General features: G+C 69.2%; 99 protein-coding genes and 6 pseudogenes (1 of these 105 running past the window's edge). 46 read left to right on the plus strand and 59 right to left on the minus strand.

Translation table 11 applies throughout. The annotated features are described in order from the left end of the window. Nucleotides 1-1,547: 1,547 nt before the first annotated feature. Entirely contained in the window at nt 1,548-1,826 is a 279-nt protein-coding gene (locus IEY89_RS21175; protein ID WP_189149034.1) for a hypothetical protein, read from the minus strand. Between the two features lie 267 nt (nt 1,827-2,093). Here IEY89_RS21175 and IEY89_RS21180 point away from each other — a divergent pair, with 267 nt between their 5' ends. The 3 genes from IEY89_RS21180 (at nt 2,094) to IEY89_RS21190 (ending at nt 5,764) form a co-directional block, all read left to right on the plus strand. Further along, nucleotides 2,094-2,711 (plus strand): hypothetical protein, encoded by a 618-nt coding sequence (locus IEY89_RS21180; RefSeq protein ID WP_229695340.1) that lies wholly within the window; start codon nt 2,094-2,096, stop codon nt 2,709-2,711. Between the two features lie 68 nt (nt 2,712-2,779). Further along, nucleotides 2,780-5,077 (plus strand): molybdopterin-dependent oxidoreductase, encoded by a 2,298-nt coding sequence (locus IEY89_RS21185; protein ID WP_229695341.1) that lies wholly within the window; start codon nt 2,780-2,782, stop codon nt 5,075-5,077. Nucleotides 5,078-5,212: 135 nt separating this feature from the next. Beyond that, the gene (locus IEY89_RS21190; RefSeq protein WP_189149036.1) at nt 5,213-5,764 is read left to right on the plus strand and encodes an EF-hand domain-containing protein; all 552 of its coding nucleotides are present in this window, start codon (nt 5,213-5,215) and stop codon (nt 5,762-5,764) included. 310 nt (nt 5,765-6,074) lie between these two features. On the opposite strand, the gene IEY89_RS21195 is transcribed toward IEY89_RS21190, so the two are convergent. After that, the gene (locus IEY89_RS21195; RefSeq protein WP_189149037.1) at nt 6,075-6,575 is read right to left on the minus strand and encodes a peptidylprolyl isomerase; all 501 of its coding nucleotides are present in this window, start codon (nt 6,573-6,575) and stop codon (nt 6,075-6,077) included. Between the two features lie 378 nt (nt 6,576-6,953). Continuing rightward, on the minus strand, nt 6,954-7,118 hold the full coding sequence (locus IEY89_RS40765; protein ID WP_229695342.1) for a lamin tail domain-containing protein: 165 nt from the start codon (nt 7,116-7,118) through the stop codon (nt 6,954-6,956). A gap of 190 nt (nt 7,119-7,308) precedes the next feature. Between IEY89_RS40765 and IEY89_RS21205 the strand changes: the two genes are divergently transcribed. The 3 genes and pseudogenes from IEY89_RS21205 (at nt 7,309) to IEY89_RS21210 (ending at nt 9,352) form a co-directional block, all read left to right on the plus strand. Continuing rightward, entirely contained in the window at nt 7,309-8,022 is a 714-nt protein-coding gene (locus IEY89_RS21205; protein ID WP_189149038.1) for an AAA family ATPase, read from the plus strand. Nucleotides 8,023-8,105: 83 nt separating this feature from the next. Then, a pseudogene (locus IEY89_RS40770) lies at nt 8,106-8,381 on the plus strand (IS5/IS1182 family transposase); the annotation flags it as partial. Nucleotides 8,382-8,950: 569 nt separating this feature from the next. Beyond that, nucleotides 8,951-9,352, plus strand: a complete 402-nt coding sequence (locus IEY89_RS21210; RefSeq protein ID WP_189149039.1) for a hypothetical protein — start codon at nt 8,951-8,953, stop codon at nt 9,350-9,352. A gap of 104 nt (nt 9,353-9,456) precedes the next feature. Here IEY89_RS21210 and IEY89_RS21215 read toward each other — a convergent pair whose 3' ends face one another. Beyond that, nucleotides 9,457-10,416 (minus strand): DUF1152 domain-containing protein, encoded by a 960-nt coding sequence (locus IEY89_RS21215; protein ID WP_189149040.1) that lies wholly within the window; start codon nt 10,414-10,416, stop codon nt 9,457-9,459. 757 nt (nt 10,417-11,173) lie between these two features. On the opposite strand from IEY89_RS21215, the gene IEY89_RS21220 reads away from it, so the two are divergent. Beyond that, on the plus strand, nt 11,174-11,722 hold the full coding sequence (locus tag IEY89_RS21220) for a YciI family protein (RefSeq protein WP_189149186.1): 549 nt from the start codon (nt 11,174-11,176) through the stop codon (nt 11,720-11,722). A gap of 25 nt (nt 11,723-11,747) precedes the next feature. Beyond that, nucleotides 11,748-12,933 (plus strand): annotated as a pseudogene (locus tag IEY89_RS21225) (lipase). A 472-nt stretch (nt 12,934-13,405) separates the two neighbouring features. On the opposite strand, the gene IEY89_RS21230 reads toward IEY89_RS21225, so the two are convergent. From IEY89_RS21230 to mhpA, 5 genes are read right to left on the minus strand one after another with little or no spacing between them, the layout of a single operon-like run. Then, nucleotides 13,406-14,164 carry an EthD domain-containing protein gene (locus IEY89_RS21230; RefSeq protein WP_189149041.1) on the minus strand — a complete coding sequence of 253 codons (759 nt, stop codon included), beginning with the start codon at nt 14,162-14,164 and terminating at the stop codon, nt 13,406-13,408. Nucleotides 14,165-14,222: 58 nt separating this feature from the next. Then, nucleotides 14,223-15,278 carry a maleylacetate reductase gene (locus IEY89_RS21235; protein WP_189149042.1) on the minus strand — a complete coding sequence of 352 codons (1,056 nt, stop codon included), beginning with the start codon at nt 15,276-15,278 and terminating at the stop codon, nt 14,223-14,225. After that, nucleotides 15,275-16,144 carry a dioxygenase family protein gene (locus IEY89_RS21240; RefSeq protein ID WP_189149043.1) on the minus strand — a complete coding sequence of 290 codons (870 nt, stop codon included), beginning with the start codon at nt 16,142-16,144 and terminating at the stop codon, nt 15,275-15,277. The genes IEY89_RS21235 and IEY89_RS21240 overlap by 4 nt, the downstream gene beginning before the upstream one ends. A gap of 9 nt (nt 16,145-16,153) precedes the next feature. Then, entirely contained in the window at nt 16,154-17,251 is a 1,098-nt protein-coding gene (locus tag IEY89_RS21245; protein WP_189149044.1) for an alpha/beta hydrolase family protein, read from the minus strand. Beyond that, a complete protein-coding gene (gene mhpA, locus IEY89_RS21250) occupies nt 17,248-18,804 on the minus strand; it encodes a bifunctional 3-(3-hydroxy-phenyl)propionate/3-hydroxycinnamic acid hydroxylase MhpA (RefSeq protein ID WP_189149045.1) in 1,557 nt (518 codons plus the stop codon). Before mhpA ends, IEY89_RS21245 begins: the two co-directional genes overlap by 4 nt. A gap of 181 nt (nt 18,805-18,985) precedes the next feature. Between mhpA and IEY89_RS21255 the strand changes: the two genes are divergently transcribed. Next, a complete protein-coding gene (locus IEY89_RS21255; RefSeq protein WP_189149046.1) occupies nt 18,986-19,633 on the plus strand; it encodes a TetR/AcrR family transcriptional regulator in 648 nt (215 codons plus the stop codon). A gap of 460 nt (nt 19,634-20,093) precedes the next feature. On the opposite strand, the gene IEY89_RS21260 is transcribed toward IEY89_RS21255, so the two are convergent. After that, a complete protein-coding gene (locus IEY89_RS21260; protein WP_189149047.1) occupies nt 20,094-20,897 on the minus strand; it encodes a hypothetical protein in 804 nt (267 codons plus the stop codon). A 380-nt stretch (nt 20,898-21,277) separates the two neighbouring features. Here IEY89_RS21260 and IEY89_RS21265 point away from each other — a divergent pair, with 380 nt between their 5' ends. From IEY89_RS21265 to IEY89_RS21285, 5 genes are all read left to right on the plus strand, one after another. Further along, nucleotides 21,278-22,672, plus strand: coding sequence for a hypothetical protein (locus IEY89_RS21265; RefSeq protein WP_229695343.1), 1,395 nt, complete (start codon nt 21,278-21,280; stop codon nt 22,670-22,672). A gap of 368 nt (nt 22,673-23,040) precedes the next feature. Then, nucleotides 23,041-23,979 (plus strand): aldo/keto reductase, encoded by a 939-nt coding sequence (locus IEY89_RS21270; RefSeq protein WP_189149187.1) that lies wholly within the window; start codon nt 23,041-23,043, stop codon nt 23,977-23,979. A gap of 19 nt (nt 23,980-23,998) precedes the next feature. Beyond that, nucleotides 23,999-24,346 (plus strand): MerR family transcriptional regulator, encoded by a 348-nt coding sequence (locus IEY89_RS21275; RefSeq protein ID WP_189149049.1) that lies wholly within the window; start codon nt 23,999-24,001, stop codon nt 24,344-24,346. 174 nt (nt 24,347-24,520) lie between these two features. Beyond that, a complete protein-coding gene (locus IEY89_RS21280; RefSeq protein WP_189149188.1) occupies nt 24,521-25,093 on the plus strand; it encodes an AMIN-like domain-containing (lipo)protein in 573 nt (190 codons plus the stop codon). A 383-nt stretch (nt 25,094-25,476) separates the two neighbouring features. Beyond that, nucleotides 25,477-26,199 (plus strand): dienelactone hydrolase family protein, encoded by a 723-nt coding sequence (locus tag IEY89_RS21285; RefSeq protein WP_189149050.1) that lies wholly within the window; start codon nt 25,477-25,479, stop codon nt 26,197-26,199. 10 nt (nt 26,200-26,209) lie between these two features. Here the strand turns inward: IEY89_RS21285 and IEY89_RS41515 are convergent, their stop codons facing one another. The 7 genes and pseudogenes from IEY89_RS41515 to IEY89_RS21315 form a co-directional block, all read right to left on the minus strand. Further along, a complete protein-coding gene (locus IEY89_RS41515; protein ID WP_268240749.1) occupies nt 26,210-26,344 on the minus strand; it encodes a hypothetical protein in 135 nt (44 codons plus the stop codon). Between the two features lie 138 nt (nt 26,345-26,482). Next, complete coding sequence (locus IEY89_RS21290) at nt 26,483-27,952, minus strand: MFS transporter (RefSeq protein WP_189149051.1); 1,470 nt, start codon at nt 27,950-27,952, stop codon at nt 26,483-26,485. A 197-nt stretch (nt 27,953-28,149) separates the two neighbouring features. Next, nucleotides 28,150-28,470, minus strand: a pseudogene (locus IEY89_RS21295) (cysteine hydrolase family protein); the annotation flags it as partial. Between the two features lie 20 nt (nt 28,471-28,490). Next, on the minus strand, nt 28,491-30,722 hold the full coding sequence (gene secD / locus IEY89_RS21300; protein WP_189149052.1) for a protein translocase subunit SecD: 2,232 nt from the start codon (nt 30,720-30,722) through the stop codon (nt 28,491-28,493). A gap of 67 nt (nt 30,723-30,789) precedes the next feature. Then, nucleotides 30,790-31,200 (minus strand): hypothetical protein, encoded by a 411-nt coding sequence (locus IEY89_RS21305; protein ID WP_189149053.1) that lies wholly within the window; start codon nt 31,198-31,200, stop codon nt 30,790-30,792. Nucleotides 31,201-31,309: 109 nt separating this feature from the next. Further along, complete coding sequence (locus IEY89_RS21310) at nt 31,310-31,975, minus strand: response regulator (protein ID WP_189149054.1); 666 nt, start codon at nt 31,973-31,975, stop codon at nt 31,310-31,312. Then, a complete protein-coding gene (locus IEY89_RS21315; RefSeq protein ID WP_189149055.1) occupies nt 31,972-32,925 on the minus strand; it encodes a HAMP domain-containing sensor histidine kinase in 954 nt (317 codons plus the stop codon). Before IEY89_RS21315 ends, IEY89_RS21310 begins: the two co-directional genes overlap by 4 nt. 340 nt (nt 32,926-33,265) lie before the next feature. Here IEY89_RS21315 and IEY89_RS21320 point away from each other — a divergent pair, with 340 nt between their 5' ends. From IEY89_RS21320 to IEY89_RS41940, 4 genes are all read left to right on the plus strand, one after another. Then, on the plus strand, nt 33,266-33,592 hold the full coding sequence (locus IEY89_RS21320) for a TraR/DksA family transcriptional regulator (protein ID WP_189149056.1): 327 nt from the start codon (nt 33,266-33,268) through the stop codon (nt 33,590-33,592). 46 nt (nt 33,593-33,638) lie between these two features. After that, nucleotides 33,639-34,013, plus strand: a complete 375-nt coding sequence (locus tag IEY89_RS21325; RefSeq protein ID WP_189149057.1) for a TraR/DksA family transcriptional regulator — start codon at nt 33,639-33,641, stop codon at nt 34,011-34,013. Then, nucleotides 34,010-34,834, plus strand: coding sequence for a rod shape-determining protein (locus tag IEY89_RS21330; protein WP_189149058.1), 825 nt, complete (start codon nt 34,010-34,012; stop codon nt 34,832-34,834). Before IEY89_RS21325 ends, IEY89_RS21330 begins: the two co-directional genes overlap by 4 nt. Nucleotides 34,835-34,911: 77 nt before the next feature. Beyond that, nucleotides 34,912-35,211, plus strand: coding sequence for a hypothetical protein (locus IEY89_RS41940; protein ID WP_373287269.1), 300 nt, complete (start codon nt 34,912-34,914; stop codon nt 35,209-35,211). Here the strand turns inward: IEY89_RS41940 and IEY89_RS41945 are convergent. Further along, nucleotides 35,171-35,611 carry a MarR family transcriptional regulator gene (locus tag IEY89_RS41945; RefSeq protein ID WP_373287270.1) on the minus strand — a complete coding sequence of 147 codons (441 nt, stop codon included), beginning with the start codon at nt 35,609-35,611 and terminating at the stop codon, nt 35,171-35,173. The two genes, IEY89_RS41940 and IEY89_RS41945, sit on opposite strands and share 41 nt — an antisense overlap. Nucleotides 35,612-35,960: 349 nt before the next feature. On the opposite strand from IEY89_RS41945, the gene xynA reads away from it, so the two are divergent. The 3 genes from xynA (at nt 35,961) to IEY89_RS21350 (ending at nt 38,469) form a co-directional block, all read left to right on the plus strand. Next, complete coding sequence (gene xynA, locus IEY89_RS21340) at nt 35,961-36,644, plus strand: endo-1,4-beta-xylanase XynA (protein ID WP_189149059.1); 684 nt, start codon at nt 35,961-35,963, stop codon at nt 36,642-36,644. A 2-nt stretch (nt 36,645-36,646) separates the two neighbouring features. Then, nucleotides 36,647-37,324: a polysaccharide deacetylase family protein gene (locus tag IEY89_RS21345; RefSeq protein WP_189149060.1), complete on the plus strand. Its 678-nt coding sequence runs from the start codon at nt 36,647-36,649 to the stop codon at nt 37,322-37,324. A 356-nt stretch (nt 37,325-37,680) separates the two neighbouring features. Continuing rightward, nucleotides 37,681-38,469 carry an IclR family transcriptional regulator gene (locus IEY89_RS21350; RefSeq protein ID WP_189149061.1) on the plus strand — a complete coding sequence of 263 codons (789 nt, stop codon included), beginning with the start codon at nt 37,681-37,683 and terminating at the stop codon, nt 38,467-38,469. Between the two features lie 385 nt (nt 38,470-38,854). Here IEY89_RS21350 and IEY89_RS21355 read toward each other — a convergent pair whose 3' ends face one another. Genes IEY89_RS21355 through IEY89_RS21365 form a run of 3 tightly spaced genes read right to left on the minus strand, consistent with a single transcriptional unit; the run spans nt 38,855 to nt 43,520 of the window. Then, nucleotides 38,855-40,312, minus strand: a complete 1,458-nt coding sequence (locus IEY89_RS21355; RefSeq protein WP_189149062.1) for a carotenoid oxygenase family protein — start codon at nt 40,310-40,312, stop codon at nt 38,855-38,857. A gap of 38 nt (nt 40,313-40,350) precedes the next feature. Beyond that, entirely contained in the window at nt 40,351-41,814 is a 1,464-nt protein-coding gene (locus IEY89_RS21360; RefSeq protein WP_189149063.1) for a benzaldehyde dehydrogenase, read from the minus strand. Between the two features lie 53 nt (nt 41,815-41,867). Continuing rightward, entirely contained in the window at nt 41,868-43,520 is a 1,653-nt protein-coding gene (locus IEY89_RS21365; RefSeq protein ID WP_189149064.1) for an MFS transporter, read from the minus strand. Between the two features lie 221 nt (nt 43,521-43,741). On the opposite strand from IEY89_RS21365, the gene IEY89_RS21370 reads away from it, so the two are divergent. The 8 genes from IEY89_RS21370 (at nt 43,742) to IEY89_RS21405 (ending at nt 51,881) form a co-directional block, all read left to right on the plus strand. Then, nucleotides 43,742-44,236 (plus strand): VOC family protein, encoded by a 495-nt coding sequence (locus tag IEY89_RS21370; protein WP_189149065.1) that lies wholly within the window; start codon nt 43,742-43,744, stop codon nt 44,234-44,236. Nucleotides 44,237-44,262: 26 nt separating this feature from the next. Further along, nucleotides 44,263-45,981, plus strand: coding sequence for a bifunctional 3-(3-hydroxy-phenyl)propionate/3-hydroxycinnamic acid hydroxylase (locus IEY89_RS21375; RefSeq protein WP_189149066.1), 1,719 nt, complete (start codon nt 44,263-44,265; stop codon nt 45,979-45,981). Beyond that, entirely contained in the window at nt 45,978-46,820 is an 843-nt protein-coding gene (locus tag IEY89_RS21380; protein ID WP_189149067.1) for a fumarylacetoacetate hydrolase family protein, read from the plus strand. Before IEY89_RS21375 ends, IEY89_RS21380 begins: the two co-directional genes overlap by 4 nt. A gap of 61 nt (nt 46,821-46,881) precedes the next feature. Beyond that, nucleotides 46,882-47,670, plus strand: coding sequence for an IclR family transcriptional regulator (locus IEY89_RS21385; protein WP_189149068.1), 789 nt, complete (start codon nt 46,882-46,884; stop codon nt 47,668-47,670). 387 nt (nt 47,671-48,057) lie between these two features. After that, entirely contained in the window at nt 48,058-48,987 is a 930-nt protein-coding gene (locus IEY89_RS21390) for an ABC transporter ATP-binding protein (protein ID WP_189149069.1), read from the plus strand. Then, entirely contained in the window at nt 48,987-49,817 is an 831-nt protein-coding gene (locus IEY89_RS21395; protein ID WP_189149070.1) for an ABC-2 transporter permease family protein, read from the plus strand. The genes IEY89_RS21390 and IEY89_RS21395 overlap by 1 nt, the downstream gene beginning before the upstream one ends. 28 nt (nt 49,818-49,845) lie before the next feature. Further along, a complete protein-coding gene (locus IEY89_RS21400) occupies nt 49,846-51,216 on the plus strand; it encodes a sensor histidine kinase (RefSeq protein WP_189149071.1) in 1,371 nt (456 codons plus the stop codon). Then, nucleotides 51,213-51,881 (plus strand): response regulator, encoded by a 669-nt coding sequence (locus IEY89_RS21405; RefSeq protein ID WP_189149072.1) that lies wholly within the window; start codon nt 51,213-51,215, stop codon nt 51,879-51,881. Before IEY89_RS21400 ends, IEY89_RS21405 begins: the two co-directional genes overlap by 4 nt. Nucleotides 51,882-51,898: 17 nt before the next feature. Here IEY89_RS21405 and IEY89_RS21410 read toward each other — a convergent pair whose 3' ends face one another. The 3 genes from IEY89_RS21410 to IEY89_RS21420 are packed head-to-tail and all read right to left on the minus strand — an operon-like array spanning nt 51,899 to nt 54,326. Continuing rightward, entirely contained in the window at nt 51,899-52,237 is a 339-nt protein-coding gene (locus tag IEY89_RS21410; RefSeq protein WP_189149073.1) for an STAS domain-containing protein, read from the minus strand. Then, nucleotides 52,234-53,523 carry a PP2C family protein-serine/threonine phosphatase gene (locus tag IEY89_RS21415; RefSeq protein ID WP_189149074.1) on the minus strand — a complete coding sequence of 430 codons (1,290 nt, stop codon included), beginning with the start codon at nt 53,521-53,523 and terminating at the stop codon, nt 52,234-52,236. The genes IEY89_RS21410 and IEY89_RS21415 overlap by 4 nt, the downstream gene beginning before the upstream one ends. Then, entirely contained in the window at nt 53,523-54,326 is an 804-nt protein-coding gene (locus tag IEY89_RS21420; protein ID WP_189149075.1) for an alpha/beta fold hydrolase, read from the minus strand. Before IEY89_RS21420 ends, IEY89_RS21415 begins: the two co-directional genes overlap by 1 nt. A 571-nt stretch (nt 54,327-54,897) precedes the next feature. On the opposite strand from IEY89_RS21420, the gene IEY89_RS21425 reads away from it, so the two are divergent. The 3 genes from IEY89_RS21425 (at nt 54,898) to IEY89_RS21435 (ending at nt 57,130) form a co-directional block, all read left to right on the plus strand. Further along, entirely contained in the window at nt 54,898-55,344 is a 447-nt protein-coding gene (locus tag IEY89_RS21425; protein ID WP_189149076.1) for an ATP-binding protein, read from the plus strand. A gap of 420 nt (nt 55,345-55,764) precedes the next feature. Further along, nucleotides 55,765-55,977 carry a hypothetical protein gene (locus tag IEY89_RS41690; protein WP_308437455.1) on the plus strand — a complete coding sequence of 71 codons (213 nt, stop codon included), beginning with the start codon at nt 55,765-55,767 and terminating at the stop codon, nt 55,975-55,977. Nucleotides 55,978-56,224: 247 nt separating this feature from the next. Further along, nucleotides 56,225-57,130 (plus strand): hypothetical protein, encoded by a 906-nt coding sequence (locus IEY89_RS21435; protein WP_189149077.1) that lies wholly within the window; start codon nt 56,225-56,227, stop codon nt 57,128-57,130. A gap of 205 nt (nt 57,131-57,335) precedes the next feature. Here the strand turns inward: IEY89_RS21435 and IEY89_RS21440 are convergent, their stop codons facing one another. Next, a complete protein-coding gene (locus IEY89_RS21440; protein WP_308437456.1) occupies nt 57,336-58,631 on the minus strand; it encodes an MFS transporter in 1,296 nt (431 codons plus the stop codon). A 322-nt stretch (nt 58,632-58,953) separates the two neighbouring features. Between IEY89_RS21440 and IEY89_RS21445 the strand changes: the two genes are divergently transcribed. Continuing rightward, nucleotides 58,954-59,307, plus strand: a complete 354-nt coding sequence (locus tag IEY89_RS21445) for a VOC family protein (protein WP_189149078.1) — start codon at nt 58,954-58,956, stop codon at nt 59,305-59,307. 370 nt (nt 59,308-59,677) lie between these two features. Then, nucleotides 59,678-60,616 carry a L,D-transpeptidase gene (locus IEY89_RS21450; protein WP_189149190.1) on the plus strand — a complete coding sequence of 313 codons (939 nt, stop codon included), beginning with the start codon at nt 59,678-59,680 and terminating at the stop codon, nt 60,614-60,616. A gap of 188 nt (nt 60,617-60,804) precedes the next feature. Here the strand turns inward: IEY89_RS21450 and IEY89_RS21455 are convergent, their stop codons facing one another. The 4 genes from IEY89_RS21455 to IEY89_RS21470 all read right to left on the minus strand — a co-directional run bounded on the left by IEY89_RS21455 (nt 60,805) and on the right by IEY89_RS21470 (nt 64,202). Next, nucleotides 60,805-62,505 (minus strand): alpha-amylase family protein, encoded by a 1,701-nt coding sequence (locus IEY89_RS21455; RefSeq protein ID WP_189149079.1) that lies wholly within the window; start codon nt 62,503-62,505, stop codon nt 60,805-60,807. Continuing rightward, nucleotides 62,496-63,500, minus strand: coding sequence for a TIGR03885 family FMN-dependent LLM class oxidoreductase (locus IEY89_RS21460; protein WP_189149080.1), 1,005 nt, complete (start codon nt 63,498-63,500; stop codon nt 62,496-62,498). The genes IEY89_RS21455 and IEY89_RS21460 overlap by 10 nt, the downstream gene beginning before the upstream one ends. A gap of 100 nt (nt 63,501-63,600) precedes the next feature. Further along, nucleotides 63,601-63,777: a CsbD family protein gene (locus IEY89_RS21465; protein ID WP_164409550.1), complete on the minus strand. Its 177-nt coding sequence runs from the start codon at nt 63,775-63,777 to the stop codon at nt 63,601-63,603. A 125-nt stretch (nt 63,778-63,902) separates the two neighbouring features. Further along, nucleotides 63,903-64,202 (minus strand): LysR family transcriptional regulator substrate-binding protein, encoded by a 300-nt coding sequence (locus IEY89_RS21470; protein ID WP_229695344.1) that lies wholly within the window; start codon nt 64,200-64,202, stop codon nt 63,903-63,905. A 218-nt stretch (nt 64,203-64,420) separates the two neighbouring features. On the opposite strand from IEY89_RS21470, the gene IEY89_RS21475 reads away from it, so the two are divergent. Next, entirely contained in the window at nt 64,421-64,939 is a 519-nt protein-coding gene (locus IEY89_RS21475; protein ID WP_189149081.1) for a GNAT family N-acetyltransferase, read from the plus strand. Between the two features lie 635 nt (nt 64,940-65,574). On the opposite strand, the gene IEY89_RS21480 is transcribed toward IEY89_RS21475, so the two are convergent. From IEY89_RS21480 to IEY89_RS41695, 5 genes are all read right to left on the minus strand, one after another. Then, nucleotides 65,575-66,813, minus strand: coding sequence for a PP2C family protein-serine/threonine phosphatase (locus IEY89_RS21480; RefSeq protein WP_189149082.1), 1,239 nt, complete (start codon nt 66,811-66,813; stop codon nt 65,575-65,577). A gap of 271 nt (nt 66,814-67,084) precedes the next feature. Next, nucleotides 67,085-67,888 carry a PAQR family membrane homeostasis protein TrhA gene (gene trhA / locus IEY89_RS21485; RefSeq protein ID WP_373287271.1) on the minus strand — a complete coding sequence of 268 codons (804 nt, stop codon included), beginning with the start codon at nt 67,886-67,888 and terminating at the stop codon, nt 67,085-67,087. Between the two features lie 59 nt (nt 67,889-67,947). Continuing rightward, entirely contained in the window at nt 67,948-68,280 is a 333-nt protein-coding gene (locus IEY89_RS21490) for a MerR family transcriptional regulator (protein ID WP_189149083.1), read from the minus strand. A 591-nt stretch (nt 68,281-68,871) separates the two neighbouring features. Next, the gene (locus IEY89_RS21495) at nt 68,872-69,294 is read right to left on the minus strand and encodes an ATP-binding protein (RefSeq protein WP_189149084.1); all 423 of its coding nucleotides are present in this window, start codon (nt 69,292-69,294) and stop codon (nt 68,872-68,874) included. 223 nt (nt 69,295-69,517) lie between these two features. Next, nucleotides 69,518-70,078 carry an aldo/keto reductase gene (locus tag IEY89_RS41695; RefSeq protein WP_308437457.1) on the minus strand — a complete coding sequence of 187 codons (561 nt, stop codon included), beginning with the start codon at nt 70,076-70,078 and terminating at the stop codon, nt 69,518-69,520. Here IEY89_RS41695 and IEY89_RS21505 point away from each other — a divergent pair. Continuing rightward, nucleotides 70,077-71,252 (plus strand): serine hydrolase domain-containing protein, encoded by a 1,176-nt coding sequence (locus IEY89_RS21505; RefSeq protein WP_189149086.1) that lies wholly within the window; start codon nt 70,077-70,079, stop codon nt 71,250-71,252. The two genes, IEY89_RS41695 and IEY89_RS21505, sit on opposite strands and share 2 nt — an antisense overlap. A gap of 269 nt (nt 71,253-71,521) precedes the next feature. Beyond that, nucleotides 71,522-72,688, plus strand: a complete 1,167-nt coding sequence (locus IEY89_RS21510; RefSeq protein ID WP_189149087.1) for a hypothetical protein — start codon at nt 71,522-71,524, stop codon at nt 72,686-72,688. A 171-nt stretch (nt 72,689-72,859) separates the two neighbouring features. Here the strand turns inward: IEY89_RS21510 and IEY89_RS21515 are convergent, their stop codons facing one another. Together IEY89_RS21515 and IEY89_RS21520 are read right to left on the minus strand one after the other, a co-directional pair. Beyond that, complete coding sequence (locus IEY89_RS21515) at nt 72,860-73,006, minus strand: hypothetical protein (RefSeq protein ID WP_189149088.1); 147 nt, start codon at nt 73,004-73,006, stop codon at nt 72,860-72,862. After that, complete coding sequence (locus tag IEY89_RS21520) at nt 73,003-73,890, minus strand: SCO6745 family protein (protein ID WP_189149089.1); 888 nt, start codon at nt 73,888-73,890, stop codon at nt 73,003-73,005. Before IEY89_RS21520 ends, IEY89_RS21515 begins: the two co-directional genes overlap by 4 nt. Before the next feature lie 224 nt (nt 73,891-74,114). On the opposite strand from IEY89_RS21520, the gene IEY89_RS21525 reads away from it, so the two are divergent. Next, complete coding sequence (locus tag IEY89_RS21525; protein WP_189149090.1) at nt 74,115-74,300, plus strand: hypothetical protein; 186 nt, start codon at nt 74,115-74,117, stop codon at nt 74,298-74,300. A 94-nt stretch (nt 74,301-74,394) separates the two neighbouring features. On the opposite strand, the pseudogene IEY89_RS21530 reads toward IEY89_RS21525, so the two are convergent. The 13 genes and pseudogenes from IEY89_RS21530 to IEY89_RS21590 all read right to left on the minus strand — a co-directional run. Beyond that, a pseudogene (locus IEY89_RS21530) lies at nt 74,395-74,604 on the minus strand (IS630 family transposase); the annotation flags it as partial. A gap of 245 nt (nt 74,605-74,849) precedes the next feature. Next, complete coding sequence (locus tag IEY89_RS21535) at nt 74,850-75,422, minus strand: hypothetical protein (protein WP_189149091.1); 573 nt, start codon at nt 75,420-75,422, stop codon at nt 74,850-74,852. After that, a complete protein-coding gene (locus IEY89_RS21540) occupies nt 75,419-76,813 on the minus strand; it encodes a hypothetical protein (protein WP_189149192.1) in 1,395 nt (464 codons plus the stop codon). The genes IEY89_RS21535 and IEY89_RS21540 overlap by 4 nt, the downstream gene beginning before the upstream one ends. Further along, the gene (locus tag IEY89_RS21545; protein WP_189149092.1) at nt 76,810-77,619 is read right to left on the minus strand and encodes an ABC transporter ATP-binding protein; all 810 of its coding nucleotides are present in this window, start codon (nt 77,617-77,619) and stop codon (nt 76,810-76,812) included. The genes IEY89_RS21540 and IEY89_RS21545 overlap by 4 nt, the downstream gene beginning before the upstream one ends. Nucleotides 77,620-77,651: 32 nt before the next feature. Beyond that, nucleotides 77,652-78,470, minus strand: coding sequence for a zf-HC2 domain-containing protein (locus IEY89_RS21550; RefSeq protein WP_189149093.1), 819 nt, complete (start codon nt 78,468-78,470; stop codon nt 77,652-77,654). Beyond that, nucleotides 78,467-78,997 carry an RNA polymerase sigma factor gene (locus IEY89_RS21555; protein ID WP_189149193.1) on the minus strand — a complete coding sequence of 177 codons (531 nt, stop codon included), beginning with the start codon at nt 78,995-78,997 and terminating at the stop codon, nt 78,467-78,469. Before IEY89_RS21555 ends, IEY89_RS21550 begins: the two co-directional genes overlap by 4 nt. Nucleotides 78,998-79,510: 513 nt before the next feature. Further along, nucleotides 79,511-81,454, minus strand: a complete 1,944-nt coding sequence (locus IEY89_RS21560) for an alpha-L-fucosidase (protein ID WP_189149094.1) — start codon at nt 81,452-81,454, stop codon at nt 79,511-79,513. A 227-nt stretch (nt 81,455-81,681) separates the two neighbouring features. After that, on the minus strand, nt 81,682-84,138 hold the full coding sequence (locus IEY89_RS21565; protein WP_189149095.1) for a SpoIIE family protein phosphatase: 2,457 nt from the start codon (nt 84,136-84,138) through the stop codon (nt 81,682-81,684). 366 nt (nt 84,139-84,504) lie between these two features. After that, nucleotides 84,505-84,856: pseudogene (locus IEY89_RS21570) on the minus strand (VOC family protein); the annotation flags it as partial. A 230-nt stretch (nt 84,857-85,086) separates the two neighbouring features. After that, nucleotides 85,087-86,559, minus strand: coding sequence for a GH1 family beta-glucosidase (locus IEY89_RS21575; RefSeq protein ID WP_373287272.1), 1,473 nt, complete (start codon nt 86,557-86,559; stop codon nt 85,087-85,089). Nucleotides 86,560-86,657: 98 nt separating this feature from the next. Continuing rightward, a complete protein-coding gene (locus tag IEY89_RS21580) occupies nt 86,658-87,599 on the minus strand; it encodes a carbohydrate ABC transporter permease (protein WP_189149097.1) in 942 nt (313 codons plus the stop codon). Nucleotides 87,600-87,612: 13 nt separating this feature from the next. Next, on the minus strand, nt 87,613-88,608 hold the full coding sequence (locus IEY89_RS21585) for a carbohydrate ABC transporter permease (protein ID WP_189149098.1): 996 nt from the start codon (nt 88,606-88,608) through the stop codon (nt 87,613-87,615). 110 nt (nt 88,609-88,718) lie between these two features. Continuing rightward, entirely contained in the window at nt 88,719-90,032 is a 1,314-nt protein-coding gene (locus IEY89_RS21590) for an extracellular solute-binding protein (RefSeq protein ID WP_189149099.1), read from the minus strand. Between the two features lie 283 nt (nt 90,033-90,315). Here IEY89_RS21590 and IEY89_RS21595 point away from each other — a divergent pair, with 283 nt between their 5' ends. Beyond that, the gene (locus IEY89_RS21595) at nt 90,316-91,332 is read left to right on the plus strand and encodes a LacI family DNA-binding transcriptional regulator (protein WP_189149100.1); all 1,017 of its coding nucleotides are present in this window, start codon (nt 90,316-90,318) and stop codon (nt 91,330-91,332) included. Between the two features lie 75 nt (nt 91,333-91,407). Here IEY89_RS21595 and IEY89_RS21600 read toward each other — a convergent pair whose 3' ends face one another. The 6 genes from IEY89_RS21600 to IEY89_RS21625 all read right to left on the minus strand — a co-directional run bounded on the left by IEY89_RS21600 (nt 91,408) and on the right by IEY89_RS21625 (nt 100,219). Continuing rightward, nucleotides 91,408-92,721, minus strand: coding sequence for a CE1 family esterase (locus IEY89_RS21600; protein WP_229695345.1), 1,314 nt, complete (start codon nt 92,719-92,721; stop codon nt 91,408-91,410). Between the two features lie 55 nt (nt 92,722-92,776). Beyond that, the gene (locus tag IEY89_RS21605) at nt 92,777-94,144 is read right to left on the minus strand and encodes a glycoside hydrolase family 43 protein (protein WP_189149195.1); all 1,368 of its coding nucleotides are present in this window, start codon (nt 94,142-94,144) and stop codon (nt 92,777-92,779) included. 128 nt (nt 94,145-94,272) lie between these two features. Further along, entirely contained in the window at nt 94,273-95,919 is a 1,647-nt protein-coding gene (locus tag IEY89_RS21610) for a glycoside hydrolase family 27 protein (protein WP_189149101.1), read from the minus strand. A gap of 563 nt (nt 95,920-96,482) precedes the next feature. Next, nucleotides 96,483-96,689 carry a hypothetical protein gene (locus tag IEY89_RS41700; RefSeq protein ID WP_189149102.1) on the minus strand — a complete coding sequence of 69 codons (207 nt, stop codon included), beginning with the start codon at nt 96,687-96,689 and terminating at the stop codon, nt 96,483-96,485. 432 nt (nt 96,690-97,121) lie between these two features. Continuing rightward, nucleotides 97,122-98,264, minus strand: a complete 1,143-nt coding sequence (locus IEY89_RS21620) for a ferredoxin reductase domain-containing protein (RefSeq protein WP_189149103.1) — start codon at nt 98,262-98,264, stop codon at nt 97,122-97,124. Nucleotides 98,265-98,443: 179 nt separating this feature from the next. Continuing rightward, entirely contained in the window at nt 98,444-100,219 is a 1,776-nt protein-coding gene (locus tag IEY89_RS21625; protein WP_189149104.1) for a glycoside hydrolase family 6 protein, read from the minus strand. An 854-nt stretch (nt 100,220-101,073) separates the two neighbouring features. Between IEY89_RS21625 and IEY89_RS21630 the strand changes: the two genes are divergently transcribed. The 3 genes from IEY89_RS21630 to IEY89_RS21640 all read left to right on the plus strand — a co-directional run bounded on the left by IEY89_RS21630 (nt 101,074) and on the right by IEY89_RS21640 (nt 106,816). Further along, nucleotides 101,074-103,992 (plus strand): glycoside hydrolase family 48 protein, encoded by a 2,919-nt coding sequence (locus IEY89_RS21630; protein ID WP_189149105.1) that lies wholly within the window; start codon nt 101,074-101,076, stop codon nt 103,990-103,992. Nucleotides 103,993-104,415: 423 nt separating this feature from the next. After that, the gene (locus IEY89_RS21635) at nt 104,416-105,438 is read left to right on the plus strand and encodes a LacI family DNA-binding transcriptional regulator (protein WP_189149106.1); all 1,023 of its coding nucleotides are present in this window, start codon (nt 104,416-104,418) and stop codon (nt 105,436-105,438) included. A gap of 229 nt (nt 105,439-105,667) precedes the next feature. Next, entirely contained in the window at nt 105,668-106,816 is a 1,149-nt protein-coding gene (locus IEY89_RS21640) for a glycoside hydrolase family 12 protein (protein ID WP_189149107.1), read from the plus strand. 205 nt (nt 106,817-107,021) lie between these two features. Here IEY89_RS21640 and IEY89_RS21645 read toward each other — a convergent pair whose 3' ends face one another. The 3 genes from IEY89_RS21645 to IEY89_RS21655 form a co-directional block, all read right to left on the minus strand. Next, the gene (locus IEY89_RS21645; RefSeq protein WP_373287273.1) at nt 107,022-108,005 is read right to left on the minus strand and encodes an expansin EXLX1 family cellulose-binding protein; all 984 of its coding nucleotides are present in this window, start codon (nt 108,003-108,005) and stop codon (nt 107,022-107,024) included. 403 nt (nt 108,006-108,408) lie between these two features. Continuing rightward, nucleotides 108,409-110,214, minus strand: coding sequence for an alpha-L-fucosidase (locus IEY89_RS21650; RefSeq protein WP_189149109.1), 1,806 nt, complete (start codon nt 110,212-110,214; stop codon nt 108,409-108,411). A 441-nt stretch (nt 110,215-110,655) separates the two neighbouring features. Beyond that, nucleotides 110,656-111,492: an endonuclease/exonuclease/phosphatase family protein gene (locus IEY89_RS21655; RefSeq protein WP_189149110.1), complete on the minus strand. Its 837-nt coding sequence runs from the start codon at nt 111,490-111,492 to the stop codon at nt 110,656-110,658. 399 nt (nt 111,493-111,891) lie between these two features. Here IEY89_RS21655 and IEY89_RS21660 point away from each other — a divergent pair, with 399 nt between their 5' ends. Continuing rightward, the gene (locus IEY89_RS21660; protein ID WP_189149196.1) at nt 111,892-112,563 is read left to right on the plus strand and encodes a DUF4097 family beta strand repeat-containing protein; all 672 of its coding nucleotides are present in this window, start codon (nt 111,892-111,894) and stop codon (nt 112,561-112,563) included. 12 nt (nt 112,564-112,575) lie between these two features. Continuing rightward, complete coding sequence (locus tag IEY89_RS21665) at nt 112,576-113,145, plus strand: GtrA family protein (protein ID WP_229695346.1); 570 nt, start codon at nt 112,576-112,578, stop codon at nt 113,143-113,145. A 114-nt stretch (nt 113,146-113,259) separates the two neighbouring features. On the opposite strand, the gene IEY89_RS21670 is transcribed toward IEY89_RS21665, so the two are convergent. Next, nucleotides 113,260-113,814 carry a hypothetical protein gene (locus tag IEY89_RS21670; protein WP_229695347.1) on the minus strand — a complete coding sequence of 185 codons (555 nt, stop codon included), beginning with the start codon at nt 113,812-113,814 and terminating at the stop codon, nt 113,260-113,262. 160 nt (nt 113,815-113,974) lie between these two features. Here IEY89_RS21670 and IEY89_RS21675 point away from each other — a divergent pair, with 160 nt between their 5' ends. Then, complete coding sequence (locus IEY89_RS21675; RefSeq protein ID WP_189149111.1) at nt 113,975-114,481, plus strand: SRPBCC family protein; 507 nt, start codon at nt 113,975-113,977, stop codon at nt 114,479-114,481. A 675-nt stretch (nt 114,482-115,156) separates the two neighbouring features. Continuing rightward, nucleotides 115,157-115,343: pseudogene (locus tag IEY89_RS21680) on the plus strand (exonuclease/endonuclease/phosphatase family protein); its annotated part runs 265 nt beyond the window's last position; the annotation flags it as partial.

Below are 115,343 nucleotides of genomic sequence, written 5' to 3' on the forward strand. Positions count from 1 at the left end.
GCTGGGAACGCCGCGACGACATCCACGAAGCATTCCTCGGACTCGCCGTCTGCCTGATCACTCACCGCCACGTCCAACGGCTTTGTTAGGGACTGTTATCCGCCGACCGGGGCATCCGACGGGACTGTCCGCAGCACCGCATGCCTCGGCGAGCATCGTCTTCCCGACAGAAGGACCGGGGGTCAGGGCTTACTCGGTCTCATTTCTTCTGTGATCGGCGAGATCGGCGCGAATGAGGTGCCGGCGGCACGGTCGCCAAGGGGTCATGCACCTGCTGGCATGGGATGAGCTAGGGCGGGTAGAGGCTGCACGTTGACGAGGAGGCGTCGTGATGCCTGGGGAGGTCCAACGGCGCCTCCTCGTCCTTACCGTGAGGATCACCTCTGCGCAGGCGGGTGCGAAAAACTCCCCGGAGTCCGGCGCGCACTGGCGCAGTTCGTCGCACACCATGTCCAGCAGGAGGACGACCTGTGGGTTTTCCTTCACCTCCCTCCCCCATCTCCTGGCGGATCCGCAGAGGCGTGGTGGTCGGCTCCAGGGCCCGCGCTGTTCCGGATCCACGGGGCGATCTCCAAGGACTCGCTCGGATCGAAGTTGACGATGAACGGGAGGGCGCCATCCTTCGGGGCGGATCGCGGCGCCATGCCACACGCCGTCTTGGGTCGTGGCTGGTCCGCCGAGCTGCTGTGCGGCAGGATGCCTGCGCCCCAGGCGGTCTGCCCCCGTGCCGCTTCCACCTGACCGTGGCCGGGAAATCATCGCGGCGCGGGTTCAGGACGACGGCCGGGGAGCCGATCGCGTCCAGCTGAAGCACTGCCCGTCGCTGCCGAAATGGCGGACCCTGCGGATGGCGTTCGTTGGCGTGCTGGTTACGTCTCCAGGACGTTGGGGCTCCCGGCGCGGGCCAGGTTGACTATGCGGATGTCTCTCTTCTGGCCTCCTTGCGCCGTGCGGCCTGGTTGGCGGCTATGAGACAGGTCCACATGAGGACCAGGCAGGCCGTCACCGCGATGCGTCCTGCACTGTCGCCATCGATCACCCGCCACGCCAACAGGCCGATGCTCAGGCAGAGCATCGGCCAGTAGACCCGCGGCCCCCACCGGTTACCTGGCCTGGCCCATGCCGGCGGGACGTGGGAATGAGAATCCGGGCGTTGCTCCATATGCGCCTCCCTCTCTCAGTCGCCTTGCCCACAACTACCGCAATAGGCATGCACGTTCACCGGCTTCGGCCCCTGCCCGGTCAGTGCTCAGCGATCAGTCTGGCAACAGCACGGACTGGCCGGCGCGCATGAAGTCCAGGTAGGCACCCCGCGTCTCCTGGCCTTTTCGCGCCGATCCGAGCGCCGCGTACCGTGGCACACCCGCCGACGAGAACGCCGACGACCGCGCCAACAAGCCCGGCGATGCCTGCGACAACGGCTGCCCACTCTTGATCCACGCGCCGAACCTGTCAGAGGCACGGAGTCCCGGAAGCGTTTCACCCCACACTGTCCGCATCACCGCCAGCGCAGTGGCCACTTCCAGCCGTGGAGGCCAGGAAGGCGATCAGGGGCTGTCGCCGCCCCAGTCCCAGCAGGCCGGGTTGCCGGGGCGCGGATCGTACAGCGCCCGCCCGCCAGGCCCGAACTGCCCCAGCTCGGTCTGGAGGGAGACGCCTGTGTCGATCTCGTCCTGCGACCAACCCGTGATGTCCAACAGCAGCCCGTCCAGCGGTCCGCCGACCAGTTCGACGTACGTCTGGCCCGGGCGCGGTCCCGGGGCGGGGTCATCGTGGTCGGCACCATAGACCCGGCCACGCAGCAACTGCTCATCATCGCCGTTCATGCGGTCCAGCCTTCCAGCCGCCACTGACATCAACGCGGGCTGCCAGGAACACCGTGAGCTTGCCCGCGCCGCCGACGAAACAGCCTGCCCAGGTCAGGTCTCGAATTCGTCGTCACGCGAGACACACACTTCGACCGCGCGCTGACTACTGAGAATTTCGAGTTGTCGTCGGGTAATGACGGTTCGGTCCGCAGCATCAGCTCCGGCCCAGCCTGATAGCCGACGGTCTTCGCCGGTCACTGGGACCGAGTCCCCCGGCGGGTCGCCATGTCACACCATCAGCAGCTCATGACAGCCCTCGATGCACTGGACCGCGCCTTCGCCTCTGAAGAGCCGTTCCCCATCGGTGGTTGCCCGTACTGCTACGGCGAGGAGGGACTCACCGAACTCTCCAGGCCGCTGCACCTCATACCCGACGACCTGGTGTCCGCGACCGCCGGAGAGGTGCCCAGCCACTGGGACGACTTCCCGCGTCTCTTCCGCCGTCTCGTCCCGCGCATCATCCGCCCCCTTGTCGCCGGTCAGTTCCACGTCTCCGAGGAACTGATCGCCACCCGCCTGGTCGAAACGGGCTGGAGCACCTGGGACGCGCCCCTGGCCGACGCGCTTCGCACCGTCTGGACCGCATGGTGGCAGGCCACATTGCACACCCACCCCAGCCCAGTGTCCATCAGGGACACCCTCGGCCTCATCACTGTCGCCACCGACAGCCTGCGCCCTCGGCTGGACATATGGACCGCCACCCGGACCCCGGCTGCCGACACGCACTTGGCGCCGGGGATTCCGTGCGGCCGTTGGCAGTCGCGGGCACCGACGGGGTTGGGCAGCAGGCCCCAGGGGAAGTCTCCGTCCCGCGGACCGTCGACTGAAATGGAGCTCCTGTGACGTGAGCAACCGCTGTCCGAGAGCCAGGGGAACTTCAGGGATGGAGTTGATGCGTGGTGGAACGGCGTATGACGGTTGCGACCCACTGGGGCAGTTTTGTCGCGGTGGTCGATTCAGGTCGGTTGGTGCGAATTGAGCCGAGGGGCGACGACCCCGCGCCGTCGCCTATCGGCCCCGGGATGGTGACGGCCGCTGACGACAGCGCTCGCGTGTTGCGCCCGGCGGTGCGCAAGGGCTGGCTGAACGGCCTGCCGCGCGTCCACGACACGGCCAGAGGCGCAGACGCCTTTGTGGAGGTGAGCTGGGACGATGCGATCACGTTGGTCAGCGATGAACTGCGTCGAGTGCGTTCACAGCACGGAGACAGCGCGGTGTTCGGCGGATCCTATGGATGGGCGAGTGCGGGCGGCTTCCACAACGCGCAGGGGCAACTCCACCGGTTCCTGGCGTTGGGCGGGGGATACACCGACTCGCGCAACACGTACAGCACCGCCGCTTTGGAGGTCATCCTCCCCCATGTGATCGGCGGGCATCCGTGGAGCTACCAGTCCCGGATGCCGATGTGGGACGAGATCGCCGAGAGCTGCGAGCTCGTGGTGGCGTTTGGCGGGCTGGCCCTCAAGAACAGCCAGATCAACCCTGGTGGGCTGGCCAGGCACCAGACGCAGAACCTGCAGCGCCAATGCCGTGAGGCCGGGGTGCGGTTCGTGAACGTCAGCCCCATCCGCAGCGACACCGCCGGCTTCCTAGGCGCCGAGTGGCTGCCCGTCATCCCCAACACCGACACCGCCGCTATGCTCGGCATCGCCCACACGATGCTGGTCAACGGGTGGCACGACGAGGACTTCCTTCGCCGGTGCTGCGTCGGCTTCGACCGCTTCGCCTCCTATCTGGTCGGCGAGCTCGACGGCGTCCCCAAGGACGCTGCCTGGGCAGCGAGGATCACGGGCATCAGCCGCGACGCGATCAGCGACCTCGCCCGCCGCCTCACCACCCAGCGTTCTCTCATCATGGTCAACTACGCGGTGCAACGGGCAGACCACGGCGAACAACCGATGTGGATGTCTGTGGTGCTGGCCGCCATGACGGGCTCGATGGGCCGGCCTGGCTGCGGCTGGGGCGCAGGTTACGCGACGATGGACGCGACCGGCGTTGCCAGAGGCCGCCCCTCCGTGGCGACGGTGCCCAAGGTTTCCAACCCCGTTCCGGATTTCATCCCGGTCGCAAGGATCGCCGACACCCTGCTGCACCCGGGGAAGACCATCGACTACGACGGCCGGCGCCTCACGTTGCCCGAGCTTCGCCTGGTCTACTGGTGCGGAGGCAACCCGTTCCACCACCACCAGGACCTGCACCGGTTGGCCCGCGCCTGGCAGACCCCTGACACGGTGGTGGTTCACGAAGCCTGGTGGAACACCACGGCCAAGTTCGCGGACATCGTCCTCCCCGTCGCCACCAGCCTGGAGCGCGACGACTTTGCCGCCGGATTCGCCGATCCCCACCTTGTCGCGATGCCGAAGGTCCGTGAGCCGGAGGGCGATTCGCGCACCGACCACCAGATCTTCGCCGCCTTGGCCTCCCGGCTCGGATTCGAGCAGGAGTTCACGGAGTCGCGCTCCGAGATCGAATGGGTCCGGCACCTTTACGAGCAGACAAGGGCCGAGCTCGGCGACGATGCCGCCTTGCCGGACTTCGACGACTTCTGGCGCAGCTCCACCGCTGAGCTGCCGGCGTTGACCGGACCGTTTCCCGGCAGCTTCGAGGCGCTCCGCGAAGATCCGCAGCGTTTCCCCCTGCCGACGCCTTCGGGCCGGATCGAGATCTTCTCCGAGGAGATCGACTCGTTCGGCTACGCCGACTGCGCCGGGCATCCGACATGGTTCGAACCCGTGGAGTGGCTTCGTGCTGACGTGTCGGACCGGTTCCCGCTGCACTTGATCTCGAATCAGCCCGCCTCGCGCCTGCACAGCCAGTACGACAACGGTGGCCACAGCCTCAATTCAAAGATCCGTGGCCGCGAGCCCGTGACGATCAACCCGTTGGACGCCGCGTCGCGCGGCATCGAGAACGGCATGATCGTGCGCGTCCACAACGACCGAGGTAGCTGTCTGGCGGGCGCAGTCCTGTCGGACGACGTCATGCCAGGCGTCGTACAACTGCCCACGGGAGCGTGGTGGGATCCGGTCCAGCCGGGCCTGAGCGGAACATTGGACCGCCACGGCAATCCGAACGTTCTCACGGCGGATCGGCCGTGCTCGCGCCTGTCCCAAGGACCGAGTGCTCTCAGTGCACTGGTCGACGTCGCGTTATACGACGATCCCCTTCCTGATGTGCTCGCTTTCACCCCGCCACACCTCGAACATTGACACGAAGGCTTCCTGCCGCCTCGGGCAAGTTTCGTGTAGGCCATCGTCGATCGCGCAGCAGGCTGGCCCTGGCCGACGAGAGGCTCTCCACTTGGGGTTTGCACTTGCGTGATGGAATGAATACTGTACGTAGTCGTGACTGCACTTCAAGACCTCAAGTACGGCCAGTGGTTCAGGGGCGCCGACGTCGACGGCGACGGGTTCATCACCCAGCGGGACGTCCGAATGATGAGCGAGCGCTACATCGCCGCCCGCGGCACCGCGCCGGAAGCCGCGACCGCCCGCCTGCTCACCGAGGGGATGGACGGGTTCTGGACGAACGTGCTCGCCCCCATGGATCAGGACGGTGACGGGAAGATCGATCTACGGGAGATGACCGAGGGGTTCAGGCGGGTCCTCACCGACCCCGCCCAGTACCCGGAACAGATCGAGCCGGTGACCAACTACTTCTTCGACCTCGCCGACCTCAACGGAGACGGCAAGATCGACCAGGCGGAGTTCCAGCAGATGTACTACTCGGTCGCCGGCGTTCCCGGCGAGGACTGCGCCGCAGTCTTCGCCGCTTTGGACCGGGACGGCTCCGGTGCGCTGGACCGCGCCGAATTCCACCAGGCCGTCGCGGAGTTCTTCTACGGCAACGACCCGGACGCTCCTGCCAACCACCTGTTCGGCAGGGTCGCCGGCTGACAGCCCCAGACGCGGCCAGGGGCACCGCATGCCCGCACCACTGCTGGTGTGGGCATGCGGCGGGACGACGTCAGGCCAGGCAGCCCCGTTAATGTGTTTCGCGGTCCTGCAATGGGGCCGCTGGCCTCCGGGCCCGGTATGACTGTTGCGCCCTGTCGAACGGATGACCTGGGGGTGGTGTCACCGGGCCGGGAGGTGCCTTCGGCAACCCCGGACCGCCTGCCGCTCCCTGTACCCGGAGGAGCGCCGTGGTGCACGCGCATGTGGACACCCGTCTGGGGCGCCGGCAGGCGCCCCAGACGAACGATGGTCAGACGGCGGGGACGATGCCGCTCTCCTCAATGACGATCTTCTTGGCGGTGCCTCCGGAGCGGCTGCCGAGAGTCTCGATCGTCCTGACGATGTCCGCGCCCTCGACGACCTCGCCGAAGACGACGTGCTTGCCGTCGAGCCACGAGGTCACCACGGTGGTGATGAAGAACTGCGAGCCGTTGGAGTTCGGACCCGCGTTGGCCATGCTCAGCAGGAACGGTCGGTCGTGCTTGAGCTGGAAGTTCTCGTCGGCGAACTTCTCACCGTAGATGCTCTTGCCGCCCGTGCCGTTGCCGTTGGTGAAGTCACCGCCCTGCAGCATGAACTCCGGGATGACCCGGTGGAAGGGCGCACCTTTGTAGCCGAACCCGTTCTGGCCGGTGGCCAGCTCACGGAAGTTGCGGGCGGTCTTCGGCACGACGTCGTCGAACAGTCGGAAGACGATGCGGCCGAGGTCCTCGCCGTTCGCGGAAACCTGGAAATAGACGTTCTCACTCATGCAGTGATTCTCCACCATGGTTTCAGACCCGCGGTACTCGGCGTCGCCTCCGTCGCCTCCGGTACGACCATCGCTTCCCGCGCCGGCCGGGTGGGGCAGCGTCGGGGAGAGGCTGAAAGGAACGCTGGTGCGGCCCGACCCGGTGGTCAAAGTCGGTGTCGACGTCGCCCAGGACAGCTCCGGCAAGGAGGGGCCGTTGTTATGCGGAGCCGGAAGCAGCACCTCGCTACGAGCCATGGGCTGGGCCGTGGCCGGGCCGGCCTGAGGGCACCGGCCCCGTCGGCCCCGTGGAGTGTCCCACCTCACACCGACAGCGCGCCGGCCGATCACGTGCGGGGACGGGTGAAATGCCCAGCCGCCCGCTGACGGTGTGCGGTGTCAGCGGCGGGCGCCGCCGTGGCGGTGGTCGTGGTCGTGGTCGTTCCGCAGGGTGGCCGTGTCGCGGTCGTTGTTCCACACGTACTGACGACGGTCCTGGTAAAGGCTGGCGCGAGTGCCGCGGCCCTCATCGGTGTTGATACGGAGCGTGCCACGACCGGCCACGGTAGCGGGAAGGTACAGGTGCGACCGGACTCGTCCTCAAGGGCCCAGCCGTCGAGGTTGACCATGTTGCGGTGGTGTTGTTGGCGTCCACCCACGCCTTGTGCGGCGAGCGGTTGGAGCGGTTGTCGTGTCCCGGGGATTCGTACTGGACGTGCACGTACGGTTTCCGAGTTCAGGCGACACTGATTGCGTGATTATCGAACGCGCGTATGCCCATTTCTCCTCGTACGACGCGGAGACCTGGCCTTGGTCGGTGCCCTGCGTCCGGCAGTTGCTCGACGAAGGGCTGCGGTTCACCGCGCCGGTGACCTTTCTGGTCGGTGAGAACGGCTCGGGGAAGTCGACCCTGGTCGAGGCGTTGGCGGAGGGGTTCGGCCTGGACTCCTACGGTGGCTCCCACGACTGGCGCTACGCTTCCCCGCGCGGCAAGTCGGCGCTCGGAGAGGGTATGAAATTCGACGCCGCCTCGGGACGCGGGCGCCGTATGGTCACCAGCTGGTCAGCTCGCAAGGGCTTCTTCCTGCGTGCCGAGACCGCTATGGACGCCCTGGGCAGGGAGGGGTTCTCGCCGGACTCCGTGAGTCATGGTGAGGGCTTTCTCGCGGCGTTCCGCGGGAAGTTCCTTCACGCCGGGCTCTATGTTCTCGACGAGCCGGAGGCAGCGCTCTCCTTCTCTTCGTGCCTCGAGCTGATCGGGCACATCGACAGGTTGGCCAAGGAGGGCGGCCAGGTCATCTGTGCCACGCACTCCCCGTTGCTGACCGCGCTGCCGGGCGCGGACATCATCGAGGTCGGTGAGCACGGTATGCGGAGGGTCGCCTGGCAGGAGCTCGGCGTCGTGGATCACTGGCGCCGTTATCTCGCCGACCCGCACTCCTATCTACGGCACATCCTCGAACCGTAGGCGGGTCCCCATCAGCCCTCGTCACATGGGCGACGCAGAAGGCCCGGCTCTCGGCGTTTGCCAACTGTGCTGCGTCGTCACACGGACGCTCCCCCGATGGGATGAGCACGAAGGTCCACCTGGCCAGTGACAACCGCGCACGGCTACATCCATCCATGTCAATGCCCGCCAGGCCGGTGACGCGTCGGCCTTCGAGGTGGTCATGGCCGGAATGCGGATCCCGCGAAGCGGGCTCGGCAGGCCGAGAACCCGCCCTGTGGTCGTCCTTGCCGATCGCGCCATCGCTCACCAGGCCGCACTCCAACTTGCGGCCATCAGCGGATGGGCGCAGGCGGGGGAGAGCAGCGGGGCAACCACCTCGGCGTCGTGCCCAATCCTCAACCGCATTGCGTACAGGTGCTCGTACGCGACGAGCCGCAGATCCTTCGGCCGGGTCGCGGAGGCGGCGCCGGTCTACGCCAAGGCACGGCGGGCGGCGGCGACGTGCGAAGGGACCAGCGCGGACATCAGCACCACGGGTCTCGATCCGCCCAGGGGCAGAATTCGGGTCCTATCGTCCCCCGCCTCGACCGGCCGCAGCAGGCGCACTTCGATCATCGCTCCCCAGCAAGCGTCGGTCGATTCGCGAGTGAGGCCCGGCAACGATATCCGCAGGCCCGGAGCAGGCGTCACGGATTGCCGGGCCGCTGTCCGGCTTCGAGTGGTCCGGTGGCACGGGACGCGGCCGAGGCGCGGGCGGGAGCGCTCCCCTCTCCTTCTCGGCGTGAGCGGGTATTGGCCGGTTCCGGTGATGCCCCGACGCGGGGCGCGGACATCTGGGGGACGCGCCTGCCGCCCCCCGTATGACTTCGCACACGTGGCGCTCATACGGGACGGATGTGCGCTCCGTCCGCTCTCTGACGAACAACCACCGAGCGAGGAGACGACCATGACGAGCACCCTGCGCGCGGCAGCGCGTTCACTGCGGCGCGCAATCCCGGCCGCGGCCATCGCGACGGCCGCAGCGCTTCCCCTGTTGCTCCCCACGCCGGCCCAGGCGACCACGCCGGAAGTCGAGTTGTACGTGTGGGCAACCGGTGTGAACGTACGGGCGTGCCCGGAGGTCTCCGCGGCCTGCCCGGCGATCGCGGGCGCGCAGATCGGCAAGCGGTGGGTGACGGCGTTCTGCCAGCGCCAGGGCACCCAGGTGGTGGACGGCCCCTACCGCAACAACTGGTGGGTGCAGGTAAACGCGGGCGGCCCGGTCGGCTGGATCAGCGCGGTGTACGTGCGCGGCGGCGACAACGACCAGCCGGTGCCTGGCCTGTCCACCGGGTCCGACTGCAAATGACCCCGGAGGACAGGGGCACGGACGCTCTTGCAAGGGGCCCGTTCCTGGCGGACGCAGCGGCGGACTCAGTGACGGCGCCGGGCAGCGCGTCGTCGGCCTGGCCGTCAGTGCGGGAAGCGGCGGGGTGGGCGGGTGACTATCGATCCGCGGAACTCGGCGATCCGCGAATGGACTTGGCGCATCAGGTGGGTTTCCTCGATCCGGTCCAGGTAGAGGCAGCGGGCTGCCAGGCCCGGGAGGTCGAAGGCGAAGTACAGGGACATCAGCGGGTTCACGAACAACTCGCTGCCCCGGGTGCGGTCTGTGAACCGGACGTCGCCGAACGAGCCGCGCACGGCTGCCGCGATGGATCCGTTCACGATGCTGGGGTGCTCCGGGGTGTGCTGCTGTGCGTGCGTCACCGCGTCAAGGTAGAGGGCGCCCTCACGGGTGGTACGTGGTATCGAGAACGCGCCGAGGTACGCGCCGTCGCGCTCCAGCGCGGCGATGTTCTCCAGTACCTGCACATGGTTCACGCCGTGGTACGCGTCCACGCCGAAGCCGACCGAGACGACGAGCCGGGTCGGTATATCGTCCAGCGCGGCCAACGCCGCCACGCTGGCCAGGTCCTCTTCCGGAGTACCGAGCCCGGCTTCGTCGCCGCGCATCAGAATGTCCGTACCGCCGTCGACCAGCACCACGGCGTCGACGCGGTGCAGCTCGATCAGTTCTCGGTAGGCGGCGCGCAGCGGACGCACCCCGGTCCGGGGGAAGGCGTACACGGTGAACGGGTAGCCGTTCCGGCTCAGCCACTGGGCAAGGGTCCGCTCGGGGAAATAGCTCTGGTGCAAAGCCGAGTCGGGAGTGATCGCGGCCAGGTCGGGGGCGACCCAGTCGTCGATCGGAAGACCCTCGAGTGCGCTGAAGGAGAGGTTCGCGAGATGCACCTGTTTGCCCTGGTGCAAGAGGGAAAGAGCCAACGGCAGACCGGAGTAGATGTCGAATCCACCACCCGCGCCCGCGACGAGGATCCGTTCGGCATCGGCAAGTCGGCTGAAGAGTGGGTTGGAGTGAAGAGACGTCATGCCGATCATTGTCCCGGGACCCGGCACCGGGCGCCCCGGGTTCCCGCCCGACGATGAAGTCGCGGAGCAACAGGAACGAAGGTCACCAGGCTCGACCGCCAGAGGCGGCCTACGCGGTGACAGGCCCTGGCTGACACCCGCTCAGACCTGCACATGCACTCATGAGACACCTGGTGCAGCTCACACAAACGGCGAGGAAAGCGTACGGGACGTCGCCGGGCCGCCTCGCGTCGAGCGGTTGCAGAACCGGCTGGCCCGGCGCGGCACCAGGGCGGGCCGGGCGACCCAGGAGTGGCCCGCCCACTTCGTCGCGTTCGATCCGTCGCGTTCGATCCGTTGCGGCCGGCCGGGACGGACACGACCGGGTGGCCGTACCGGCGGCGCGGGGCCGCGCTGGAGTCCGTGCTCGCCACTCACTGGGCTGTGGGATGGGCGGTGCAGGCCCTGTGCCCGTCTGCCGACGAGGCCTGTGTCGTGCGCGAGTGGCTGACGCGGGCGTCGGTCGGGAGGGAGCCCTGCGTCTCTGGACGATGCCTACCGGCCCTCGGTGAGGGACCGGCAGAAACGCAAGGTCCGCGAGACGAGAGCGGCGACCGTGCCGCACGGTCACGGCTCCCCGGCCGCTCCCCACGTGATGGTGACCGCGCGGCCGTGACGGTTACGCCGTTTGGTGGAGTGCTGCCTCGACTGGAGCGCGGAGTCGTCGTCGCCGAAAGACAGTTGAGACGGTGCCCTTGATAGGGAAGGGTCTGTGGCCATGGAGTTCTTCTGCTATCACCGTGATCGGCCCGGCTCCCTCGCGTTACGTGAGGAGTTGCTGGAGACGCACTGGTCCTACGTGGACCGGTACGCGAAGGAACTGATCGCTCGCGGCCCGACCTTCGCCGCTGATGGTGAGACACCCACCGGCAGCGTGCACATCGTCGACCTGCCCGATCCCGCCGCCGCCCGCGCGTTCGTCTTCGACGAGCCCAACTACCGGGCCGGCGCGTACCGGGACGTGCTGCTGCGCCGGTGGCGCAACGTGCTGGGACGCACCATGTGGGAATTCCCGGGTGGCCGGACCGGTGGCAACCGGTACCTGGTGCTCGGCCTCGGCGAAGGCCCGGCCGCCGACCTCGCCCTGCCGCTCGACCGGGACGAGCTCGTCGCGTACGGGCCGCTGCTGTCCGACGACGGCGACACCTGGCTGGGTACGGCGGCGCTGCTCAGGGCCCCGGATCCGGACACGGCACGAGCCGTCCTGACTCCGGACCGGTACGCGGACATCGAGGTCCACGACTGGGAGTTCGGCGGGCGCCGATGAGCCACGAAGGCACCGCCCTGATGTCATCTCCGGACCACATCGACCTGGGGCAGGAGCGGTGACGGTGGCGCTGCGGACCGTTCCACTGGTCGGCGGGCCGGTGGAGCTACGGGGAGCGCTGGACCTGGAGACCACGCAGGCAGGGGTGATGCCGCGCCGGCTGCCCGCGTGGACCAAGGCGCAGTACCAGGACCCGTCGGTCTACGGAGTGACCGTGATGCCTTCGGGGGTCCGGCTGGTGTTCCGCACCGACGCGCGCGCATTGGAGTTCGAGGTACTCACCTTCACCGGCCAGCTCGCCTGCGACCCCCACCCTCGCCCGACCGGGATGCTGGAGTTGCTGGTGGACGGCGCCTTGGCCGGCCGTCAGCAGGCGCCGGTGGGCAACGTGCTGCGGATGGCGGGCCCCGGGTCCGTACAGGAACTCGTCCCGGGCGGGCCAGCAACCGTACGGTTCGCCGGGCTGCCGGCCGGCATGAAGAACGTCGAGTTGTGGCTGCCACAGCAGACCCCAACGGAACTGGTGGCCCTGCGCGCTGACGGCGACGTGCTGGCATCACTGCCGGACGGGCGGCGCCGCTGGGTGCACCACGGGAGTTCCATCAGTCACTGCATCGAGGCTGACGGCCCGACCGGGACCTGGCCGGTGGTGGCAGCCGCGCTCGGAGGGGTGGAGGTGATCAACCTCAGCCAGGCGGGCAACGCGCTGCTGGATCCCTATGTCGCAAGGACGATCCGCGATACGCCCGCCGACCTGATCAGCCTCAAGGTGGGGATCAACATCGTGAGCCTGTCCGCCTTCCGGCTGCGGACGTTCGGCCCGGCGGTACACGGGTTCCTGGACACGATCCGGGATGGACACCCGGACACCCCGCTGCTGTTGATCTCTCCGGTGAGCTGTCCGGCCCTGGAGGAGACCCCCGGCCCGACCGCTACCGGCCCGGACGGGAGGCTCGTGGCCCTGGGCGATCGGGCCGATGTGGCCGCCGGGGCATTGTCGCTGGCGGTGGTCCGTGCCGAGCTGGCCCGGATAGCTGCGGCACGACAGGCGACTGATCCCCACCTCCACCATCTCGACGGACGCGAGCTGCTCGGCCCTGAAGAGGCAGATGACCTGCCCCGACGGCCTTCACCCCACCGCCGCCGCATACCGGCGAATGGGCAAGCGCTTCGCGGCCCACGCCTTCGCGGCCGACGGTCCCTTGCGCTGAGCCAGTCGGGCTCCACACCCCGCACCGAGGGTGGACCTTCGGCGACTGGCGCCAGTGCCGACTCGGCTGGTCGAGGAGCTCGAGAGCGGCCGACGTTTCCTGGCTCAGGCGGCCTGCGTGAGGTCGTCCGGACGGGGCGCCGGCCGTTCGGCCCGGCTGGCACGGCTGGCACGGCTGGCACGGCTGGCACGGCTGGCACGGCTGGCAGGCTTGCGTGTGAGGCGGCCGGCCATGAGCGTGATCGACGCCCACGCGATCAGGGCCTCACAGTGCTGACCTGGACGAACTCCGGAACGCCAGAAAGACTCTGGGCGGCAGGTGGTGTGTCCCATGACGCGCGGGACACAGCACCCAGCTGAGCTCGCCGCCCCGACCCTGGCCGCGGCTGCGCCGCCCCTCCGCCGGACAGTGGACGTGTTGCGATCTCCGTCTGGGGATCCATGACGATCCGTCCGGCGCGTGTCCCACGAGGTCAAGCCGAGGTCCCGTCGTCGGCCAGGTCGTCGAAGATCACGACCTCGCGGGTGAGGAGGAAGAAGGACAGGGAGGGCTGCAAGTGCGCACCGTGCTTCTCCGCCTGCCCGGCCAAGGCCTCCTGCCAGGCGCGGAAACCGGTCAGAGCCTCCGCCTCGTCGCACCACAGGGCGAAGTAGGCGTCGTACGCGGGCTGCTCCGACGTGCCTCCGAAGTACGCGGCCATACCGTCCCCGGGGAGGGGCGTGTGCCACGCGTGGCCGCGCAGGTACTGGGCGGGCCCGGCCGGGTCGGCGAGCAGTTCCTCGTAGGCCTGTCGCAAGTCCTGCTGGAAGGTTTCCGGGGCGAGCCCGTCTGCGGCCTTGAGAAAGTGGAGGATCTTCACCGTGCCGGTTGCGGATCGGGGTGTCTCGGCCGCGCTCTCCTCGACGAGCATGCTGACCGCGGCCGGCTGGTCGCTGAAGTTGGCCCCGTCCGGGCCGACGACCTCGCGCGTGTACGGGTCCGCGAAGGTCTGCGCCATGGACTCGAGGTCGTCGAAGTACAGCTCGGTCACGGAGTCGCGCGGCAGGGTCACCTGATAGCCCACGTCCCCGAGCGCGCCGTAGGCGCCGTCGAGCACGTGGTTCTGGACGTACTTGCGCACGGTCAGCTTGTCGGCGCGCGCTATCGCGCCGTGCACGTTCTCGACGTACTCGGCGTACTCGGCGTGCGTCATGCCGGGACGGCGTCGTGCGGCGGCCACCAATTTGATCATTTGAGTCTCCTGGTGCGGCGATGTATGACGGATATCCGTGATGCTCGGGAAGGGTCGGTCAGGGCGCGAGAGTTCCCTTCAGAGCGTCCGAGAGGAGGGCACGGAGGGCGCCCTCGGTGACCGGTCGTGGATTGGCGTAGGGCTGGGCCTGTGCTTGGGCCGTGATCTCGTCGAAGTCGGGCTCGGTGAGGCCCAGTTCGGCAAGCGAGCGCGGGGCTCCGAGTTCGGCGGATGCTCGCGCGAGGTGCTGCGGTACGTCGTCCGTGGCCAGCGCGCGGCGCAGGGCCTGCTCGGCGGCCGGTGCCGCGGGGAGGTTGAGCGCGGCGACGTACGGGAGGAGGACGGTGTGGGTGGCGGCGTGGGGCAGATCGAAGGTGCCGCCCAGGATGTGGCACAGCTTGTGGTGGAGCGACATGGTCGTGGCCCCCAGGCACGCCCCGCACAGCCACGCTCCACGCAGCGCGTCGGTGCGGGCCGGCAGGTCGCCGGGGTCCGCGGCGATGACCGGCAGCGCCGCGGCCAGCGAGCGCACCCCTTGCTCGGCCATCAGGGACACGATCGGCGAGGCGTCCGGCGCGTACAGGGCTTCCATGGCATGGGCGATGGCGTTGAAACCGCTGGTCACGGACATGTCCACGGGGAGGCCGACGGTGAGTGCGGGGTCGTAGACCACACTGCGGGGCAGGACGGCACGGTCGCGGCCGGTGCGCTTGCGTCCGTCCTCGGTGAGTCCCCACACGGTGGTCATCTCCGAGCCGGCGTAGGTCGTCGGCACGCTGATCACGGGCAGGCCGGAGCTCAGGGCGATCGCCTTGCCCAGACCGATGGTGGAGCCGCCGCCGATGGCCAGGCAACCGTCCGCGCCGGCATCGCGTGCTGCCGTGCGGGCCGCCTCGGCGACTTCGGCCGGCACGTGCATCCGGGCCCCGGTGAACAGCCCGACGCATGCGTCGCCCAGCAGACCGGCCGCGCGCTCGGCGAGCGGGCGCTGCTCTGGGGTGGACAGCACCAGTAGCCGCCGCAGGCCCAACCGCTCGGCTTCCTGCGGGAGTTGACGCAGGCTGCCGGTGCCGAACACCACTCGCATCGGCAGGGCTTCGTAGGTGAAGGTCATCGTGCCGACTCGGATTCCGGGGCCAGCACGATGTCGAACCTCGCGTGGGTGAAGGGCACGGTCACGCCGAAGCGCTCGGCGTCCCGTTCCTCGTACGAATCGGTGAAGTCCGTGATCAGGCCTCGCTTGACCGCGAAGACCGCGTCGGAGTCGATGTACGGGCTGCCCGCGACGAACGCGTGCGTGGTGACCGGCCGGTGGTGCTCGGCACTCGCGATGAAGTGGATGTGGGCGGGCCGGTAGGGGTGCCGGCCGGTGGCTTCGAGCAGGAGGCCGACGGGGCCGTCGACGGGTATCGGGTAGTGGGAGGGAACGACGGTACGGAACCAGTAGCGGCCCTCGCCGTCCGTACGGAATAGCCCGCGGCCGTTTCCCGGCGGCTGTTCGTCGGGCTGCTGCACGTCGTAGAAGCCGTCCTTGGAGCACTGCCACACGTCGAGTTCGGTGTCCGGCAGGGGGGTTCCGTCGGCGGCGAGCAGTCGGCCGGACACCACGCACGGGCGGCCGGTGCCGAGGAGGTCGATGGAGTCGCCGAGCTCGCGGCGGGGCGAGGACGTCATGTGGAAGGGGCCGAGGACGGTGCTCCCGGTTCCCTCCTCGGCCCCGTTCAGGGTCTCGACGAGCATGGAGACGCCCAGGACGTCGGAGAGCAGGACGAACTCCTGGCGGGTGTCGTCGCAGGTCCGGCCGACGGCGGTGAGGAAGCCGATCGCGGTTTCCCATTCCTCCATCGTGGGTTCGATGTCCCGCACGAAGTCGTGGAGGTGGTGGGTCAGGCTCTCCATGACCTGCCGCAGCCGCTGGTCCTTGGTCTGGCGAAAGCTCTCCACCACCGCGTCGGTGGCGGTCTCGACGGTGAAGTCCACGTGGTGTTCCTATCGTTTCGGGGTGGCTCGGCCGGCGAGGACGTCGCTGAACCAGTCACCGGTGAGCGCGTCGCGTTCGGCCGCGTGGTTGTACAGGGTGTGTTCGCCGTCGGGCCAGATCCGCACCGCCGAGGTGGCGGGGTCGGCGGCGCGGAGGAACGGCTCCTGGTCCTCGTGGCGGGCGAGGGGGTCGCGACCGCCGTGCAGCAGGAGCAGTGGGCAGCCGATGCGGTGCTTGTCCGGGTCGAAGCGCAGGCTGTCCATGACCTCGGCCACCCGGCCCAGGTCGTCGCTGCCGACCACGGCGGCCATCTGCTCGCGGGCGGTACGGAATTCCGGGACGGCCGGCACCGCTGGAGCACCGTTGACGACCACCGCGCCGACGCGCGGATCGGCGGCGGCCAGGTGGGCGGCGAACAGGCCGCCGAAGCTGACGCCCTGGACGCCGATCGCACCGCCGAGGCGGGGATCGGCCTCGGCCAGGTCGACGAAGCGGGCGAAGCCGTCGGTGACGTGCTCGTCGACGTACAGTCCGTGGCGCAGCCGTGACTCGCCCTGGCCGGGGCCTTCGGCAAGCAGACAGGCCAGGCCGCGCGCCGTGTACGCGTCGGCGAGGGCGAGATACGCGGCCCCCCAACCGCTCAGCCCGCCCCATACGAGGACGGTGGCCCGGGGCGGCACGGTCGCCGGCAGGGACAGCCAGCCGCCGAGGACGCCGTCGCGGTGAGGGATCTCGACCCGCTCGACGCCGGGTGCGAGGGCGGCGGTCGCGGCGGTGTGCCGGGCATACAGTTCCCGTTTCTCCGGGGTGTCGTTCTGGTACGCCATCTGCGCGAACATCAGGGCCGCGGAGGCGAACCGGTATGCCTGCCGGGCGGTGGCGTGGTGCCCGGCGGCTTGTGCCGACCGCGCGCGCTCCAGCTGTGTGTCGGCGATCGCCGCGGCGGCATCCGGCCACGGGATTCCGGCGGTGGTGTCGGTGAGCAGCCGTCGGGCGTCGGCGGGATCCATGCCACAGTCGGTGAGCCGGGTGAAAGGCATGGCCCGGTGCTGGGCGGCGACCAGCGGCGGCAATCCGGCCCCCGCTCCAGGATCTCCGGTCGTCATACGGCCGCACCCACTGTTGCGGACAGCGCGGCGTCGAGGTCGTCCACCAGAGCGCCCAGGCCCGCGGTGTCGGCCGCCGTACCGAACAGCACGAAGTCGGGGCGCGCCAGATACGCGACCGCGCCGAGCAGGTGGAGGTACTCCCGGTGCCGTCCGTCGAGGTCGTCGACCGTGTCGAGGGCGACCACTGCGCAGCCCAGGCGCTCCAACCGGGCGAGGCGCTCGGGCCCCAGGGCATCGGTGGGATCCCCGGCGGTGACCAGGGTGAAGCCGTAGCCGGTCAGGTCGTCGAGGCGTCCGGTGCGGCCGTCGGCCAGACGGATCCGGCCCTGGGGGGTGAGGGTGCCGACCGGCGTGCCGGCTTCCTTGCGCAGCACTCCGCCGCTCAGCGGTGGGAACGGGGGCGGTGGGGGCACCTTGCCGGCGAAGAAGGCCGCGTCCCGGGCCGCGGCGGCCTCGGTGTCGTGTGTGTTGGCGACCTTGCCCAGGCCGATCGCCGCGTGGGTGAGGGCGGTGACGTGCGGGCGGCGCTCGCTCTCGTAGGTGTCCAGGAGGGCGTCGGGTGCCAGGCCTCGGAGCACGAGATGCAGCTTCCAGGCGATGTTGGTGGCGTCGCGCAGGCCGCTGCACGCTCCCTGGCCGAGGTACGGCGGCATGGTGTGGGCGGCATCCCCGGCCAAGAAGACCCTGCCGGCCCGCCAACGGGTGGCGATGCGGGCCTCGAAGCCGTAGACCAGCTGCCGGATGATGCGCACGTCCTCCGGGCCGAGGTCGTGGTACTCGCGCAGGAGCCGCCAGGCGCTCTTTGGGGTGGTCATCTCCTCACGGGTCTCGCCCGGCAGCAGGGCGAACTCGAAGCGCTGGCGCGTCGCGCCGATGTTGATGGTCATGTGCCCGCGCGCGGGATCGCAGTACTGGGTGCCGCACGCGAATTCCGGCGGCTGGGGGCGCAGCCACTCGGCGTCCACGTTGACCCACTGCTCGTTGAAGCCGAAGTCCCGTCGCTCCACGCCGAGCAGTTCACGGATCCCGCTGCGGCTGCCGTCTGCGGCGATCACATAGCGGGCGCGGACGCTGTCGTGTTGTCCGTCCGCGCACAGGGCGTCGGCGTTCCAGCCGCGCAGGCGCAGGCGGACTCCGTCGTCGTCCTGGTCGAGGCCGGTGACCGCCCACCCCTGACGGACGTCGACCGTGCCGTAGCCGCGCAACCGCCTGTCGATCGCGCTCTCCACATCCGGCTGGTACATGGAGATGTGATCCGGATACCCCATCGGGCCATCCGGGTTCGCCGGGATGTTCACCAGGTTCTCGCCCTTGCCGTTGACCCACACGTACTCGCACATCGACGAGTCCCGCAGTGCCTCGTCGACATCACCGGCCGCCTGGACGGTCCGGGCGGTCTCGTCGTCGATGTGGGTGAGTCTGGGCAGCCCGTACAGGCCGGGCCAGCGCTCGCAGACCACCACCCGGTGGCCGAGCCGGCCGAGCAGGGAAGCGGCGGTGAGACCGGTCGGCCCGTAGCCGACGACGGCGATGTCGTAGAGGGGAGCCATGAGGCACCTCCAGGAACAGCCCCGCGCCGTTGCGAGGGGTGAGGCGGGAAGACAAGAGGGACGCGGGTCGACCGTGCACAGCGACGCGATCCGCATGTGAAGCTTGATTCACATTTAATGTGAGTCGAGATTCACATACTGGCTCGATGGACGTCAAGAGGCCGGTCGATAAACTGCGTGAGTGACCGAGTCCCCCACCGGCAGACCCGCCGCTCTCCAGGAACGCAGCCGCCGTTCACAGCAGGACATCCTGCGGTCCGGGTACGCACTCCTCGAAGAGGGAGGAGTGGACGCGCTCACTGTGGCCGCCGTCGCCGAGCGGGCCGGCATGGCGGTCGGCAGCATCTACCGACGGTTCGGCGACAAGGAAGGTCTCCTGCTGGCCATCCAGCGCGCCTTCACCGAGAACCTCCAGGCCGAGATCACCGGACGCATGTCCGCGGAGCGGCTCCGCACCCTGCGCGATCCAGCCGTGGCGGTCGCCGAGGCCGTGGGTGCGATCACCGACAGCTTCCAGGCGCACGAGGCCCTGCTGCGCGTCTTCCTGCTGCTCGGCATCCGGCACGAAGCGGTACGCGCCGAAGGCTCCCGCGTCAGCATCGAGGGCAACCGCCACTTCACCGAGGCGCTGCGTTCCACGCCCGTCGCCCATCCGGATCCCGAGGCCGCGCTGGACTTCGCGTACCGCCTGATCTATGCCACGGTCTCGCACCGCATCACCCAGGGCGAGTTCCTGGAGTCCGACCGCCCGCTGCCCTGGACCGACCTACGCAGCCACCTCCAGGCCTCGGTCGCCTCCTACCTCCTCGGCGCCCCGAAAGGCCACTGAGCCCGAACTCGCTGCGCAGCCAGGTGCACGCAACCCCTGACGGGCGACGCGGCTGCGAATGACCTTCCCAACCAGCCCGGCATGAGCTCTCGTTCACCTTCAGGCATCCCCGCCTGCGTCCCGCGCCGACGTCCGACCTACTCCGCGTCACGACGCCACGGGCACGCCGACCTCGAAGACCCGTTAGGCCTGCGCCCAGCGCTTCCAGAGCACAGGCCGGGTACCCAACCTGCCAGACGCTCGCCGGTTCCGCGCCCGCGAAGGCTACCTGCACGCCCATAAAGGGTGACTGAAACTCTGTCAGCGAGGCGGCGCACGAGGAGCAGTGCGTCGGGCCGGCTCGTGCCCGGCCGGCCCGCCGGGAAAGCCACGCTGAACTGCGGCTCCACCACGTCGAAGCACGCCAGGGGGCACTTCTTCGACACACCGCCTTTGGCCAACGGATGGCGATCCTGACGCTCTACAGCAGTCGGTACACCCGCACGGTCACCGGCGGGTGCTCATAGGACTCCGGGCAGTAGTAGATCTGCAGTTCCTCGTCCCCCAGCTCGATCCCGGTCGGGTCGCCCACCGGTGGGTAGCAACGCCGGTCATCGGCATCGGCATCCTCCAGCGGGCGCCAACCCCCCTCGTCGTCCTCGTTCCATTCGCTGAGGCCAACGGTGAACAGGGGCGCGGTCACCGCGCCGCATCCGCATCGTGGCGGGTCGGCGGCATCGTCCTCATCCGACGAGACGACACCCCAGCCGCCTGCCTTCCAGCCCGGAGCCACCGCGAACTCGGTGTAGTGATGGCCCGTGTCCTCCTGCCACGCGTCCACGCGTGCGCTCACCGCGGCGGGCAGTTGCTCGGGCGCCGGATACTCGGTCACCTGTTCCGGATGCAGGACACAGGGGGCGGGCCAATAGTCCTCCCGTTCGATGACAGGCGGCTCCGGCGGCGGCGAAAGGAATGCGGTGACCTGGTCGGCACTGCGCCAGCGCACGTGGACGGCCGGAACGTCGTCGTCGTGGTCCATGAACGGGCACCACAAGATCTGCAGCAGGTTCGCGCCGTCGGGGCAGGGCAGGCCGGGAACGTCCCGGGCATAGAGCTGAGCCACAGGCAGCAGCGGCACCGGATCCGTATGTGGACTGTCGGTCTTCTTCGGCTTGTTCCGGCTGAGGAGCGACTGTTCCTCGGGCGTGGGCGGTTCATCCTCCGGCCGTGACCACCGGGCGACCGTGAGGTGATGCGCGGCGCGCACCGCCTCCAGCTCCACCACCTCGTACACCTCGTGCGACCGTGTGCACATCGGCCACGGCTCGTCCTGCGGCCACAGCAGTGGGCCACCCACCGAACTGTCCTCAACCGTGGGCAAGCCCGCCCGCGGATGCAGCCGGGTGACGTTCCTGGACATCCTGGCCAACTCCGGGAACACCTCGGCCAGTTCCAGAGGCCTCGGCGGCGTCGTACGCGTCATGGGATCTCCGCACCTCTCGCATGCACTGGGCAGGCCATCGAAGCACGCGGCACTGACAGACCCTCTGGCCGCCGAGGGCAGCCCTCCTTTCGAAGTGCCGCCCGAGCCGTCGTCCTGTGTCGTGTGGGATGATCGGCCATGATCAAAGCTCCAGCACGGAAGGGCGGCCTCCGCCCCGCCCGATGACGTGGCCGGACGAGGCCGTGGCCGACAGCACCGCCACGACACCCGCCCACCCTTCCCGTGTCGCGCTCTTCGAGGCGATACGAGCGGACCGCACCGGCCCCGTCGCCGCCCGGCTGCTCCGGCTCGCCCGCGCGGACACTCCCTCCGTACGCCGGGAGGCCTTGGACCTCCTCCACAGCATGGCGCACGAACAGCCCTGGCCAGAGGCGGTCAACGCCGCAGTGGCCCGGCTCAGTGACCCCGACGAGGAGGTACGGCGCCGAGCCGCGTGCCTCTTCGGCTACCGCGGGCAGTCCGGCTCGGTCCTCGCGGCCCTCGGCGAACTCGCCGATCCACTCGTGCGCACCATCCTGGCCAGGGCGCTTGGCCCGACCGCCGCCCACCTGACGGACGATGGCCTCGCGTCAGTCCGCTTCCTCGCCCACCTGGAGACGCTACGGGCAGCGCCACCCGTGCGATGGCGCTCCCTGGACGCCGCACTCCTCGACGACGTCCGGGAGGCCGCGCGCCATCTGGAGGACCTCGGGCTCATCTGGGGCCAGACCCTGTACCGACTGGGGCGCGAGCACGACACATACACTCTCGTGGCCCACCTCCTCGCCGACCCCGCCACCCGGGACATCGGCGCCGACCTGGCCCGCGCGGCGTGCCACGACTGGCGGGCGGCCCCGACAATGCTGCTGCCGCTGCTCGTCCAGCACCGCGGCCGGACAGTCACCCCGGCTCTTGGTGCGGCCCTCACGACAGCCTCGATCTCCGAAGCGGCGATGCGGGCGCACGGAGCTCTCCTCGCCGAAGTCCCCTCCACGCCGTCTCCGAGGGCCCGCCGGATCCCGTCCACCGTGACGGCGTACGACAGCGCATCCGCCGACGCGCTCCTCGCCGCCAAGCCCGTGGGCATCACCCGCCTCGCCCACGCCTCCGAGATCTTCGAGGCCCTGCTGGACGCCGGCCCGCTGACCTTCCGGCAGGCGGCCCAGCTGTACAACCTGGCCTTCCGCCGCCCGGGCCGCTCACAGGCCGAATGCGCCCCGCTGTGGCTACGGCACGCCGGGCCTTCCGCACTGTCCCGGCTGCTCGCCCTCATGACACCGCACCTCGGCGACTACGCGATCGGCGAGTACTACCTGGCGGGTCTCGCCCGGATGGGCAGCCACGCGCGCCCCGCGCTACCGGCCGTGACCGCGCCGATCGACAGACGTACCCGCATCCCCGTCAACGACTCCACCCGCGACGCCGAGATGAGACTGGACGAAAACCTTCTGGCCGGCGCTCTCAACACCCGACGCGCGATCCACGCGGACACCGTTCCGCCGGCTGCCCCACCGCCTCCCCGACAGCAGCCCGCTCAACTCCTTTGCCCGCCAAGCGAAACGCACCGTCACACCTGAGTCAAAGCGGGCTGGTTGTCACCAACGGCCGTCACCGACCTGCGCCTTCGGCGCCGCGAGGCAGGGCACGGCAGTTGCCACGAGGTCGGCGTGCTACGTGTGACCAGTTGCAAGGCATGCACCGCTGTGGTCACCGGCTTCGGCACTCCGTCGGCAACATGAGCCGAGCCGCGCGGAGTCACGGTCCGGCAGCGCTGCGCGACCTGTTCGGCAGACCGCCGTCCTGGATCGCCGCCGACGCGGGCATCGTCACGCGCGTCCGTCGCACGCGGCGCCGGGCTCCCGGAGACCGGGCCGTCAGGCCCCTGACCGCCCGTCACAACCGCTCTCTTGACCTGGAGCGCGCTCCAGATACGAGCATGGGCGGCATGAACATCACCGACCCGCAGATCGTCCTCGGAACAATGGACTTCGGCACCCGCGTCGATCCCGACCAGGCCTTCGCGATCCTCGACTCCTTCGTCACCGGCGGCGGTGTCTGGCTCGACACCGCGAACTGCTACTCCTTCTGGACCGACCCCAGTGGCGTCGGCGGCGCCAGCGAGCGCCTGATCGGCGCATGGCTTCGGGCCCGCCCGGGCGTGCGCGACGCGGTACGGATCGCGACGAAGGTCCGGCACAACCCCCTCGTCCCGCACTCCTGGCCCCAGAGCGCCGAAGGGCTCTCCGCCCGCGCAGTCCACGCCGGTGCGGAAGAAAGCCTGGGACGTCTGGGAGTCGATCACATCGATCTGCTGTGGGCCCACGCCGAGGACCGCACCGTGCCGCTGGAGGAGACGGTCGGCGCCTTCGGTGAACTCATCACAAAGGGTGTGGCGCTGCGGATCGGCGCGGCGAACCACGCCGCCTGGCGCGTCGAGCGCGCCCGGTCACTCGCGCGGGAGCAGCGCGTGGAGCCGTGGACGGCCCTGCAACTGCGCCACTCACTCGTCCAGCCTCGCCCGCTCACCCCCCTCGCGGAGGCCGGCCATCGCATGCTCGCCGCCGAGGACCTGGACCTCGCACGGTCGGAGGGACTCGCCGTGTGGTCGTACAGCTCGCTGATGTGGGGTTCCTACGTGCGCGCGGACAAGCCGCTTCCGCAAACATATGATCACCCCGGGACCGCCCAGGTGCTCGCGGTCCTGGACGACGTCGCCGGCGAGCTCTCGGCCACGAGGAACCAGGTCGTCCTGGCATGGCTGATGCGGCAGGGGATCGATCCCATCGTCGGCGCGAGCCGGGTGGAGCAGATCGAGGAGGCACTCGCCGCACGCCGCGTGCGGCTCAGCGACGAGCACTTGGCGCGCTTCGACGAAGCGCGGTAGCAGCTGCCGAAGGAGCCCCATGACCACCGTCACCCCGGCAACAGCCGCCGACCGTACCGGTGTCTCCATCGACACGCTGCGCTACTACGAGCGCGAAGGGCTCATCGGTCCGATCCGGCGCTCCGTCGGCGGGCGCAGACAGTACACCGAGGACGACCTCTTCTGGATCGGCCTGGTCACGTGCTTCCGTGAGGCCGGCCTCGGCATCGCGGACCTGCGGGAGTTCGTCGCCATTCTGCGTGCCGAGCACTCTCCGCAGGACCGGGTCGCCTTCCTGCGCGAGCGCCGTGCCTCCCTGGAGCAGCGGGTGGCGGCTCTGTGCCGGGCCATGGAAGTTCTCGACGAGAAGATCGCCTACTACAGCTGAACGCCGGGAGCCCCGCACCCCGTTGCTCGGCGAGCGCCGAACCTGGTGTCCTCGCGGGAACCCTGCGGATGACAGGATTCCCCATTTGCCCCGTCTGGCGTACAACCTTCCGGTACCGCGGGCCGTCTACCCGGTGTCAGAGTTACGCGACCAAGCGCAACCAAGGGGGACATGATGCGAGGTATCAGAGCGGCAATGGCGGCGCTCATACTCACGGGCGCCATGCTGGGGACGGCGGCGAGCACCGCGGGCGCGGCCCCGGCGGAGGGCTCGCGCGCGGCGGCGGCCTGCCCGACGGGCTGGGGCAGCGGCGCCAAGGGTGGTGGCGCCACGGGGGCCGATCACCTGACGGACATCAGGACCGGACGGCATGAGTGCTACGACCGCATCGTGTTCGACGTGCCCGGCGGCGACCAGATCGACTTCCATGTCCAGTACGTGGACCGGTTCTACGCTGACCCCTCGGACCAGTACATACCGGTGGCTGGCGGGGCGATTCTCGACATCCGCATCGGCGCGTGGAGCTACGACCTGGATGCCGGCGTGCCGACCTACCCGGGCAAGGTGGGCAAACCCCTGCCCGGCGTGAACATCAGCGGGTACAGCACCTTCCGCGACACCCGGTTCGGCGGCACCTTCGAGGGCCAGACGCAGGTCGGTCTCGGTGTGCGCGCCCGACTGCCGTTCCGCGTTATCCAGTTGGACGACCGAGTCGTGGTCGACGTGGCCCACAGCTGGACGAGCTAAACCCTCGCCCAACCCGGCAGGGACGCCACAGTCCTTGTGTCTCTCGTGGCCCAGCTCGTCGGGGCCACCATCGCCTGGGCGCACTGTCTCACCGAACGGGGGCTCGGCCCAGGCGAAAGCCCTCCCGTCGGCGAGCGGCTCTTCAGAAGCGCCCAGTTGAGCCAGTCAAGAGAGTGGCTCCGTGGCATCCGGCCACGGAGCTGCCGCGAAAACCTGCTGGCGGACCGCATGCGACCGCTGCTACTTTCCTGGAGGCCGTGCGAGAGAAAGAGGAGGTGGTACCCGTGAACGCAGTATCGACACGGGTGCTCCTCTCCGGGGTCACGGTCGGGCGATAGGTCGTCCGGGAGCGCCGTCTCTGTGCACTCCCGAAAGGCACGACCATGCAATTCACTTCCGAACAGCGCCTCGACGACGGCATCCTCGAACGCGAATTCGCCCTCGGCGAGATCCCCGGCACTCTGTGGACGCCCAAATCCCCCACACCGGCCCCACTGATCCTGATGGCCCACAACAACGGCCTGCCCAAAGGGGACTCCCGGCTGGTGGCCCGGGCCCGGCAAACCGCAGCGTACGGCTACGCCGTGGCCTCCATCGACGCCCCCGGATGCGGTGACCGGCCCCGTTCCACCGGCGACGAGCAGGCCCGCGCCGACCTCCGCCGGGCGATGCAGGCCGGTGAGCCGGTCGACGAGATCTTCGAGTCCCTCGTGGGCCCGCTGGTCGAGAACGCGGTCCCGGACTGGCGGAACACCCTGGACGCCCTCCTTTCGCTGCCCGAGATCGGCGGCCCGGTCGGGTACTCGGGGTGGACCGCCGTCGGCATTCGGCTGGCGGTTGTCGAGCCGCGCATCGAGGCCGCCGGCTTCTTCGCCGGGGGTTACGTGCCCCGCGCGCAGCGCGAGGAAGCCCGGCAGATCACCATTCCGCTGCTGCTCCTGCTGCAGTGGGACGACGAAGGAAACCCCCGGCAGCGGGCTCTGGACCTGTTCGACACCTTCGCCAGCAAGGAGAAGACTCTGCACGCCAATGTGGGCGGACACCTCGGCACCCCGTGGTTCGAGCTGGAGGACGGGGGCCGGTTCTTCGGACGGCACCTGAAGTGAGGCCGAACCGTCAGGCCGTCAGCAGACGGTAGGCAGTGGGCAGCGGGTGGTGGGCGTAGGCGATGTGGGCCAGCAGATGTACCGCCCCGATCGCAGCGGTACCGGCCACCAGCGGTACCCACCGGTCGGGGCGGCGCTCAGCCACCAGCGACTCCGTCAACTGGGCCCATGCCGTGAGGCACTCTTCCCTCTCAGGTCCCTGGAAAGGGGAGCCAGACGGGCCCGTCGACGGTCTGCCGGGGCCTTCCCGGGCCCTGCCGGCTCGACATCTTCTCCCTCGCGTTCACCGAGGGCGATCCAACGCCGACAGCGGCTTGGCGATGTCCTCAAGAGAGCGGCGTTCGGCGTTCACCGCGAGGAACGCGGCGACGATCCCGGCCGCGCACATCAGGCCGGCGCCGATCTGGAAGGCGAGCACGGTGTCCCCGACCACGCCGGACGCCGTGAGGTCGGCGAAGACCAGCGGGCCGGTGATGCCACCGGCGGCGGTGCCGATGGCGTAGAAGAAGGCGATGCACATGGCCCGCGTCTCCATCGGGAAGATCTCGGAGACCGTCAGGTAGGCGCTGGAGGCGCCCGCCGAGGCGAAGAACAGCACCGCGCACCAGCAGGCCGTGAGCGTGGTCGCGGTCAGCGAGCCACGGTCGAACAGCCATGCCGTCCCGAACAGCAGCGCGCCGGAGAGCAGGTACGTCGAGGAGATCATCACCCGGCGGCCGACCGTGTCGAACAGCTTGCCGAGCAGCAGCGGGCCGAAGAAGTTGCCGATCGCGATCACGGCGAAGTAGTAGCCGGTGTTGCCGCTCGGGATGTCGAAGAACTTCGTCAGGATCGCACCGAAGCCGAAGGTGATCGCGTTGTAGAGGAACGCCTGGCCGATGAAGAGCGAGAAGCCGAGCACACTGCGCTTGCGGTAGGTCGCGAAGACCGTGCGGGCGATCTCGCCGAAGCCGATCGACTTGCGCTGCTGGATGGTGATCTCGTTCTCGGGCTCCGGAAGCGGTTCGCCCTTCTCGGCCTCGATCTTCCGTTCGATGGCGGAGACGATCTCCTCCGCCTCCCGTTCCCTGCCGTGGATCAGCAGCCAGCGTGGACTCTCGGGGACGTGTCGTCGTACGACGAGGATGACCAGGCCGAGGACCACCCCCAGCGCGAAGGTCAGCCGCCAGCCCACGTCCTTCGCGAAGAGGTCGGTGTTCAGCGCGACGATCGACAGCAGCGAACCACCGACCGCGCCGATCCAGAAGCTGCCGTTGATGATGAGGTCGACGCGGCCTCGGTAGAACGACGGGATGAGCTCGTCGATCGCGGAGTTGATGGCCGCGTACTCGCCGCCGATGCCGAAGCCGGTGAGGAAGCGCAGCGCGAAGAACCACCAGGTCGAGAAGGACACCGCGGTCAGCGCGGTGGCGGCCAGATAGACCGCCAGGGTGATCATGAACAGCTTCTTGCGGCCGAAGCGGTCGGTCATGCGCCCCCAGAAGAGGGCTCCTACGCAGGCACCGGCCACGTACAGGGCTGCCGCGATACCGGTGACCTGGCCCGAGGTGATCGGCAGGCCGCTGCCGGGCTCCGAGAGCCGGGCGGAGATGTTGCCGACGACCGTGACCTCTAGGCCGTCGAGGATCCAGACGGTGCCGAGACCGATGACAATCGTCCAGTGCCAGCGTGACCACGGGAGGCGGTCGAGTCGGGCAGGGATCGAGCTGGTGATGGTGCGGCCGGTTCCGGCCGGAGCGGTGGCACTGGACATGGGCTCCCTACTCGTCGAGCGAATCACCTCCATGTGCCCGTAGCCTGTCGCCTTACGCTCCGGCCGGATGGGGACGACCTCCTCACGGCTGCCTACGGGGGCGCGGTTGGCCGCCGGTCCGGAAAGCGACGTCGGCTGCGAGACGTGGGGAGGCGATGCCGTCCGGCCCCGCGCACGAGGGTCCGGACGGCCTCCCGCTATCGCGGTGCGATGGCTTTGAGCCAGTCCTCGACGTCGACGACATCTGCCCACTGGGGAAACAGCTTCTCGGTGAGGATCCGGTGCACCTCGGGGTCGGTGTCGAGGCAGGCGTCCGCCAGGACGGTGAGGCCGAAGTCCAGGTCGATGGCGTGCCACAGGGTGGACAGCACTACGGCGCTGGTGGCGATGCCGGTGAGAACCAGGCTGTCGACATCGCGAGCCCTGAGTACCAGGTCGAGGTCACTGCCCGAGAACGCGCTCCCCCGCCTCTTGGTGACCACGACGTCGCCCTTGCGGGGCGCGACGTCGTCATGGACGGAGACGAACCGACCGCCGCCTATGTGCGCTGCTTGTCCAGTTCGATGGCCAGGGGCGTGGCTGTGAACATCGAGGAGTACGTACCCACCACGAGGCCGATGAGAAGGGCGAGGGCGAAGTCGGTCAGAGTTTCGCCGCCGAGGACGGCCAATGCGGTGAGGATGAAGGCGGCTCCCATGCCGGTGTTGACGGTGCGGGGCAGGGTCTGCAGGAGGGCCTGGTTGGCGATCCGGGCGAAGGGCTCCTTGTGGTCGCCTCGGCCCAGTTCCCTGATCCGGTCGAAGACGACGACGGAGTCGTTGACGGAATAGCCGATGACGGTCAGCAGGGCGGCCAGGAAGACACCGTCGACGGGCTTGCCGAGCCAGGCGAAGACGCCGATGAGGATCACGACGTCGTGGGAGAGGGCGGCGACCGCGGAGGTTCCCAGAAGCCAGCGGAAGCGTGCCGCGAGGTAGATGAGCTGGGCGCCGAGAGCGATGAGAAGAGCGATGAGGGCGCCTTGGCGCAGTTCCTTGCCAAGGCTGGGCCCGATGGCTTCGTCGCGGACCTTGTCGCCTTGACGTGTCAGGCCGGTGATGGTGTCGGTGACGGTCGCCGCCTGGGTGTTGCTCAGGTGATGGGTGCGGACGGTGAGCCGGTTCTCGCCGGAGGTCTGGACGACGGCTCGGGGGAATCCCGCGTCGGCGAGTGCGCCTCGGGCCCGGTCGGGATCGACGGGGGTGGCCGTGGCGTATTCGATGAGACGGCCACCGGTGAACTCGACGCCGAAGTCGAGGCCGCGTACGGCGATCCCGGAGGCGGCCAGGACGAGCACGGCGGCGGAGGCGGCCAGCCACCGGCGCGGGTGGCGCATCAGGTTCGGATTCGTGCGGGTGAGGCGGTCGCGGACGGTGCCGGTGTGGGCGATGCCGGTGAGGTGGGGGCGGCGGCGCAGACAGGGGCGGGCGACGGCGTAGTCGGCGAGGGCACGGGTGATGACCAGGGCGCTGACCATGGAGGCGAGGACGCCGATGCCCAGCGTGACACCGAACCCGCGCACGGGCCCGGAGGCGAGGAAGAACAGCAGGCCGGCCGCTATCAGCGTGGTGATGTTGGAGTCGGCGATCGCGCTGAAGGCCCTGCGGAATCCGGCGGCCAGGGACGAGCGCGGGGTGGGCCGGTGACGGGAGGCGTACTCCTCGCGAGCGCGTTCGAAGACGAGCACGTTGGCGTCGACCGCCATGCCGATGGCCAGCACGAAGCCGGCGAGGCCGGGCAGGGTGAGGGTGGCACCGAGGGCCGCGAGGGCAGCGTAGGAGAGGAGGCCGTAACAGGCCAGGGCGATGGCGGCCAGGACGCCCATGATCCGGTAGACGGCGATGATGAACAGCGAGGTCAAAGCGGTGCCGACGACAGCGGCCCAGGCGCTGGCCGTGATGGCTTCGGCGCCCAGCGTGGGTCCGACGGTGCGCTGCTCGATGGTCTCGACCGGCACCGGCAGCGCGCCACCTTTGATGAGCAGCGCCAGTTCCTTCGCCTCGCTGCCGCCGAAGGATCCGGTGATCTGGGTGGAGCCGCCGCCGATGCCTGACCGGCAGGCGACGGACGGGTCGACCTGCGGCGAAGAGATGATCTTGTCGTCCAGGACGATGGCGACCCGGCGGGCCGGATCCCCTGCCGCATGGCAGGCGGCCTCGCCGGTCAGGCGGGCCCACCCCCTCTCACCCGATCCCCTGAAGTCGACGGTCACGTGCCACCCGGCGCCGCCCTGCTGGTCGAAGCGGGCGGCTGCCTTCTCGACGTCCTTGCCGGTCAGTGAAGCCGCCTGAAGTCGCAGAAGTTGGCCGGTCTCATCGGCCAGCACCTGCTCCCGGGGCCGTTTGGGCAGTGGTTCGCGCATGTCGTCGGCTCCGGCCGCCACTCCGACCACCTGGTGGAAGGTGAGCTGGGCGGTGCGGCCCAGTACGTCGGCCGCCTTCCGGGGATCCTGCAGGCCGGGCAGCTCGACGACGATCCGGTCGCTGCCGGAGCGGGCGATGGTGGGTTCGGCGACACCGAGCGCGTCGATACGGCCGCGCAGCACCTCCACGGTGCGGTCCGTGGCCTCGCCGTCGGCGTCGGCAGCGCTGGTGGGGCGGGTTTCGAGCACGATCTGGGTGCCGCCCCGCAGATCGAGTCCGAGGTGGACGGGCACGGTGAGGGCAACGTACAGGGACAGGGCAACGGCAGCGAGGGCGATCAGCGCTCTGATGTTCGGGAATCGGTTCACAGCGGGCCTCCGGCAGGCACACCGCGGCCAGGACAGTGGCAGCGGTCAAGAAGGGAGAGGAAGAGATTCAGAAGCCGGAGAGCGACGGGGGTGCCCGAACCCCGTGACGGTGGGCCGGTTGCGCCGATGCGGGTGCGCCCACCGTCGAGAACGGAGGCTGCGCGGGCCGGAGCGGACCGGCCGCTGTGCCACGTGACGCACCCGGGTCGAGGACCGGCGGAGCAGGATGATCGCCCGTGACATCCCGATGAGGCCGCACGGCAGCGGTGGTGACGGCCGCGTCCGCGTTGTCCGCGTGAGGCTCGCTCTGTGCCGACACGGCCTCGGCGACGAACACCGCGCCGCTCTGTACACGGCGGTGCTCGCTGCCGAGGACAGACGAGCTGAGCAGGATGATGAGGACGGCGAGCAGGGCAGCCGACACTGCTGCCAGACCCTGGCCACGGGTGCGCGGAACGTCGTGCGCGAAGCGGGCCACCTCCCCCCGTTCCCCTTCCCTGTCGGTGGCGGTCTGCCCGGAGCGGTCCGGATGCCTCAAAGCCCCTGTCGGGGAGTGGGCAGCCGGAGTCCTCAGGCAGTCGGCCGGCTCATGCTTCGATGAGGCCGGCGCGGATCGCGTAGCGGGTGAGTTCCAGCCTGTCACGCATGCCGAGCTTGTGCAGAAGGTTCTCCCGATGCCGGTGGACGGTCTTGATGCTGATGAAGAGCATCTCGGCGATCTCCTTGGAGGAGTGGCCCTCCGCCACGAGTTTGAGGACCTCCTCCTCGCGCGCGGTCAGTACCTGCTCGGGCAACTCCTCGCCGTGGCGGAGCCGGTCGAGATAGTTGCGGATGAGCGCGGTGACCGCACCGGGATACAGGAAGGGCTCGTCTCGCATGGCCGCGCGGCATGCCGCCACCAGGTCCCGGTCCGCCACGGACTTCAGCACGTACCCACTGGCGCCGGCCTTCAGCGCCTGGAAGAAGTACTGCTCGTTGTCGTGCATCGTCAGCATCAGCACCCGCACTCCGGGCTTCAGCGCGAGGAGTTCCCTGGTGGCCTGCAGGCCGGTCATCCGGGGCATGGCGATGTCCATGACCACGAGGTCGACCTCATGGGCGCGGACCATCTCGATGGCCTCCGCGCCGTCCCCGGCCTCGGCGACGACTTCGAGGTCCGGCTCCCGGTCGAGGATCAGCCGCACCCCGCGACGTACCAGCGCGTGGTCGTCGGCGAGGAGGAGGCGGATCACTGCTGTGTGCGGCGTGGTCATGGCTGCTTCCTGAGGAGGGGCACGGTCAGCCGGACCGTCGTACCGGCCTGCGGCGGGGAGGTGACATCCAGCGTGGCGCCGATCAGCAGGGCCCGCTCGCGCATTCCGCGGATTCCCGCCCCCTCACGCGCGACGCCGGTGCCACGGCCGTCGTCGACGACGGCCAGCACCACCGCCTCGCCGGCGTGGTGCAGGCTCACCTCGACCTGGCCGGCCTCGGCATGACGCGCCGCGTTGGTCAGGGCTTCCTGGGCGACGCGGTACAGCACCAGTTCCGTCTGCTGGTCCAGCAGCGGCAGGCCGGTGTCGAAGCGGCGCACCACACGCAGTCCGACGTGAGTGGCGAACTCCGTGGTCAGCGAGGTCAGTGCGCTGACCAGACCGAGGTCCTCCAGCACGCCCGGCCGCAGTCGGCGCACCAGACGACGTACCTCGTCCAGGCTGCCCCGGGTGATCTCCTGCGCCTGCCGCAGTTCACCGCGCAGAGGCTCGTGTGCGTCGGCGGCGGCCCGCTCCAGCGCCAGCAGGATCGCGGTCATGCTCTGGCCCACCTCGTCGTGCAGTTCCTGGGCGATACGGCGCCGCTCCGCTTCCTGGGCGAGCAGGACACGGGCACTGCTGGACGCCCGTTCGTGTTCGAGGCGTTCGAGCATGGCGTTGAACGTGCGGATCAGTTCGGCGGTCTCGCCGCGACCCCCTTCAGGCAGCCGTTGTCCGGGACGCAGCAGATCGACGGTGGCCATCAGCCGGGTGAGCCGGTCGAGCGGGGCCAGACCGATCCGCAGCAGAGCCGCGTTGGCGACCAGCATGACGCCCAGGCCTGCCACGAGGATGACCGCCTCGGTCAGGAGCACCGGCACGGAGACGGTCACCGGAGCCCACAGCAGGAGCGCGGTGGCGCTTCCCAGCACTACCGCGTTGAGCGCGAAGATCCGCCAGAACAGTGACAACGGGATGACGCCTTTCTCCGTGTGACACGGCTGTGTCTCTACTGTCGGTCACCGCGCACGCCAAGCGTGAGCTGCGGCCACTGGTCTCGACCGGCCTGCTGTCCAGGCTGCCCGCTGCCGGTTCCCACGTCGATGGGCTCCAGTGCCCATTTCCCGGGCCCAGCCCGCCCCCTCGATGGGTAGGGGGCGCGCCGCGAATGGGTATCGCGCCCGATGGGTTTTACGGGGCGCTGCGGCAATGGTGGGAGGCATGAACCGCCGCCTGTGAATCCCCCGGCCCTCTCCCCCGCCGGCGTCCAGACCGCCGCGCCCCGCCTCGTCGTTGAAAGAAGGAACCGCCATGTCACTCGGTACGCCCCGGACAGAAACCCGTCGTGAGCGGCTGACAGCCCACGAGGCCCTCCGGCGCCTGGCACACGAACGCGCCTCCCGCCTCACCCAGCTCCGGGCTCTCGACGAGGCCGGGCCTGACGCGGAAAAACAGATGTTGTCCACGCAGAAAGACACCGTCCAGCGCGTTCTCGCCGAGGTGGAGGCGGCCATCACCCGAGTCCAGGACGGCAGCTACGGCGTCTGCCGCACCTGCGCGGGACCGATCCCCGTCGAGCGCCTGGAAATCCTGCCGTACACGCCGTTCTGCGTCCCCTGCCAGCGCAGCGGCGCCTGACGACCGCCCGTCCGCCTTCCCGCTTCCGCCCTGCCCAGGGGGTGACTTGGTGAACCACCAGACCGTCGACGACCGCACCGCCGCCCTGTCGATCGAGGACTTCGCCGCACTGCGCGACGACCTGCACGAACAACGTCTGTTCCGCCAGGAGCAGCTCCAGCAGCTCTCGGCCCCCGCCACAACCCGCGACGACGCGCTTCTCGACCGGCAGGCCACCTCCCAGATCGAGGTGCGCGTCAAGCTCGCCGCCTCCGCCCGCATGGTCCTCGCCGACGTCGAAGCCGCCCTCACCCGTATGAACGACGGCAGCTACGGCACCTGTCATCTGTGCCGCAGGCCCATCGACCGCGAACGGCTGGTCATCGTGCCGCAGGCCCGCTACTGCGCCCGCTGCCAGCAGGTCAGGGAGGCCGGCCGGTGACCACCGCACCCGGTTCTTCGCGCCCCGTGGCCGCCCGGCACCGCTCATGGCCCCGGTGCCGGCAGTGCACCGGCATCGCCCTGGATCTGGGCAGCGCCCGCACCCGCGCCTGGACTTCCGGGCAGCGAAGAATCCTCGACGTGCCCACGGTGGCCCTCCCGGGCGACGGCGCCACGCACCCCATCCAGCGCGGCACCATCGTCGACACCCCCGCGACCGCCCGGATGCTCGACCGGCTGATCGGCCACCGACTGCCCCGTTTCGGCCGCCCTCTGCTCATCCTGACCACGCCCGCGCTGGGCGGAGTCGCCTACCGGGCCGAAGCCCGCGCGGCAGTCGAGGTCCTGCGCCCGCACACGGTCCTGACCGTCCCCACCGCGCGCGCCGTTGCGATGGCCGCGGACGCCGACCTGAACCGCCCCCTGCTCGTCGTCGACCTCGGCGCCCATCTCACCGAGGTCACGCTCCTCACCGACGGCGCGGTGACCGACGCCCGCCACACCGCCCTGGGCACCAGCGACCTGGACAGCCGCACCCCGCCCGCGCGGATCACCGAAGCGGTCGTCGCCATGGTGACCGCCATGCTGGACCAGGACCACACGGCCCAGGCACTCGACGCCCTCCAGCGGGGCGCTCTCCTCGCCGGCGGGGGCGCGCTGCGACCCGACATCACCTACCGCCTCACCGGGCAACTGCACGCTCCCGTACGTCCTGTCCCCGCCCCGCACACCGCAGCGGTCCGCGGCGCCGCGAAACTTCTCCAGGCCGCCCACACCCACCCCTCCGCCACCGCGGTGACCGACGCCGCGCCCCCCTGCTGACGCACCCCGCTCCATCTCACCCCCAGCCCGGCAAACCCTCGGCGAAACTGCCACGCTCATACGGAAGGAGAGACACCGTGGACCGCGCGATACCCCCGGCGCACCCTCCCGAAGAACTCCCACGCGTCCTGCTGTGGCGATGGCGACGCAATCCCCTGCGCCGTCGCACCGATCTCGCACAGGCCTGGATCACTCTCGCCCTGTTCCTGACCGTGCCGGCCGCGACCCCCGCGGCAGTGATCCTGGTCGGCGATCCTCCGCAGCAGTCCCAGCAGCGCCTCTCGCTCCGTCTCCGCCAGACCATCGAAGCACTCCGCGAGCACCGGATTCGCCACCTCATGACCCGCCTTCGGCAGCCGCTCGCCAATTCTGAGTGAGGTGATGCTCGAACCGTCGGCCATGCCCGGGGCGGCGGTCCGTGTCCACCAGCCCCTGCGCCACCAGTCGTCCGGCGAGTGTGCCGAACGCCTGCTCGCTCCGGAATGCCGACGCCGCCAGCTCCCGCGCGCCGGCGCCGGGCCTGCGGCCGATCGCGCGCAGCGCGTCCCAAGAACTGACACTCACCGAATCCGGCCCCACCGCCGGCCGTCCCGTCCTCGTCCTGCACGGCGGCGTGGTCCCGTCACCATCACTCCGATCACCGATCACTCCGGTACGACGGCCCGGACCCTGCTGCCCAACCGCCCCGGGCCGGAACGGCACCCCCAGGCCCGACCACGTCACCAGCTGGCCATCGGCCCCTCGCTCGGCGGCTGGATCGCCGCCGAGACCCGGCACCGCCGAGATATGGCCGAACGGTCACGGGCGGGCCCGAGTGGAAGCACCCCCATCTCGGCGCCTCACAGCACACACAGAGATCGGCAAATAGTTCGAAACATTCGGGAAAATGGTCCTGAAGCATTTACTCCACACTTTGGGGACACATCAATATGAGCAACGACCACCTCTATCGATCTAGCACACGGTGCCACTGAACAGGAAATACAGTCCCCACAGACAATCATTGCCCATTTCGAATGTTTCGAAGTCAATACCGAAACTATTGACACCTGACGTGACCCGGCCAACACTGTCGCGTGTTCAGCAGCCCCCATCGATCCCATGAGGACGAGGAGGAAACACGCACATGAACAAAGCACCCGCATCCGTATCCCGGCTCAGGCTGCTCATCAGCGGCGTCTGCACCATGCTGCTGGTCGCCGTGGCCGCACTCACCCTGCCCGGCACCGCCCAGGCCGCCACGGTCATCACCACGAACCAGACCGGCACCAACAACGGCTACTACTACTCGTTCTGGACCGACGCACCGGGCAGCGTCTCCATGACCCTGAACTCCGGTGGCAACTACAGCACCTCGTGGAGCAACACCGGAAACTTCGTCGCCGGCAAGGGCTGGAGCAACGGCTCACGCAGGACCGTGCGCTACTCGGGCAGCTTCAACCCGTCCGGGAACGCCTACCTGACGCTGTACGGCTGGACGGCCAACCCGCTGGTCGAGTACTACGTCGTCGACAACTGGGGCACCTACCGGCCGACCGGGACGTACAAGGGCACCGTCACCAGCGACGGCGGTACGTACGACATCTACCAGACCACCCGCTACAACGCCCCGTCCGTGGAAGGCACCCGCACATTCAACCAGTACTGGAGCGTCCGGCAGTCGAAACGGACCGGCGGCACCATCACCACCGGCAACCACTTCGACGCCTGGGCCCGCGCCGGAATGCCCATGGGCAGCTTCAACTACTACATGATCCTCGCCACCGAGGGTTACCGGAGCAGCGGCAACTCCAACATCACGGTGGGCTAGCCATGACCCCCATGAAAGCAAGGCGCCTCCCGTTACTGGTGGCAGCCGCTCTGGCCGCCGCCACCGCCCTCACCGGCCACACCACCGCCCCGGCGCAGGCCGCCGCCTGCAACGGCTACGTCGGACTCACCTTCGACGACGGCCCGTCCTCCAACACGACGGCCCTCCTCAACGCCCTCACCCGGAACGGGTTGCGGGCCACGATGTTCAACCAGGGTCAGTACTCCGCCGCCAACCCGGGCCTGGTCCGCGCCCAGGTGAACGCCGGCATGTGGGTCGCCAACCACAGCTACACCCACCCGCATCTGACCCAGCTCGGCCCGTCACAGATCGACTCGGAGATCTCCCGGACCCAGCAGGCGATCGCCAACGCGGGCGGTGGCACTCCCGTGCTGTTCCGCCCGCCGTACGGCGAGACCAACGCGACGGTGAAGGCTGCCGCCGCCAAGTACGGTCTGACCCAGATCATCTGGGACGTCGACTCGCAGGACTGGAACGGCGCCAGTACCGACGCGATCGTGCAGGCCGCGGCCCGCCTCACCAACGGGCAGGTCATCCTCATGCACGACTGGTCCGCCAACTCACTCGCCGCGGTTCCACGCATCGCACAAGGCCTGACCGGCCGCGGCCTGTGTGCCGGGAAGATCTCCCCGGCGACCGGACGGGCCGTAGCCCCGTAGCCAGGACGCTCCGAGTACAGCGGTATCCCGCACTCGCTCTACCGCACAGATGGCGCGGCGGCCCCCAGCTGCCGCGCCACCACCTGTATCCCCGCCGACTCGACGACTGCGCTCCACATACGAACAGGACGTGACCGCGGGATCGCGGGGCGACCGGCGTTACCGACGACGACTCCTCGGCGACCAGCAACACCGCACCTACGGGTTCCTCGCCGGCCAGACCTTGAGCCGCCACCCCAGTCGGGCCGACCCTTGCCAACCCGGACGAACTCCCTCCGTCATCGCAGACAGCCTGTGACGGCGCGACGAGGAACACGCATTCCGGGGAGCCACGCCCCGCAGCTACAGTGTTCGGCATGTCAGGAACAGCGTCCCCCAACTACCGTGAGCGCAACTCCACCGCCGACCGGGCACTGGACATCCTGACCATGTTCGACGACACGCATCTCGTCGTCACGGGCACGGCGGTGGCGGAGCGGCTCGGCGTCGCACGGTCCACCGCGTACCGCTACCTCCAGAGCCTGGTGGCCGGGCGCTTCCTCGAAGAAGCGCCCGGCGGCGGGTTCCGCCTCGGCCTGCGGGTTCTGGAGATCGCACGGCTGGCACGCCGCAGCTACGGACTGACCGAGATCGCCCTGCCGTCGATGCAGGAACTCGCGGAGGAGGTGGGCGAGACCGTCCTGCTCACCCGCCGGACCCAGGGCCTGGTGGTGTGCGTCGACCGCGCCGAAAGCGGAACCCGCGCCGTACGCATCTCCTACGAACGCGGCAGCACCCTTCCCCTCAACGCGGGCGCGTCCGCGTTGGTCCTGCTCGCCTGGAGCCCCGAGGCGGAAGTCCGACGGCTGTTGGAGACAGCGGAACTGCGCCGCTTCACCCCGGCCACCCTGACCGATGTCGACGCCCTCATGGAACGCCTCGCCCGGATCCGCCGCCTCGGCCACTCGGTGACCCGCGGTGAACTCGACCCCGATGTTGTCGGCATCTCCGCCCCCATCATGGCTCCGGACGGCCAGGTCACCGCAGCGGTGAGCGTGGCGGCCCTCGCTTCCCGCGTCTACCCGGAGGCAGAGGCGGAGTTCGCCCAGAAGGTCCGTGCCACAGCGAGTGAGATCAGCGACCGTCTGGCCCTCACGACAGACTGACACCCCTCCCCCACCGACACCGGCGTCGTCCGTTCCTTCGGTGTCCAGCTCTCGGCCGCTGCCGCGCACACGAGAAGCGCGGCGCACGGGTCCAAGTCGACGCGGTCGGCACAGTTGCGGGCGGGGCCGCACACCGCGCCGCGCACGGCCGTGGCATGGGTGGGCACTGTCGGCGCGGCTCAGCGGACCTGCGACAGCGCTGTGTCTGCGGGCCGGGGAAGCCCAACGCGTCGCCCGCGCCGACGGTGTCCACCCCTGTGCGACTACTCCGGCAAGCCGCCCGCCGCATCCGGGGACGGATCACGCCGCGGCTGCCGGTGCCCAGGCCGAGTTTCCCTGTCGACCTGTTCGGCCGGCACAGAGGTCAAGTCACCGCTGCGGGCGGTCACTCGGCGTTCCGGCAGGCCGCGACAGCCCTGTCCAGGGTCTGGTGGTCGGCCCAGCTGCCGTGGAAGCCGAAGGGCACCCGGCTGGGGAGCTTGACCCGGGCCAGCGGGGTGCGGCGCAGGTCGGCAGCGTCGTGGATCAGGAGTTCGCTGAGGCCGGTGGCCCGGTTCCACCAGAGCGAGAGCAGGTAGCCGTCGTCCTCGGAGCGGGCGCTCTCGCGTGCGACGAAGACCGGCTCGCCCGGGCTGGTCAGTCCGGGCGGCCCCTCGACGACGGTCGTGCTGTCGAGGAGGTAGTCGTGGCGAGCCAGACCGTCACTCATGGTGTCGTCGGCCAGACCGCGCGTGGTGACGAAGTAGCCGTAGCGGTGCGGCCGTCCCGTACAGGCATCGTTGATCTTGGGGAACTCGCCCGCGATCCCGCTGATCATCTCCTCCGTGGCGCGTCCGGTGGCGAGGTCGACGCGCCAGCGGTACGGCAGGGCCGGCGGGAACCACGTGTGGGAGTCCAGGGGCGTGCCCAGGCGTTCGACGGGGTTGCCCAGCCGGGTGATCCGGTGCCCGTCGACGATCAACTCGCCGTCCTGCTCATAGGCGTTGAAGAAGTGGGTGTTGGCGAACTGCCCTCCGACCTCGTGCCAGGTGACCTGATGGGTGCGGCGGTCCATGAGGACGATCTGCGTGCCGTGGTCGAGGCCGCTCTCGTCCCAGACCACTCCCGGCCGTCCCTGGGCGATGAGATCGAAGCGGAAGTGAGCGGGCGTGACGAAGAAGATGGCGTAGTTGTCGCTGACCGCGAAGTCGTGCATGAGGACGGGCACGCCGATGTCGAAGGAGTGCGAGTCGATGATCCCGGCCGTCTTCACGTCGGCGCGGTACCAGGTGATGGTGGGGCCGGTGGCGGCGAAGAACAGCATGTCGCCGCTGTCCGGGTCGATCTTGTAGTGGGCGGTGCACAGGACGTCGATGCCGCCGTGGAAGTCGTACGTGCCGATGGTCTTCAGGGTCTCCGGGTCCATCGCGTGCGGCAGTCCGCCCTCGTAGTAGACGAGAAGGCGGTCGTCGAAGACACCGACGTGGGTGTTGGCGACGTTCTTGGCGGGCGGGGCTCCGTCGGGCAGCCGTCCGGGGGTGCCACCGTTGACGAAGCCGCTGTAGACGGCTTCCCCGGCCTGTACCTCGATCTTCATCGAGTCGGTGTCGACCCAGCGGGTGCGGTAGGCGGCCCGGCCGTCGCGCAGGTAGATGCCGCAGACCATGCCGTCGCCCTCCCACCAGTGGTAGCGGTCGGTGTTGCGGGGCTGGAAGCGGGGGTTGGAGGTGACGCGGAACAGCGCGCCCGCGAGATCGGCCGGTATCTCCCCGTCCACCTCCAGGTCGTAGGCCTCGTTCTCCTGCGTCCACGGCGTGAAGGGGCCGCGCAGGAACTTGTTGTCGGTGGGCCAGTCGGTGCTCATGGGCGTTCTCCTGTGGGGTGTCTACGAAGCGGGCGGGGTCAGAACGGGTAGTTCGGAACCTCGCCTCGCACGGTGACCCACTGCTGTTCGGTAAAGGCTTCGAGGTTGGCGGCGCTGCCGCCGTGGCGGGAGCCGGTGCCGGAGGCGCCCACCCCACCGAAGGGGATGAGCGGCTCGTCGTTGACGGTCTGGTCGTTGATGTGGACTAGGCCGCTGGGTACGCGCTCCGCCAGGGCGAGGCCCTTCATGACGTCCCGGGTCAGGACGCCCAGGGACAGTCCGTACTCGGTGCCCGCGGCGAGCTCGGCCGCCTCGTCCAGGTCCTGGAAGGGTACGACGGGCGCGACCGGCCCGAAGATCTCGTCGGCGTAGGCGGGCGCGTTGAGCGGTACGTCGGCGAGGACGGTGGGCCGGTAGAACAGGCCCTCGAATTCACCGCCGGCGGCCAGCCGGGCGCCGGCCGCGAGCGTCTCCTGGACGATGCGGTGGACCTGGTCGCGCTGTCCGCCGTCGATGAGCGGTCCGACGGCGACGTGTTCGGTGGCCGGGTCGCCGACCTGGAGAGCGTCGGCGTGCTGGGCGAGCAGTGCCGTGTACTCGTCGACGACCGAGGCGTGGACGAGGTGGCGGCTGCTGGCCATGCAGATCTGGCCGGCGTGGACGAAGGATCCCCAGGCGCCCACCGATGCGGCCTTCTCCAGGTCGACGTCATCCATGATCACGAGCGCCGAGTTCCCGCCCAGCTCCAGGTGGACCCGCTTGAGGTGCCGGGCCGCGGCCACACCGATGGCGCGACCGGCCCGGGTGGAGCCGGTGAACGCGATGACGGGGACCTGCGGATGGTCGACCACGGCGGCTCCGACGTCCGCGCCGCCGGGCAGGACGTGCAGCAGGCCGGGAGGCAGGCCAGCCTCCTCGAACACGCGGGCGAAGACCACACCGCCACTGACCGCGGTACGGGGGTCCGGCTTGAGGACGACCGCGTTGCCGAGCGCGAGCGCCGGGGCGACCGCCCGCATGGCCAGGGTGACCGGCACATTGAACGGGGCGATGACGCCGACCACTCCGACGGGCCTGCGCCGGGCGAACGACAGGCGCTCCTGCCCGGAACGCAGCAGCTCGCCGTAGGGCGCTCCGGCGAGGGCGGCGGCCTCATGGCATTCCTCCGCGCCACCGCTGCTGACCTGCAGGGCGGCGAACGGCCGGATCGCGCCGGACTCCCGTACCAGCCAGGTCTCGATCTCCTGCTGATGTTCCTCGAACAGGCGCGCGGCACGGCGCAGAACCGCGGCACGGTCGGAGTACGGCCGGGCGGCCCACTCCCGCTGGGCCTGTACCGCCCGCTTCACCGCCTTGTCCACGTCGGCCGGTGTGGCCGTGCCGACGCGGCCCAGCGTCTTGCCGGTGGCGGGCTCGATGGCGTCGAACCCCTCACCGGAGCCGCTGATCCACTCGCCGGAGAAGATCCGGCCTTCCCAGGTGCTGCTGTCCAGAAGAGTCATGGTGTCCCGTTCCATGTCAGGGGGTGTTACGGCGATGTCCTCAGAGCTGGCGGTCAGGTGCTGGGGAGCTCCTTGACGGCGACCGAGGTGCTGGTCTGCGTGGCCGGCGCGGTGACCGCCTCCTCGACGGACGCGCCGACGGCCATGGCGGCACCGGCTCCGCTGTGCCGCAGGGCGAGTGCGGCGATCACCGCACCGACCAGGGCAGCACCGGCACAGATGTACATGCCGAGGTCGAGGCCCGATTCGATGGCCTCGCGGGCGAGCGGGGCCACGGTGCGCGACAGGCTGCCGAGGTCGGCGTTGGCGACCGCGAGTGCGCCTCCTTCGGCATTGACCGCGTCGGCAACGCCCAGGGCCTGCGGCGGAAGGCCGGAAGAGGCGAGCTTGTCGGCCAGCGCGCTGCCCGCCGTGCCGAGGGCGACGGCGCCGACGACCGCGGGACCGAGGGCCTGACCGGTCTCGCGGACGAGGCTGGTGACCGCGCTGGCCATGCCCGCGTACGTGATGTCGACCGTGCCGACCGCGACGGCCGTCAGCGACGAGAACATCGTGATGAAGCCGACTCCCATCAGCAGGATGGGTCCGGTCATCGACGAGAGGCTCGTCGCGTCGCCCGGCAGCAGTGCCATCCAGGACTCTCCGGCTGCGAGCGACAGCAGTCCGCCGACCAGCAGGGTACGGGGGTGCACGCCCTGCAGCAGTTTCGGCAGGAACGGGGTGAGCAGCAACGGGACCGCCTGGATGAGCGAGAGCGGCAGGGCGGCCTGCAACGGGGAGACGTGGTTGACGGACTCCAGTTTGATGCTGAGCGCATAGGCCGTGCCGATGAAGCCGAACAGGGCGAGCAGCCCGATGGCGGCGGCTGCGGCGAAGGCGGGCGTCCGGAACAGGTCCAGGCGCAGCATCGGCTTCCGCGATCTGCGCTCCACGACGATGAACGCCACGAAGGAGGCGGCGGCGAGGACGAAGGCGAGCACGATGTGGGGCTCGGAGTAGCCGTCGCCCGCGCCCTCGATGACGGCGTAGAGCAGGGCCAGCAGGGACACGGCGATGGTGAGCTGGCCGGGCCGGTCGAGGCCTCGGTCGGCGGTGACCTGGCGCGAGTCGACGATCCAGCGACCGCTGACGGCCGAGGTGACCAGGCCGAGCACCGCGAGCGGCACGAAGGCCCAGCCCCAGTGGGCGTGTTCGGCGATGAAGCCACTGATCAGCGGGGCGATCATGGCGCCGAAGGCGAGGCTGAGTGCCCAGTACGACAGCGCCCTGGCACGGGCGGTGGGCTCCCGCGTACCGGCGACGATCACCGCCAGCGACGAGGGGAAGATCGCCGCGGCGCCCAGGCCGGCCACCGCCTGGCCGGCGATCAGCTGGGTCATGGAGGCCGCGGTGGCGACGATCAGGCAGCCGACCGTGATCAGCAGTCCGCCGAGGACGAGCAGGCGCTTGCGTCCGAACAGATCGCCGAGGACGCCGAAGTTCAGCTCCAGGATGGCCGTCGGGAGGATGAACGCGGCCGGGATCCAGGCCAGGGCGGCGGCCGACGCCCCGAGGTCCTTCTGGATCTCCCCGATGAGCGGGGAGGCCAGCGGAATGCCGATCTGAGCCACGCAGATGGCGAAACAGGCCGCCACGAGCGTGGCGCGGCTCAGCAGAGCGGGTGTGTTCGGAGAGGGCGTGGGGCTCTCGACATCGGGATCGGTCATGAGGGATGCCTCCGGTGGTGCTCGGTGGACGCCGCTGACTGGGCGACGCCCCCAACATTCTGTCTCGCATACTCGGACAGCGAGTTCATTCAGCAGGACCGTGCACTGCCGACATCGACTCAGTCAAGAGGCTTGACGGCAGAAAATGGACGATTGACGAGCGAACGGCAGCTGACTACTGTCCTGACTACTGGAAATCAGATCCTGAATATGGAGACGACATGGGCATCACTGGGCTCGGACACACCGGCTTCTGGGTCGACGACCTTGAGAAGATGCGCGACTTCTACAGCCGGGTCATGGGGTTGACCGTGACCGACGAGGACGAGGAGCGACGCATCGTGTTCTTCTCGTCCCGCCCGGACGAGGAGCACCACGAGTTCGTGCTCCAGGAGGGCCGGACCGCACCCGCCGGGAGCAAGCTCACGCACCAGGTGTCGTGGCGGGTGGACTCGCTGGAGACGATCGTCGACTTCCACCACCGTTTCCGCGCCGAGGGCATCGAGGTCCAGCAGGAGGTCACCCACGGCAACGCGATCGGGATCTACTTCTTCGACCCCGAGGGCAACCGCAACGAGGTCTACCTGCGCATCGCGCGCGACGTGCGCCAGCCGTTCCGCAAGACGCTGAACCTCGACCAGTCCCCGGAGGAGATCTTCGCCGAGGCCGAGCGGCTGCTGACCGAAGGCGGCCCCGCCTACCAGCCCGTCCAGTAATCCACGTTCCGCGACGGAGCACCCTCATGACTGAACCACCATCGGCGCCCCAGCCGAGATCCCCGTCCCACCCCCAGCCCGCCGTACTGGTCGTCGGCGCCGGCCCGACCGGTCTGACGGCCGCCCACCTTCTCGGCTCCCGGGGGGTACGGGTGCTGCTGGTCGAACGCAACACCACCACCAGCGACGCGGCCAAGGCGATCAGCCTCGACGACGAGTCCCTTCGCACCCTCCAGTCAGCCGGTCTCGACGAGGCGGTGTACCCGATCATCGTGCCGGGCACCGGGACCAGGTATTTCGGCGCTGACGGACGCCCCCTCGTGCACGCCCGGGGCGCCGGCGACCAGCGGTACGGCCACCCCTTCAAGAATCCCTTCGCCCAGCCCGACCTCGAACGGGTGCTGTGCGAGCAGCTGCGCCGCCTCCCGGACGTCGACGTCCGTTTCGACACCCGGCTGACGAACCTCAGCCACCACTCCGACCGGGTGCGTGTCACCCTCCGGACCGGCGGCGAGGACGGCATCGTCGAGGAGGTGGACGTCTCCTACGTCCTCGGCTGCGACGGCGGCCGGAGCACCGTACGCGACCTGTTGTCCATCCCCATGCGGGGGCGCAGCTTCCCCGAGGTGTGGCTGGTGGCCGACACGCTGGAGGACGGCCACGACCAGCGTTACGGCATGCACCACGGCGACCCCGAGCGGCCCGTCGTCATCGTGCCGGGCCGGGCCGGCCGCTGCCGCTACGAGTTCCTGCTCAGGCCGGGCGAGTGCGAGGCAGGCGCGCCCCCTATGTTCGAGCTGGTGCGTCAACTCCTGCGCCCCTACCGGGAGATCACGCCCGAACAGGTCGAGCGCTCGGTCGCCTACAGCTTCCACGCACTCCTCGCCGACCGGTTGCGCGAGGGCCGCTGCTTCCTGCTCGGGGACGCAGCCCACATGATGCCCCCGTTCGCCGGGCAGGGTCTCAACTCCGGTGTCCGGGACGCGGCCAACCTCTGCTGGAAGATCTCCGAGGTCTGGGCGGGGAGGGCCGGTGACGCCCTGCTCGACACATACGACACCGAGCGCCGCCCGCATGCCCGAGCCGTGATCGACCTGTCCGTACGGCTCGGCCGGATCGTCATGACCACCAGCCGTCGCCGCGCCCGTCTGCGCGACCTGCTGGTGCGCACCGCCATGCGCACACCGCCCGGACGCAGGTACCTCACCGAGATGCGCTACCGCCCCGACACCCGCGTGCGTTCCGGTGCCGTCGTACGCCTCGCCGGCCCGCACCAGTCACTCGTCGGCACGCCGCTGCGCCAGCCCCGTGTGCTGCGCGCACCCCGGCACGAGGTCACCCGGCTCGACGACGTCCTCGGCCGGGGCTGGAGCCTGCTGGGCATCGGCGTGACCGAGGACGACTGGGCGACCGTCACCGTCAGGCCCGGCCTTCCCAAGGCCACTCTCGTGGACGTCTGCCTCGACGACCGTGCGCCGCGGGACCACGTCGGCCGCACGGGGATCGCTGACGCCGACGGCCGCCTCGACGCCCTCTTCGCCGGGCTGGCCGGCCATTTCGTACTGGTGCGCCCGGACCGGCTGGTGGCCGCCGTGTTCAGCCCCGACCGGGCAGAGAGCGTTGCCACGGAGTTGACGCACTCGACCGGCGGCGGCACCGACAACGACGCCTCCGCAGAGCCGGCTGTTGTCCCTTCCCTTCTCGAACCCCAAGCCCGGCCCCACATCCAGGGAGTACACCGATGAGGCTCAGCACCGTCCGTCTCGAGGACGGAGACCGCACCACGACGGCCGCCCGGCAGGACGGCGACGAGTTCGTCCTGCTGCCGTACACCGATGTCGGCGCCCTGCTCGCCTCCGGTGAGAACTGGCAGGAACGGGGTGCCTGGAACGGCGAGCGTGTCCCGCTCGACAAGGTGACCCTCGCCCCCGTCGTCCCACACCCGAACAAGATCGTCTGTCTCGGCCTCAACTACGCCACCCACATCAGGGAAATGGGCCGCCCGACGCCCACCCATCCCACCCTCTTCGCCAAGTTCGACGGCTCCCTGATCGGCGCCCAGGACGACATCCGCATGCCGCCGATCAGCGACGATCTCGACTGGGAGGCCGAACTCGGCGTCGTCATCGGCCGCCCCGGCCGGCATGTCCCCCACCGTCGGGCCCTGGAACACGTCGCCGGCTACACCGTCGCCAACGACGTCACCGTCCGGGACTGGCAGCACCGCACCCGCGAGTTCCTCTCCGGCAAGACCTTCGAGGCCACCACCCCCGTCGGGCCGACCCTCGTCACCCCCGACGAACTCCCGCCCGGCGCCTCCGGGTTGACCATCTCCTGCAGCGTCGACGGCCACACCATGCAGAAGTCCAACACCGCCGACCTGCTCTTCGACGTCGCCGACATCATCGCCTACGTCAGCACCATCATCACCCTCAAGCCCGGCGACCTGATCCTCACCGGAACCCCTGGCGGCGTCGGCGCCGGACGCGATCCCAAGGTCTTCCTGCAGCCGGGGCAGGAACTCCTCACCACCGTCGAAGGCATCGGCGAACTGCGCAACACCGTCGTCAAAGACAGCATGTGAACGCGTGAAAGGCCCGCCCACCGCTTCCTGGAACCCCCACCCCACGACTACGGTGTCCGGCATGTCAGGAACAACATCCCCCAACTACCGTGAGCGCAACTCCACCGCCGACCGGGCACTGGACATCCTGACCATGTTCGACGACACGCATCTCGTCGTCACGGGCACGGCGGTGGCGGAGCGGCTCGGCGTCGCACGGTCCACCGCGTACCGCTACCTCCAGAGCCTGGTGGCCGGGCGCTTCCTCGAAGAAGCGCCCGGCGGCGGGTTCCGCCTCGGCCTCCGGGTCCTGGAGATCGCACGACTGGCACGCCGCAGCTACGGACTGACCGAGATCGCCCTGCCGTCGATGCAGGAACTCTCAGAAGAAGTACACGAGACCGTCCTGCTCACCCGGCGCACCGGGGACCTCGTCGTCTGCGTCGACCGCGCCGAAAGCGGAACCCGCGCCGTACGCATCTCCTACGAACGCGGCAGCACCCTCCCCCTCAACGCCGGCGCCTCCGCCCTCGTCCTCCTCGCCTGGAGCCCCGAAGCGGAAGCCCGCCGACTGCTGGAAACCACCGAACTCCACCGCTTCACCCCGGCCACCCTCACCGACGTAGACGCCCTCATGGAACGCCTCGCCCGGATCCGCCGCCTCGGCCACTCCATCACCCGCGGCGAACTCGACCCCGACATCGTCGGCATCGCCGCCCCCATCACCACCCCCGACGGCCAGGTCACCGCCGCCGTGAGCATCGCCGCCCTCGCCTCCCGCATCTATCCGGAAGCGGAAACCGAACTCGCCCAGAAAGTCCGCGTCACAGCGAACGAGATCAGCGAACGCCTCGCCCTCACCACAGACTGACCAGGTCGTCGCCGAACGGCCACCAGGGCCTGCGACCGGTGGAGCGACTGCCTCGACGAGCTGTGGGTGCCGCGTTCGCGGCCGGACGGCGGCCCGAACCGGTCCTCGGCGCGGCACCCGTCGTCCACGTGCGAGTCGCTCACGGACCCGCAACAGCCCCGCAGCACACCGTGATCGCCGGCGACCACCCTGGCCGACGGTCGGCAGAGCCACGACATCCCTGCGCCACAAGGATGACCCGTAGGGCTGCCCGGCTGGTACCGCGGTACCAGCCGGGCAGCCAAGATTCTCCTGTGGTCCCAGAGGTCCGGGCCGCGACGCCCGTAACTTCGAACACAGATGCCGCGCTGCGTTCGCGGCCGCGTTCGAAGCGAGAAGGGCCTTCCCATGATCGAAGCACGTGAACTCACGAAGCGGTACGGGGACAAGACGGTCGTCGACCACTTGAGCTTCATCGTCAAGCCGGGTGAGGTGACCGGCTTCCTGGGCCCCAACGGCGCGGGCAAGTCCACCACCATGCGCATGATCATCGGTTTGGACTCGCCCACCGCGGGTTCGGTCACCGTCAACGGCAAGTCCTACGCCAGGCACGCCGCTCCGCTCCAGGAGATCGGCACCCTGCTGGAGGCCAAATCCGTCCACCCGGGCCGTACCGCGTTCAACCACTTGATGGCGCTCGCGCACACCCACGGCATTTCGCGCCGACGGGTCGACGAGGTCATCGAGCTGGCCGGACTGACCAGCGTGGCCGGCCAACGGGTGGGGGCCTTCTCCCTGGGCATGGGCCAGCGGCTCGGCATCGCCTCTGCCCTGCTCGGCGACCCGGCCATCGTGATGCTCGACGAACCGGTCAACGGTCTCGACCCCGAGGGCGTGCTGTGGGTACGCAACCTGCTGCGCGGCCTGGCCGACGAGGGCCGTGCCGTGATGCTCTCCTCCCATCTGATGAGCGAGACCGCGCTGATCGCCGACCACCTGGTGATCATCGGACGCGGCCGGCTGCTCGCGGACACCACGGTCGACGACTTCACCCGCGAGGCAGGCGGCTCCGGCGTGAAGGTCGCCACCACCGAAGCCGTGAAACTGCGTTCGCTGCTGGCCGGCCCGGAGGTCACGATCAGCTCCTCCTCCGCCGAGGAACTGGTGGTCGTAGGACGTGACGCCCGGGAGATCGGGGTGATCGCCGCTCAGCACGGGGTGGCACTGTACGAACTCACCCCGCAGGCCGTCTCCTTGGAGACGGCCTTCATGGAACTCACCCACGACGCCGTGGAGTACCAGAGCGCTCCCGCCGACACCGAGCGAAAGGCCGCCTGATGACCTCCACCACCCTCGCCCCGGAATTCTCCGGCACGCCGGTTCGCACAGTGACCAGCCGCCGGGTGCTGCGCTCGGAGTGGGCCAAGTTCTGGTCGCTGCGCTCGAGTTGGATCACCTTGGCCGTCGGCGTGGTCCTGCTGATCGTTTTCGGCGCGATCGCGTCCGCGACCTACAGTCCGGACGCCGCGACGAATCAGGGGCCAGGTCCGAGCACCGGCATCAGCGACGCGGTGAGTCTGGCCCTGACCGGCGTGACCTTCGCGTCGCTCGCCGTGGGCGTACTCGGCGTGCTGCTGTCCGCCGGCGAGTACAGCACCGGCATGATCCGCTCCACCCTCGCCGCGGTGCCACGCCGACTGCCCGTGCTCTGGGCGAAGAGCGCCGTGATCGGGCCGATCGCACTGATCCTCACCACGATCGCCGCGCTGGCGGCGTTCCAGCTGGGCACACTGGGCCTGGACGGCGAGAAGATCGCGCTCTCCCTGAGTGACGACGGTGTGCTGCGCAGCCTGGCCGGCGCCGGGGTCTATCTCGCTCTGGTCGCCGTCTTCGGCGTGGCGCTGGGGATGCTGCTGCGCTCCTCCGCCGGAGCCATCGCCGCCCTGGTCGGTATCCTTCTCATCCTCCCCGGCCTCGCCTCGCTGCTGCCCGACTCGCTGTACGACAACATCAACCCCTACTTCCCCGGCAACGCGGGCTCGGCTGTCTACGCCCTGCACCAGTCCTCCGACTCCCTGTCGCCCGGAACGGGACTCGCGGTCTTCGCCGGCTGGGTGGCCCTGACCCTCGCCGGTGCGGCCTTCCGCCTGGTCCGGACCGACGCCTGAGCTGCGAGGACCAGGGACAATGAGGTCCATGAGTCCACAGCGCGCGGCAGCCGCCGCGCCGACCGCCCGGAGGGCACTCCCGCCGTCCTCCGGGCTCGACGATGCCTGGGCACACCCGCTCCTGGGCCGTCTGCTGCGCGGACAGACCCGCCATCGCGAACTGGACGTACGCCATCCATGGCTGCTCGACACCGCGGTGGTACTGATCGTCGCCCTCGTCAGCCTGCCCGACCTGCTCTCCCCCGACAGCAACGGCCCCTTCGGGGAGGCGAGCAGCCGCGGTCAGCTTCCGACCGCCGTCATGTGCGCGTTCGCCATCGCGCTCGTCGTGCCCCTGTGGTGGCGCCGCCGGGCCCCGGCCATCAGCTTCTTCGTGATCCTGCTGGTGTCCATGGTCCAGTGGTCGCTGGGTGTCTGGCAGCAAGCCGGCGTCAGCGCCCTCATCACCCTGTACACCCTGGCGGTGCGCGGTTCCCTGCGCGTGCTCGGCTGGGCCGTCGCGCTCACCTTCGTCAGCCTCACCCTGGCGGTCTTCCTCCTGCTGAAACAGGTCGAACACCCGCTCCTCGGCCTGTTCTTCCTCCTGGGAACGACGACAGCGGCCGTCGCCATCGGCCTGACCCTGCGCATCCGCCGCATGTACCTGGCCGCGCTGGAGGACCGCGCCACCCGTCTGGAGATCGAGCGCGACCAACGCGTCCGGCTCACCGCCGCCGCCGAACGCGCCCGGGTCGCCCGGGAGATGCACGACATCGTCGGCCACAACCTCTCCGTCATGGTCAGCGTCGCCGACGGCGCCGCCACCCTGGCCGCCAACCGCAACGAGCAGTCCGCCGAGGCCCTGCGCATCCTCGGCGACACCGGGCGCCAGGCCATGGGCGAACTGCGCCGTGTGCTGGGCGTACTGCGCCAGGAACAGGAGCACGAACGGCTGCTCGGTCCGCAGCCGGGCATCCGTGACCTGGACCCGCTCCTGACACGGGTCCGCGCGGCGGGACTGAGTGTGACCTACCGGACCGAGGGTTCACTCGACTCGCTCGGCATCGGTGTGCAGCTCACCGTGTACCGCGTCGTCCAGGAGGCGTTGACCAACACGCTCAGACACGCCGGGCCGGGCTCCACCGCCGAGGTCGCCGTGGCCGCCGCAGCCGGCCGGCTGCGCATCCGGGTCACCGACACCGGAACAGCGCCGGGGACCCCCGTACGCGAAGTGCCGGGGTCCCAGGCCGGCGTCGACTCCGGTCACGGCCTCGTCGGAATCCGGCAGCGGGCAGCCATGTACGGCGGTGACGTCACCGCCGGCCCCCGTGACACCGGACCCGGCTGGCTCGTGGACGTCGTGCTCGACCTGCCATCCTCCGCGCCCACCATGCCTGTGTCGGGAGAGCAGCTGCCGTGACCACCGTGCTGATCGCCGACGACCAGCCCCTGCAACGCATGGGGTTCCGCATGCTCCTGGAGGGCACACCCGGACTGACCCCGGTCGGCGAGGCCGGGCACGGGGCCGAGGCCGTCCGTCTGGCCGCGGAACTCCGCCCCGATGTCGTCCTCATGGACATCCGCATGCCCGGCATGGACGGTCTGGAGGCCACCCGCCGGATCATCGCCGCCGGCGGCCGTACGCGCGTGCTCATCGTGACCACCTTCGACCTCGACGAGTACGCCTACGAAGGACTGCGGTCAGGCGCCAGCGGCTTCCTGCTCAAGGACGCCCGCCCCGAGGAACTCATCGCGGGTATCCACGCGGTGGCGACCGGCGACGCCGTCGTGGCCCCGAGCCTGACCCGGCGGCTCCTGGACGCCTACGCCCACCAGGTGCTCGCCCCGCCCGGCGTCCCGGAGGCCGAGGACTCCCGGCTGCGGACGCTCAGCGACCGCGAACGAGAGGTCCTGGTCGCCATCGGCCAGGGCTGGACGAACACCGAGATCGCCGAACGGCTCGTCCTCACCGAGTCCACGGTGAAGAAGCATGTCGGCCGGGTCCTGGCCAAGATCGGGGCGCGCGACCGCATCCAGGCCGTGATCATGGCGTACGACGCCGGACTGGTCAGGGCCAAGCCGTAGCCCGCTGACGTCGCCAGTCAGGGCCGAGCAGCGGAGCGGCTGTCGGGGTGGATGGGAAGGATCTGATCGAGACCCACGATGCGCAGCACCCGCAGAGTGTGATCAGGCACGGCTGCCAGGGCGATGTCCGACTGGGCCGCGTGGGCGTGGTTGCGGGCTGCGATCAGGGTGGTGAGTCCGCTTGAGTCGCAGAATTCCATGCCGGCCAGGTCCAGGACGAGGCGCTGGCCCGGCTGGAGGGTGAGCGTGGTGAGCAGCTCTCGTAGTGCGGGGGCGCTCGTGTAGTCGAGTTCGCCGGTGATCTCCAGAACGGGACCGGTGGCGGCGTCTCGGGTGGTGATCTTCAGCGGGCTCATGATGGATTCGTCGTCTGTGGGTTGAGGGCGGGGACGCCGAGGGCGAGCAGGGCGGTGTCGTCGTCGAGTCCGTCGGCGAAGCTGTGGAGCAGGCCGATCAGGGCCTGGACGACGGCTTGCGGGGATGTGCCGGCGTGGTCGGCTGCGAAGGCGCGAAGTGCTTCGTCCCCGAACAGGTCGGTGCGGTCCTGACCGGTGCGTGCTTCGGTGAGGCCGTCGGTGTAGAGGAGGAGGGTGTCGCCTGGGGCGAGAACGGTGGTGGCGGTGACGAAGTGCGCGTCGGGCAGGATGCCGACGAGGAGACCACCGGGGGTGGGCAGGAAGTCGGCTGCGCCGTCGGCGCGCAGGACGAGAACCGGCGGATGGCCGCCCGCGGCGAGCCGGACGGCGACCTGCCCGGTCACGGGGTCGGGGTCGAGAATTCCGAACACGGCGGTGCAGTAGCGCGGGTCGCCGCTGCCGGAGTATCGCTCGTGGAGCACCTTGTTGAGCGTCGACAGCGCGGCGACCGGGTCGGAGTCGTGCAGAGCCGCGGCACGCAGGGTGTAGCGCGTCAGCGAGGTGACGGCAGCGGCCTGAGGGCCCTTGCCGCACACATCGCCGAGGAAGAAGGCGAAGCGCTTGTCGTCGACGGGGAAGACGTCGTAGAAGTCGCCGCCGAGCCGGTCGGGGGAGGCGGTGTGGTAGTGGGCGGCCGTCTCCACGCCGGGCACCGGCGGCAGGGTGGCGGGCAGCAGCGACTGCTGGAGCACGGCCAGGGCCTCCTGGAGGCGGGCGCGGTCGGCCTCGGCCTGTCTGCGCGCCTCCTCGGCCACCTTCCGGCCGCGCAGGAGTTCCTCCTCGTAGGCGCGGCGGTCCCGGGCGTCGAAGGAGGTGGTGCGGATCAGCAGGGGCTCGCCGTTGGCGCCGTGCTTGATGACGGAGGAGACCAGTACGGGCATCCGGGTGCCGTTGGCCTGCTTCATCTCCAGGGCGATTCCGCCGATCTGGCCCTGCATCCGCAGCAGCGGTGCGAAGTGCGTCTCGTGGTAGAGCTTGCCGCCCACTGTCAGCAGGTCCGTGAACCGCATCCGCCCCACCACCGCGTCCCGCTCCAGGCCGAGCCAGCCCAGGAGCGTGGAGTTGATCTTCGCTATGGTGCCGTCCATCAGCGTGGACAGGTATCCGCACGGTGCGCTCTCGTACAGTTCCTCGGCGCTGTCCTCCAGTAGTGCGGCGAACGCCGCATTCGCTGTCTTCTCCTCGCTCGTGCCATGCGGGTCGGGCTGCTGCCCGGTGGGGCACATCAACGCAGGCCCGCCAAGAAGGCGGTGAGTGCTTCGTTGGTGGCCTCCGGTGCGGACAGGTGCGGGCAGTGGCCGGTGGCATCGAGGGTGATCAGCTTCGAGCCGGGGATCGCCTGGTGGACGAAGGCGCCGACCTCCCTGGGAGCGATGACGTCCTGGGCGCATTCCAGCACCAGCGTCGGCACGCTCACGCTCTTCAGGTCGTCCCTCGAATCCGACAGGAACGTGGCCCGGGCGAAGACGCGCGCCATGGCCGGGTCGGTGGCGCAGAAACTGTTCGCCAGCTCGTCACCGAGCTCGGGCCGTTCCGCGTTCCCCATGATCACCGGTGCCATCGCCGCCGACCAGCCCAGATAGTTGGACTCCAGTGACCCCAGCAACTCATCGATGTCCTCCGCACTGAACCCGCCCCGGTAGCTCTCCTCGTCGATGTAACGCGGAGACGGGGCGACCATCACCAGCGCCCCGATGCGCTCCGGAGCCAGGCCGGCGGCCAGCACTCCGATCATCGCGCTCACCGAGTGCCCCACGAACACCGCTTCATGCAGGTCCAGTGCTTCACAGATGTCGACCACGTCCCGGGCGTAGCCGTCGAGGGAGGCGTAACGCTCCTCCGAGAAAGCGGACGGCTCGGCGCGGCCCGAACCCACGTAGTCGAACAGCACCACTCGGTACTCCTCGACAAGAGCCGGCACTGTCAGCCGCCACATGTTCTGATCGCAGCCGAATCCGTGAGCCAGCACCACCGTCGGCCCCTGGGGGTTGCCGATGACGTTGACATTGTTCCTGCGGCTGATATCCATCCGGCCAGTCTCCCAGGTCCGGCTCGCCGTTCCGCCGCGGCCACCCCCCGGTTGCGCGACCGGTACAACGCCCCCACAAGGACGGCGGGAAAAATCGAAGCGGGCACGCCACGACATAACGCAATAGGTGACAACAGCAGGATCTGTGTCATGGTTCACGCCGGTTCGGTCTCCGGGCAGAACGGCTGTGCGTTTGCCGGGTGCGACCGTCTGAGCAGCAAGGATAGTGCGTCGGTTCGGCGCCGCTCGCCATTCCTCGGTCGGCCGTCCCGCGAACTCGGTTCTCGACGCGGTGACCGTGGGTTTCGCCCCGCACACGCTTCCCGCCTCACCATCGGCTCGTGGTGAGGCGGTCTTTTCTGCACACTTCCGCCACATCGGGCAGTCGGCCGCACCGGCATTTCCTGAGCACTGCCAACGGCACGCTCGGCCAGTTCCCGCACGGGTACCGGCACGACGCCGATCAATTCGGACCGATGGATTCCCCATGAACGCGACGACAGCGGGTAGGCGAAATTACGCGATAACGAAAACCTGTGACGAAGAAAAAACGATCCACGGGAAGAGTTCTATGATCATCCCGCGTAAACCCCGGGCATCGGATGAACCGGACCCCGCGGCCCTGCGATACAGCGCCGCCTGGGAGACGACGGACGCCTCGATCGCGGACGCCCGAGCGGCCGTGCGCGTACTGCTGGCCGATGCCGGCCATCATCCTGACCAGCGTCCCAGTCAGGACGCTCAGCTCGTCGTCAGCGAGCTGGTCACCAATGCGCTGCGCCACGCACCCGGACCAGGCGGCCTGGCGCTGGAGGTGACACCCGACGCCGCCCTGCTGCGCATCACCGTGCGTGACAGCTCGCCCAGCCGGCCCGAACTGCGCGCGTACGACGTCCGCCGCGTCGGCGGGCACGGCCTCCAGTTGGTGACCCGCTTGTGCGACCAGCTGCAGACCATCGGCCTGGAGACGGGCAAACAGATCGTCGCCTGCCTGCGCCTGCCCAGACCGGCCGCCTAGCACCTACCGGCGGAGGGCGCCGCACACCCCGGGCAAGCGGGTGCGGAGAGAAGGGCACGATCGGTCATGTCTCCGCCTGGCGCAGGAGGATGTCAGTGGGATCCGGTTGGATGGGCCCGTGAGTGTCCATGACGTAGCCCGCCGGCTTCCCGACATCGCCGACCCTGCGGCACCTGTGCCGCTCGCTTGCGATCCTCGACGCGATCCTGAGCCCCGACCGGGAACGCCGGTACTACTCCTTCAACGCCATATGGGCTGAAGGCGCGGAGCCGGCCTCGATGGGCAACGGGTCGGGAGACGACTACTCCATCGTTTTCTCGGCGGCCGGGGCCTGCATACGCGGCTTCGGCCACGAATCACCGATGAGCCCGTACGGCAACGACGGCGAGCCCTGGCCCGGAGTGATCGACGACGTTCCCGATGTCTTCAGGCCGTCTGGTCGAGCGCACCCCTGAGGCGTTCCAACGCTTCGCCGAGGACTACTACGAGGTCTCCGTGGACCTGGAAGCGGTGCGTGACCTGTACGCCTTCCGGCCGCTGGACCAGGCGCATGTGTCGGCGCTGAACGCAGAGGTCGCCCTGACGGACCTGGCTCAGGACATCGCCGAAATCGGCTATCCGCAGGCCCCTTGAGAGCCGGGCAGTGGGCCCACAGGCACGGCTTCGCCAGGGTCCCGCATACGGATCGACTGCCTTACAAGTCGCTCCCCACTCCACGCGTCGTACCGCACCCGACATTGCTCACGTGTTGGCCGAAACCACAACTGCCGACGCAGTAAACGTGGTTGTCGCACGTCCCACTGGTTGACAGACTCGCTGCGCCGACGCGTGGAGCACGGTCAGGTCGGCAACGGGGTACTTCATCTCTCAGGGGGAAACAATGAGACTCAGCGCGCCCAAACGCGTCCTGGCCCGCGCCACGGCCGTCCTCGTACTGGCCCTGGGCATGGCCACCAGCACCACCGGCCTGCTGTCCGGCCCCGCCGCGCACGCTCTGCCCGTCACCGAAGGGTCCTTCAGCTTCAGCGGCGACGAGGGTGACTGGATCAGCGGCGGTCAGTCCTATGCCTACTCGACGGCGTCCCAGGACCGTATGAGCAGCTCCGCCGACGAGGCCCACAACGCGGTCCACCTCTCGGTCGACGGGGCGAACGGTGACTGGTGGTATCTGGACCTCGCGGCGCCGTCCGGCCAGGCCCTCGCACCGGGTACGTACACCGGTGCCACCCGCCACCCCTTCAACGAGCCGACCGAGCCGGGGCTGGCCCTCAGCGGAAACGGGCGCGGCTGCAACACACTCACCGGTGAATTCACCATCTCCGACGTGGAGTTCGGCCCCCAGGGCTACGTGAAGAAGCTCGACGCGACCTTCGAGCAGCACTGTGAGGGAGGCACCACCGCAGCGCGCGGCGAGGTCCACATCAACAACCCGGCCCCGCCTGCCGAGCTCGGCCTCGCCGTAGCCCTGGACGGCACCGCGAGCACCCTGAACGGCAAGGCCACCCTGCACGGAACGGTGAGCTGCAACAAGCCGGTGAAGGTGGACGTGTCGGGCGACGTCACACAGGTGAAGCGGCAGAAGCTCATCCGCGGCTCCTACACCACGTCGGTGTCCTGCACGCCGGGCGCTCCGGTCGCCTGGACCGGGACGGCCGTACCCACCGGAGACGTCCCCTTTCAGCGCGGCGACGTCGAGGTCGAGGCACGAGCGACGGCGACGGACCCGGACTACGCCCGGGCGGTGACCGTCAGCGAGACGGTGGCGGTCCAGCTGAAACGAGCCTGATCCGGGACTCGGCAGAGGTCACTCGCACCCGAGCCGTTGCCCCAGGGGCCCGGCCCTCCGCGCCTGGGCCTCCTGCGCGGAGGGCCGGGCCGCAGCACACGTACAACCCGGGCCCCGCCCCGACAAGGAGCAGGGCCCTCGCCGTCCGTACGGTGTTCGCCTCGCCCTGAGGAAGCCCTCCGGGCGAGGCGAACACCGTCGGTCGTCACGACACGTCGTCGTGCGAGGCTGGAAGTTTCCGTCCCAGACGCCCGAGCGGCGAGAAGGCCATCAGCACGGGCGACAGCATCATCCCTGCGGCTGTCACCAGCAGACTGGTGCGCAGCCCCCACTCCTGGGCGAGGAATCCGCCGAGGAGCGAGCCGAACGGGGCCAGCCCCATGCCCACGAACGTGATCGTCGCCGCCGCGCGCCCCTGCATCCCGTTCGGAGTGACGGCCTGGCGGACGGCCATGACCGTGACAGTCACCAACTGGCTGCCGGTCCCGAACACGAAGCCGGCCAGCAGGAGCACGGGGACCGTCACCGCGGGGGAACCGCCCAGCGCTGGCACGCACAGGAACACGCCGTCGCCGAGTACCGCCGCGGATACGAGCACCGTGCCATGGCCGAACCGGCTCGGCAGGCGGGCGGCCAGCATCGAGCCCAGGAGCGCGCCGGGCCCCGTCGCCGCGAGCGCGAGCCCGACGGCGGTGCCCGACAGGTGCAGTTCGCGGGGCAGGAAGAGCAGGTAGACGGTCATCACGGCCGCGAAGGAGAACTGGAAGGCCGCCGAGGCGAGGCACACGGCTCGCAACCAGGGGTCACCGACGACGAAGCGGAGGCCTTCGTGGATCCGCCGCCCCAACCGCGAGGGGCGTTCCGAGTGCTCCGGTATCGATTCGATCCGTCGGATGCGTCGGATCGACAGAAACGACAGTCCGAAGAACAGCGCGCTGGTGGCGGCAGCGGTGGGCGCCGACAGGAGGGCGACCAACGCACCGCCGAGGGCGGGACCGCCGATCTGGGCCGCGGACCGACTGCCCTCGAGCGCACTGTTGCCGCGCACCAACTGCTCGCGCTTCACCAGCCGTACCAGACACGCCTGGTACGCCACGTCGAAGAACACGGACAGGGCCCCTACAGCGAAAGCGACCACGAACAGCGCCGGCAGACCGAGCCAGCCGAAGAGGCCGGCCATGGCGGCGGCGCCCAGTGCCAGGGTCCGGCCGATGTCCGTCAGCACCATCACCGTGCGGGTCCGCCATCTGTCGACCCATGCGCCGACGACGAGCGCGAGCAACAGGACCGGCGTCTGCCCCACCGCGCGGAGGACACCCAACTGGCCGGCGCCGGCGTCGAGCGTCAGGACGGCGAAGAGGGGGAGAACCACCAGCGTTGTGTGCTCGCCGAGTTGGGAGGCCGTCTGGCCCACCCACAGTCTGCGGAAGTCGCGGTCGCGCCACAGACTCGGCGGAACAGGTCGACCGGAATCGGGTACGGCGAAAGGAACGGACGGCAAGACGATCCCCTTGGTTGCCTCAAACGACGTCCGCTGCCCGGCACATGAAGACGCACCGGAACACGCGGAAAAGGTTCGCTGTGCCGCAACATCAAGGGCAGCACGCGATGACTGGCCGATCTGGGCCTACGACGTCAACGCGCGCTCGGACGACCGGGCATGTCTTAGCTCCTCGTGGGTCACTCGCTGCGGTCAGACACTAACCCGCGGCGGTCCGGCACGAGAAGCGGTTTTGCCGGCGTGCACGCGGACACAGCACGGTGGGAACCGGGCGATGGTGTGGTGCCGGCCCACCCGATTGCCGGCCTGACAGGATGGCGGCATGGAACGTGTGCTGGGAATCGGTGGGTACTTCATGCGGGCAGCCGACCCCGCGGCCCTGGGCGCGTGGTATCGCGACTGCCTGGGCCTGGACGCCGATGAGAACGGTCTGTGGCACCAGGGGGCCGGTCCGACGGTGTTCGCGACGTTCGAGTCCGAGACCAACTATTTCGGGTCCCGCTCCCAGCAGGCCATGATCAACTTCCGGGTCCGCGACCTGGATGCGATGCTCGCGCAACTGCGCGCCAAGGGAGTGGACATCGCCGAAGAACCGCAGGACATGGAAGGCGTCGGTCGATTCGGCTGGGTCACCGATCCCGAGGGCAACCGAATCGAACTCTGGCAGCCCGCCTGACCACGCCTTCACGCCATGCGTGCGTGCATGCGCAGCAGTAGCTCGGGCCTGCCCCCACTCTTTCCCCCGGGAGTCCCTGCGGTCGGCTCATCCGCGCTCTCTCGGGGCCGCCTGCGGCCCGCACCTGGCGGACCCCGCCGTTGCGGCGCGTGGCACGCCCGCCCTTAGGTCCCCGGCGGGGATGGATTCTCCTCGCCCCCGCCCCAGGGCACCGAGTTTTGAAAGACGCTTTACGCGGCACGCGCAACTGCGGCCCACGCCGTCGCCATCTTCCAGTGCGGCGGGCCCGTCAGGGCCGAAGAGCGAGAGAGCGGGGCATTTCGTGCGACGGCGCAAGGGCAGCATAGGGATCGCACTCGTCACGGGCGCGATGCTGGTGGGCGCGAGTGCCTGCGGCGGGGGCGGCAGTGACAAGGCGAGCGGCAACGACGCGAAGGCGTCGGGAAACCCCGAAGCGAGTTCCTCGCCGTCACCGCCGAAGCCCGCGGGCCCCCCGATGCTGCTGGAGACGATCACTCCGCGGTCGGGGGCCACGGTAGGCGTGGCCATGCCGATCTCGGTGGTCTTCACGAACCCCGTGGCGGCCGAGGCACGGGCCACGGTCGAGAAGCACATGAAAGTGAGCGCCTCGCAGCCGGTCGCCGGCGCCTGGCACTGGTTCGGCGACCAGCGCGCCGACTGGCGGCCCAAGACGTACTGGCCCTCCGGCACGACAGTGAAGATCGACGCCGACATGAAGGGCGTCAGCAACGGCAACGGACGTTTCGGCGTACACGGCTACACGCACACCTTCACGATCGGTGACGACGTGCGCGCGGATGTCTCGGTGACCGGCCACACCATGAAGGTGACCCGGAACGGCTCGCCGGTGCGCACCCTGTCGATCAACGCGGGCAGCGCCGAGTATCCGACATGGAACGGCACGATGGCCGTCATCGACAAGCAGGAGAAGGTCCACATGACCTCCTGCAGCGTCGGCATCAGCTGCGACAAGGGCAGCCCCGACTACTACGACCTGACACTGCCCTGGGACGTCCACCTGACCCGGTCCGGCACCTACGTGCACTACTCGACCGGTGACCCGAATCCGGGCACCGGCAGCGCCCGCGGCTCGCACGGCTGCGTCCACCTGTCCATGTCGGACGCCAAGTGGTTCTACGGCCAGGTCAAGCAGGGCGATCCCGTCACCGTCACCGGCTCACCTCGCGCCAAGGCCGCGGCCGACAACGGCTACGCGGACTTCAACCTGGGATGGGAGCAGTGGCTCGCGGGCAGCGCCTCCGGGGAGGAGACGACCGCGACGCTGTGACGCGCTGCGGCGGCGAGGCAAGAGGGGGCCTTACTCGGCCCCTCCACCCCGGCCATGCGGAACGCCGGTAATACGGCGATCTGGCGAGGGTCCTGGAGGACACTTCACCTCGCACCAACGACCGCGAGCGCCTCACCCCCGGTGCGTGCCCTTCCGAGCACCTCCGATCGACGCCCCCGCTGGGGTTCTCAGCCGACGGCAACCCTCTCCGGATCGTCGGCCGGGGTCCCGGCGCGCAGCCACCGGTAGCCGTAGGCGGGCAGTTCGACGCTGAGGAGACCGTCCTCGGACACCGTGAGACCCGCGTGGTCCTCGGCGAGGAGGTCTGTCAGCCTGCCGCCTGGTCCGGTCTCCGGGAGCCGCAGCCGTACGGTGAGCGGACGACCCGCGAAGTTGTGCAGGGCCAGGACCCTCCCGTCCGGGGTGCAGCTGAGGTGGGCGAGCACGGCGGGCTCTCCCGTCTCCACGAGGCTGTACTCGCCCCAGGCCAGCTCGGGAGCCTCCCGGTAACGCTCGACGAACAGCCGTATGCGGCTCAGTAGCGAGCCGGGGTCGCGGCTCTGCTCGTACACGTTCACCTTCTGGGGTGCGAACGCCCCGTCCGTCAGCGGGTTGGGGAAGGTGTCCGGTTCGGCGGTGGAGTAGCCGGCGCCTTCCTGCGGCGTCCACTGCATGGGGGTGCGTACGGCCTGGCGGCCCTCGGCGGCCAGGTTCTCACCCATGCCGATCTCCTCGCCGTAGAAGAGCACGGGGGTGCCCGGCAGGGTGAAGAGCAGGCTGTAGGCGAGTTCGATACGGCGTCGGTCGCCGTCGACCATGGGAGGCAGCCTGCGGCGCAGCCCCCGGTCGTACAACTGCATGTCCTTGTCGGGGCCGAAGGCGGCGAAGACCTCGGCGCGTTCGTCGTCGCTCAGTTTGTCGAGGGTCAGTTCGTCATGGTTGCGTACGAACGTGGCCCAGTGGGCGTCGCGCGGGGCGGCTGGGCGATCACGCAGCGAGGCGGCGAGGGGCCCCGCCTCCTCGCGTGCCATCGACAGGTACATCTGCTGCATCCCGACGAAGTCGAAGCACATGGTGAGTTCGTCGCCGCGGTCCGAGTCGGGGTCGCCGAAGAACCGGGCGAGGTCGCCGTAGGGCAGGTTCACCTCGCCGAGGAGCACCGACTCGCCGTTGCGGCGGCCCAGGAAGGCGCGCAGGTCCGCGAGGTAAGCGTGCGGGTCCGGCAGCGCGCCTGCGTCGTCCTGCCCGTCCGTCTCCAGCAGGAAGGGCACGGCGTCGACCCGGAACCCGGACAACCCGAGCTGAGTCCAGAAGCCCATGATGCGGGCTATCTCGTCCCGTACTTCGGGGTTGGCGACGTTGAGGTCGGGCTGCTGCTTGTAGAAGCGGTGCAGGTAGTACTGGCCACTGCCCTCGTCGTACTCCCACAGGCTGTCCTCCGCGTCGGGGAAGACCACGCCCTTGGGACTGTCCTCGGGAGGCTCGTCCTGCCAGACGTACCAGTCGCGGTGGGCGGAGTCCCGGCCGGAGCGGGCGTCCTTGAACCAGGGGTGCTCCTCGGAGGTGTGGTTGACCACGAGGTCGGCGATCACGCGGATGCCGCGGTCCTTGGCCGTGCGGACGAACTCGGTGAAGTCGCCGAGGGTGCCCAGGCGGGGGTCGACACCGTAGAAGTCGGTGATGTCGTATCCGTCGTCGCGTTCCCGTGTCGGGTAGAAGGGCATCAGCCACACGCAGGTCACACCGAGGCGCACCAGATGGTCGATGCGCTGCGTGAGGCCCGGAAAGTCGCCGATTCCGTCGCCGTTGCCGTCCTGGTACGTCTCGACGTCGAGGCAGTACACCACCGCGTTCTTCCACCACAGGTCGGATGTGCGGGTCAGACGCATCGGAACTCCTTCGCCGTGGCGGGAAGCGGGCGGGTGACGTCGAGCCGGGGCAGCACCTCGGCACCGAACGTGTCGATGAAGGAGGCCTGTTCACGGCCCACGTGGTGGAGCATCACCGCGTCGAAGCCGAGCTCGGCGTACTCCTGGAGCCAGGCCGTGTGCCGGCCTAGGTCGGACGAGACGTTGACCGTGCCGGCCACCTGCTCGGGCGTGACGTGCTCGCTGACGATGTCGAACAGGTCCACGGAGTCCAGGTCCCAACTGACCGGGGGTGTGTGCACGTTGGTGCGCCACTGGTCGTGCGCCAGCGCCAGGGCATGGTCCTCGTCGGGCGCCCAGCTCAGGTGCACCTGGAGATGCAGGGGTCCGCGACCGCCTGCATCGCGGTATGCGCCGGTGATCTCGCGCAACCGCTCCGGCGGGGCGTTGACCGTGATGAGTCCGTCCGCCCACTCGGCGCACCAGGCCGCGGTGGCCGTGCTGCACGCGGCTCCGATGAGCGGCGGCACATCGGGCGGCAGCGTCCACAGCCGGGCCCGGTCCACGGTCACCAGTCCGTCGTGGCTGACCTCCTCCCCCGCGAGAAGTGCGCGGATGATGTCGACGCATTCCCGCAGCCGGGCGTTGCGCAGCTCCTTGCGCGGCCAGGGGTCGCCTGTGATGTGCTCGTTGGAGGCCTCACCGCTGCCGAGCGCCGCCCAGAACCTGCCCGGGTACATGGACGCGAGGCCGGCGATGGCCTGGGCGACGATCGCGGGGTGGTAGCGCTGCCCCGGCGCGTTGACCACGCCGAACGGCATCCGGTCGGTGGCCTGAAGAGCGGCACCGAGCCAGGACCAGGCGAATCCCGACTCTCCTTGACGCACACTCCAGGGCGAGAAGTGATCCGAGCACATGGCGGCGGTGAATCCCGCACTTTCGGCGTGCACCACGGCGTCGAGCAGGTCCGCGGGCGGGATCTGTTCGTGTGAGGCGTGTAGTCCGTAGACAGTCATGTCTCGGCGAGTACCCCCGCGATTGATCCTCAGCAGTGACACCACAGCACTGATCCCGGCAGCCCGCAGGAGGCGGCTGCCGGGATCGGTGGACGTGCGCCTACTTGGGCTTGATCGCGTCCTTGGCCTTCTCCTTGGCGGCACGGAGGTCTCCCTTGGTCTCCTCGGCCTCTCCCTTGGCCTTCAGAGACTCGTTGCCCACGGCACCGCCGACCACCTTCTTGACCTTGCCCTTGGCCTGCTCGCCCTTGGCCTGGCTCTTCTCGTCCGCAGCCACAGTCACTCACTCCTGTTTCGCTCGAAGGAACCTTCTTCCCCCGTGTCGCCTGAGATTCCTCTCTCAAACAGGTCCCCGGGTTCGTAAAAGTCCCGTAAGACCGCAGCAGCGCCGCCCCGAGCACGTCACGTGCCCTCGCGATCCTGCCCGCGGCTTCCACGGCGATCTCGATCGCCCGTGCGGCGAGTGGGGAGTGAGTGCGATGCGCCTGCCCACAGCGGGAAGATCTCGCGCGGCGGTAGTCCCGGCTTGAGCTCGTGCACCCGCAGTGACGCGTCGGAGCCGATGTCTGCGTGGTGGAGGGCGAGTCGCGGCAGGATCGCCGAGCCCAGGCCGGCGCGCACCATCGACAGCACGGTTTCATTGCCCGCGGTGCGGCACACGACGTGCGGCCGCACACCGCGGCGTGCGAGCGCCTGCTTCATCGGGGCCTGGTCGCCGCCCGGCGCTCGAGCGGGACAAGGAACTCCCGCCGGTGGCCATGTGGAGTGCGACGGTCGACGCAGACGAGTCGAGTCACCAGCAACGCCCGCGTCCTCGTCCGATACCGCAGCCTCACCACATGAGGTGACCTCTACGAAGGGGCCCGAGCCGCGCCATACTCCCTGGACGAGGGGATCCACAGTCAGGGATGATCAGTGGCATGCGGAGAGTCCTGCGCGGAACCCTGGTGACGCTGCGGCCTGCGACGGCGGCCGATATCCCCGCTCTGGCCACGATCCGGAGCACGCCTGAGGTGTACACGCGCTGGCGGGGCGGCGAGGACCTGACGGTCACCGTGGCCGAGGAGCTCGAAGATCCCGGGACCCGGACGTTCGCCATCGAGCACGGCAGCCGGGTGGTCGGCGCCATCCAGTGGGGTGCCGAGGACGAGCCGGACTACCGGCATGCCAACATCGACATCTATCTCGACCCGGCGGTGCACGGGCGCGGCCTCGGCACTGACGCCGTCCGAGCCCTGGCACGCCATCTGATCGACGATCACGGACACCACCGACTGGTGATCGACCCGGCCGCGGACAATACCGCTGCCATCCGGTGCTACCGCAAGGTCGGCTTCCGGCCGGTGGGCATCATGCGGCAGTACGAGCGCGGCCCGGACGGCAGCTGGCACGACGGCTTGCTGATGGACCTGTTGGCGGAGGAACTGGAGCAGGTCTAAGACTCACGTCCGGCTCCGCCGCGGCGCCGGGAGACCCAGGTCGACAGCCACCCGGATCCGGGATCAGGGTTTCCAGGTGCGCAGGAAGGCGGCGATGCGGGTGGCGGTGCAGCGCGGGTTCCTCAACTCGTGGGCGGGCGATCGCGTGGCTCAATGTGTGGTCGCCGGCGGCGACGAAGCAGACGCGGCTGTGACCGGGTGTGTGGAACGCCTCGCGGGATACGACCGCGACATGGGCGGTGTCCAGGAGCAACCCGGCGCGTTCGGCGCTGCTCGACCAGCCGTGGGCTGGGCGCGCTCGGTGACCTCTCAGATCGCCGTGGTGGAGTGCGGCCCCGGCGTCACCGACGTACCCGCCGCGGCCTCCGCGTCCCGCCGGTCGGTTCCGGGCGCGGCGCCACGCGACGGCAACCATCGAACTCACCGCCATGACCCGGCCACGCCCGGCGGGCCTGGCCGAACACCTCACGACTGCTTCCGGATGGCTGGCAGGCAGGAGGCAGGCAGTCGGATGTCCGGGTATCGGGCCCACCAGCCGGTGGAGAAGTGTGCGCAACGCTTGTCGCAGAAGTAGGGGCAGCCCTTGCCAGGCCCCCTCGTCATCTTGCCGGGCCCCGCCCCGTATGCGCCCAGGGTCACCCCCCGGCAGTGGTCCGTCCTCTTCCTGACGCGTGTGAGGCGTCGGTGAGGTCGGCTCCGGTGGCGGCGTCACGATGGGACTGTCCGATGCCGTGCCAGTCCAGGCACATGACGGTCGCGTCGTCCTGCAGGTGACCGTCGTTGGCGTCGACGATCCCGGCGATGAGGTTGCGGGCGGCCTCGCGTGGATGCAGCGCGCGGGTGCTCACGATCAGGTCGGACAGATCGAGGCGGCCCCCGTTGCGCTCCAGCATGCCGTCGGTCAGCATCACCAGCCGGTCGCCCGGCCGCAGGTCCAGCGACTGGACCTGGTAGGTGTGAGGGAGGGGGAAGCCGAAGGGTGTGTCGATCCTCGGAGTGATCTCCCGTACCTGTCCGTCTCGCATCCGCAGCGGCCAGGGGTGCCCGGCGTTGATGAACTCGGTCTTGCCGTCGATCAGGCTGATGCGCAGGAGCTGGCCGGTGACGTAGCCCTGCCGGCCGTGCTCGCGCATGGCCTGGTCGGCCTGGCGGGCCTGTTCGGCGAGGCTGGCACCGGCTCGCCGTGCTCGCCGCAGGGCGCCCACCGCAAGAGTGGCCAGCAGTGCGGCGTCGACATCGTGTCCCATGGCGTCGGTGACGGAGAGCTGGACGCTGTCCCGGTCGACCACGTAGTCGAAGGTGTCACCTCCGACGTGGTCGGCGGGCTCCAGCGCCCCGGCGACCGCGAACTGCGCGGCCTCGCACGCCAGCGACGCCGGAAGCAGCCGGTGCTGGATCTCCGCGGCCAGGCTCAGTGGGGTGGTGCGGCGGCCCCACTGGTACACGTCGGTGTACGAGCGGTTCGCGATGACGATGTACGCCAGGGCGTGCGCGGTCTCGCCGATCTCCCGCATCACCTCCTCGTCCGGCGCCACCGGCAGGAACAGTTCGAGGAGCCCGATGGCGTCCCCGCGGTTGGTCACCGGGGCGACGACGCGCACCAGTGCGCCCTCGCACTTGTCCTCCACGCCCGGCCGCTGGGTGCGGATCACGTCGTCGTACAGGGTGCCCCGCAGCTTGATCCGCCGGGCGGGTTCATCGGTGTCGACGCTGCCCGCCGCCCCCAGCCGTACGACTGAGCTGCCGGTGAAGTCGGTGATGAGGAACGACACCGACACGGCCCCGAGTTGCTCCTTGAGCATGCGCGCGACCACGTCGAGCGACTCCACCGGCGCCGCGGCCTCCGCCGCCTCCAACGTCCCCGCCAGAGTCATCGCCCCGCCCGGGCGACTCCCGCCCCCGGGAAGACGAGAGGCCTGCTCGCCGTCAGGCCCTCTTGCGGTCACAGCGACTCCCTAACATTGCTCGATGACGCTCGGGTCTCCGCCCCGGATGCGCGAGAAAGACCTGTGCCAAGCCCGGTGCCGGACAGGTCACATTGCATCACGGCGCCCGGGGTCGCCCGCCCGCCGACCACTCCCGGGCCATGTGCGGCCAGGGTCGTGTCTGGCCCGGGTTCCGCGCTTCGGCATGCCCCGGACGCGGTCAGGTGGCTGCGAGGAGGATGGCGGTGTAGTGCGCGGTGAAGGCGGCGATGGTCAGAGCGTGGAAGACCTCGTGGAAGCCGAACCAGGCCGGTGAGGGGTCGGGACGCTTGAGTCCGTAGACGACGGCGCCCGCGGTGTAGAGCAGACCGCCGACGATGACGAGTACGACGACCGCGGTGCCGCCGGTGCGCTCGAATTCGGGCAGGTTGAATACGGCGACCCAGCCCAGGGCGATGTAGCACGGGGTGTACAGCCACCGGGGAGCCCCGATCCAGAGGACGCGGAAGGCGATGCCGGCCAGGGCGCCCGACCACACCACGGCCAGCAGCACCAGTTGCTGGCGCGCGGGCAGCAGCAGGACCGCCAGCGGGGTGTAGGTGCCGGCGATGATCAGGAAGATGTTGGCGTGGTCCAGCCGCCGCAGGACCGCTTCCCCGCGTGGACCCCACGTTCCGCGGTGGTAGACCGCGCTGGTTCCGAACAGCAGGCAGGCCGACACCACGTAGACGGAGCAGGCAGCCACTGACGCCGCCGAGCGGGATACGGCGATCAGGACGATGCCACCGACCAGTGCGAGCGGGAACACGCCGGCGTGCAGCCAGCCGCGCATCCTGGGCTTCAGCACCGCAGCCGCGCGCTCCACCCCGGCTTCCAGGCCCGCGACTGCCTGCCCGCCGGTCAGCCGGCCGATTGCGCCGACAGACGCGTCGACCGCCCGGGTGGGCAGGGAGTCGGGAGTGGTTCCGGGACCGGGCTGGGCATTCCGTCCGGGTGCCGGCGGTTCGATGTCTTCGGCGATCATGCGCTCATATTCTGGCATCGGCGGATGAGTCGGCCCGGCGGGTCTGCGCGGGCCGGGGGTCAGACACTTGCCGTGTGCCGGGATGCGGCGCGGCGGTACTCGGCGTTGATGCGCTGGGCTTCCTCTAGCTGGTCTTCAAGGATGATGATGCGACAGGCGGCCTCGATGGGGGTCCCCTGGTCGACGAGTTCCCGGGCTCGGGCGGCGATCCGCAACTGGTAACGGGAGTAGCGGCGGTGTCCGCCCTCCGAGCGCAGCGGGGTGACGAGGCGGGCTTCACCGATGGCACGGAGGAAGCCCTGCGTGGTGCCGAGCATCTCGGCCGCCCTGCCCATGGTGTAGGCGGGGTAGTCATCGTCGTCGATACGGCTGTACGAATCCTCTGCTGTCACGTACACCTCTCTGTTCTCTGCCGAACGCATGGAGGGGCCCTGGCGCCGTGCGGCGCCAGGGCCCGAAGGAACTGCTACACCATCTGCCGACCCTCGTACCGCGCCGGCCTTCTGACTCCGCGGACCCGACCTGGATGCTGTCGGGGATACGGGGATCGCTGTTGCTCGACCGGAGACCACCTCACTATCGATGTCCTGCGGTACCCGGGTTCAAGGCTTTCGCCCGGGCGATCCTGATGGCGGTCAACTCCTCCGTTCTTCCCTTGGTGATCAACTGCTTGCCCAACGGGGACTGCAAACTACTGGGTACTGCGAACTGCACCTACGGGTACTGGCACTGCGATCCTGCTCTTGGCGACCCCTGATCACTGCGGGCCACCCGGTCCGGTCGCCAGCCCCGTCGCCGTCCTGCAACAACCCTGGCTTCGAGACTCCACCACCGCACCGTCCTGCGAACATCAACTGCATTACTGCTGCCCGCCAGTTCTTGTCTGCCGGGCCTTGCCGTCTCTCTGGGCTACGAGAGAAACCATAGCTACGCCATCGCCCCATGTCTACTCTCGCCACCATAGATTTTCACGTCCGCCCGAGTCAGGCCCAGGGCGTCGTGACCCGCTCGCCCCTTTCGGACAGGGCGATGCGGGCGGTGATGCGCTTGCCGACCGACTCCTGTTCGATGAACAGGTCCTCGGTGACGGCCTTGACGATCTCCAGGCCGTGCTGGCCGATCCTGCCGGGATCAGCCGCCCGGGCCGCGGGAACGCTGGGCTCGCTGTCCCACACGACGACTTCCACCGCGCGGGCGTTGATGCGCAGTTCCAGCAGAACGGGGCCCGGAGCGTACTTGCGGGCGTTGGTGACCAGCTCGCTGACCACCAACTGGACGAAATCCCTCACGTCCGTGGGCGCGTACAGGTGATGGTCGGCGCGCGCCTGGTCGAGAAAGGCAACGGCGTGGTGGCGGGCATCGGAGATACAACCGTCATCCCCGCCCAGGGCGTAGCCGGCGCGCATCAGGTATGCGTTCAGCGCCCTACAGGCCTCACCGCCGGCATGACATCCCACGTGTTCGCCCTCACTCCCCCCGTTCACGCATGCCAGTACCCGCGACGGCGTCATGCATGCGACCAGGGATCTGGTCCGACGGGACCCCTCAGCCCTGCGTCGCGATCGATGAGAGCTGCCGGGCCGCCGTGGCGCGGGCACGATCAGGCGGCCTAGGACCCAGGGATTGTTGTCATGCTTGGCAGCGGTGGTCAGGTCCTTGCCGGAGCGGCGTCCCTGTGACCAGTTCGGCCAGCGCGCCGATGGTCTCCTCGATCGGCGTGTTCGGGTCGACGCGGTGCTGGCAGTAGAGGTCGACGTGGCCGGTGCCGAGCCGCAGTGGCGAGCCTTCGACCGCGGTCTTCACCTTGCCGGCGCTGCCGCCGACGACGCGAGAGCCGCCGCCACCAACGACAACGAGCGGTCCGCGCCGGCCGACGACTCCCAGTCGGCCTACGAACCGTCCGGGACATCCGGCTGCCCAACGAACCACGGGTGGTGACGTCGGCGGCGTCCTCGACGTCGGTTCCGCGCTCGCCGCGGTAGCTCTCGGAGGTGGCGTGGACGGCCCAGCCCGGGAGGTGCCGCACCGGCTGGTCGTAGTCGCTTCGGGCGGCCCGAGCCTCCTTCGAGGCTCCGAGTTCTCACCGTCAGACGACCCGCTCGGCCGTATGCAGCAGCGGCACAAGCAAACGGGCGCCACGCGGCCGATGCTGGGCATGCCCCTCCCCCAGCCCGTCCGAGGAGTTCCCATGCCGCTGTCCCGTCTCCCCCACCTGCGTCTGCCGGTCAGCGTCGTGCTGGCCGGCGCCTGTCTCGCCGCGCTGGTGGCCGCGCCCGCCGAAGCCGGGACTCCCGGCCCCGCGACGGACCGCGCACTTCAGAGCCAGCTCGAACAACTGGTCCACGCTCCGGGCGGCCCGCCCGGCGTCATCGCCGTGCTCCAGCGAGGAGAGTCACGCCGGATCCTGCGGGCCGGAGTCGCCGACCTCGAAACCGGCAGGCAGATCGAACCGACCGACCACATGCGTATCGCCAGTACGGCGAAGGCGTTCAGCGGCGCCGTAGCGCTGCGGCTCGTCGACCGGGGCGTACTCGGACTCGATGACACCATCGGCCGACGGCTGCCCGCTCTCCCACAAGCCTGGCACGCGGTGACCCTGCGCGAACTCCTGACCCACACCAGTGGCCTGCCGGACTTCAGCCGGAGTCCGGAATTCATCAGGATTCTCATGGCCGATCTGCACCACCGCTTCGACTCCCGGCGGCTGCTCGACTTCGTGGCCGGCGAGCCGCTGCTGTTCCGCCCCGGTTCGCGGTACCAGTACTCCAACTCGGACAACATCGCCGTGGCCCTCATGGCCGAGGCGGCGACCGGGAAGCGCTACGAGGAGCTGCTGCGGCAGTTGGTGTACCGTCCGCTCGCCCTGCGCGACACGAGTCTCCCCCAGGGCTTCGAGCTGCCGGAACCGTACATGCGCGGTTACGACGTCCCCATCCAGCCGCCGGCCGCACCGGAGGACGTCAGTGAGCTGGTCGGCGCCTCGGGGGTGTGGGCGTCGGGCGGAATCGTCTCCACTCCGAGGGACATGACCAGGTTCATCCGCGGTTACGCGGGCGGCGCGCTGATCTCCCGGGCGACACTGCGCGAGCAGCGTCGTTGGGTCGACGGCGCCTCGGAACCGGCGGGTCCGGGCAGGAACAAGGCAGGGGCGGCGATCTTCCGCTACACCACGCGATGCGGAGTGGTGCTCGGCCACACCGGCAACACGCCCGGCTACACCCAGCTGATCGCCGCGACACCGGACGGCGAGCGGTCGCTGACCTTCTCGCTCACCACGCAGGTGAACGAGGCGACGAAGCCGCAACTCCTGGAGAAGCTGCGCGAGGTCGAGGAGAACTTCGTGTGCGCGCTGCTCCGGAACTGACCGCTGCTCGACGTCCTCGCAGCCTCCCGTCCATCGGTCTGCTCCGCCCGACAGCTGTGCGGAGCAGACCGACCGGCCCACGGGCCGTACGCGCGTTTCTCACTGGCAGTTTTCCGGCCCCGACCGAAACTCCTGCTCGTGGGCGTTCACTCCAGCTGTGATGGTTCAGGCATTGCGATGGAAGGCGGGCTCCGGCGATTTCGCAGTCTCCCGCGCTTGGCTGTACACGGCTCCCCGCGCGGTGCTTCGATCCTCTGGACCAGGAGCATGTGGCAGCGCATCTGTCCAAGGTGTTCAAGGACGAGGAGCGGTGGCAGAGGTTCGTCCTTGGCCTGCCCGCGGCCGAGGTTCTCCGCGAGATCTTGGCGACGCCGTGGTGGCTCTTCCTCGTCAAGGCGGTCTACCACCGGCGCGGTGACCCGTCGGAACTCTTTGCACACTCCACGGCGCCAGCACTCAAGGACCACCTGCTTTCCCTGTTCATCCCAGCCGTCGTGGACCTCCGTCCGTCGCCGTATCACGCCGAGCGGGTCCAAGGCTGGCTCACAATGATCGCCTGCCATCTGCGCGACGGATTACCTGCAGGGGAAAGTGTCGACATTCACCAGCCCCGGCTCTGGCCGATCGCGGGCGTCGACCGCGTACGCCACACGGACGCTGTGGCGGCAGCCCTCGTCTACCTCGCGCTCGTGCTGCCTTTAGTGTTCCTCAGAGAGAGGCCGGAGTCCTGGCTGATCGCCACTGCAGGACTCGGTGCCCTAGCGGTGGCGTGGGACGTCTCGCGGCAAGGGGGCGACTTCCCCATGTGTGCGCCCTGGGGGCGGGTGTTCTCAACGACGACGCTGAACCTGGTCATCGACATCGTGCCAGTGGGGCTCGTGCTCGGCGGACTGGGCGGGCTGGCCGCCATCCCCGTCGGATGGCTCGCCAACGCGCTGAGCTTGGACTCGATCGTCTCGGTTCTGCCCGCTCTCGCCATGCTCTGGTCGGTCCTTCTAGGGCTGCTGCTCGTACGCGGAGTTGGCACCACCCACACCTTCACCGGCACGTACCCGCCTGATGTCAACACAGCTGTGAGGTGGCACCACGTACTGAGGGGCGATCTTCTATACGGATGCTTCACGATCGTCGTCGCAGGGCTCTCCATGGCGGTGGCCTGGTGGGCACTGTCCTTCTCGGACGTGATGGCGCTCTCCTCGATGCCGGCTCTAGACGCACTAACGCTCGGACTGATAGGAGCGGCTCTGCGCTGGGTGGTGGACTTCGGTGGCGGTCGGAGGTACCTGGTGTTCCTCCTGTGCCTACGTGGTCGACTCCCGTATCGGCTTGGACGGTTCCTACGGTGGTCGCATAAGGGCGGCCTGCTGCGTACCTCCGGCGGCGCCTACCAGTTCCGGCACCGTGAGTTCCAGCAATGGTTGGCTCAACACATCTAGTCCGGAAGAGTGGTTCGGATAGGGAGAACCGCAGGGCAGGTCAACGGGTCCAGGCAGGCCAGGCCCTTCTCATTGAGGAAGTTCCATCGTGATTGATCCAGGTCAACGGTCCTGGTGTGATGAGTCGCTGGGGTGCTCGCGCAGCTCATCACGGTGATCATTGCGGGGAGATCATCGGTCATGAGCCACCTGGTGGTGCGTCAGCACCAGCAGGACCCGTACCAACGCGGTCGCGTGCCGCGGATGCATGCGCACCTTGATCACGATCCGGAAGGTCTTCAGCCGTCGAGAAAGCCCGACCTCGCTCTCATCTCTCATGTGCTCTCTTCGCTGAGGCGGTTGGCTGCCCACGGCAGGAGCTCCTTGGCCACCGCAAGGCTGAACGGCCGTACCAGCGAACGAAGTTCGGCGCAGGCGGCAGGACCGAGCGTGATGTAAGGGAGGGCGCCAAGTCTGTCGGTGGTGTGCTCGATCTCCGCCCTGCGCCGAGTACCGTCCTCGGTCAAGGCCAGGTGAGGTCCGTCGTCGAGCCATCCACGCTCACGAAGGTTCTGCACGGCCTGTCCCCACTCCTCCGGCGTCCATGCCCGCGAGTCGCGCAGCACCCCTGCGTCGATGTCGCCTGTGGCGGCGTGCGTGACGAGAGACTCGAGCCCGCTCAGTCCGGCAGTCAGTAGTGCTGCCACGTGACCGTCGCCACGGAACTCCCGGAGCAGAGTCTGCGCGCGCCAGAGGACGAGGTGAGGTGCGCTCGGCCACGGCAGTGCGGCGTGCGCGGCGAAGAGGGGGCGGCCTTGGGGATGGCGCACGGTCACTTCAGCCGCGGTACGGGCCAATTCCGCCGCGCGGGCGATCGCCGGTGAGGAGACGTCCGCGCCGAGGATGCGGCGGAGCGTGGTATCGATCCCGGTGAGCCGTGCGGCGGTGAACCGCTGGGGCGTGGCGGCTTCCCATGCCGCGGGTATGGCTCGGCGCACCAGTTGGGGATTGAAGTTGTAGAACGTGGCGATGACCAGGTCCGCCGGAGCGGCGCCGAGCGCGGCGGAGCGGGACGCGAAGTACCCCGTCCTGGCGTCCACGCCCAACTCGGCGTACTGGCCTGTGGCTTCGGGCGAGAAGTAGACAGCCCCGTGGTAGGGCTCAAGAGTTCTCCAGGTCTGGCGTGCGAAGGACAGGCTGTCGCGGTCCGTGTTCTGCGTCATGAGGGCCTCTCCGTGCTGTGGCGGATGAAACGTTGCTGTTCATCGAGCACACGACGGCGCGTGGGGCACACCCAGCCGTACCATCTGGTCGGTACGTTATCGGAGAGCGACTCCGGCAACTACTGCCCTGTAACCAGTTGGCGGTACCAGTTCGCGATGACTACGCACCCAAGCGGTCGTCCTCCAGCCCCTGGAGCGGTCGTACCGCATCCGTGTCCAGACTCGTGATCGTCACCGACAAAGGTCGTGAACCGGCTGATCAGCAGCCTGCGGCGCCGGCTGGGTACGGCTTCGCCAGCCTGAAGACCTTCCGGATCGTGACCAAGGTGCGCATGCATCCGCGGCACGCGACCGCGTTGGTACGGGTCCTGCTGGTGCTGACGCACCACCAGGTGGCTCATGACCGATGATCTCCCCGCAATGATCACCGTGATGAGCTGCGCGAGCACCCCAGCGACTCATCACACCAGGACCGTTGACCTGGATCAATCACGATGGAACTTCCTCATTGAACGCGTGGATCACATCCCGGACAGTGTCCTCGTCGGCCTGCACCAGCTGGGCGATCACCGGTACCCGGTTCCCGCCGGCCGAAGCCGGCAGCATCATCGCCCGCCGGTAGCGCACCGAACTCACGCTGCCCCGGCGGACGACCTGCTGCAGCTTCTGCCCCTCCTGGTCGGTCAGTCTGCGCACACGGACGGGCTCGGCCACCGCGCCTCCAGCGGTCGGATCGGATGTCACCGCACATCCAACCGCCACGACCGCCGACCCGGCGAACCTATGCGGCCACAGCACTAGGTCGGGAACCGCTCGGCGGGAGCCCTGCCGAAACGCCTTGCTGAAGGTGACCCGCGACAGCGGGAGCACGACGTCCAGCGTGGCACGGACGGGGACACCTTCGAGGCGTAAGCCCGTTCGCCCGGGCAAGTCGTACGGTCACGTCGCTGTCCCTCCGGTCACCGTCTCGGTCCCGCGACGGCGTAGGCCACGGTGCCGACAACCGTGAGGACCAGGGCTGTCCAGGTGCCCGCTGCCGTGCCGGGAGGCAGCAGCATCCATGTCGCCACCTCCAGCGGCACACTCGTCGGGGGCGGGGCGAAGAACGAGAACGACAGCCAGGCGAACGGCAGCGTCCACGCGTACTGGCCGCCGGAGAGCGCCGCGCCCAGAGCGACCAGTCCCATCAGGCCCGCGCTGTCCCGGACGACGAACGCGGTGGTGGCCATGGCCGCGCCCGCCTGCAGTGTCAGCAGCGCCGCGGCGATCACCGCACCGGCGAGCAGCACGTGCGCCGCTCTGCGGGGCATCCAGCGGATCGCGGCCGTCCGGTCCAGCGCGAGGTCCTGCCCGCCGAGCCCGATCGAGAAGGCCATCGCCCCCGTGGCGAGGACGAGCACGGGCAGCCGCGGATCACCGGGCCCCGCGCCCTCGTCCCGGGCGAGTGCCCACACCGCCACCGCGCCGATCACCACCGCGGCGAGCGACGCGGGTATCTGACGCGAGCGCGCGTACAGCGTCAGCCATCTCACCGGGACGCACCGCCGGACAGCACCTCGAACGGATCGCCCTCGCAGGAGAGCGCGGCGGCGCGCATCGCGTTGATCCGAGAAAGCTGCCCGGCCCGTGGAAGCGCCTTGAGTTCCTTCCACACGGGGCGAGTCTCGGCTTCGACCTTTCCGCGCATACTCGCCGTCGTGCCGCCGAGCGGCTTGAGGTCGCCGAGGACCCAGGCCACCGCGACGGTCTGCGCGTATTCATCTCCCCCGAAGCCGCTCCAGCCGACCGGGGTGCACCCTGGCACCATGCCTTTGGCGATCAGGGCCCAGGTCAGCTGCTCGCCCTTCGCGGCGGCGATGATGTCGTCGTCGAAGTCGAGGAGCACGGTCTCGCGGGACCACCGCGGCGTGGAGCCCTCCGGCAATACGGCGGTGTTCTCCCGGACCGAGACCGGCGCCTGACTGCCCAGGGCGCCGTGCAGCAGGCGCAACGCCTCCTCACCGGGACCCGCGAGGTCCGCGAGGCGTGCCTGCTGCGTCTTCGTCACACACACCGGGCCGTCGCACACCATCTCCGCGGCGGCCTCGTCGACGACGTACATCCGGCGAGGGTCGGCGGGGAGGACGAGCAGGGCGATCGCCGCACCCGCCAGGACGGGCGTCAGGGCGGTCAGCCGCGCGCGCGGGGTCGCGGCGACGAGCAGCGCGAAGCCGGTCGTGGCCATGCCGAGCAGCCAGAGGGTCTGCCCGACGTGCACGGAGGCGGAGAGCGTGACGAACGCCTCGCGCACGTCGTCCACCGTCGGTGACAGCAGTGAGACCAGGTTCGGTTCCGTGATCGTGAACCCGTCCGCCGTGGCCGTCTCCGTCCGGCCCAGCGACATGTGCATGAGGGCTGTGAACACGAAGACGCTCATGGCCAGCGCGGGCGGGGTGAGCGGGGACGGCAGGGCTCTCGCGGCCCCCATGCCCAGCACGGCCCCCGCGACGAGGAAGAGCACTCCCACCAGCGAGATCGGCAGCCACCCGAGGTGCGTGTACTCGGTGTGGGCGAGCACCTGGACCCCGCCCAAGAGGACGAGGAGCGCGAAAGCCGAGGCCAGCGTGATGGCCGTCGCGCCCGCCAGGGTGGCCGCGCGGTGCCGGGCGGGCCGCGGGGTGCTCGTCAGCAGTTCGGACATCTTCGAGCGGTGGTCGCGCAGTCCCTGCAGCGCCCCGAGCCCGATGGCGAGCGGCCAAAGGTAGTACAGCAGGGAGCGGGTCCACATGGCCAGTGGCGTCCACTGGGCCGTCCACGCCGTGGTGCCACTCCACCAGGTGCCGCCCAGCACATACAGGAACGCCAGTGCCAGCGCCAGGACCACGACGCCGGCCCAGGGAGCGACCGAACGCCTCAACTCAATACGCAGGACACGGCCGTTCACCATGTACCCCTTCCCTGCTCGGGGTTGAGCAGCAGCGCCGAGTAGCCGCGCTCCAGCGGGCTGTCGCCCACGTGCTCCGGGCCGCCCACCGAGACCAGTTCGTCCGGAGAGCCCTGGAAGACCAGTCGCCCCTCGGCGAAGACCACCACGTCGGTGCAGGCAACGGCGACGTCCTCCACCAGATGGGTCGAGACGAGGACACAGGTGTCCTTACCCAACTCCTGCAGCAGCTCGCGGAAGCGCAGCCGCTGCGCCGGGTCCAGGCCGACCGTCGGCTCGTCCAGGAGCAGGATCGTCGGGTCGTTGACGATGGCCTGGGCGATACCGACCCTGCGCACCATGCCGCCCGACAGGGCCTTCATCCTCTCGTCGGCCCGTTCCGCCAGACCCACCCGCTCCACGGCGCGCTGCACGGCGGCGGGGATGTCCGCTTTGGGCACCTCCTTCAGCCACGCCATGTACTCGACGAACTCGCGCACCGTGAAACGCTTGTAGTAGCCGAACTCCTGTGGCAGATAGCCGATCCGGCGGCGCACCGCACGGTGCTCCCCCATGCCGCCCACGGACTCGCCGAGCAGCTCCAGGCTGCCCTCGGTGGGGCGCAGCACGGTGGCCAGCGCCCGGATGAGGGTGGTCTTGCCCGCCCCGTTGGGGCCGAGGAGACCGTGCACACCGATACCCAGCGACAGATCGAGGCCGTCGACGGCCATCCGTTTCCTGCCGACCTTGACCTTCAGACCTGTCGCCCGGATCTCCCAGGCATAGGCCGTCGGTGCGATGTCGGCCGCGCTCACGGCGGACGTCATGTGGTGTTCCCTTCCCATGTTCTTTCCGGTGGTCATTGATGAGTTCCCAGCACGGTGTACGCCCCTCTGCGGGCGATCACGACACCGACACCGAGCGCGAGGATCAGCCCCCACGCGGGCAGACCGCCCGTCTGCAGGGCGAAGGCCGTACGGCTCGTGGCCAGGGTCGGCGCCACGACCAAGACGGCCCAGACAGTGGCCAGGACGACGGCGGCGCGGGTCACACCGACGACACCGCCGAGCGCCAGGGTCGTCGAGGTGAAGGCCAGACAGGGCAGCAGCCACTGGGCCACCATCACCCCTGTCACCCAACCACCCACCAGCAGCAAGGGGACGACCACGGCGAGCACGGACGCGGTGCGCCGCAGCACCAGGTAGAGCCCGGCCCTGGGCACGGAGGCCGTCAGTTCGTACGCCGGGTCCAGACCGCGCGACCAGGACGCCGCGACACCGAGCACGGGCAGGACCGGCGCGAGCAGCAGCACCAACGACACCTCGCCGGAGCCGGTGCCGGACAGGTCGAGCAGCAGGGCCAGCAGCGTCACGCCCACGACCATGGCCAGCCACGGCACCATCGTGGGCGTCATCCACCTCGACAACGGCGCCGACCGGCGCCGTCGGCGCGGCATCGTGGCAGTGACCGCGAGTTGGGGTTCGAGGCCGGACCACACGGTGTCGACGAGCGACGCCACGGCGGGCACCCCGGCACCGACAGCGGCAGACAACCGGTCACGGCACACCCGGCACATCTCCAGATGTGCCTCCACGGCCCACACCTCGTCGGCGGAGAGATCCACGCCGCCGCGCACATACCCCTCGATGATCCGCTTCGACGCGTGTTCGACACTCATGCCAGCGCCCTCCGCATCTCGATACGGGCCCGGCGGGCACGGGTCTTGACCGTGCCCTCGGGCAGCCCGAGCAGGACCGCGGTCTCCCGGACGGACAACCCGTCGAGCACCATCGCCTGCAGTACCTGTCTCAACTCCGGCGCGAGGCACCGCAGTGCGTCCCCGACATCGCCGCCGACGGTCTCCGCGAGCGCCAACTCCTCGGCGGCGGGCGCCACGTCGGGCGGAGCGGCGGCCGGCGGCGGCTCCGCGTGGTGAGCCCTGCGCCGGAACGCGTCGACGAGGCGGCGCGCCGCTATCGTCCACAGCCAACCGATGGCCGTCCCCCCGACCGCGGCCCCGGCGAACGCACCCGCCGCGCGCCACACCGCCAAGTAGGTCTCCTGCATGACCTCCGCGACGATCTGCTCGTCCACACACCGGCGGCGCAGCCGTACCGCCATCCACGGCGACGTACGCCGGTACAGCTCCTCGAACGCGGCACGGTCGCCTTTTGCCACCAGCCGGACGAGACGCTCCTCGTCCATCTCGTGCAGCGCTGCCCTGATTGATCTCACACCCGGTAGACGCCCGAGTCGGGCCGCAGGTTTTCCCTCTGGCGTGATCCCCATCACATGAGGGAGGGCCCGTGAACTCTCCTAACCAGAAGCTCCGTCGTCACGTTCGGGCAGCAGTCCGCATGCGAAGGGCTGGTGCGCCACGGGGTGACGGTCGGGAACTCGCGGATGTGTACACGCCCGCGGTACGCCGCTGAACGCCGTCCAGCCGGGGATGCGGGCCGCGCTGCGCATCTCCATGAACCACCTCGACAGGCCGCTCCGCAGAGAACTCGACGACTGCCCGTTGAGGTGGCCGAGAGCCGAACCGTCCCGGCCGGTTGCCCTCCGGCAGTCGTGACGAGGCGCCGCCGGGTGCGCCCCAGGCTCCGGAGTCGATCCCCTGGTAGACGTACCGCAGTCGGCGCGGATCGCTGGGCAGGGTCTGGTCGTTGCCTGCGCGGACCGTTTCGCCGCTGATCGCCTCCTGGCGGAGCAGACGGATCACACGGCGATGATCCGCCACTGCTGCCGGGCCGCCCGGTTGTACGTCTCCTGCTCGATGCCGGCGCCGTTGGTGGTGGAGGCGCCGTCGACACTGAGCGACAGTCCGCTCAGTCGGTTGGTGAGGTAGTAGTGGCCGTCCCCGGTGGGCGTCACGGCCCAGTGCTGCTGGAAGACGCTGTCGTCCGACCATATGCCCACCTTGCCGCCGTCCACGCGCGAGAGGCCGGCCACTTCCATGAGCTTGCCGCTGCTGACGCTCTTGATCTTGTAGTAGCCATCGCCGGTGGAGACGAAGGTCCACTTCTGGTTGGCCTGGTTCAGCCACGGCCACTGGAGGATGCCGGTGCCGTTGTCGGTGCCGTTCCCGCTCACGTCGGCCACCTGGCCGCTGTTGCGGTTGACCAGGCGGTAGACGGTTCCGTCGCCCGGCAGGACACGCGACACCAGGGCCGGTTTGGCTGCCCTGCCGCCTACCCGGACGGCGCCCACGTTGACGTATCCGCCCGTGCCGGCAGTGCTCTGCACCCGTACGAATGCAACGTTCCTGGCGCTCCACTCGGCCACCTTGGTGACGCGGTCGGCGGCCCAGGAACCGGTGGCGACCTGGGTGAAGGTCGTACCGTCGGTGCTGGTGGAGATGGTGTACGAGGTGATGTCGCCGTCGGTGGAGTCGTTGCGGTTCCACTGCTTGGGCAGGTACTCGAGAGTGGAGACGTTGCTCCACACCCCACCCAGGTCGATCGTGATCGAGTGAGGCAGGGACGGGGACAGTCCCCAAGTCGACCAGCAGGTCTCGAAGCCCTTGTCGCTCAGCCCGTCGATCGCGTTCATCGGGCCCTCGCCCGTATGGAATCCGCTCGCGTAGGCGCTGACCGGGGTCACGGGGTGCTCGGCGCGTGGCATCTGCGCCGGCAAGGGCGCCCTGGAGGTGTTGGGGCTCCATGCCGCCCCGACTTCGGCGAGCCGGTCGACGACGTTGGTGTCCAGCAGGCCGTTGCGGTTGGGCGGGCAGTTGAGGATGAACGAGGTGTACTTCGGTTCCAGGTCCGACAGATGGGTCAGGATCGATGCCTTGCTCATCAGGCCTTCGGACGGCGTGGACGGATGCCAGAACCACCCGTTGCTGATCGTCTGCCCCTGCATGGAGGCGAAGGTGTTTCCGGCCGGCGAGGTGATGCCGAGCGGTTCCTCGAAGTAGATCGCGTCGCCTAGGAACGGTACGGACAGCCCACCGTGGTCGATCATCACGATATTCGGCTGGAGCGATTTCACGTGCTCGCGGATCCGCTGGTAGGAGACGGCCTGCTGGCCCATCTGCCACGCGTAGCCGTCGGTGATGAACATGTCGATGGTGCCGTAGTCGGTCAGCAGTTCGGTGATCTGGTTCAGCATGTAGGTGAGGTCACCGGGCTGGATCGTCTGGTCGGCGGCGACGCCGTGCCGGCTGTCGTACGCCTGCACGCTGTAGGTGCGGTCCCAGATCGAGTAGTACAGGCCGACCCTCAGGCCCCTGGCCCGGAACGCGTCGACGTACTGGGCGACGACGTCCTGCTTGTAGGGGCTGTTGGCGACGTTGTAGTCGTTGTACGCGGTCGGCCACAGGCAGAAGCCGTCGTGGTGCTTGGTCGTCAGTACGCCGTAGCTCATCTTCGCCGTCGCGGCGGCGGTCGCCCACTGGGCGCAGTCCACGGCCGTGGGAGCGAACAGAGCGGGGTTCTGATTCGGGGCGGCCCACTCCTCGTTGGTGAACGTGCCCATGTTGAAGTGGTTGAACATGCCGAACCGCAGGTTCACCATGTCGCTCAGGCCGGCCTGGCTGTCGGCGGCTGCCGCCTCGGACACCAGGCCCGGGAACGCGGGGACGACGGGCAGCACCGTCGCGGCGGCAGCGGCGCCCGCCGCTCCAAGCACCGTACGGCGGGACAGACTTCCTGACGACATGCGCTCACTCCCATTCGTGTGGCCCCAGCACGGAGAAGACCCACGAGTGCCGCGGCACGCATGGGGCCTCAGGCGCGAGATGTTACGCATGAAGTTCAACCACGTGACACCAGCATGTCAACGGTTTGAATGGATCAAAAGCCAATGCCGCAACGCGAGTTGACCGCTATAGACGGTATGGCGTCATTGATTCACGGCCATACATGGCATGTTTGTCCGCGTGGATGTCAGCGGTCGTGCTCGCGTGCACCCTCGCCCGGCAGGGACTGCTCGGCCCAGATCGTCTTGCCGGCGGCCGTCTGGCGGCTGCCCCAGCGTTCGGCCATCTGAGCGACGAGCAGCAGGCCGCGTCCGCCCTCGTCGAAGGTGCGGGCGCGCCGCAGGTGCGGGGCGGTGTTGCTGCAGTCGGAGACCTCGCAGATGAGCGCATCGGCACGGATGAGTCGCAGTTGGATGGGGCCGTCGCCGTAACGGATGGCGTTGGTGACCAGCTCACTGACGATCAGCTCGGTGGTGAACTCGAGCTCGGCCAGCCCCCAGTCGGCCAGTTGGCGGCCCGCCATACGGCGGGCCCCGGCGACGGCCGCGGGGTCCATGGGCAGCTGCCAGGTGTGTACCTGGTCCGCGCCGAGCGCCGAGGTTCGGGCCAGGAGCAGGACGATGTCGTCGGCAGGGGGGTCGGGCCGCACCTTGCGCAGCACCTCGTCGCAGGCCTCCTCCAGGTTGGCGGCGGGGCGGCTGAGCGCTTCGCCCAGCAGGTCCAGCCCGACGTCGATGTCGCGGCCCGGGGCCTCGATCAGACCATCGGTGTAGAGGGCGAGCAGGCTGCCCTCGCCCATGTCGACCCGGACGGCCTCGAAGGGCAGTCCGCCCAGGCCGAGCGGTGGCCCGGCCGGCAGGTCCAGCACCTGCGCACGGCCGTCGGAGGTCACCAGGACAGGCGGCGGGTGCCCGGCGCGCGCCAGGTCGCAGCAGCCGGTGACGGGGTCGTAGACGGCATAGAGGCAGGTGGCCCCGACCTCGCCCGAGGCCCGCTCCGTCTGTCGTCGCGCATCCGGGCCCTCCTCGCGGTCGAGGCGGATCACCAGGTCGTCCAACCGCGTGAGCAGTTCGTCTGGGGCGAAATCGGCGTCGGCGAGGGTCCGTACCGCGGAGCGCAGACGGCCCATCGTGGCCGAGGCGTGCACGCCGTGACCCACCACGTCGCCCACCACCAGCGCGATCCGTCCCCCGGACAGGGAGATCACGTCGAACCAGTCCCCGCCGATCTCGTCCCCCGGACCGGCGGGAAGATACCGGTAGGCGAGGTCCACCGCGTCCACCTGCGGCAGCCGCTCGGGCAGCAGACTGCGCTGGAGTGCGAGCGCGGTCCGGCGCTCACGGGTGTAGCGGCGGGCGTTGTCGATGCTCACGGCCGCCCGGGCGGCGATCTCCTCGGCGAGCACCAGATCGTCCGGGCCGAAGACGTCCGCGGTCCGGTGCCGCATGAGGTGCATGACACCGAGGGTGATCCCCCGCGCGCGCAGTGGCACCATCATCACCGAGTGAATCCGGAAACGCCTCATACTCTCGGCACGGGCCGCGGAGGCCGTCGTCCACGCGCGCAGCAGCGGGTCCCCGGCACGGTAGTAGGCGCCCCGGCCGGTGATCAGCACCTCGGCCGGCGGTGAGCCGGGCGGGTAGACGTCGGTGCTGCCCGCGGAAACCACGGCTTCCGGGCATCCCGGAAGCACCGACCGCTGCGCCGTACGACGACACACGACCGGTGTGGCGGGCGGTACCGGCTGGGGCTCGTGTCCCTGGACGACCGATTCCAGCAGGTCGACGATGGCGAAGTCGGCGAATCCCGACACGGCCACCTCGGCCAGTTCCTCGGCCGTCCAGGTCACATCGAGAGTGGTGCCGATGCGCACGCTGGCGTCGTTCAGCACCGCCAGACGGTGCCGGGCCAGGTACTGCTCGGTGATGTCGATCACCAGCGCCGACACCCCCAGCACCGTGCCGGCCGGGTCCTTCAGCGGGGAGAGGAACAGCGACCACGCGTGATCCCGGACCTCACCGGAGGCTCGAAAGGGCTGCTCCTCGCGGAAGATCGTCTCACCGGTGCGCACCACCTGGTGCTGAAGGCGGTCGATCTCGTCCAGGGGCGGGGCGGGATAGATCTCCCACAACGTCCGGCCCCGCATCTCCTCCGGGCTCAGTCCCATGGCTTGGCTCATCGCCTGGTTGCAGGTGACGAACCGCGCCTCACTGTCGTAGATGGCCACGGGCAGCGGGAGCTGCGCGAGCGTGAGGTTCCACAACTCCGCCGTCCCCGCGTCCGTCGGCCCGGAGGGGTAGGTCACCGCCGCCGGGGTGACGACCCAGTGCGTCCTGCCTCCCCCATCTGCAAGCGGCGTACCCCGGAGCTCCACGGTGACACGGTCTCCGTGCCGGTCTCGCAGCGCCAGCCTGCACGTCCACAGCTCCCCGGCGGCCAGGCGCCGACGCATCGCCGAGGGCGGCTTCGCTCCGAGCAGAGCGACGGCCGGCCGGCCCACCACGTCCGCGGGCTCGTACCCGAGCAGTCGCCCGGCTCCGGCGCTGCAGGCCATGACGGTTCCGCGGGCATCGATGACGACCGCGAAGTCCTCGGGCGCCCCAGCGCCCCCTGCTTCCGTGGTCGTGTCGGGCTCGTTGTCCATGGGTGCATCCCGACCTCGTACCTGCCGCGAACCGGCACGGCGCCGCGTCGCCCGTCAGGGGCGCTGCCTCCAGCATCCCGCCGCGGCACACGACGCTCAACCCGACCGCGGCAGGCCCGTCGGACGACGGGCCTCGCAGACAGACCGGCTCCTTCGCTTCGCGTCCGGCGTGGTGCCGACTCGACCGCGTCCTGAGCACGGTGCGCCACCTCCCGACGCTGTGGCGGCGAACCCGTGGGTGCGGCTGCTGCACGAGGCGAGGTCGAGGGCGTGGCCGAGGCTACGGACGGTTTCGATGGGGACGCCGTCAGTGACGCGTCGGTGGCGCGGGCGTGGCGGATCAGGCGGGGAGGTGCCGCATCACGCCGGGCCGAGGACGCAGAAGTCGTTGCCCTCCGGGTCGGCCAGAACCGTCCGCGGGAGGTCGCCTCGACCCTCATCGGCGTGCGTCGCACCGAGTTCCTTCAGGTGCGCGACCAACTCAGTGTGATGGGTCGCGGAGGTGGTGGCGAGTTCGATGTGTACACGGTATTCCACCGTTTCGGGGTCCGGGACGGCGATGACGTCGACACCGACGCCGACGGTGGTGGTGGGATCCGACCAGGCGAAGCCCCCGGGCTCGACGCGTCGCACCCGGTTCCGCGCTGGAAGCACGCCAGGCGAGTGCCTCGGCCCAGAACCGGCCCAGCGCCGAGTCGTCCTGAGCCTCGAGATTCACCTGAACCAGTTGCAGCGCCGTGCCGCCGACTCTCTGTTCAAGGGTTGAACTGCCGGACGAGGCCGCCCAGTTCGGCCGAGCGGTCAGCGGCCGATCTCCGCCTCCCACCGGCCGGAGCACGGTGGCCAGGGGTCCCGCCCGGACGACGGTCGAGTTCGTGGGCGATGGCGTCCAGGCCGCCGCCTGGACGCCAGATCAGGGCTCCGCCGAGACCACGCTGGGCTGTGACGTCATCTGTGGACTGCCCGGTTCCCGTCACCCCCGTCCGGCAGGGTGCCGGTGCGGGCCACGTCCGCGTACCACCGCGCGCTCGCCTTGGGGATGCGCTTACCGGTCGGGTAGTCGACGTAGACCGCGCCGAAGCGCTTGCTGTAGCCGTAGCCCCACTCGAAGTTGTCCAGCAGGGACCACAGGAAGTAGCCGCGCACGTCGACGCCGGCCTCGATCGCGCGCTGCACGGCCGACAAGTGGCCGTGCAGGTAGGCGATGCGTTCCGGGTCGGCCACCTCGCCCTCCGGGTTGACGTAGTCGTCGAACGCGGCCCCGTTCTCGGTGATCATCAAAGGTGTCGCGGGGAAGTCCGCCCTGAGACGCAGCAACAGGTCGTACAGACCGCTCGGGTCCACCGCCCAGCCCATCGCCGTGGTGTTGCCCGGAGGGCGGTGGAAGGCGACCCGGTCGGCGCCCGGCCAGGGAGTGTGCTCGCTCGCCCCGTGGCCGTCGGAGTTGTGGCCCGCGTCGCCGGTGGCGGCGGAAACGAGGGTGGGTGAGTAGTAGTTGACGCCCAGGAAGTCCAGCGGCTGGTGGATCGTGGCGGTGTCGCCGTCCCGTACGAAGGACCAGTCGGTCAGGCCGGCCGTGTCCTGGAGGAGGTCCTGCGGGTACTCGCCCTCCAGCATGGGACCGGTGAAGACGCGATTGGCCAGCGCGTCGATCCGGCGCGCCGCGTCGAGGTCGGCGGCGGACTCGGTCAGCGCACGCACGTGGTGAACGTTGAGCGTGACGGACGCCCGCGTGCGGGAGGGCAGTTCGGCGCGCAGTGCCTGAACCGCCTTGCCGTGCGCGAGGTTGAGGTGGTGCGCCGCGCGCAGGGCCGCGACCGGGTCGGTGCGCCCGGGCGCGTGGACGCCCGAGCCGTATCCGAGAAAGGCGCTGCACCAGGGCTCGTTGAGAGTGATCCAGGTCTTCACCCGGTCCCCCAGCGCACGGGCCGCCAGGGCCGCGTAGTCGGCGAACCGGTCGGCGGTGACGCGCTCCGGCCAGCCGCCCGCGTCCTCCAGCTCCTGCGGCAGATCCCAGTGGTAGAGCGTGACGACCGGCTCGATTCCCTTCTCCAGCAGCGCGTCGGTCAGGGCGCGGTAGAAGTCGAGCCCCTTCTCGACGGCCGGGCCGCGGCCGGTCGGCTGCACACGCGGCCACGACAGGGAGAACCGGTAGGCGCTCACGCCGAGGTCGGCCATGATCTCGACGTCCTCGCGCCAGCGGTGGTAGTGGTCGGTGGCCACGTCACCGGTGTCTCCGTTGCGCACCATGCCGGGCGTGTGCGAGTAGGTGTCCCAGATCGAAGGGGTGCGTCCGTCCACGGAGGCGGCACCCTCGATCTGGTACGCGGCGGTCGCCGTGCCCCAGGTGAACCTCGGCGGGAAACTGGTGACGGCTGTGTTCTCCAGGGCGGGCGCGACACGTCGGGCGGTGGTGGTCACGTGGATCCTTCCAGCGGTAACGGCGGGGCGGAAGCGGCGAGTTGAGGCTGGGCGGCGGGCGCGGGACGGGTCCCGGCTACGGGGTGACGGCGGGGCACTCATCCCTTGACCGCTCCCTGCATGATTCCGCCGACGATCTGACGGCCGAAGATGATGAACATGGCCAGCAGCGGCAACGTGCCGAGCAGGGCGCCCGCCATGATCAGCGACTGGTCTCGCACATATCCCGCGCTCAGCTGGGTGAGCGCGACGGGGACCGTCGGATTGGACATGTCGAGCACGATGAACGGCCAGAAGAAGTCGTTCCAGGCGTGCACGAACGTGATCATGAACAGTACGGCCATGGGAGGCCGGGCGATCGGCAGCACGATGCTCCAGAAGATGCGCAGGGAATGCGCACCGTCCACCCGCCCGGCCTCGACGAGTTCGTCGGGCAGCGCCTCGCTCAGGTACTGCCGCATGAAGAACACGCCGACCGCGCTGACGAGCGTGGGGAAGATGACCGCGGGCAGCTTCTGGCCCAGGCCCAGCTCGGTCATCATCATGAACAGGGGTACGACGCCGAGTTGGGGCGGCACCAGCATCGTGCCGATGACGAGCATCAACAGGATGTTGCGGCCCTTGAAGCGGAGTTTGGCGAACGCGAAGCCGGCGAGGGTGGCGAACAGCACCGTGGACAGGGCGATCACACCGGCCACGATCAGGCTGTTGAGCATGGCCTTGCCCAACGCGGCGTCCTGCCACGCCTTGCCGAGGTTCTCCAGCAGGTGTGGGCCGGGCAGGAACGGCGGCGGTGTCTGGGTGACCCGCGTGTTGTCGGTCGACGCCGCCACCATCGTCCAGTAGAGCGGGAAGAGGGAGAACAGTGCCGCGATTCCCAGCAGGATGTAGGCGAGGGGACCCGCGTGGTGCTGTCGTCCGGCGCGCGGGTGCGCGAACAGTCGTCGGCGCCGTGCCCCGGAAGGGGTGGCCCCGCGTTTCATCCGCACGGTTTCGGGGGGTGCGTCCGCCGCCCGGACCGGGATGCTGTCTGTGGTCATGGAGATCTCCCGGTCAGGCCTTGCGCGCTGCGACGCGCTGGACCACTCGTTGGACGACGAACACGACGATGAGCAGCAGGAACATCGCCCAGGCGACCGTGGCGGCCCGGCCCATCTGGTAGTTCTTCCAGCCCTCCTCGTACAGCAGCAGTCCCAGCGTCTGGTACTGGTTGTCCGCTCCCCCGGTGATGCCGTTGGGGCCCTGGCCGAAGATCAGGGGCTCACCGAAGAGCTGGGTGGCGCCGATCGTGGACAGGACGATGGTGAACACGATGGTGGATCGGATGCCGGGGACGGTGACCATCAGGAACTGCTGCCACCGCGAGGCGCCGTCGATGGCCGCGGCCTCGTACCGGTCGCGCGGGATCGCCTGCATCGCGGCGAGGTAGAGCAGGGCGTTGTAGCCGGTCCAGCGCCAGATGACGATCGAGGAAATGGCCGTCTGCGCGGCCCACTTGTTGTTCTCCCAGTCGATGTTCTCGACACCGAACAGGCTCAGCATCCAGTTGATCATGCCGAAGTCGCGCTCGAAGAGCATCGTGAACACGAGGGCCGCGGCACCCACCGAGGTGGCGTACGGCGTCAGGGCGGCGACACGGAAGAACGTCGAGCCGCGCAGCCGGTAGTTGAGCAGATGGGCCAGGCCGAGCGCCATGAGCAACTGCGGCACGGTCGACAGGACACCGATGGTGATGGTGTTGAGCAGCGCGTTCCAGAAGCGGTCGTCGTCCCACAGGGCCGTGTAGTTGTCGAAGCCGACCCACTCCATGAGGTTCAGGGTGGACAGTTCGACGCGGTGCAGGGAGATCCACGAGGTGTAGATCAGCGGGTAGAAGCTGAAGGCGGCGAAGACGACGAAGAACGGGGCGACGAAGGCGTACGGGGCGCCCCGGACGTCGAGGCGGTGCAGCAGCGTACTGCGCCGCTGACCGTCCCCGCCGGTGCCGGTCCCGGCCGACGGGGCGGTGCCGGGCGCACCGTCTGAGGGTGTCGAGGTGGAGATGGCCACCGGAAGGCGTCCTTCCTGGAAGGTGAGGAGGCGGGCAGGGGCCCGGCGGTCCACACGGGCCGCGCGTGGGGCGCCGGGCAGCTGCGGAGACGGGCGACGGGGACCCGAGGTCAGCCGACGGCCTTCCCGATGCGCTTGTCAGTGGTCTTCCACGCCTGCTCCGGGCTCTTGTTCTGCGCCTCGATCAAGGTCAGACCCTGGGAGAAGATGTCCTTGATGGTGCCGTCCTTGCGGCCGAGCACCTGCTCGTCGGGGATCTCCTGGGCCGCGGCGCCGAAGATCTTCCCGATGGGTGCGCCGCTGAAGTAGTCCGACTTGGCGTCGACCACTTCGGGCAGCCCCAGCGCGGTCTGCGACGAGGGGAAGTTGCCGATCTCCTTGAAGAGGTAGGCCTGCTGCTCAGGGGCGGTGAGCCAGGCGACGAGTTCCTGTGCCTCCTTCTTGACGGGACTCTTCTCCATCACCCCGAGGAAGGATCCGCCCCAGTTGGCGCCCTTGGGGGCCTTGGCGACGTCCCACTTGCCCTTGTTGGCCGGGCCCGCCTTCTCACTGATGTGCGCGAGCATCCACGCCGGGCAGACGGCGGTGGCGAAGGTGCCGTTGGCCAGGCCGGGGTCCCAACCGGGCTGGAACTGACGGAGCTTGGCGGTCAGACCGGAGGTGGCCGCCTCGGAGGCCAGCTTCCAGGCGTCCTTCACGGCGGGGTTGGTGGCGTAGATCAGCTCACCCTCCTTGTCGTAGAACTGCTGGGAGTTGCCGTAGATCATGGCGTTGAACAGTCCGCTGGAGGTGTCCATGAAGGCGACCTTGTCGGCCTTCGAGTTCTGCTTGAACCGCTTGCCCGCGTCGACGTACTTCGACCAGTCGCCCTCCCACAACTCGGCGACCTCCTCGCGGTCGGTGGGCAGGCCGGCCTGCTCGAAGAGGTCCTTGCGGTAGCAGACCGCCATCGGGCCGATGTCGGTGCCGAGGCCGATGACCTTCTTGTCCGCTGTGGTGACCTGGCTCTGCTTCCACGGAAGGAAGTGGTCGGTGCCGGCCACACCGGCCAGATCCACGAACTTGTCCTGCTGGGTGTCGGACAGTTCCTTGGCCCGACCAATCTCTATGCCCTGGATGTCCTTCAGTCCACTGCCGGCGGCAAGGTGGGTCTGCAGGGCCGTGTAGTAGGTCTGCTCGTCACCCGCGACGTCCGCCTTGATGACGACGTTGGGGTGCTCCTTCATGTACGTGTCGAGCAGCCCGGTCTCCTTGAAGCCCATGACGCCGAACAGGCCCATGGTGATGGTGACCGTGCCGTCCTTCTTTCCCCCGCCCGTCCCTCCGCTGTCGCTGCCCCCACAGCTCACGATCAGCCCGAGAGCGGACACCGCAGACACGGCGGCGGCCACTCTCGTGCGTGACGTCCTTCGGCACTTGTCCATCTGGTCCTCCTGGCGGCGGCGCTGACGCACCGGAGTTCGAGTCCCACGGTCGACCCCGTAGGCATGATTTGTCTGGTGGGCACGTTCCCATATCGCGATGGGAACGTGCCCACTCGGAAGCCCGAAGCCTCGCCGCCGCGAAAGGCGTCTGTCAAGAAGTCGAACTCACTTCGTTGCCGGAGGGTGCCGGACCGCTTCGTTCGGGGCTCCCTGTCGCCCTTCCCAGGTCTGGCACAATGCGCAGGTGAAAGCCGTCAGGCAGCGCGCAAGCCAGGGAGGCGTCATGGGGGGCAGACAGCGCCCGACCATCAAGACCGTGGCCGCGCGTGCCGGTGTCGGGCGCACCACGGTTTCACGAGTCATCAACGGCTCGGAGCTCGTCAGCGAGAAGGCCAGGGCCGCCGTGCTCGCCGCCATCGCCGAGCTGAACTACGTACCGAACTCGGTTGCCCGGGGGCTGGTGACGAACAGGACCAACTCCGTGGCCCTGGTGATTCCCGAGTCGGCGAGCAGACTCGGCTCCGAGCCGTACTTCTCGGCGGTCATCCGCGGGGTCAGCACCGCCCTCGCGGAAACCCGGACGCAGCTCCAGCTGGTGCTCGTACGCGACCAGGCCGAGCGGGACCAGCTCACCGAGTCGGTGGCGGAGCGGCGCGTCGACGGAGTGCTCCTGGTCTCGGTGCACCAGCACGACCCGCTGCCTGGACTGCTGGAGGACATGGGCCTGCCCACGGTGCTCGCCGGCCGCCGCTCCCCCGCCGAGTCGCTCAGCCATGTGCACTCCGACAACGCGGGTGGAGCCGAGGCGGCCGTCAGGCACCTGCTCGCAAGAGGGAGGCGGACCATCACCACCATCAGCGGTCCCCTCGACATGGACGTGGCACGCAGTCGCCTCCAGGGCTGGCGGGAGGCCCTCGAGAAGGCGGGGCACGAGGTCACCGATCGGCTGGTGGCCTCGGCCGACTTCACCGAGGAGGGCGGCGAGGCCGCCATGCGTTCACTCCTTGGACAGGTTCCCGGGCTCGACGCGGTGTTCGTCGCCTCGGACGTCATGGCGGCGGGGGCACTGGCGGAGTTGCGCAGGCAGAAGCGCGGCGTCCCCGACGATGTGGCGGTGGTCGGATTCGACGACTCCATCATTGCCCGGCACAGCAACCCGCCCCTCACCAGCGTGCGTCAGCCCATCGAGGAGATCGGCAGCACGATCGCCCGCCTCCTCCTCAAGGAGATCGGCAATCCGGAGGAGCCGCGTCAGCACGTCGTCCTTCCCACCGAACTCGTGGTACGCGAATCGTCGTAAGTTCAACGGGAGTGCTCGTAGTTGATGCCCTCCCTGGCGCCGAGCGGCCGTTCGCCGCCCGGCGCCGGGACACTGTCATCCTCGGCTCTGATCCTCCAGGTCGCCTCGGCTGACTCCCGTGACGGCACAGACGGTGCCGTCGAGGGTGTACGAGTCCGGGGACGCGGTGTCCCCGGTGTGGGTGGCCTGGTAGCCGATGTCCACCGACGCTCCGGGGGCGATGCTCGCGTTGTGGGAGACGCTCGTTGCCGTCACCCGGCCAAAGGCGGGCGAGTAGCCGGCGTTCCAGCCGGAGGTGATGGTCTGGCCGCCTCGCAGGGTGAAGGCCAGGGACCAGCCGTTGATCGCGTTGGTACCGGTGTTGGTGAGGGTGATGTTGGCGGTCAGACCGGAGTTCCAGGCGCTGACGGTGTCGGTGACCCGGCAGGTTGCGGTGCCGGGCGACGGGGTGGAGGTCTGGAACTGCGTGAAGAACTTCCATACCTCCGCGGGCAGCCAGGTCCTGGACCCGCTGTCACCGCCGGCCCCGTCCTGCGGAGCGGCGATGTGTCCCTCGTCGAACGCTGCCCAGGCGACCGGGTACCCGGCCGAGCACCCCGAGTAGGTGGTGATCCGGTGCGTCAGGCTGCCCTGTGCCGGCTCGGGCGGGTTCTGGGCGGTGCAGCCGTTGTTCCTGACGAACCTGTCCCGCAGGGTCCGTCCGCCGGAGATGCCCAGGACGCTGTCCCTGAGACCGTGCACTCCGAGGTAGGCGATGGGCTGAGTGCCACCGCTGCAGCCGCTGAGCAGCCCGCCGCTCTGGACCGCGACCGCGCGGAAGACCGTCGCCCGGGAACAGGCGAGCGAGTACGACATCGCGGCGCCGTAGCTGAAGCCCAGGGCGAACCGCTGTGTCGTGTCGACACACAGGTCCGCCTCGATGCGCCTGAGGATGTCGTCGACGAGGGTGACGTCCTCGCCGCCACTGTTGGCCCAGCCGTTGTTGAGGCCCTGGGGCGCGACGAAGACGGCACTGTTGTTCGCCAGCCGCTGGAGCCCGTAGTAGGCCCAGGTGCCCGTCTCCACCGTTCGCCCCGTCGCGACGTCGGTCGCGCTGCCGCCCAGCCAGTGGAACCCGAAGACCAGCCGGTACGCTCGGTTTCGGTCGTAGCCGTCCGGGATCCGCAGGATGAAGGTCCGGCTCTTGCCGTTGCTCTGGATCGTGTACGTTCCGCTCGTCAGGGTGAGGGCCTTGCCGCACCCCGCGGTCGGCGCGGCGACGGCGGCCGTGCCGGAGTCCGTGAGCCGTGCGTTCTCGCCGTGATCGCTGCCAAGTGCCGTTCCTCCCATGGTCAGGACGAGCAGCGCGGCCAGCACGGCGCCCCATAGGTGGAACCTTGTCCGTGTCATCGTCAACTCCCCTTTCCCTGCTGGATCATCGCCATGTACAGACAGGGCGTCCGGGTCACCGCCGTGCCGTCGCGGCGGCGTTGCGGGTGAACTGCCACCAGTTCATGTTGAGCAGGTAACCGCTGCCGCCGGTGAACCGAAGGTGGAGGTCCTGGGTTCCCGTCGCGCCGCTGACCGGGCATGTCACCGTCGTCCAGGCCTGCCAGCCACCGGTGTTCGGCACGCCGCACCGGCCCACGACCGGCCCGCTCGAACCGCCCAGGCGCACTTCGACGGTGCTGCCGCCGACGGTCGAGGCCACGCGTGCCGTGAAGGAGGCGGCACCGGCCCCGAAGGCCACGCCCTTGACCTTGATGGAGTCACCGTTGTCGATCCAGCCGACGTTCATTCCGCCTTCGCTGGACGGTTCGGTCTCGATCCCGGAGCCCCAGGCGATCGTCTCGGCCTCCTGGCGTACGTACGGGTCGAGCGTGCCGCTCTGCGGGGCACCCGTGGTGGTCATGGTGATCGTCGGGATGGTGCCGTCGGCGTTGTAGGAGAACCTCTCCACGGCGACGGAGCGGGTGAAGCCGCCTCCGCCCGGGAGTGCGCCGTTGTGGTAGAAGAAGTACGAGCTGCCCTTGAAGTCCACGATTCCCGGGTGGTTGGTGAAGCTGCCGCCCTGTGTGGGCATCACCGTTCCCCGGTAGGTCCACGGGCCGGTCGGACCGGGCGCCGTGGAGTAGGCGATGAATTCCGAGCAGCACTTGGCCGCGAACACCAGGTAGTACAGACCGCCCCGCTTGTGGACCCAGGGCCCTTCCTCGTACAGCGTGGGGCGGTTGGGGTCACCTGTGCGGGTGCCGAATCCCGCGGTGGTCAGCGGGATCTTGGCCGGGCTGCCCGAGTGGGAGGTCATGTCGGCGTTCAGCCTGACGAACCACAGGTTCGGGTTGCCCCAGTACAGGTAGGCCTGGCCGTCGTCGTCGACGAAGACGGCCGGGTCGATCTCGCCGTTCTCCACCAGCGGGTGGCCGAGGGCGTCCCGGAACGGTCCGGTGGGGCTGTCCGACACCGCCACGCCGATGGCCATCCGGCCGGTCGCCCGGTTCTTCACCGGCACGTACCAGTAGAACCGGCCGTTGCGTTGGACGGCCTGGCCCGCCCACGCGTCGGCGGACGCCCAGGCGAAGGTGGTCAGGCCGAGCGGCGAGCCGTGGTCGGTCCAGTTGACCATGTCTGCGGAGGACCACACCCGCCAGTCCTTCATGGTGAAGTAGGTGGAGCCGTCCTCGTCGTGTCCGGTGTAGAGGTAGACACGCCCGTTGTGCACCAGCGGGGCCGGGTCGGCTGTGTAGACGTGCTGCACGATCGGGTTGTCGGCCCTGGCCGCCGTGGGCTGCACAGCGGCGGGGACGACGGCGAACACCAGCACGAGGGCAATGGTCCAGACGGCCACCCGGGTGAGCCTCGTGCCGGCGGTGGGTGGGATCCGTACCGGGATGACCATCGCCTCCGGGAGGTAGTGGCTGAGGGGTGATCGCCGCCGGTCGGGCGAGGGGCTCAACTCCCTCACAGCCGGCTCCACTTCTGCCCTGCCCGGCCGTCGCAGGCCCACAGGACCAGCGGGGTTCCGTTGGCGGTGCCGGCCCGGTCGACGTCGAGACACAGTCCGGAGTGGACGTTGCGCACCGACCCGTCGGAGCCGACGGTCCACTTCTGGTTGTTCTGGCCGTTGCAGGACCAGGTGATGACCCGGGTGCCGTTGGCGGTGCCCTGGTTGTAGGCGTCGAGGCACTTGTCGCCGAAGACGCGGATCTCGCCGCCTGCCCATGTGGTCCACAGCTGGTTGGCGGCCGTGTGGCAGTCCCAGAGCAGTACGGTGGCCCCGGCGGCGGTTGAGGCGTTGTCCACGTCCACGCAGCGGCCGGAGCCGGTGCCGCGCAGCCGCGAGGTGGTGGCGGCCAGCGGGCTGCCGCCGGCCACCCTGAACACGGCCACACCGTGTGCGGGCACGCTCGCGGAGATCTGTCCGGACGTGCTCGACGTGCCGCCGGTCCACAGGTCGGTGAGGGTGAACGGCCCGCCCGACAGGCCGACTTGAGCCGCTGTCGTACTGACCGTCGCGGTGCTTCCTCCCCGGTTGAACAGGCCCACCGCGACCGAGCCGTCGGAGAGGGGCTTGGCGAACACCTCGGTGTTGCCGTCGTCGCGCACCCTGCGCCCGCCCGCGCCCTGCGGATCCTGGTTCACCGCCAGCAGACGCGGGTTGCGCAGGATCGCGCTCACGTCGGCGGACATGGTGCGGATGTCGTTACCGGCCATGAGCGGGGCGCTGAGCAACGCCCACAGGGCGAAGTGGGAGCGGGACTCGGCCAGTGTCAGTCCGGGGCGGCCCACGACCAGCATGTCGGGGTCGTTCCAGTGACCCGGGCCCGACTGCGCCGCCAGCGGCGCCGTGACGTCCAGGACGTTGCCGACGCCCATCGGATAGCTGTTGGTGTTGCCGTTCTGCCAGATGTCGAGCAGGTCCTCGGTCGTCCGCCACAGGTCGGCGACCTCACCCCAGTTGTACGTGGCGCCGGTGATGGCGTGGAAGCTGTTGGGGTTGATGCTGTAGACGATCGGCCGCCCGGTGGCACGAAGGGCATCGCGCATGATCGTGAACCGCGCGACCTGCTCGTCCCGGGTACCGCTGGAGGAGCACCAGTCGTACTTGAGGTAGTCGACGCCCCACGAGGCGAACGTGTTGGCGTCCTGGACCTCGTGGCCCCTGCTGCCCGTCGACCCGGGATAGGCGCCGGTGCCCTGGGCACAGGTGCGTTCGCCCGGCACCTGGTAGATGCCGAACTTCAGCCCCTTGCCATGGATGTAGTCCCCGAGCGCCTTCATTCCGCTGGGGAACTTGGTCGGGTTGGACCGCAGGTTGCCGGCCGCGTCGCGCTGCGGGTCGAACCAGCAGTCGTCGACCACCACATACCGGTAGCCGGCGTCCCGCATACCCGAGGACACCATCGCATCGGCGGCCTGGCGCACCTGCGCCTCCGTGACCCCGCACCCGAAGCTGTTCCAGCTGTTCCAGCCCAGCGGTGGAGTGAGGGCCGGGCTGCCGGGCGCAGCCGAAGCGGTGGAGTGGACAGAGGCCGTGAAGGACGCGGTGACTGTCAGCGCGGCGGCTGCGAGGAGACGGAGCAGTCGTCTGCCTGGTCGTCTGGGCACCGTGGGCTCCCTTTCAGGTGGGGCGCCGCGGGCTGGACCCCGGGGCGCCTGCGAGTGGCTCGGTCAGTGGTGCGGGCGGTGCGATGTCGGCAGGTCGATTCGCTGCACGGTGCAGGTGGAAACGCCGGGGGCGTGGCGCCCATGGCGCGCGGTGCGGCATCAGACATTGGATGACAGACGCATACGATCGGCTGATGTCGCGGGCATGACACGTGCACGACGTTCGACATTTCGATCTGATTTCGGATCGCCGACGTCACGGATGTTAGACACACTCCTGAACATGTCAACAGCGTGCGGTCGGTCAAAGAAAGGCCTGGCTCCGCCTCACCGGCTACCAGAACGAGAAGGACGGAACATCTCCGGCAATGCGCAGACGCTCTCAAGCGTCGAAATGTTTCGCACCTGTCCACGAATCATGCGATGCATATTGACGGGAGCTGTCGACCTCTTATCATTCCAGGAGGAAGCCAGACGAATCGAATGGCGTTCACAATTTCGAACGCTTGGGATCGACTCTCTATCCGAGTACTCCTACTCAGAGAGAGCAACACATGGTCATGTCAGCGCTTGACGCCGTGCGCGCGCAGGCCGTGCTCGCCTGCGAACGCGCTCAACCGGCCTGCGAGATGCACGATGCGGTCTCCCACCAGGTCAGCCTGATCGCCGTACGGGCCGGAGCGCTGCAGGTCGCCACCAACGACGCGGACGCCAAGGAGGCCGCCCGCATTATCCGTTTGCTCAGCGTCGCCTCGACGGCTGCGCACCATGGTCACACTGCCGCACGCCACCGCGCTCGCGCCTCAACCCAAGCCTTGTCGACCTGCACAAACTCGTGGAATCCAGCGGCACCCGCACCCAGCCGACAGGTACGATCCGCCCACCGTGGGTACACCCGTCCCGCCCAACGGACCATCTACCGCACTGTCCAGGAGGCGTTGCCCCACGTCCGCGAACACACCCCCGGTGTGACGCCCCGCATCGGACTGCGGCAGCACGGCGACACTGTCGGAGTCACCGTCACCAAGGGCCCGCATAGCCGTCTTGGCCTGGTCGGTCTGCGGGGACGGGCCGACATCCCGCACGGTGCCCTGGAGGCGGCACCTACCGCGGAGCGCGGCTACCGGCGCACCCGAGTGCGCGGGTTGGAGGGGGCTCGGCGCCGGCGGAATCCATCCACCCCGGCGTCGCACCCCAGGCGGTCAGTCGGCCCAGACATCCTCGACGTAGTAGCCGGACTCGATGAGGGCGAGCAGCCAGGCACAGGACTCGTCGTCTCCGGCGCCGGTGTACTTCCGGTAGATCGCCATGAACGCCTCCCGAACAGCGGGGGCCGTACGGGAGCCGTCGCCGCAGATGTAGATGCGTCCGCCTCCTTCCAGTACCGCCCACACCTCGTCGCTCTCCTTCGCGATGCGGTCCTGGACGAAGCGGGCTCCGTCCTGGCGAGCGTGGGAGATCGTAAGCCGCATGTCGAAGGCTCGGGAGGCCTCGGCCGCTTCGGACTCCTCGCGGTGCAGATGGTCGACGTCGAAACGGTCGCAGCCGAAGTGGCACAGCAGCGTGCCGGTCGCCTCGGTGCGGTGGCGGTCGAGGACGGTGCCGTGGAAGGGAGCGGGACCGGTGCCCGCGCTGACCGGGATCGCCGGTGCCGAGTCGTCCACCGGCAGCCGGAAGGCCTCGCTGCAGGGCAGCAACCGGGCCTGGACTGTGTCTCCGACCGTCGTGGTCTGCAGGTAGTTCAAGCCGATGCCGCGGAACGCGCCCTGGCCGGAGCCGTGGGGCGCGGCGAGCAGCGACACCATCAGGTCGACCTCCCCGGGCACCGCCTCGGCGGACGAGGAGATCGGGCAGTGACGTGGGCGCAGCATCTGCACCAGCTCCAGGATGGTCTCGAACCGCAGCCCGCAGGCCCGGTAGCGCTCCAACAGGTCCAGGACGCCACGTCCTGCGACGGTCACCTGCTCGTGGAAAGTCGCCGGTTCCGCCGAGGCGAGTTCCGTCGGGGGGCGCTTCTCGGGCGGAGCGAAAGCCGGCATCAGGATGTCGTGCGCCTTGTGCCGGTTGGGCTCGTCGTTGGCCGCGGTGACGAGGTCGGGGCGCGCGTTCTTGTGGAAGCGGCTCTCGTCCCCGGGTTCGGCGACGAAGTCGAGGCCGGAGGCTAAGTTGCTCCCGTTTCCGAAGACGCGGACCTTGAACGGCGGGCCCGGCTCCTTGGCCGTTTCCCGCACCTGGAGCGGGCCATCTGTATCACTGGGGATGTCGAGGGCATGGCCGACGAGAGGTAGACCCGGACGTTCGGGAATCTGCTCGGTTCCACGCGGGGTGGCATCGGTCATCGGCATGCCTTTCACTTCCGTAGCAGCTGTTGTCCGGTTCGACCGGACGGGCGTCCTTGTCTTGCGGTCAGGCTGGTCGGACCGTCCGCTGGGGCGCTCTCGACCAGGGCGTGCGGGATCCGCCGGGATCCGTCCCTCGGCTGGGCCGAGGGACGGATCCCGGCGGTACGTACCGCGTCAGCAGGTCACGACAGCGGCGGGTACGCGTTCCGGACCAACTGCTGGAACTGCGCCGAGAACCAGCGTCCGGCCAGCGGCGAGTTCGGCAGCGCTCCCGACGGGTTGTTGCCGTTGCGGGCGTTGCCGCCGTACGTCGGGTCGCACATACGATCGAAGCCCTTGCCCTCGTCGTTCGGGATGGCGGCGCTGTTACCGTCCGACTCCCCCGGCGGCTTGACCCACACGTAGGCGTCGATGCCGGCGGCCGGAGCCGCGGTCGGCCGTTCACCGATGCCCGCGCCACTCTGGTTGCACCAGTTTCCGGCGTGGATTCGCCGGTCGATGCGGCTGGCGTCGACGTAGCCGTCCACGGTGGTCTGCGAGCCGGGACCGGCGGGCCGGGCGGAGCCGCCCCAGCCGTTGCGTGAGGTGTCGATCAGCATGCCGAGTCCGGAGTTGAATCCGGCCGCCACGAGCTTCTCGCGGAACGCCTGGGCGAAGGACTGCTCGTCCACGTACTGGTTCCAGTCCACCCACTTCGACTGGCGCACGGTCTGACCGCCCACCGTGTCAGTGACCTTGAGGTACGGCTCCTTGGTGGGGCTGTAGTTCGCGGTGTTGACGATGAAGCCGGCGACATCGTTCACGCTCGCGCCGTTGGTCGTCGCGACCTTGTGGAACTGCGTCACCGAGGGACCGAGGTTGCTGTCCCAGCCGAGCCAGCCGTGGTGGGCGGCGTCGATGTAGTTGTAGACGCCGGGGATGTTGCCCAGCTTGTCCAGGGCGTAGCTGACACCCTTCTCGTAGTTGCCGTTGGCCTTCATGGTCACGCAGGCGTCGGTGGTGGTGGGGGTGCCGCCGGCGTTGGTGACCAGGTTGGGCAGGGAGTCGGGCTCGATGACGGTGGCGACCCGCAGTCCTGCGTACTTGGATTCGGACAGGATCGACACGATGGGGTCGATGTACTGGGACTTGTACTTGTCGAGGTCGTTGGGCCCGAGCTCGCCGTTGGAGGCGAGGGCGGCGCAGTCGCGGCCGGGCAGGTCGTAGATCACGATCTGGATGACCAGTTCGCCGGAGCCCTTCTGCTTCAGGGCCTCGTCCAGGTGGGCGCGCAGGCCCATGCCGCCGTTGACGCCGTTGATGGCGACGATGCGGTCGAGCCAGACGGCGGTGGGCTGGTTGGCGATGCTGCTGCCGCCCGGTTCGGCGGCGGCCTTGGCGGACCATTCGGGGTTCACGTACACCTTGGCGCCGGTGTAGGGGTTGGCGACGCGGTTGCCCGGGTCGCCACCGTCTCCGCCGCCGGTGCCGCCACCGGTCTCGCCGCCACCGGTGCTACCGCCAGTGCCGCCGCCCGTGCCGCCACCGGTGCCCCCGCCGTTGTCGACGTTGCAGGCGACACCGTCGAGCGTGAACGTGGCGGGCACGCTGTTGCTGCCGCTGTAGGAGCCGTTGAAGCCGAAGCTGACCGAACCGCCGGTCGGGAGGGAGCCGTTGTAGTTCTCGTTGGCGGCGCTGACGTCGGCACCGCTCTGGGTGATCTTCGCGTTCCAGCCGTTCGTGATCCTCTGGTTGCCGGCGTACGCCCACTTCACCTGCCAGGCCGACTTGGCAGCAGCGTTGTTGGTGATGGTCACGGCGGCGGTGAAGCCGGTGTCCCAACTGCTCTGCACCTTGTAGTCGACGGTGCAGGGCACGGCGGAGGTGGCTGCGCCGGCCTGGCCGACGAGGAGCGCCGTCCCCGACGTCCCGGCGACCAGCGCCAGGGCGGCGAGCAGCGATGTCCTGGTGTGACTCATGACTGCGGGTTTCCTTTTCTCGTTGTGGACGTGCGGAAGGAAGCCGCGCGAACGGTCGCGCAGGCCAATGCCCTACGCGGTGGCAGTGCCGTCGCAGGCGGAGATCAAGGCCGGACCCGGCACACTCCCGCGCGTTCCGGGTCCGGCCGGACGGGGCGGGCTCACGGTTGTCGCACCACGCGAGACCCAGGTCGACGAAGGCGTGCGCCCAGTTGTGCTCCCCGAACTCCGCGGCGACCGACGGCACCGCGCCGGCACTTCACGTGGCTGCCGCCTGCTGTGTCGAGGCGCCGACCGCCGATACCAAGTTGGCCGGAGTGTGTCGCACGTCCGGCATCGGCTTCCGGCAGCTGGTGGCGCGTCCGAGCAACCGACCGCCGTGCCCGTCGAGCTTGGACGTCGTCGGTGCGGAGTTGCTCGTCGGCGTCACGGCCATGGGTCGACTCACAGCCCTGGACGGGGCTGTCCCACTGGCTGGTGACGACTGATGCCACCGTGCACGCGGCCGTGGCTCCCCGGGCCGAGAACACAGGTGGAACAGCGCTCAAGAGAGCGTCGCTGACTAAAAGTACTGAATGCGGGGGGTGTCGCATGAGCGAGTCCTTACAGCTTGGCGCGCCGCTACGGACGCGTCGAGTGATGGAACCGCTCCCACTGGTGAGGAGGAAGTTAGCGCCAACTGGCGGTGTTTCATAGGGCCCTTGCGAAACTTTCGCTCTCATGGGGTCAGTTCGAACTTTGAAGTCGTCGGCATCTTGACCGATCCCGCCTTCATCTCCACGATGGGAGCGCTCCCACTGGATTCCCCCCTCGACATCTCTCCGCGAGTCGCGTGACGCAAGGAGGAACAGCTCATGGATCCCGGACGCAAACGCAGAGCCGTACGGCGGTTCTGGACGGCAGCCGCCGCTGTGTTCGCCCTACCCCTGTCGATGCTCGCCGGCAGCACGACCACCGCGAGCGCGGCGGCAGTGCAGTGCAGCGTCGACTACAAGACCAACGACTGGGGCTCCGGCTTCACCGTCGACCTCACCCTCACCAACCGCGGTACCGCCGCGATCGACGGCTGGACCCTGACCTACGCCTACACGGGCAACCAGCAGCTCTCGAACGGGTGGAACGGCACCTGGTCCCAGGCAGGCAAGGCCATCACCGTCAAGAACGCTCCGTACAACGGCACCGTCGCCCCGGGCGCCGCCGTTTCCGCAGGCGCACAGTTCGGCTACAGCGGCAGCAACGCCGCGCCGACCAACTTCGCGGTCAACGGCACCAGTTGCATCGGCGCCCACCAGCCGCCGATCACCGTGCTGACCAGCCCGACAGCCGGCGCGGTCTATTCGCGTGGTGACGCAGTGCCGCTCGCGGCGACCTCGGCCGCCGCGGACGGCGCGACGATCACCAAGGTCGAGTTCTACGACGACACCACGCTGCTGGGCACGGACACGAGCGCGCCCTACTCGCTCTCCGCCTCCGGATTGACCGTGGGCAGTCATTCCCTGGTGGCGAAGGCGTACGACAGTCTGGGCGCGTCGGCGGAGTCCACCCCGGTCGGCATCACGGTCGCCACGGGCCCCGCGGTGGTGACCTCGACCAACCAACTCGCCGTCCAGCAAGGCAAGTCGGCGACGTACGACGTGAAGCTGTCGACCCAGCCGACGACCAGCGTCTCCGTGACGACCGCCCGGACCGGCGGCAACACGGGGCTGTCCGTGACCGGCGGGGCGTCACTCACCTTCAACCCGTCGAACTGGAACACCGCGCAGAAGGTGACCGTCACGGCGGACTCCTCCGGCACGGGGGCGGCGACCTTCGAGTCGACGGCCGCGGGACACGGCAAAGCGGCGGTGACGGTCACCCAGATCGCGGCGTCCAAGACGTACGACGCCCGGTTCCTGGAGCTTTACGGCAAGATCACCAACCCCGCCAACGGCTACTTCTCCCCCGAGGGCATCCCCTACCACTCGGTCGAGACGCTGATCGTCGAGGCCCCGGACCACGGCCACGAGACCACGTCGGAGTCGTACAGCTACCTCCTGTGGCTCCAGGCCATGTACGGGAAGATCACCGGCGACTGGACCAAGTTCAACGGCGCCTGGGACATCATGGAGAAGTACATGATCCCCACCCACGCCGACCAGCCGACCAACTCCTTCTACAGCGCCTCCAAACCGGCGACCTACGGGCCCGAGGAGGACACGCCGAACAAGTATCCGACCGCGCTCGACCCGGCGGTACCCGTCGGATCGGACCCGCTCGCCGGTGAGCTGAAGTCGGCCTACAACACGGACGACGTCTACGGCATGCACTGGATCCAGGACGTCGACAACGTGTACGGCTTCGGCAACACCCCGGGCGGCAAGTGCGAGGCCGGCCCGACGGAGACCGGACCGTCCTACATGAACACCTTCCAGCGTGGACCGCAGGAATCGGTGTGGGAGACGGTGCCGCAGCCGACCTGCGACGCCTTCAAGTACGGCGGCAAGAACGGCTACCTGGACCTGTTCACCGGGGACAAGTCGTACGCCAAGCAGTGGAAGTACACCACCGCCCCGGACGCCGACGCACGTGCCGTGCAGGCCGCCTACTGGGCCGACCTGTGGGCGAAGCAGCAGGGCAAGGGCTCGGCCGTGTCGGGCACGATCGCCAAGGCCGCCAAGATGGGCGACTATCTGCGGTACGCGATGTACGACAAGTACTTCAAGAAGATCGGCAACTGTGTCGGTCCGACGACCTGCGCGGCCGGTACCGGCAAGGACGCCTCGCACTACCTGATGTCCTGGTACTACGCCTGGGGAGGCTCCACCGAGACCACCGGGGGCTGGGCCTGGCGCATCGGCTCCAGCTTCGCCCACAGCGGCTACCAGAACCCGCTGGCCGCCTACGCGCTCAGCTCCAACGCCGATCTGAAGCCCAAGTCGGCGACAGGGCAGGCGGACTGGAGCAAGTCGCTGCAGCGGCAAATGGAGTTCTACCGCTGGCTGCAGGCGGACGAGGGCGCGATCGCCGGCGGCTCGACCAACAGCTGGGCGGGCCGGTACGCGACCCCGCCGGCCGGGAAGTCGACGTTCTACGGCATGTACTACGACGAGCAGCCGGTGTACCACGACCCGCCGTCCAACCAGTGGTTCGGCTTCCAGGCGTGGTCCATGGAGCGGGTCGCCGAGTACTACCAGCAGACGGGCAACGCCTCCGCGAAGGCGATCCTCGACAAGTGGGTCAAGTGGGCGCTGTCCAAGACCACGATCAACCCCGACGGCAGCTACCAGATCCCCTCCACCCTCAAGTGGTCGGGCCAGCCCGACACCTGGAACGCGGCAAGTCCCGGTGCCAACAGCGGACTTCACGTCACCGTCACCGACTACACCAACGACGTCGGTGTGGCCGCCGCCTACGCCAAGACACTCGCGTACTACGGCGCCAAGTCCGGTGACGCGGCGTCGAAGGCGACGGCGAAGGCGCTGCTGGACGGTATGTGGACGCACCACCAGGACAGCCTCGGCATCGCGGTTCCCGAGACCCGCAGCGACTACAGCCGGTTCAACGACAGCCTCTACGTGCCGAGCGGCTGGACCGGCAAGATGCCCAACGGCGAGACCATCGACTCGTCCTCGACGTTCTCCTCGATCAGGTCCTTCTACAAGAACGACCCGGCCTGGTCGAAGATCGAGGCCTACCTCAAGGGCGGCGCCGCGCCCGTCTTCACCTACCACCGGTTCTGGGCCCAGGCTGACATAGCCCTGGCCATGGGCTCGTACGCGGATCTCCTCGAGTAGCCCCCGCCGGCGCTCCGCGTACGCGACCCCGTCGCCTGGTGACGGGGTCACCCCGGCCGGGCAGCCCCTACCCCTCACGGGGGCTGCCCGGTCCTCGCGCGGTTCCGGCGGACACGGCTCACGCGCGAGCCCGGACACACCGCGGGACGGAGCGCCCGACGGGTGTGTACCGGTCCCCCATCCACCTCGCTCGGGCCGCCCAGGCCGCCCACGGAAAGGCACGATATTCCCTTCCGCGAACATTGATCACCGGAACCCCGGGCATCGACTCCCACTGTCGACCACCAGTGATAACACCCATACCCTCCTACTCAGGACGGGAGCGCTCCCAGTTCGCGGGTGCAGGGCACCCGATCCACTCGTGAAGGCGTGTGCTCGGCTGCCTCCGGCCGGTAAGATCGGTGATCACTTGGGGAGGCGGTCATGGGAAAACGACGCCCGGGCGCACCGACGCTGGAAGAGGTGGCCGTCCACGCGCGGGTGGGACGGGGCACGGTCTCCCGTGTCATCAACAACGCGGCGGGCGTGAAGGATTCGACACGTCGGGCCGTCCAGCGAGCCATCGAGGAACTGGGCTACGTACCCAATCTCGCGGCCCGTTCCCTGGCCGGACGTCGGGCCGACGCCGTCGCCCTGGTCATGACGGAGCCGGACTGGCGGCAGTTCGCCGAGCCCTTCTTCTCCGAGATCGTCCGCTCGCTCGGAGACGCGCTGACAGACACCGGGATCCAGCTCCTGCTGACCCTGGTCCGCTCCGACACCGAGCGGCAGCGCTTCCTCGAGTACGCGCGCGGCGGCCGGGTCGACGGAGTCCTGCTGATGTCCGTGCACGCCGGTGATCCGCTGCCGGACATGCTCGCCGAGGCCCGGTTGCCGACCGTGCTGCTCGGGCGCCGCTCGGGCGAGGAATACGTCAGCTACGTCGACGCCGACAACATCGGCGGAGCCCGCAGCGCCGTCTCCCACCTGCTGCGACAGGGCCGCAGAGTGATAGCCACGATCACCGGGCCGCTCGACCTGTACGCCGCCCAGTGCCGACTGCGCGGCTACGAGGAAGCCCTGGCGATGGCGGGCCTGGAGGGCGAGCCGACACGTGTCGCCGAAAGCGACTTCACGGCGGAGAGCGGGCGCCGCGCCATGGCCGAACTCATCGAACGGTATCCGGACATCGACGGCGTCCTCGCCGCGTCGGACACCACCGCCGCGGGCGCGCTGGAAGCCCTGCGCGCGGCCGGCCGCCGGGTTCCCGAGGATGTCGCCGTGATCGGCTTCGACGACTTCTCGCTGGCCCAGCGGACCGAACCGCGGCTGACCACGGTGCGCCAGCCGATCGAGGAGATCGGGCGGGCCATGATCCGGCTGCTCCTGGAGGAGATGGAGGAGGGCGCCGTGGCCTGGCGTCACGTCATCCTCCGTACGGAGCTCGTGGTACGCGAGTCGACCTGATTTTCGTCGCCGGACCTGTCCGGGGAGCGCTCCCCGGGCCGACGTGCCGCGTCTCGGTGCCCGTGTCCGACCTGCGTCTTGGAAATCAGTTGGACAGGTTCATGCCGACAGTCTTGTCAGGGACCTGAACCATGCCTACAGTCCCAGCCGAAGCCCCGATTGGGAGCGCTCCCATTCACAAGGTTGTGGGAGATCTTCCGTACCCCCCATCCCTCGGAAGAGGATCCGCATGCGTCCTTCCCCGCACCATGCCCGCAGAGCGCGTGGCCTGCTCGGCGCGCTGCTCACCTCGCTCGTCTCGCTCGCCGCGCTTTTGACCACAGCGTCAGTGGCGCAAGCCGACACCACGATCTGTCAACCCTTCGGTACCACGACCATCCAGGGCCGCTACGTGGTGCAGAACAACCGCTGGGGCACCAGTGCCACCCAGTGCATCGCCGTCACCGACTCGGGGTTCAGGATCACCCAGGCCGACGGATCCGTCCCCACGAACGGCGCTCCGAAGTCCTACCCGTCCATCTACAACGGCTGCCACTACACCAACTGTTCGCCCGGAACCAACCTTCCCGCGCAGCTCAGCACCATCTCCAGCGCGCCCTCGAGCATCTCCTACAGCTATGTGAACGACGCGGCGTACAACGCCTCGTACGACATCTGGCTCGACCCCACGCCCCGCACCGACGGGGTGAACCGGACCGAGATCATGCTCTGGTTCAACAAGGTCGGACCGGTCCAGCCCATCGGCTCCCCGGTCGGCAACGCCAGCGTGGGCGGGCGCGATTGGCAGGTGTGGTCCGGCAACAACGGCGGGAACGACGTGCTGTCGTTCGTCGCACCGTCGGCGATCAGCAGCTGGAACTTCGACGTCATGGACTTCGTCCGGCACACCGTCTCGCGAGGGCTCGCGCAGAACAACTGGTACATGACCAGCGTTCAGGCAGGGTTCGAGCCCTGGCAGAACGGCACGGGCCTCGCCGTGACCTCGTTCTCCTCCACCGTGAACAAGGGCTCCACCGGTGACCCGGGCAACCCCGGGGACCCCGGCAACCCCGGAGGCTCCACGGCCTGCAAGGTGACGTACGGGACAAACGTCTGGCAGGGCGGCTTCACCGCCGACGTCACCATCACCAACACCGGCTCCTCCCGCGTCAGCGGCTGGAAGCTCGCGTTCACCCTCCCCTCCGGGCAGCAGATCACCAACGCCTGGAACGCGAACCTGTCCGGGTCGTCAGGAGCGGTCACAGCGAGCAACGTGGGCCACAACGGAGAGGTGGCGGCCGGCGGTCAGGCGACCTTCGGATTCCAGGGCTCGTCCAGCGGCGCCTTCGCCAAGCCCACCGCCTTCAGCCTCAACGGAACCGCCTGCACGACTGCGTGACATACGTTCACCTTCCGGGGTCCGCCTGATTTCCGCCACGCGGACCGGCGGGCCCCGGAGTCCACGCAGTGCCCCCCGACCTCACAGGGTTTCGCCCCCGCCCCCGCCTCCTCCGGCAAAGCCAACGCCGTACGCGTCGGCGTTCACGGCCCTGCCGTCCCGGAGCGACAGCTGGTTCGCAGGGGGCCCACCCCTGAGGGCGGGGTCAGTGCCGTGCGAACTGGACCCCTGTCGACTGCACGACATCCGGGCGCAGAGCGATCCCGTTGATGGTCAGTCGTTCTCCGTAGATGTCGGTGATCCTGATCGCGCCGCCGCAGCCACTGCCGTCGGGCGAGAGGAAATAGTTGTAGTCCGTGCGCGTCAGTTGACGCCAGCCGCCGCCGGAGCGGACCTCCAGTCGCGCGAGCGGGTTGCGGTGGCCCAATGCCTGGATGCCGCACCAGTAGGGGCTGGAGCCGATCTTGTAACGGATCGAGACCGTACCCACCGCGTCGGAGCTCAAAAGGCTCCAGGTGATCGCGATCCGGCCGGTCGAGACGGGGACCAGTTTGGCGAAGGCCTGTTCGCTCAGGTCGAGTTGCCCGGGTGCACAGGGCAGGGGGCATTCGTTGGTGATCTTGACCGTGACGGAGTTGCCGTTCGCCGTGCGGACGAGCACGTACGCCCCACAGGCGGCGGACGTCTCGTAGTCGGTGGTGTTCATCGCCGCGATCATCATGTCGTCGCTCGGGCCGTACGAGCAGGCGCCGTCCCCGACGCCGGCCTGGTAGACGGTGGCGACTCCCGTGTAGGTCTTCTTGGGTCGGATCCGTCCGGCCAGGGACGACGTGGCAGGAGCCGTCCGCGGGGACGCCGACGTCGGTGCCGCCGACGGGGTCGCCGACGGGGTCGCCGAAGCCTTCGGGGCCGTAGCGCTCGCCGATGGGGACGCGCTGGCCGACGGGGTCGCGGAGGAGGCCGACGGGGAGGCTGTGGCGGGCTTCTTCCCTGGTGGCGTCGGCGCGGGAATCTCCTCGGAGTTGGCCACGGCCGTGGCCGGGGCCGGCCCGGCATCCTCCTTGCCGTCGGGTTGCATCGTCATGACCAGGCCCAGGACAAGAGCTGTGACGACCAGTCCCGCGGAGGTGCCCACCATCAGACCGCGTCTGCGCCTGCGCTGCCGCGCGGCCCGGCGTGTTTCTTGCATGTCCATCCGTTCCGAAGAGCGTGTTGCTGGTTGCACTACTCAGTGGCCACCGGTGGCGAAAAGGTTGCCGCCGATTCTTCGGTCGGATCGGGCGCCGGGAATGGACAGCCGGGTGCGGGATCCGAGCGCGGTCTCTCTGACGTCCCCCTCTCGGCCGACAGCCCGTGACGGGTGGGTTCGACGTGCGTGCCGGGGTCCCCGGACGACGGGACCTCGGCCGCCTGGTCCCCGCACTCCCGCCCCAGGACCATCGGGGGAACACCGCCTGCGTCGGCCGCAGGTCACTGCTTCCACAGGGCGGACGGTGACGACCGCAGGGGCGGCCGGGACGGGTGGGCGGACCATCGCGTTGGTGCCGGGTGAGCCGAGGTGGCGGGCGCAGGGCGCGCCACCCCGGGGCCGCTCAGCCGATCTTGGTCATGTTCCACTGCTGCGGGGCGCCGCCGTTGGGGGTCCACTGGATGACCTGGGTGTTGTCCGCGCCGTTGTTGGCGTTGTCCAGCGCCTTTCCGCTGTGCCGGTTGATGAGCCGGAACGCGCCGTTGCCCAGCGCGGTGACGGCCCACTGCTGCTGACGACTGGCGTTGTCCGTGCGCTGCACCATCACCCCGCTGTCGGAGGTGCTGTTGTTGTTGTCGAGGGCCTTGCCGCTACGCGCGCAGACCAGCTTGTAGTAGCCGTGGCCGACCTCGGTGACCGTCCACTGCTGCGGCGAGCCACCGTTGGCGGTCCACTGGATGATCGGGCTGCCCTCGTTGCCGATGTTGCCGTTGTCGAGGGCCTTGCCGCTCTGGGCGCAGACCAGCCGGTAGACACCGCCTGCCAGGACGGCCGGCATGCCGTTCACCTCCACGCAGACCACCGAGTCGTTCGCGTTGGGCGCGGTACTCGGGACGCTGACGTTGATCTGCCCGCCACTGACCCAGTAGTTGAGGTTGGTGCCCGGGTTGTTCATCAGGTAGACGCGGTTGATCGTGTTGTGCACCGCCGGAATCTGCAGCGTGCCACCCGTGGGCCAGTCGAAGACGTGGGCGAAGAGCTTGCCGTTCTTCTTGGTGACCCTGCCCCAGGACGGGTCTGTGGCGAAGGGGCTGCCGCTGGTGCCGTGGATGCTGTCGCCGTGGGTGGCCATCCAGGAGCCCATGCCGTTCAGAACGGTCACGGATCCGGCGGTCACGCTGCCATCGCCCTTGGGGCCGATGTTGAGCAGGTAGTTGCCGTCCCGTGCGACGACGGTGACCATCTCCCGGATCAAGGTCTGGACCGAGCGGTACTGGTTCTCCTTCCACGAGACGTAGCCCCAGGCGTCGTTCATGGTGGCGCAGGCTTCCCACGGCCGGTCCAGCGGCGCTTCGGGGATCCCGAACTCGGCGACCGCGTAGTCACCGAGACCGTGGTCCCGCTTGACGCGTTCGTTGACGACGAGGTTGGGCTTACGGGCGATCAGCCACTGGTACAGCTCCGCGCCGTCGGCCTGGGTCCACCAGTCATCGAGGTTGGGGGTGGAGGGGTTGCCGCACCAGTCGCCGTCGAACCACAGAACGGCCGGGTCGTAGCGGTTCAGCAGTTCCTGCAGCTGGGCCTTCATGTCGTTGATGTAGCCCGTGCGGGCGGACAGCGACGACATGTCGGAGTAGTAGTTGCCGCGGTCGATGGTCTGGGAGGGGTGGTTCCAGTCGAGGATCGAGTAGTAGAGCCCGAACTTGATGCCCCGGCTCTCGCACTCGGTCTTCAACTGGGCCAGCAGGTCGGGCTGGAAGTTGTTGAAGTCGCGCAGGTTGTACTGCTTGGTGCCGGTGGCGTCGGTGAAGCCCGGGACGTTGGAGTCCCACATCGCGTAGCCCTCGTGGTGCTTGGCGGTGATCACGAGGTACTTCATGCCCGCGTTCTGGGCCAGCTGGGCGATCGTGGCCGCGTTGAAGGCGTTCGGGTTGAACTTCGAGGTCACCTCCGTCTGATAGCTGGCCTTGGTCCACAGAGGATTGGTGTCGGCGCTGAACGCCCACTCGCCGCGCCCGAGGTAGGAGTAGGACCCGAAGTGGATGAACATGCCGAACCGGGCCTGGTACCACCAGTCCATCTTCGCGTCGACGGAGTACGCCTCGGCCGTGGCAGGCCACAGGGCCTGCGGCAGACCGAACGCCACGGTACCGCCGGCGAGGGCTGCGGCCTTGATGAGGGAGCGCCTGCTGAGGGGAGCGGAGGACATCGTGCGGCTCCTGGAGGGTGAAGGACACAGAGTGTCCGTGACTTCTTCTCCGCGACACCACACGGACGGGCGGAGTACTACGGCTCGTGTCCGTGAGAGCTCCAGCAGCCCTCATGGACATCGGATGTATTAACAGACACGACCGCCCTTCATGTCTAGAGGTGCGATGATGAATTCAGATATCTCCTGTTCATGACTCCTCAGTAGGGACTGGGAGACAGGAGACATAGGATGTCTCTTGAAGGTTGGCCAGCGGTGTCAGGAGAGCCGCTTCGCGATGCGAACACCGGCCCGCCGGGTGTGCCGCGCCGCGTTCCGGGCCACCGGACGAACGAACCGCACCGGGGCGCCCATCCTGACGCCACCGGCGACCCGCCGGGCAGCCTCGGCCGTGCGGAGGGGCCCCCGGTGCCCCGAGACACCCACCGTCGCGGAAACTCTCTAGGCCGGGTCCAGGTCGGCATACACCAGATGGTGGTCCGAGTGCCCGGTGGATTGCACCCGGTGCCGGAGCGGAGTGATACCCCGCAGGAAGACGTAGTCGAACTTACTGTGCCAGTCGGTGGTCACCTCGCACTCACCGATGGACGGGGGCTGACATTGGGCGTCCGTGTCCACGGCCAGCGCCCACATCGGGGAGAGTTCGGGAGCGTCGGGCACCGCATTGAAATCGCCGAGAACGATGGCGCGCTCATGCCGGGCGACAGCCGTGGCGAGGACCCGGACCTGCTTCGCTCGGACTGCTTCCTGACGTCGCTGGGCGAGGTGCGTGTTGAAGACCCGCACCTGCCGGCCGCCCACCATGGTGGTGACCGCCATGTACCCACGGTCTTCGGATCCGCCGTCGGGGTATTCCACGCCGACGGAGTCTGTCATCGGCGCCGCGGACAGGATCGCCTGACCGAAGCCTCCCGGACTCCACGGCACTCCCCCGCAGCGGCCCCAACTCTGAAGAACCGTCCCGTACTTGACGTGGTAAACCAGCCCGTGCCGGCGCTTCAGGTAGTCCCTGATCCCCTCGATGTCACGCACGCAGGTCTCCTGCATGCCGATGACCTGGGGCGCATACGTGGCGATCTCGGCCGCCCGGTCGGCGTTGCTCTCCTCGCAGGGATTGCAGATGTTCCACGTCATGACCCGGTTGGGTACGACATCTCGCACGGCGTCGACGGGCAGTGACCTCGCGAAGAGAGTGTCACCCGGTGCGCTGGGGCCGACGAGCACCATGCAGGCCAGGACCAATGCACCCGCGAGCAACTGCGTGCCCCTTCCAAGCATCACCGACTCCTCATTGCGGTACCCACGGCATCCGACGTCTCCTGCACGAGGTTAGAGGACGGGGTTACCGACAACGCGCGCCTCCACCCCTTCACCAAGCTCTTCGACCCGGCCCCCACCCCCGCCCATGACCGGCCGTGAGCCAAACGGCCCGTCTCCCATGGCGCAGCCCCTCTCCGCCCACTTCACGGCCAGGACCCTCCAGTCGGGCGTTCACTGCCAACCCATTGCAACGCGCCGCACGATGTCCATTGCATTGAACGCGACCCCATTGCAACGATTTTCCTGGCTTTCACCTGCGATTATACTAGTTCTGCGCACCGAGTTCATTGCGTCAATCTCGAATGCAACGTAGCTTTTCCATTGTTCGAAACGGATTCGAAGCCTCGGGAGAGCATGATGCCGAAGTTCGACACCCCCGCCCCGGTCCTGGCCGTCCTCGACATCCCCGCGGGACGCATCCGGTTCATCGCCGCCGACCGCGCCGACACCACCGTCGAGGTCCTGCCCGCGGACGCCTCCAAGGGGCGCGACGTGAAGGCGGCCGAGCGGGCCACTGTCGAGTACGGGGACGGTGTCCTGCGGATCGGGGCCGCACCGGCGAAGAACCGCGTCCTCGGTCAGTCGGGGTCCGTCGAGGTGACCGTCCAGCTGCCCGTCGGCTCCCGCGTCCAGGCGAAGGCGGCCGACGCCGAACTCCGGGGCGTGGGACGCCTCGGCGACGTCACCTACGAGTGCGCGCGGGGCACGGTCAAGCTCGACGAGACCGCCAGCGCCCGCCTCACCCTCCAGTCCGGCGACATCACCGTCGGCCGCCTGGGCGGCCCCGGCGAACTCCGCACCCTCAAGGGCGACTTGCGCATCACCGAGGCCGTACGCGGCACGGTCACCCTGCACACCCAGTCCGGCGACATCACGGTCGGCGCCACCCGCGGAGCCTCCGCGACCCTGGACGCCGGCACAACCTACGGCCGCATCGACAACGCCCTCCAGAACACCGACGGCGCCACCGCCCAGCTCACCATCCACGCGACCACCAGCTACGGCAGCATCAGCGCGCGGAGCCTCTGAAGGAGCCCTCTCATGAAGTCGTCCCTCGCACAGAAGCCCGAGACGGCGACCCCGGCCGCCCCTCGCCCCGTCGCTTCCTTCATACGGTTTGTGATCTTCGGAGGTGGCGTCGGAGTCCTCTCCAGCTTCGCGGCACCGCTGCTGGCCACGACCATGCCCTGGGCGGTCTCGAACGCGATCATCAGCGCTGTCTCCACCCTGCTGTGCACCGAGCTCCACGCCCGCTTCACCTTCGCCAAAGGACGCGGCGCCGGACGCCGAGAGCACTGGCAGTCCGCGGGCTCGGCGACCGCCGCCTACCTCGCGACCAGCGCCGCCGTCTACGTCCTGCATCTGGTGCAGCCCTCCCCCGCCTTGCTGACCGAGCAGATCCTCTACCTCGGCGCCTCCGGCCTCGCCGGCCTCGGCCGCTTCACCATCCTGCGCCTCTACGTATTCACCGGCCGCCACACCCAGACCACACGACCGCTGACGCAGGACAGGACAGCGGCCGTACCCCTTCCCACGGGAACGCGGCGGTCATCACGTCCGACATCACGTCCCAGCTGGACCAACGGGTCGCAGCCACAGCTCGCCGCCTGATGCGCTTGGCACCCCGCGACCGCAAAGGCCAGGCATGGCATGGCAGGACAGACAGCACATCCTCCCGCGCTGGTGTCGGCGTACATGGTCGTCCGCACAGGGACCCGGGGGCAGTCAGCGTGAGGCTCGCCAGCGAGGTGCCTCGTCGTCGGGCCGGTCCGGACTTGCGAAATGGAAGGGCACGCTGAACCGTCCGGCCAGAGCGGTGCCGGTTGTCACGGCTTCCCTTGTCTCTGGCCAGGGCGGCACCCGTCCGTTGAAGACTCGGATGTCCGAGCCATGGCGGACCATCGCCAGCTCGACCTCGCCGTGTGGGCGGTCCAGGACAGCGACGAGCAACACGCACCAGCCGTCCGTGTCCCCGTCCCCTATGGCTTCTACCGCCGCCAGCTGTCCGGGCAGTTCGCCGACGCGGGCGGCCAGCGTGTCCACGTCCCTCGGCGGATCCGGCTGCCGGACGCCCCGGTCCGCCACAGCATGACAGCGAGCCACAACCACACGCCGGCAGTCGTGCAGACCCGGACCCGGCGCCGGGGCTCCCTCCCCCAGAATCCGAACCGCTGCCATCGATACCCCGATCGCCGTCAGCCGACGGTCCCGCAGCACGAGATCGTCCACCTGCTCACGCACCGACTCCGGCAACGCGTCCCACCACTCTGCCTCCACCACGGAATGAGAACGGACCCACTGGCCCCCGCTCCACGAGGTCGCTCGGCGGTCTGACGGGCACGTGAGCCGAAGTCATGGACAAGTTGGTTTCGTCCCGGGTTCGCCTGCACCGGAATGGGCACTTGGCTGTGAAGCGAGGCAGGACTCCTGGAGGTGTGATGTGGCGGCACGACATCGTCTGATCAAGGTGAGTCCCCAGACCGTGTGGGCCGTCCTCGCCGACGGCAGCCGCTATGGGGAGTGGGTGGTGGGAACGTCGGACTCCAAGCCGGTGCGCGGGCAGTGGCCGCAGGTGGACTCGGCGATCTGCTATGAAGTCCGCGTAGGCCCGCTGCGGCTTACCAACGAGACAGTTGTCCGGTATTGCGAGGAGGGCTCCGAGCTGGGGCTGGAGGCGCGAGCAGGCATCCTGGGAACGGCGCGGATCGCCATCGAGCTCCGTCCCTGGGGCAAGAACTGCCTGGTCATCGCCGACGAGCACCCCCTCCAGGGAGCGGGCGGACTGCTTCACAACGTCGGAGTGGATGCGCTGATCCAACTGCGCCACCGCGCGATGCTGGCGCGGCTCGCCCGGGTCTGCGAGGCGCAGGAACGGGCCGAGCAGCTGGAAAGCCTCCGGGGACGGCACAGGCAGCCGGCTCTCGGCGTCGACGGCGGTCATGTCTGACGCGGAAGCGACCGACACTGTGCCGGCCCCGACGCACTGGTGGCGGCTACCTGTCAGCTGACCGGGGGCCGAGCGTTCAAGGCCTTCGACGTGTGCAGTCCTGAGCACGCTGCACCGACGCCGAGTCTCCTGGCCGTGTCGCCCGCCGCACGAGTGTCCTCGGGTTCTCTGTCGACGACCCGGCGCCGCCGTGGGGGGCCGATCGTCGTCGGCGCGAAATCCATCACCCTGACGAACATCATTCGGGCCAGCGACGGATGGTGCGTGTCATGGACGAGGCGAGCGGACGCGGCCACCTCCCTCATGCCCACAGACAGCCTCGGCGATTCCGACCGGTCGTCGCCGAGGGACTGCCGGTTTCCCTCCCTGCCCCGGCACGGAACGGTCCTGCCCGTCACCTCCGAGGAACTGGCACGGGTATGTGCCGCGCCCAAACCCATGAGCCAGGAAGGGCCCTCCACCGGGCGGCCACCATGAGGCCGCCGCGGCAAGGCCAGTTGCCTGTCGGCTGAGCACTCCTGCTTGTAACGGCCCCCTGTCTGGACCCCAACCACCCGTGTACGGCAGGCGCCGCCTGTGAATGCGTGCCCAACCCCCCGACAGACCCTGGGTAACCAGCGGTAACTTCTGCCACGTTCCCACCGCAATCGCTTTCCCCCCAGGAGACACTCCCCCATGCGCAGACCCTTCGCCTGCCTGGCGGCCGGCTCCGCCGTTATCGGCGGACTCACCGTGGCCGCTCCGCCCGCCTCGGCCGCCGACTCGGGCAGCTTCAGCGTCCTGACCTACAACGTGGCCGGACTGCCCGAGGCCATCTCCAGCGCGCCCACGCCGCGCGAGTCCAGCACCACGACGATCGGCC

The organism is Streptomyces lacrimifluminis (genome assembly GCF_014646095.1).
In the GTDB taxonomy this organism is placed as follows: Bacteria; Actinomycetota; Actinomycetes; order Streptomycetales; family Streptomycetaceae; genus Streptomyces; species Streptomyces lacrimifluminis.

Excerpts from the sequence above, each read along its gene's own strand:
- IEY89_RS21470 (WP_229695344.1), bottom strand. The coding sequence starts at position 64,202 with ATGAAGCAGGCGCTCGCACGCCGCGGTGTGCGGCCGCACGTCGTGTGC.
- IEY89_RS21550 (WP_189149093.1), bottom strand. The coding sequence starts at position 78,470 with ATGAGTGTCGAACACGCGTCGAAGCGGATCATCGAGGGGTATGTGCGC.
- IEY89_RS21180 (WP_229695340.1), top strand. The coding sequence starts at position 2,094 with ATGTCACACCATCAGCAGCTCATGACAGCCCTCGATGCACTGGACCGC.
- IEY89_RS21660 (WP_189149196.1), top strand. The coding sequence starts at position 111,892 with ATGCCGAAGTTCGACACCCCCGCCCCGGTCCTGGCCGTCCTCGACATC.
- IEY89_RS21455 (WP_189149079.1), bottom strand. The coding sequence starts at position 62,505 with ATGCGTCTGACCCGCACATCCGACCTGTGGTGGAAGAACGCGGTGGTG.
- trhA (WP_373287271.1), bottom strand. The coding sequence starts at position 67,888 with ATGATCGCCGAAGACATCGAACCGCCGGCACCCGGACGGAATGCCCAG.
- IEY89_RS21620 (WP_189149103.1), bottom strand. The coding sequence starts at position 98,264 with ATGCCGATGACCGATGCCACCCCGCGTGGAACCGAGCAGATTCCCGAA.
- IEY89_RS21345 (WP_189149060.1), top strand. The coding sequence starts at position 36,647 with ATGACCCCCATGAAAGCAAGGCGCCTCCCGTTACTGGTGGCAGCCGCT.
- IEY89_RS21375 (WP_189149066.1), top strand. The coding sequence starts at position 44,263 with ATGACTGAACCACCATCGGCGCCCCAGCCGAGATCCCCGTCCCACCCC.
- IEY89_RS21265 (WP_229695343.1), top strand. The coding sequence starts at position 21,278 with ATGACGTGGCCGGACGAGGCCGTGGCCGACAGCACCGCCACGACACCC.
- IEY89_RS21630 (WP_189149105.1), top strand. The coding sequence starts at position 101,074 with ATGGATCCCGGACGCAAACGCAGAGCCGTACGGCGGTTCTGGACGGCA.
- IEY89_RS21580 (WP_189149097.1), bottom strand. The coding sequence starts at position 87,599 with ATGACCACAGACAGCATCCCGGTCCGGGCGGCGGACGCACCCCCCGAA.
- IEY89_RS41695 (WP_308437457.1), bottom strand. The coding sequence starts at position 70,078 with ATGGGAACTCCTCGGACGGGCTGGGGGAGGGGCATGCCCAGCATCGGC.
- IEY89_RS41700 (WP_189149102.1), bottom strand. The coding sequence starts at position 96,689 with ATGGTGCGCAGCCGTCGAGGCGACGCTGAGCAAACGGATAATGCGGGC.
- IEY89_RS21400 (WP_189149071.1), top strand. The coding sequence starts at position 49,846 with ATGAGTCCACAGCGCGCGGCAGCCGCCGCGCCGACCGCCCGGAGGGCA.
- IEY89_RS21480 (WP_189149082.1), bottom strand. The coding sequence starts at position 66,813 with ATGACTCTGGCGGGGACGTTGGAGGCGGCGGAGGCCGCGGCGCCGGTG.
- IEY89_RS21665 (WP_229695346.1), top strand. The coding sequence starts at position 112,576 with ATGAAGTCGTCCCTCGCACAGAAGCCCGAGACGGCGACCCCGGCCGCC.
- mhpA (WP_189149045.1), bottom strand. The coding sequence starts at position 18,804 with ATGGCTCCCCTCTACGACATCGCCGTCGTCGGCTACGGGCCGACCGGT.
- IEY89_RS21435 (WP_189149077.1), top strand. The coding sequence starts at position 56,225 with ATGAGACTCAGCGCGCCCAAACGCGTCCTGGCCCGCGCCACGGCCGTC.
- IEY89_RS21310 (WP_189149054.1), bottom strand. The coding sequence starts at position 31,975 with ATGACCACGCCGCACACAGCAGTGATCCGCCTCCTCCTCGCCGACGAC.
- IEY89_RS21370 (WP_189149065.1), top strand. The coding sequence starts at position 43,742 with ATGGGCATCACTGGGCTCGGACACACCGGCTTCTGGGTCGACGACCTT.
- IEY89_RS21290 (WP_189149051.1), bottom strand. The coding sequence starts at position 27,952 with ATGTCCAGTGCCACCGCTCCGGCCGGAACCGGCCGCACCATCACCAGC.
- IEY89_RS21245 (WP_189149044.1), bottom strand. The coding sequence starts at position 17,251 with ATGACGACCGGAGATCCTGGAGCGGGGGCCGGATTGCCGCCGCTGGTC.
- IEY89_RS21495 (WP_189149084.1), bottom strand. The coding sequence starts at position 69,294 with ATGCGCGCCGGCTACGCCCTGGGCGGGGATGACGGTTGTATCTCCGAT.
- IEY89_RS21395 (WP_189149070.1), top strand. The coding sequence starts at position 48,987 with ATGACCTCCACCACCCTCGCCCCGGAATTCTCCGGCACGCCGGTTCGC.
- IEY89_RS21415 (WP_189149074.1), bottom strand. The coding sequence starts at position 53,523 with ATGTGCCCCACCGGGCAGCAGCCCGACCCGCATGGCACGAGCGAGGAG.
- IEY89_RS21425 (WP_189149076.1), top strand. The coding sequence starts at position 54,898 with ATGATCATCCCGCGTAAACCCCGGGCATCGGATGAACCGGACCCCGCG.
- IEY89_RS21625 (WP_189149104.1), bottom strand. The coding sequence starts at position 100,219 with ATGAGTCACACCAGGACATCGCTGCTCGCCGCCCTGGCGCTGGTCGCC.
- IEY89_RS21360 (WP_189149063.1), bottom strand. The coding sequence starts at position 41,814 with ATGACTCTTCTGGACAGCAGCACCTGGGAAGGCCGGATCTTCTCCGGC.
- IEY89_RS21520 (WP_189149089.1), bottom strand. The coding sequence starts at position 73,890 with ATGACGCAGAACACGGACCGCGACAGCCTGTCCTTCGCACGCCAGACC.
- IEY89_RS21215 (WP_189149040.1), bottom strand. The coding sequence starts at position 10,416 with ATGACGTCTCTTCACTCCAACCCACTCTTCAGCCGACTTGCCGATGCC.
- IEY89_RS21545 (WP_189149092.1), bottom strand. The coding sequence starts at position 77,619 with ATGACGTCCGCCGTGAGCGCGGCCGACATCGCACCGACGGCCTATGCC.
- IEY89_RS21635 (WP_189149106.1), top strand. The coding sequence starts at position 104,416 with ATGGGAAAACGACGCCCGGGCGCACCGACGCTGGAAGAGGTGGCCGTC.
- IEY89_RS21600 (WP_229695345.1), bottom strand. The coding sequence starts at position 92,721 with ATGACACGGACAAGGTTCCACCTATGGGGCGCCGTGCTGGCCGCGCTG.
- xynA (WP_189149059.1), top strand. The coding sequence starts at position 35,961 with ATGAACAAAGCACCCGCATCCGTATCCCGGCTCAGGCTGCTCATCAGC.
- IEY89_RS21275 (WP_189149049.1), top strand. The coding sequence starts at position 23,999 with ATGACCACCGTCACCCCGGCAACAGCCGCCGACCGTACCGGTGTCTCC.
- IEY89_RS21365 (WP_189149064.1), bottom strand. The coding sequence starts at position 43,520 with ATGACCGATCCCGATGTCGAGAGCCCCACGCCCTCTCCGAACACACCC.
- IEY89_RS21235 (WP_189149042.1), bottom strand. The coding sequence starts at position 15,278 with ATGACCTTCACCTACGAAGCCCTGCCGATGCGAGTGGTGTTCGGCACC.
- IEY89_RS21445 (WP_189149078.1), top strand. The coding sequence starts at position 58,954 with ATGGAACGTGTGCTGGGAATCGGTGGGTACTTCATGCGGGCAGCCGAC.
- IEY89_RS21560 (WP_189149094.1), bottom strand. The coding sequence starts at position 81,454 with ATGTCGTCAGGAAGTCTGTCCCGCCGTACGGTGCTTGGAGCGGCGGGC.
- IEY89_RS21210 (WP_189149039.1), top strand. The coding sequence starts at position 8,951 with ATGACGAGCACCCTGCGCGCGGCAGCGCGTTCACTGCGGCGCGCAATC.
- IEY89_RS21565 (WP_189149095.1), bottom strand. The coding sequence starts at position 84,138 with ATGGACAACGAGCCCGACACGACCACGGAAGCAGGGGGCGCTGGGGCG.
- IEY89_RS21320 (WP_189149056.1), top strand. The coding sequence starts at position 33,266 with ATGTCACTCGGTACGCCCCGGACAGAAACCCGTCGTGAGCGGCTGACA.
- IEY89_RS21195 (WP_189149037.1), bottom strand. The coding sequence starts at position 6,575 with ATGAGTGAGAACGTCTATTTCCAGGTTTCCGCGAACGGCGAGGACCTC.
- IEY89_RS21220 (WP_189149186.1), top strand. The coding sequence starts at position 11,174 with ATGGAGTTCTTCTGCTATCACCGTGATCGGCCCGGCTCCCTCGCGTTA.
- IEY89_RS21505 (WP_189149086.1), top strand. The coding sequence starts at position 70,077 with ATGCCGCTGTCCCGTCTCCCCCACCTGCGTCTGCCGGTCAGCGTCGTG.
- IEY89_RS21650 (WP_189149109.1), bottom strand. The coding sequence starts at position 110,214 with ATGTCCTCCGCTCCCCTCAGCAGGCGCTCCCTCATCAAGGCCGCAGCC.
- IEY89_RS21350 (WP_189149061.1), top strand. The coding sequence starts at position 37,681 with ATGTCAGGAACAGCGTCCCCCAACTACCGTGAGCGCAACTCCACCGCC.
- IEY89_RS21555 (WP_189149193.1), bottom strand. The coding sequence starts at position 78,997 with ATGGACGAGGAGCGTCTCGTCCGGCTGGTGGCAAAAGGCGACCGTGCC.
- IEY89_RS21185 (WP_229695341.1), top strand. The coding sequence starts at position 2,780 with ATGACGGTTGCGACCCACTGGGGCAGTTTTGTCGCGGTGGTCGATTCA.
- IEY89_RS21280 (WP_189149188.1), top strand. The coding sequence starts at position 24,521 with ATGCGAGGTATCAGAGCGGCAATGGCGGCGCTCATACTCACGGGCGCC.
- IEY89_RS21640 (WP_189149107.1), top strand. The coding sequence starts at position 105,668 with ATGCGTCCTTCCCCGCACCATGCCCGCAGAGCGCGTGGCCTGCTCGGC.
- IEY89_RS21515 (WP_189149088.1), bottom strand. The coding sequence starts at position 73,006 with ATGAGAGATGAGAGCGAGGTCGGGCTTTCTCGACGGCTGAAGACCTTC.
- IEY89_RS21450 (WP_189149190.1), top strand. The coding sequence starts at position 59,678 with ATGCTGGTGGGCGCGAGTGCCTGCGGCGGGGGCGGCAGTGACAAGGCG.
- IEY89_RS21590 (WP_189149099.1), bottom strand. The coding sequence starts at position 90,032 with ATGGACAAGTGCCGAAGGACGTCACGCACGAGAGTGGCCGCCGCCGTG.
- IEY89_RS21475 (WP_189149081.1), top strand. The coding sequence starts at position 64,421 with ATGCGGAGAGTCCTGCGCGGAACCCTGGTGACGCTGCGGCCTGCGACG.
- IEY89_RS21410 (WP_189149073.1), bottom strand. The coding sequence starts at position 52,237 with ATGAGCCCGCTGAAGATCACCACCCGAGACGCCGCCACCGGTCCCGTT.
- IEY89_RS21175 (WP_189149034.1), bottom strand. The coding sequence starts at position 1,826 with ATGAACGGCGATGATGAGCAGTTGCTGCGTGGCCGGGTCTATGGTGCC.
- IEY89_RS21385 (WP_189149068.1), top strand. The coding sequence starts at position 46,882 with ATGTCAGGAACAACATCCCCCAACTACCGTGAGCGCAACTCCACCGCC.
- IEY89_RS41690 (WP_308437455.1), top strand. The coding sequence starts at position 55,765 with ATGTCTTCAGGCCGTCTGGTCGAGCGCACCCCTGAGGCGTTCCAACGC.
- IEY89_RS21460 (WP_189149080.1), bottom strand. The coding sequence starts at position 63,500 with ATGACTGTCTACGGACTACACGCCTCACACGAACAGATCCCGCCCGCG.
- IEY89_RS21285 (WP_189149050.1), top strand. The coding sequence starts at position 25,477 with ATGCAATTCACTTCCGAACAGCGCCTCGACGACGGCATCCTCGAACGC.
- IEY89_RS21390 (WP_189149069.1), top strand. The coding sequence starts at position 48,058 with ATGATCGAAGCACGTGAACTCACGAAGCGGTACGGGGACAAGACGGTC.
- IEY89_RS21645 (WP_373287273.1), bottom strand. The coding sequence starts at position 108,005 with ATGCAAGAAACACGCCGGGCCGCGCGGCAGCGCAGGCGCAGACGCGGT.
- IEY89_RS21230 (WP_189149041.1), bottom strand. The coding sequence starts at position 14,164 with ATGATCAAATTGGTGGCCGCCGCACGACGCCGTCCCGGCATGACGCAC.
- IEY89_RS21420 (WP_189149075.1), bottom strand. The coding sequence starts at position 54,326 with ATGGATATCAGCCGCAGGAACAATGTCAACGTCATCGGCAACCCCCAG.
- IEY89_RS21595 (WP_189149100.1), top strand. The coding sequence starts at position 90,316 with ATGGGGGGCAGACAGCGCCCGACCATCAAGACCGTGGCCGCGCGTGCC.
- IEY89_RS21380 (WP_189149067.1), top strand. The coding sequence starts at position 45,978 with ATGAGGCTCAGCACCGTCCGTCTCGAGGACGGAGACCGCACCACGACG.
- IEY89_RS21655 (WP_189149110.1), bottom strand. The coding sequence starts at position 111,492 with ATGCTTGGAAGGGGCACGCAGTTGCTCGCGGGTGCATTGGTCCTGGCC.
- IEY89_RS21355 (WP_189149062.1), bottom strand. The coding sequence starts at position 40,312 with ATGAGCACCGACTGGCCCACCGACAACAAGTTCCTGCGCGGCCCCTTC.
- IEY89_RS21270 (WP_189149187.1), top strand. The coding sequence starts at position 23,041 with ATGAACATCACCGACCCGCAGATCGTCCTCGGAACAATGGACTTCGGC.